At 40.6% G+C, this 115,343-nt stretch carries 115 protein-coding genes, 4 pseudogenes, 1 riboswitch and 1 other annotated feature (2 of these 121 running past the window's edge); of the genes and pseudogenes, 8 read left to right on the top strand and 111 right to left on the bottom strand.

The window, feature by feature from the left end; translation table 11 throughout:
• From ACXAEO_RS04720 to ACXAEO_RS04535, 38 genes and pseudogenes are all read right to left on the bottom strand, one after another.
• Positions 1-991 carry the 5' portion of a dihydroorotase gene (locus ACXAEO_RS04720; RefSeq protein ID WP_474878574.1) on the bottom strand. Its footprint begins 299 nt before the window's first position, so only the first 991 of its 1,290 coding nucleotides appear in the window; the start codon lies at positions 989-991; the stop codon falls past the left edge of the window.
• Positions 954-1,889: an aspartate carbamoyltransferase catalytic subunit gene (locus ACXAEO_RS04715; RefSeq protein WP_474878572.1), complete on the bottom strand. Its 936-nt coding sequence runs from the start codon at positions 1,887-1,889 to the stop codon at positions 954-956. Before ACXAEO_RS04715 ends, ACXAEO_RS04720 begins: the two co-directional genes overlap by 38 nt.
• Positions 1,890-2,044: 155 nt before the next feature.
• Positions 2,045-3,364 (bottom strand): solute carrier family 23 protein, encoded by a 1,320-nt coding sequence (locus ACXAEO_RS04710; RefSeq protein ID WP_474878568.1) that lies wholly within the window; start codon positions 3,362-3,364, stop codon positions 2,045-2,047.
• A gap of 175 nt (positions 3,365-3,539) precedes the next feature.
• Complete coding sequence (gene pyrR / locus ACXAEO_RS04705; protein WP_474878566.1) at positions 3,540-4,085, bottom strand: bifunctional pyr operon transcriptional regulator/uracil phosphoribosyltransferase PyrR; 546 nt, start codon at positions 4,083-4,085, stop codon at positions 3,540-3,542.
• A gap of 203 nt (positions 4,086-4,288) precedes the next feature.
• Positions 4,289-5,203, bottom strand: a complete 915-nt coding sequence (locus ACXAEO_RS04700) for an RluA family pseudouridine synthase (RefSeq protein WP_474878563.1) — start codon at positions 5,201-5,203, stop codon at positions 4,289-4,291.
• A complete protein-coding gene (lspA, locus tag ACXAEO_RS04695; protein WP_474878561.1) occupies positions 5,203-5,667 on the bottom strand; it encodes a signal peptidase II in 465 nt (154 codons plus the stop codon). Before lspA ends, ACXAEO_RS04700 begins: the two co-directional genes overlap by 1 nt.
• Before the next feature lie 96 nt (positions 5,668-5,763).
• Positions 5,764-6,054 (bottom strand): TraR/DksA family transcriptional regulator, encoded by a 291-nt coding sequence (locus ACXAEO_RS04690; RefSeq protein ID WP_474878558.1) that lies wholly within the window; start codon positions 6,052-6,054, stop codon positions 5,764-5,766.
• A 298-nt stretch (positions 6,055-6,352) separates the two neighbouring features.
• A complete protein-coding gene (ileS, locus tag ACXAEO_RS04685) occupies positions 6,353-9,121 on the bottom strand; it encodes an isoleucine--tRNA ligase (RefSeq protein WP_474878555.1) in 2,769 nt (922 codons plus the stop codon).
• 157 nt (positions 9,122-9,278) lie between these two features.
• Positions 9,279-9,519 (bottom strand) — a binding site (T-box leader).
• Between the two features lie 67 nt (positions 9,520-9,586).
• Positions 9,587-10,084 carry a DivIVA domain-containing protein gene (locus ACXAEO_RS04680; RefSeq protein ID WP_474878552.1) on the bottom strand — a complete coding sequence of 166 codons (498 nt, stop codon included), beginning with the start codon at positions 10,082-10,084 and terminating at the stop codon, positions 9,587-9,589.
• A gap of 86 nt (positions 10,085-10,170) precedes the next feature.
• Entirely contained in the window at positions 10,171-10,935 is a 765-nt protein-coding gene (locus ACXAEO_RS04675; RefSeq protein WP_474878550.1) for a YlmH family RNA-binding protein, read from the bottom strand.
• Positions 10,936-11,094: 159 nt separating this feature from the next.
• Positions 11,095-11,364: a YggT family protein gene (locus tag ACXAEO_RS04670; RefSeq protein ID WP_474878548.1), complete on the bottom strand. Its 270-nt coding sequence runs from the start codon at positions 11,362-11,364 to the stop codon at positions 11,095-11,097.
• Positions 11,365-11,370: 6 nt separating this feature from the next.
• The gene (locus tag ACXAEO_RS04665; protein WP_474878545.1) at positions 11,371-11,811 is read right to left on the bottom strand and encodes a cell division protein SepF; all 441 of its coding nucleotides are present in this window, start codon (positions 11,809-11,811) and stop codon (positions 11,371-11,373) included.
• Between the two features lie 14 nt (positions 11,812-11,825).
• Complete coding sequence (locus tag ACXAEO_RS04660) at positions 11,826-12,503, bottom strand: YggS family pyridoxal phosphate-dependent enzyme (RefSeq protein ID WP_474883969.1); 678 nt, start codon at positions 12,501-12,503, stop codon at positions 11,826-11,828.
• Positions 12,504-12,510: 7 nt separating this feature from the next.
• Positions 12,511-13,284, bottom strand: a complete 774-nt coding sequence (gene pgeF, locus ACXAEO_RS04655) for a peptidoglycan editing factor PgeF (protein ID WP_474883968.1) — start codon at positions 13,282-13,284, stop codon at positions 12,511-12,513.
• A gap of 141 nt (positions 13,285-13,425) precedes the next feature.
• Complete coding sequence (locus ACXAEO_RS04650) at positions 13,426-13,683, bottom strand: YlmC/YmxH family sporulation protein (RefSeq protein ID WP_474878542.1); 258 nt, start codon at positions 13,681-13,683, stop codon at positions 13,426-13,428.
• A gap of 140 nt (positions 13,684-13,823) precedes the next feature.
• Positions 13,824-14,603: an RNA polymerase sporulation sigma factor SigG gene (sigG, locus tag ACXAEO_RS04645; RefSeq protein WP_078413442.1), complete on the bottom strand. Its 780-nt coding sequence runs from the start codon at positions 14,601-14,603 to the stop codon at positions 13,824-13,826.
• A 415-nt stretch (positions 14,604-15,018) separates the two neighbouring features.
• The gene (sigE, locus tag ACXAEO_RS04640; RefSeq protein ID WP_474878537.1) at positions 15,019-15,738 is read right to left on the bottom strand and encodes an RNA polymerase sporulation sigma factor SigE; all 720 of its coding nucleotides are present in this window, start codon (positions 15,736-15,738) and stop codon (positions 15,019-15,021) included.
• Positions 15,739-15,810: 72 nt separating this feature from the next.
• The gene (gene spoIIGA / locus ACXAEO_RS04635) at positions 15,811-16,791 is read right to left on the bottom strand and encodes a sigma-E processing peptidase SpoIIGA (protein ID WP_474878535.1); all 981 of its coding nucleotides are present in this window, start codon (positions 16,789-16,791) and stop codon (positions 15,811-15,813) included.
• A gap of 239 nt (positions 16,792-17,030) precedes the next feature.
• Positions 17,031-18,191 (bottom strand): cell division protein FtsZ, encoded by a 1,161-nt coding sequence (ftsZ, locus tag ACXAEO_RS04630; protein ID WP_474878533.1) that lies wholly within the window; start codon positions 18,189-18,191, stop codon positions 17,031-17,033.
• 38 nt (positions 18,192-18,229) lie between these two features.
• A complete protein-coding gene (ftsA, locus tag ACXAEO_RS04625) occupies positions 18,230-19,519 on the bottom strand; it encodes a cell division protein FtsA (protein ID WP_474878531.1) in 1,290 nt (429 codons plus the stop codon).
• Positions 19,520-19,624: 105 nt separating this feature from the next.
• A pseudogene (locus tag ACXAEO_RS04620) lies at positions 19,625-19,995 on the bottom strand (small basic family protein).
• 18 nt (positions 19,996-20,013) lie between these two features.
• The gene (locus ACXAEO_RS04615; RefSeq protein WP_474878527.1) at positions 20,014-20,721 is read right to left on the bottom strand and encodes a DUF881 domain-containing protein; all 708 of its coding nucleotides are present in this window, start codon (positions 20,719-20,721) and stop codon (positions 20,014-20,016) included.
• Between the two features lie 167 nt (positions 20,722-20,888).
• Positions 20,889-21,593 (bottom strand): DUF881 domain-containing protein, encoded by a 705-nt coding sequence (locus ACXAEO_RS04610; RefSeq protein ID WP_474878525.1) that lies wholly within the window; start codon positions 21,591-21,593, stop codon positions 20,889-20,891.
• Complete coding sequence (locus ACXAEO_RS04605; RefSeq protein WP_474878523.1) at positions 21,577-22,359, bottom strand: cell division protein FtsQ/DivIB; 783 nt, start codon at positions 22,357-22,359, stop codon at positions 21,577-21,579. The genes ACXAEO_RS04610 and ACXAEO_RS04605 overlap by 17 nt, the downstream gene beginning before the upstream one ends.
• A gap of 139 nt (positions 22,360-22,498) precedes the next feature.
• On the bottom strand, positions 22,499-23,404 hold the full coding sequence (murB, locus tag ACXAEO_RS04600; protein WP_474878521.1) for a UDP-N-acetylmuramate dehydrogenase: 906 nt from the start codon (positions 23,402-23,404) through the stop codon (positions 22,499-22,501).
• 81 nt (positions 23,405-23,485) lie between these two features.
• The gene (gene murG, locus ACXAEO_RS04595) at positions 23,486-24,577 is read right to left on the bottom strand and encodes an undecaprenyldiphospho-muramoylpentapeptide beta-N-acetylglucosaminyltransferase (protein WP_474878519.1); all 1,092 of its coding nucleotides are present in this window, start codon (positions 24,575-24,577) and stop codon (positions 23,486-23,488) included.
• A gap of 186 nt (positions 24,578-24,763) precedes the next feature.
• The gene (gene spoVE / locus ACXAEO_RS04590; RefSeq protein WP_474878517.1) at positions 24,764-25,864 is read right to left on the bottom strand and encodes a stage V sporulation protein E; all 1,101 of its coding nucleotides are present in this window, start codon (positions 25,862-25,864) and stop codon (positions 24,764-24,766) included.
• Between the two features lie 132 nt (positions 25,865-25,996).
• Positions 25,997-27,346 (bottom strand): UDP-N-acetylmuramoyl-L-alanine--D-glutamate ligase, encoded by a 1,350-nt coding sequence (murD, locus tag ACXAEO_RS04585; RefSeq protein WP_474878515.1) that lies wholly within the window; start codon positions 27,344-27,346, stop codon positions 25,997-25,999.
• Positions 27,347-28,321: a phospho-N-acetylmuramoyl-pentapeptide-transferase gene (gene mraY, locus ACXAEO_RS04580; RefSeq protein WP_474878513.1), complete on the bottom strand. Its 975-nt coding sequence runs from the start codon at positions 28,319-28,321 to the stop codon at positions 27,347-27,349.
• 73 nt (positions 28,322-28,394) lie between these two features.
• Positions 28,395-29,861: a UDP-N-acetylmuramoyl-L-alanyl-D-glutamate--2,6-diaminopimelate ligase gene (locus ACXAEO_RS04575; RefSeq protein ID WP_474878511.1), complete on the bottom strand. Its 1,467-nt coding sequence runs from the start codon at positions 29,859-29,861 to the stop codon at positions 28,395-28,397.
• A gap of 235 nt (positions 29,862-30,096) precedes the next feature.
• On the bottom strand, positions 30,097-32,013 hold the full coding sequence (locus ACXAEO_RS04570; protein ID WP_474878509.1) for a stage V sporulation protein D: 1,917 nt from the start codon (positions 32,011-32,013) through the stop codon (positions 30,097-30,099).
• 65 nt (positions 32,014-32,078) lie between these two features.
• Positions 32,079-34,313, bottom strand: a complete 2,235-nt coding sequence (locus tag ACXAEO_RS04565) for a penicillin-binding protein (protein WP_474878507.1) — start codon at positions 34,311-34,313, stop codon at positions 32,079-32,081.
• 3 nt (positions 34,314-34,316) lie between these two features.
• Positions 34,317-34,670, bottom strand: coding sequence for a cell division protein FtsL (gene ftsL, locus ACXAEO_RS04560; RefSeq protein ID WP_474878504.1), 354 nt, complete (start codon positions 34,668-34,670; stop codon positions 34,317-34,319).
• A gap of 83 nt (positions 34,671-34,753) precedes the next feature.
• Positions 34,754-35,686, bottom strand: coding sequence for a 16S rRNA (cytosine(1402)-N(4))-methyltransferase RsmH (gene rsmH / locus ACXAEO_RS04555; protein WP_474878501.1), 933 nt, complete (start codon positions 35,684-35,686; stop codon positions 34,754-34,756).
• A 383-nt stretch (positions 35,687-36,069) separates the two neighbouring features.
• On the bottom strand, positions 36,070-37,686 hold the full coding sequence (gene bshC / locus ACXAEO_RS04550) for a bacillithiol biosynthesis cysteine-adding enzyme BshC (protein ID WP_474878499.1): 1,617 nt from the start codon (positions 37,684-37,686) through the stop codon (positions 36,070-36,072).
• A 240-nt stretch (positions 37,687-37,926) separates the two neighbouring features.
• On the bottom strand, positions 37,927-38,310 hold the full coding sequence (locus tag ACXAEO_RS04545; protein ID WP_474878497.1) for a DUF3397 domain-containing protein: 384 nt from the start codon (positions 38,308-38,310) through the stop codon (positions 37,927-37,929).
• Positions 38,310-39,215: a 2-dehydropantoate 2-reductase gene (locus ACXAEO_RS04540; protein ID WP_474878494.1), complete on the bottom strand. Its 906-nt coding sequence runs from the start codon at positions 39,213-39,215 to the stop codon at positions 38,310-38,312. Before ACXAEO_RS04540 ends, ACXAEO_RS04545 begins: the two co-directional genes overlap by 1 nt.
• Positions 39,216-39,506: 291 nt before the next feature.
• Complete coding sequence (locus ACXAEO_RS04535) at positions 39,507-40,850, bottom strand: acetyl-CoA carboxylase biotin carboxylase subunit (RefSeq protein ID WP_474878492.1); 1,344 nt, start codon at positions 40,848-40,850, stop codon at positions 39,507-39,509.
• A 180-nt stretch (positions 40,851-41,030) separates the two neighbouring features.
• Here ACXAEO_RS04535 and ACXAEO_RS04530 point away from each other — a divergent pair, with 180 nt between their 5' ends.
• On the top strand, positions 41,031-41,501 hold the full coding sequence (locus tag ACXAEO_RS04530) for an N-acetyltransferase (RefSeq protein WP_474878490.1): 471 nt from the start codon (positions 41,031-41,033) through the stop codon (positions 41,499-41,501).
• Between the two features lie 49 nt (positions 41,502-41,550).
• Here the strand turns inward: ACXAEO_RS04530 and ACXAEO_RS04525 are convergent, their stop codons facing one another.
• The 4 genes from ACXAEO_RS04525 to ACXAEO_RS04510 form a co-directional block, all read right to left on the bottom strand.
• Positions 41,551-42,168 carry an RsfA family transcriptional regulator gene (locus ACXAEO_RS04525; protein ID WP_474878487.1) on the bottom strand — a complete coding sequence of 206 codons (618 nt, stop codon included), beginning with the start codon at positions 42,166-42,168 and terminating at the stop codon, positions 41,551-41,553.
• A gap of 112 nt (positions 42,169-42,280) precedes the next feature.
• On the bottom strand, positions 42,281-43,048 hold the full coding sequence (locus tag ACXAEO_RS04520; RefSeq protein WP_474878485.1) for an enoyl-CoA hydratase/isomerase family protein: 768 nt from the start codon (positions 43,046-43,048) through the stop codon (positions 42,281-42,283).
• A gap of 269 nt (positions 43,049-43,317) precedes the next feature.
• Complete coding sequence (rpmF, locus tag ACXAEO_RS04515) at positions 43,318-43,491, bottom strand: 50S ribosomal protein L32 (protein ID WP_474878482.1); 174 nt, start codon at positions 43,489-43,491, stop codon at positions 43,318-43,320.
• Between the two features lie 63 nt (positions 43,492-43,554).
• Positions 43,555-44,073: a YceD family protein gene (locus tag ACXAEO_RS04510; protein ID WP_474878480.1), complete on the bottom strand. Its 519-nt coding sequence runs from the start codon at positions 44,071-44,073 to the stop codon at positions 43,555-43,557.
• Positions 44,074-44,339: 266 nt separating this feature from the next.
• Here ACXAEO_RS04510 and ACXAEO_RS04505 point away from each other — a divergent pair, with 266 nt between their 5' ends.
• Positions 44,340-45,560 carry a nucleotidyltransferase gene (locus ACXAEO_RS04505; RefSeq protein WP_474878477.1) on the top strand — a complete coding sequence of 407 codons (1,221 nt, stop codon included), beginning with the start codon at positions 44,340-44,342 and terminating at the stop codon, positions 45,558-45,560.
• 116 nt (positions 45,561-45,676) lie between these two features.
• Here the strand turns inward: ACXAEO_RS04505 and ACXAEO_RS04500 are convergent, their stop codons facing one another.
• Positions 45,677-46,693, bottom strand: coding sequence for a SepM family pheromone-processing serine protease (locus ACXAEO_RS04500; protein ID WP_474878475.1), 1,017 nt, complete (start codon positions 46,691-46,693; stop codon positions 45,677-45,679).
• Complete coding sequence (locus ACXAEO_RS04495; protein WP_474878473.1) at positions 46,683-47,480, bottom strand: patatin-like phospholipase family protein; 798 nt, start codon at positions 47,478-47,480, stop codon at positions 46,683-46,685. The genes ACXAEO_RS04500 and ACXAEO_RS04495 overlap by 11 nt, the downstream gene beginning before the upstream one ends.
• Positions 47,481-47,660: 180 nt before the next feature.
• On the opposite strand from ACXAEO_RS04495, the gene ylbJ reads away from it, so the two are divergent.
• Positions 47,661-48,881 (top strand): sporulation integral membrane protein YlbJ, encoded by a 1,221-nt coding sequence (ylbJ, locus tag ACXAEO_RS04490; RefSeq protein WP_474878470.1) that lies wholly within the window; start codon positions 47,661-47,663, stop codon positions 48,879-48,881.
• 48 nt (positions 48,882-48,929) lie between these two features.
• Here the strand turns inward: ylbJ and coaD are convergent, their stop codons facing one another.
• Together coaD and rsmD are read right to left on the bottom strand one after the other, a co-directional pair.
• Complete coding sequence (gene coaD / locus ACXAEO_RS04485) at positions 48,930-49,415, bottom strand: pantetheine-phosphate adenylyltransferase (protein WP_474878468.1); 486 nt, start codon at positions 49,413-49,415, stop codon at positions 48,930-48,932.
• Between the two features lie 30 nt (positions 49,416-49,445).
• Positions 49,446-50,006 (bottom strand): 16S rRNA (guanine(966)-N(2))-methyltransferase RsmD, encoded by a 561-nt coding sequence (rsmD, locus tag ACXAEO_RS04480; protein WP_474878466.1) that lies wholly within the window; start codon positions 50,004-50,006, stop codon positions 49,446-49,448.
• A 535-nt stretch (positions 50,007-50,541) separates the two neighbouring features.
• Here rsmD and ACXAEO_RS04475 point away from each other — a divergent pair.
• Positions 50,542-50,931, top strand: coding sequence for a DUF7147 family protein (locus ACXAEO_RS04475; RefSeq protein WP_474878463.1), 390 nt, complete (start codon positions 50,542-50,544; stop codon positions 50,929-50,931).
• Positions 50,932-51,003: 72 nt separating this feature from the next.
• Here the strand turns inward: ACXAEO_RS04475 and ACXAEO_RS04470 are convergent, their stop codons facing one another.
• From ACXAEO_RS04470 to ACXAEO_RS04290, 37 genes and pseudogenes are all read right to left on the bottom strand, one after another.
• Positions 51,004-51,279 carry a YlbG family protein gene (locus ACXAEO_RS04470; protein WP_474878461.1) on the bottom strand — a complete coding sequence of 92 codons (276 nt, stop codon included), beginning with the start codon at positions 51,277-51,279 and terminating at the stop codon, positions 51,004-51,006.
• A gap of 91 nt (positions 51,280-51,370) precedes the next feature.
• A complete protein-coding gene (locus ACXAEO_RS04465; RefSeq protein ID WP_474878459.1) occupies positions 51,371-51,820 on the bottom strand; it encodes a YlbF/YmcA family competence regulator in 450 nt (149 codons plus the stop codon).
• Positions 51,821-51,929: 109 nt separating this feature from the next.
• Positions 51,930-52,355 (bottom strand): hypothetical protein, encoded by a 426-nt coding sequence (locus ACXAEO_RS04460; RefSeq protein WP_474878457.1) that lies wholly within the window; start codon positions 52,353-52,355, stop codon positions 51,930-51,932.
• 70 nt (positions 52,356-52,425) lie between these two features.
• Positions 52,426-52,665 (bottom strand): YlbE-like family protein, encoded by a 240-nt coding sequence (locus ACXAEO_RS04455; protein WP_474878455.1) that lies wholly within the window; start codon positions 52,663-52,665, stop codon positions 52,426-52,428.
• Between the two features lie 14 nt (positions 52,666-52,679).
• Positions 52,680-53,087: a spore coat protein YlbD gene (ylbD, locus tag ACXAEO_RS04450; protein ID WP_474878453.1), complete on the bottom strand. Its 408-nt coding sequence runs from the start codon at positions 53,085-53,087 to the stop codon at positions 52,680-52,682.
• Between the two features lie 26 nt (positions 53,088-53,113).
• Complete coding sequence (lhaT, locus tag ACXAEO_RS04445) at positions 53,114-53,719, bottom strand: lipoprotein heptaprenylglyceryl N-acetyltransferase LhaT (protein WP_474878450.1); 606 nt, start codon at positions 53,717-53,719, stop codon at positions 53,114-53,116.
• Between the two features lie 137 nt (positions 53,720-53,856).
• Positions 53,857-54,627, bottom strand: coding sequence for a c-type cytochrome (locus ACXAEO_RS04440; protein ID WP_474878447.1), 771 nt, complete (start codon positions 54,625-54,627; stop codon positions 53,857-53,859).
• Between the two features lie 67 nt (positions 54,628-54,694).
• Positions 54,695-55,369 (bottom strand): menaquinol-cytochrome c reductase cytochrome b subunit, encoded by a 675-nt coding sequence (gene qcrB, locus ACXAEO_RS04435; RefSeq protein WP_474878444.1) that lies wholly within the window; start codon positions 55,367-55,369, stop codon positions 54,695-54,697.
• 3 nt (positions 55,370-55,372) lie between these two features.
• Entirely contained in the window at positions 55,373-55,882 is a 510-nt protein-coding gene (locus ACXAEO_RS04430) for a Rieske (2Fe-2S) protein (protein WP_474878441.1), read from the bottom strand.
• Positions 55,883-56,070: 188 nt separating this feature from the next.
• Entirely contained in the window at positions 56,071-56,538 is a 468-nt protein-coding gene (locus ACXAEO_RS04425) for a YpiF family protein (RefSeq protein WP_474878439.1), read from the bottom strand.
• A gap of 90 nt (positions 56,539-56,628) precedes the next feature.
• A complete protein-coding gene (locus tag ACXAEO_RS04420; protein WP_474878436.1) occupies positions 56,629-57,177 on the bottom strand; it encodes a ReoY family proteolytic degradation factor in 549 nt (182 codons plus the stop codon).
• A gap of 83 nt (positions 57,178-57,260) precedes the next feature.
• Positions 57,261-58,523, bottom strand: a complete 1,263-nt coding sequence (locus ACXAEO_RS04415; protein WP_474878432.1) for a tetratricopeptide repeat protein — start codon at positions 58,521-58,523, stop codon at positions 57,261-57,263.
• Between the two features lie 228 nt (positions 58,524-58,751).
• The gene (gene aroA, locus ACXAEO_RS04410; RefSeq protein ID WP_474878430.1) at positions 58,752-60,041 is read right to left on the bottom strand and encodes a 3-phosphoshikimate 1-carboxyvinyltransferase; all 1,290 of its coding nucleotides are present in this window, start codon (positions 60,039-60,041) and stop codon (positions 58,752-58,754) included.
• An 88-nt stretch (positions 60,042-60,129) separates the two neighbouring features.
• Positions 60,130-61,233, bottom strand: a complete 1,104-nt coding sequence (locus ACXAEO_RS04405; protein WP_474878428.1) for a prephenate dehydrogenase — start codon at positions 61,231-61,233, stop codon at positions 60,130-60,132.
• A 162-nt stretch (positions 61,234-61,395) separates the two neighbouring features.
• Positions 61,396-62,481 (bottom strand): histidinol-phosphate transaminase, encoded by a 1,086-nt coding sequence (gene hisC, locus ACXAEO_RS04400; protein WP_474878426.1) that lies wholly within the window; start codon positions 62,479-62,481, stop codon positions 61,396-61,398.
• Positions 62,482-62,486: 5 nt separating this feature from the next.
• Complete coding sequence (trpA, locus tag ACXAEO_RS04395) at positions 62,487-63,305, bottom strand: tryptophan synthase subunit alpha (RefSeq protein WP_474878424.1); 819 nt, start codon at positions 63,303-63,305, stop codon at positions 62,487-62,489.
• Entirely contained in the window at positions 63,265-64,500 is a 1,236-nt protein-coding gene (gene trpB, locus ACXAEO_RS04390; protein ID WP_474878421.1) for a tryptophan synthase subunit beta, read from the bottom strand. Before trpB ends, trpA begins: the two co-directional genes overlap by 41 nt.
• Complete coding sequence (locus ACXAEO_RS04385; RefSeq protein ID WP_474878418.1) at positions 64,478-65,131, bottom strand: phosphoribosylanthranilate isomerase; 654 nt, start codon at positions 65,129-65,131, stop codon at positions 64,478-64,480. The genes trpB and ACXAEO_RS04385 overlap by 23 nt, the downstream gene beginning before the upstream one ends.
• The gene (trpC, locus tag ACXAEO_RS04380; RefSeq protein WP_474878416.1) at positions 65,118-65,888 is read right to left on the bottom strand and encodes an indole-3-glycerol phosphate synthase TrpC; all 771 of its coding nucleotides are present in this window, start codon (positions 65,886-65,888) and stop codon (positions 65,118-65,120) included. Before trpC ends, ACXAEO_RS04385 begins: the two co-directional genes overlap by 14 nt.
• The gene (gene trpD, locus ACXAEO_RS04375) at positions 65,881-66,903 is read right to left on the bottom strand and encodes an anthranilate phosphoribosyltransferase (protein ID WP_474878413.1); all 1,023 of its coding nucleotides are present in this window, start codon (positions 66,901-66,903) and stop codon (positions 65,881-65,883) included. Before trpD ends, trpC begins: the two co-directional genes overlap by 8 nt.
• A pseudogene (gene trpE, locus ACXAEO_RS04370) lies at positions 66,884-68,313 on the bottom strand (anthranilate synthase component I). Before trpE ends, trpD begins: the two are co-directional and overlap by 20 nt.
• A 408-nt stretch (positions 68,314-68,721) precedes the next feature.
• On the bottom strand, positions 68,722-69,810 hold the full coding sequence (gene aroB, locus ACXAEO_RS04365) for a 3-dehydroquinate synthase (RefSeq protein WP_474878410.1): 1,089 nt from the start codon (positions 69,808-69,810) through the stop codon (positions 68,722-68,724).
• Complete coding sequence (gene aroC / locus ACXAEO_RS04360) at positions 69,810-70,982, bottom strand: chorismate synthase (protein ID WP_474878408.1); 1,173 nt, start codon at positions 70,980-70,982, stop codon at positions 69,810-69,812. The genes aroB and aroC overlap by 1 nt, the downstream gene beginning before the upstream one ends.
• Positions 70,983-71,221: 239 nt before the next feature.
• Positions 71,222-71,994: pseudogene (locus ACXAEO_RS04355) on the bottom strand (CheR family methyltransferase).
• Positions 71,995-72,222: 228 nt separating this feature from the next.
• Positions 72,223-72,669, bottom strand: coding sequence for a nucleoside-diphosphate kinase (gene ndk, locus ACXAEO_RS04350; protein WP_474878405.1), 447 nt, complete (start codon positions 72,667-72,669; stop codon positions 72,223-72,225).
• A 92-nt stretch (positions 72,670-72,761) separates the two neighbouring features.
• Entirely contained in the window at positions 72,762-73,727 is a 966-nt protein-coding gene (gene hepT, locus ACXAEO_RS04345; RefSeq protein ID WP_474878401.1) for a heptaprenyl diphosphate synthase component II, read from the bottom strand.
• Positions 73,728-73,904: 177 nt separating this feature from the next.
• Positions 73,905-74,606 carry a demethylmenaquinone methyltransferase gene (locus ACXAEO_RS04340; RefSeq protein ID WP_474878399.1) on the bottom strand — a complete coding sequence of 234 codons (702 nt, stop codon included), beginning with the start codon at positions 74,604-74,606 and terminating at the stop codon, positions 73,905-73,907.
• Between the two features lie 39 nt (positions 74,607-74,645).
• Complete coding sequence (locus ACXAEO_RS04335; RefSeq protein WP_474883966.1) at positions 74,646-75,422, bottom strand: heptaprenyl diphosphate synthase component 1; 777 nt, start codon at positions 75,420-75,422, stop codon at positions 74,646-74,648.
• Between the two features lie 305 nt (positions 75,423-75,727).
• On the bottom strand, positions 75,728-75,958 hold the full coding sequence (gene mtrB / locus ACXAEO_RS04330; RefSeq protein ID WP_474878397.1) for a trp RNA-binding attenuation protein MtrB: 231 nt from the start codon (positions 75,956-75,958) through the stop codon (positions 75,728-75,730).
• A 15-nt stretch (positions 75,959-75,973) separates the two neighbouring features.
• A complete protein-coding gene (gene folE, locus ACXAEO_RS04325; protein ID WP_474878394.1) occupies positions 75,974-76,540 on the bottom strand; it encodes a GTP cyclohydrolase I FolE in 567 nt (188 codons plus the stop codon).
• A 154-nt stretch (positions 76,541-76,694) separates the two neighbouring features.
• A complete protein-coding gene (locus tag ACXAEO_RS04320; protein WP_034328581.1) occupies positions 76,695-76,967 on the bottom strand; it encodes an HU family DNA-binding protein in 273 nt (90 codons plus the stop codon).
• A 551-nt stretch (positions 76,968-77,518) separates the two neighbouring features.
• Positions 77,519-78,998, bottom strand: a pseudogene (spoIVA, locus tag ACXAEO_RS04315) (stage IV sporulation protein A).
• Between the two features lie 455 nt (positions 78,999-79,453).
• Positions 79,454-80,173, bottom strand: a complete 720-nt coding sequence (locus tag ACXAEO_RS04310; RefSeq protein ID WP_474878390.1) for a hypothetical protein — start codon at positions 80,171-80,173, stop codon at positions 79,454-79,456.
• Positions 80,174-80,196: 23 nt separating this feature from the next.
• Positions 80,197-80,397: a DUF2768 domain-containing protein gene (locus tag ACXAEO_RS04305; protein ID WP_474878388.1), complete on the bottom strand. Its 201-nt coding sequence runs from the start codon at positions 80,395-80,397 to the stop codon at positions 80,197-80,199.
• Positions 80,398-80,610: 213 nt separating this feature from the next.
• Entirely contained in the window at positions 80,611-81,651 is a 1,041-nt protein-coding gene (locus ACXAEO_RS04300) for an NAD(P)H-dependent glycerol-3-phosphate dehydrogenase (RefSeq protein WP_474878386.1), read from the bottom strand.
• A gap of 20 nt (positions 81,652-81,671) precedes the next feature.
• The gene (gene der, locus ACXAEO_RS04295; protein WP_474878384.1) at positions 81,672-82,982 is read right to left on the bottom strand and encodes a ribosome biogenesis GTPase Der; all 1,311 of its coding nucleotides are present in this window, start codon (positions 82,980-82,982) and stop codon (positions 81,672-81,674) included.
• A gap of 278 nt (positions 82,983-83,260) precedes the next feature.
• On the bottom strand, positions 83,261-83,872 hold the full coding sequence (locus ACXAEO_RS04290; protein WP_474878381.1) for a YphA family membrane protein: 612 nt from the start codon (positions 83,870-83,872) through the stop codon (positions 83,261-83,263).
• A 224-nt stretch (positions 83,873-84,096) separates the two neighbouring features.
• Between ACXAEO_RS04290 and ACXAEO_RS04285 the strand changes: the two genes are divergently transcribed.
• Positions 84,097-84,228 (top strand): YpzI family protein, encoded by a 132-nt coding sequence (locus tag ACXAEO_RS04285; RefSeq protein WP_474878378.1) that lies wholly within the window; start codon positions 84,097-84,099, stop codon positions 84,226-84,228.
• A 63-nt stretch (positions 84,229-84,291) separates the two neighbouring features.
• Here ACXAEO_RS04285 and fni read toward each other — a convergent pair whose 3' ends face one another.
• The 9 genes from fni to prsW form a co-directional block, all read right to left on the bottom strand.
• Positions 84,292-85,347, bottom strand: coding sequence for a type 2 isopentenyl-diphosphate Delta-isomerase (gene fni / locus ACXAEO_RS04280; protein ID WP_474878376.1), 1,056 nt, complete (start codon positions 85,345-85,347; stop codon positions 84,292-84,294).
• Positions 85,348-85,359: 12 nt separating this feature from the next.
• Positions 85,360-86,499 carry a 30S ribosomal protein S1 gene (rpsA, locus tag ACXAEO_RS04275; protein ID WP_474878374.1) on the bottom strand — a complete coding sequence of 380 codons (1,140 nt, stop codon included), beginning with the start codon at positions 86,497-86,499 and terminating at the stop codon, positions 85,360-85,362.
• Positions 86,500-86,660: 161 nt separating this feature from the next.
• Positions 86,661-87,242, bottom strand: coding sequence for a lysophospholipid acyltransferase family protein (locus ACXAEO_RS04270; RefSeq protein WP_474878372.1), 582 nt, complete (start codon positions 87,240-87,242; stop codon positions 86,661-86,663).
• 4 nt (positions 87,243-87,246) lie between these two features.
• A complete protein-coding gene (gene cmk, locus ACXAEO_RS04265; protein WP_474878370.1) occupies positions 87,247-87,918 on the bottom strand; it encodes a (d)CMP kinase in 672 nt (223 codons plus the stop codon).
• Positions 87,919-88,037: 119 nt separating this feature from the next.
• Positions 88,038-88,214: a YpfB family protein gene (locus ACXAEO_RS04260; protein ID WP_474878366.1), complete on the bottom strand. Its 177-nt coding sequence runs from the start codon at positions 88,212-88,214 to the stop codon at positions 88,038-88,040.
• A 59-nt stretch (positions 88,215-88,273) separates the two neighbouring features.
• The gene (locus ACXAEO_RS04255) at positions 88,274-88,933 is read right to left on the bottom strand and encodes a flagellar brake protein (protein ID WP_474878364.1); all 660 of its coding nucleotides are present in this window, start codon (positions 88,931-88,933) and stop codon (positions 88,274-88,276) included.
• A 138-nt stretch (positions 88,934-89,071) separates the two neighbouring features.
• Positions 89,072-90,418 (bottom strand): germination protein YpeB, encoded by a 1,347-nt coding sequence (gene ypeB / locus ACXAEO_RS04250; RefSeq protein ID WP_474878361.1) that lies wholly within the window; start codon positions 90,416-90,418, stop codon positions 89,072-89,074.
• A 21-nt stretch (positions 90,419-90,439) separates the two neighbouring features.
• Positions 90,440-91,312 carry a spore cortex-lytic enzyme gene (gene sleB, locus ACXAEO_RS04245; protein WP_474883964.1) on the bottom strand — a complete coding sequence of 291 codons (873 nt, stop codon included), beginning with the start codon at positions 91,310-91,312 and terminating at the stop codon, positions 90,440-90,442.
• A gap of 382 nt (positions 91,313-91,694) precedes the next feature.
• Positions 91,695-92,333 (bottom strand): glutamic-type intramembrane protease PrsW, encoded by a 639-nt coding sequence (gene prsW / locus ACXAEO_RS04240; RefSeq protein ID WP_474878358.1) that lies wholly within the window; start codon positions 92,331-92,333, stop codon positions 91,695-91,697.
• Positions 92,334-92,443: 110 nt separating this feature from the next.
• Here prsW and ACXAEO_RS04235 point away from each other — a divergent pair, with 110 nt between their 5' ends.
• A complete protein-coding gene (locus ACXAEO_RS04235) occupies positions 92,444-93,415 on the top strand; it encodes an asparaginase (protein WP_474878356.1) in 972 nt (323 codons plus the stop codon).
• Between the two features lie 62 nt (positions 93,416-93,477).
• On the opposite strand, the gene ACXAEO_RS04230 is transcribed toward ACXAEO_RS04235, so the two are convergent.
• From ACXAEO_RS04230 to ACXAEO_RS04180, 11 genes are all read right to left on the bottom strand, one after another.
• Positions 93,478-94,455 carry a YpdA family putative bacillithiol disulfide reductase gene (locus ACXAEO_RS04230; protein WP_474878354.1) on the bottom strand — a complete coding sequence of 326 codons (978 nt, stop codon included), beginning with the start codon at positions 94,453-94,455 and terminating at the stop codon, positions 93,478-93,480.
• A 215-nt stretch (positions 94,456-94,670) separates the two neighbouring features.
• On the bottom strand, positions 94,671-95,951 hold the full coding sequence (locus ACXAEO_RS04225) for a Glu/Leu/Phe/Val family dehydrogenase (protein WP_474878351.1): 1,281 nt from the start codon (positions 95,949-95,951) through the stop codon (positions 94,671-94,673).
• 361 nt (positions 95,952-96,312) lie between these two features.
• Positions 96,313-96,909 (bottom strand): genetic competence negative regulator, encoded by a 597-nt coding sequence (locus ACXAEO_RS04220; protein ID WP_474878349.1) that lies wholly within the window; start codon positions 96,907-96,909, stop codon positions 96,313-96,315.
• Between the two features lie 119 nt (positions 96,910-97,028).
• The gene (locus tag ACXAEO_RS04215; protein ID WP_474878346.1) at positions 97,029-97,949 is read right to left on the bottom strand and encodes a MerR family transcriptional regulator; all 921 of its coding nucleotides are present in this window, start codon (positions 97,947-97,949) and stop codon (positions 97,029-97,031) included.
• Between the two features lie 142 nt (positions 97,950-98,091).
• Positions 98,092-98,859 (bottom strand): metallophosphoesterase, encoded by a 768-nt coding sequence (locus ACXAEO_RS04210; protein ID WP_474878344.1) that lies wholly within the window; start codon positions 98,857-98,859, stop codon positions 98,092-98,094.
• A gap of 21 nt (positions 98,860-98,880) precedes the next feature.
• Complete coding sequence (locus ACXAEO_RS04205; protein ID WP_474878341.1) at positions 98,881-99,276, bottom strand: hypothetical protein; 396 nt, start codon at positions 99,274-99,276, stop codon at positions 98,881-98,883.
• A 66-nt stretch (positions 99,277-99,342) separates the two neighbouring features.
• Positions 99,343-99,801 carry a DUF2663 family protein gene (locus ACXAEO_RS04200; RefSeq protein WP_474878339.1) on the bottom strand — a complete coding sequence of 153 codons (459 nt, stop codon included), beginning with the start codon at positions 99,799-99,801 and terminating at the stop codon, positions 99,343-99,345.
• A gap of 126 nt (positions 99,802-99,927) precedes the next feature.
• Entirely contained in the window at positions 99,928-100,572 is a 645-nt protein-coding gene (locus tag ACXAEO_RS04195; RefSeq protein WP_474878337.1) for a LysM peptidoglycan-binding domain-containing protein, read from the bottom strand.
• Entirely contained in the window at positions 100,547-101,173 is a 627-nt protein-coding gene (locus ACXAEO_RS04190; RefSeq protein ID WP_474878335.1) for a lysostaphin resistance A-like protein, read from the bottom strand. The genes ACXAEO_RS04195 and ACXAEO_RS04190 overlap by 26 nt, the downstream gene beginning before the upstream one ends.
• Positions 101,174-101,179: 6 nt before the next feature.
• Positions 101,180-102,712 (bottom strand): RecQ family ATP-dependent DNA helicase, encoded by a 1,533-nt coding sequence (locus tag ACXAEO_RS04185; protein ID WP_474878333.1) that lies wholly within the window; start codon positions 102,710-102,712, stop codon positions 101,180-101,182.
• A gap of 142 nt (positions 102,713-102,854) precedes the next feature.
• The gene (locus ACXAEO_RS04180; RefSeq protein WP_474878330.1) at positions 102,855-103,904 is read right to left on the bottom strand and encodes a YpbB family protein; all 1,050 of its coding nucleotides are present in this window, start codon (positions 103,902-103,904) and stop codon (positions 102,855-102,857) included.
• 308 nt (positions 103,905-104,212) lie between these two features.
• Between ACXAEO_RS04180 and ACXAEO_RS04175 the strand changes: the two genes are divergently transcribed.
• Positions 104,213-104,461 (top strand): ferredoxin, encoded by a 249-nt coding sequence (locus tag ACXAEO_RS04175; RefSeq protein WP_474878328.1) that lies wholly within the window; start codon positions 104,213-104,215, stop codon positions 104,459-104,461.
• A 138-nt stretch (positions 104,462-104,599) separates the two neighbouring features.
• Here ACXAEO_RS04175 and ACXAEO_RS04170 read toward each other — a convergent pair whose 3' ends face one another.
• Positions 104,600-105,175 carry an ECF transporter S component gene (locus tag ACXAEO_RS04170; RefSeq protein WP_474878325.1) on the bottom strand — a complete coding sequence of 192 codons (576 nt, stop codon included), beginning with the start codon at positions 105,173-105,175 and terminating at the stop codon, positions 104,600-104,602.
• A 156-nt stretch (positions 105,176-105,331) separates the two neighbouring features.
• Positions 105,332-105,468: riboswitch (FMN riboswitch) on the bottom strand.
• 214 nt (positions 105,469-105,682) lie between these two features.
• Here ACXAEO_RS04170 and serA point away from each other — a divergent pair.
• A complete protein-coding gene (gene serA / locus ACXAEO_RS04165; RefSeq protein ID WP_474878323.1) occupies positions 105,683-107,275 on the top strand; it encodes a phosphoglycerate dehydrogenase in 1,593 nt (530 codons plus the stop codon).
• A 137-nt stretch (positions 107,276-107,412) separates the two neighbouring features.
• Here serA and ACXAEO_RS04160 read toward each other — a convergent pair whose 3' ends face one another.
• The 7 genes from ACXAEO_RS04160 to resB all read right to left on the bottom strand — a co-directional run.
• Positions 107,413-108,123 carry a peptidoglycan DD-metalloendopeptidase family protein gene (locus ACXAEO_RS04160; protein WP_474878321.1) on the bottom strand — a complete coding sequence of 237 codons (711 nt, stop codon included), beginning with the start codon at positions 108,121-108,123 and terminating at the stop codon, positions 107,413-107,415.
• A 103-nt stretch (positions 108,124-108,226) separates the two neighbouring features.
• Positions 108,227-109,345: a GerMN domain-containing protein gene (locus ACXAEO_RS04155; protein ID WP_474878319.1), complete on the bottom strand. Its 1,119-nt coding sequence runs from the start codon at positions 109,343-109,345 to the stop codon at positions 108,227-108,229.
• Entirely contained in the window at positions 109,329-109,877 is a 549-nt protein-coding gene (gene sigX / locus ACXAEO_RS04150; protein ID WP_474878317.1) for an RNA polymerase sigma factor SigX, read from the bottom strand. The genes ACXAEO_RS04155 and sigX overlap by 17 nt, the downstream gene beginning before the upstream one ends.
• A 285-nt stretch (positions 109,878-110,162) precedes the next feature.
• The gene (locus ACXAEO_RS04145) at positions 110,163-111,947 is read right to left on the bottom strand and encodes an ATP-binding protein (protein ID WP_474878313.1); all 1,785 of its coding nucleotides are present in this window, start codon (positions 111,945-111,947) and stop codon (positions 110,163-110,165) included.
• The gene (locus ACXAEO_RS04140) at positions 111,944-112,660 is read right to left on the bottom strand and encodes a response regulator transcription factor (protein WP_474878310.1); all 717 of its coding nucleotides are present in this window, start codon (positions 112,658-112,660) and stop codon (positions 111,944-111,946) included. Before ACXAEO_RS04140 ends, ACXAEO_RS04145 begins: the two co-directional genes overlap by 4 nt.
• A 384-nt stretch (positions 112,661-113,044) precedes the next feature.
• The gene (gene ccsB, locus ACXAEO_RS04135; RefSeq protein ID WP_474883962.1) at positions 113,045-114,223 is read right to left on the bottom strand and encodes a c-type cytochrome biogenesis protein CcsB; all 1,179 of its coding nucleotides are present in this window, start codon (positions 114,221-114,223) and stop codon (positions 113,045-113,047) included.
• 21 nt (positions 114,224-114,244) lie between these two features.
• A protein-coding gene (gene resB, locus ACXAEO_RS04130; RefSeq protein WP_474878307.1) for a cytochrome c biogenesis protein ResB crosses the window boundary here: on the bottom strand, positions 114,245-115,343 show its 3' portion. It continues 524 nt past the right edge of the window; the window shows 1,099 of its 1,623 coding nt (coding positions 525-1,623); its start codon lies off the right edge, out of view — the gene reads right to left on this strand; it ends in the stop codon at positions 114,245-114,247.

Here is a 115,343-nt window from a genome sequence, read left to right as displayed (position 1 = left end):
CTGTTTCTAAGCCGACAATCCCGAACGGAGCAAGCTCCATTCCTTCTGCTTTTTCCTCTGCTGTGTGCGGAGCGTGATCTGTTGCGATGAAATCAATGGTGCCGTCTAGCAATCCTTCAATCAACGCTTGTTGATCTTCTTGCGCTCTTAATGGTGGATTCATTTTAAAGTTTGGATCTAATCCTGGAATATCTTCTTCACTTAATAGTAAGTGATGCGGCGTTACTTCTGCTGTCACACGAATGCCGGCTTTTTTCGCATCACGGATGACGCGGACAGATTCTTTCGTGCTCACATGGCAGACGTGATAATGGCAATCGGCCGCTTCTGCTAATAGTACATCTCTTGCAATTTGCAATGATTCACAAATGGATGGAATCCCTCTCACCCCATGCTGCTTCGCAAACTCTCCGTCATGTACACAGCCTTTATTAATCAATTCATTGTCTTCACAGTGGGCGACAATTGGCATATCCAGTTTCGCCGCTTCCTTCATTGCCTCAAGCATCATAGCAGATGACTGAACCCCTACACCGTCATCTGTAAAAGCGAATGCTCCTGCTGCTTTTAATTGCTCAAAGTTTGTTCGTTCTTTTCCTGCCTGCCTCATTGTAATGGATCCATACGGCAATACACGCACATGTGCCGTTTCTGTTATTCGTTGCTGTAACCATTCCATCTGTTCTTTCGTATCTGGTACCGGTCTTGTATTCGGCATTGCCGCGATTGTTGTAAAACCGCCTTTTGCCGCCGCCAGCGTTCCTGTTTCAATCGTTTCTTTATGTTCTCCGCCCGGTTCTCTCAAGTGGACGTGTACGTCGATAAAGCCAGGAGCAATGAACTTACCATTTGCATCAATGATGTCATCTGACTCGTTTGCTACTAAATCGGAACCCATTGCAGCTATCTCATTTCCAACTACCTTGATATCTATTTGTTCAAGTTCCCCTTGTTTATTGAGCCACATGCCATTTTTGATTAAAATTGCCATTGTCCATTCCCCTTTCATTTATATGTAATGCTCTTGCCAATACCGCCATGCGAACGTAAACTCCATTTTGCATTTGCTTAAAAATCCTTGAGCGTTTACATTCGACCAGCTCATCCGCTATTTCCACTCCTCTATTCACAGGAGCCGGATGAAGGATAATACTTCCAGGCTTCATTTGTTTTTCACGCTCAATTGTCAACCCATAGCGTAAGTGATAGTCATCCGCCGCCTCTGATTGCTTGCCATGACGCTCAAATTGGATTCTTAACAGCATCACGACATCCGCTTGCCGGACAGCTTCATCTATATCAACGTATGTTCCAAACGTCATTGTTTCATCATGCCATTCTTTCGGACCTGATAAGTAGACCTCTGCACCAAGCTTTGTGAGCATTTCTGCATTGGAGCGAGCCACCCGGCTGTGACGGACATCTCCGACAATGGCCACTTTTAATCCTTTAAATGTTCCAAACTCTTGGCGAATCGTCATTAAATCAAGTAAACATTGAGTAGGATGCTGACCGCACCCGTCCCCTGCATTTAAAATGGGAATCGATACTTTTCCCATCAGTTCTTGGTAATACGCATCTTGAGGGTGGCGGATGACGACCGCGTTTACTCCTATTGCCGCAAGCGTCTCAATTGTGTCATAAAGCGTTTCGCCTTTTTGGACACTTGATGTTGATACTTCAAAAGGAATCACGTCCAACCCAAGTCTTCGTTCAGCTATTTCAAAGCTGCTTTTCGTTCTTGTGCTCGGCTCAAAAAATAAGTTGGCCACAAACATTTTCTCACTTGGCTCCGATATCATCTGCCCTTGTCTGTAATGTTCCGCTTGATTTAATAACTGGGTGATTTCATCCACTGTTAATGATGAAACGGTTAGTAAGTGATTCATTTTCGTTCCCCCTTTTGAATTTTCGCCATAAAAAAACCCTTTCCGGGACTGGAAAGGGTGTGACAAAGCAGAGCAGAGGTATGCTTTGTAGCATACAGATCCGCTCACCTTCGCTCACCCTTCCAAGCCTCTCTGGACTTTATTAAAAGGTGTTCTTATGAAGCATATGTTTTCGGCTCATTCGTGCCGGCTGATTCATGTTCACTTGTATTTTTCGCTTTTTCATGCGGAAGGACAAGGTTCAAAATCACTCCGATGATTGCTGCCAAGGCCATTCCTTCAAGATGAATCTGTTCAGAAAGGTGCAGTGACGCGCCTCCAATTCCTAACACCAGGATAACTGATGCAATCACAAGGTTTCGCTTATCACCGAAATCTGTGTTTGCTTCTACCATCATGCGCAGACCGGAAGAAGCGATAATCCCGAACAGCAGGATTGATACCCCACCCATAACGGCTGTAGGCACACTCGAAATCAGTGCGGTAATTTTCCCGATGAAGCCAAATGTGATGGCAATCACTGCTGCTCCTCCGATAACAAAGACACTGAACACTCTCGTAATCGCTAAGACACCGATGTTTTCACCGTATGTCGTATTCGGTGGTCCGCCAATCAAAGCCGCAATCATTGTCGCTACGCCGTCACCTAAGATGGTACGGTGCAATCCTGGGTTTTCGATATAATCACGCTCAACAATTTTATTCAGAACAAGCAAGTGACCAATATGTTCCGATAAAGTTACAATTGCCACTGGCACCATCAGCATGACAATGCTCCATGACCATTCTGGTGTGTATGAGACGAAAGGGATGTAAAAGTTCGGTACTTCCAACCATGCTGCTTCTTTTACTTTTGATAAATCCATAATTCCTTGCGTGTAAGCAAACACGCTGCCTCCAATGATTCCGAGCAGAACCGGAATTAATCCGGCAAATCCTTTGAAGTATGTTGAAGCGATAATCACAATTCCTAATGTGACAAGCGCCGTTACTAAGTGGACTGTGCTGTAATTTCCTTCTGCGTCATTCATCGCCATTCCGACCGCTACATTCGCAAGACTAAGACCAATTACGATAATAACTGGGCCAACTACAATCGCTGGAAGAAGTTTCATAAGCCAGTTAATGCCTGTTTTTTTAATCACTAATGCGACGATTCCGTAAACAAGTCCTGATAGGAAGCTTCCAAGCATTGCAGCTCCAGGGCCTCCAGAAGCTTGTGCCGCTAAAATTGGCGCAATGAAGGCGAAGGATGAACCTAAGTAAGCCGGCACCCTTCCTTTTGTAATGAGCAGGAAGGCCAATGTGCCAAGTCCGCTTGCGATTAACGCAACAGCCGGATCTAATTTTGTTAAGTATGGAACGAGAATGGTGGCTCCAAACATGGCAAACAAGTGCTGAAGGCTTAAAATGAGCCATTGGGATGATTTTGGTTTATCTAACACATCTAAGACAATATTTTGTTTTGTATTCATTATTGTTTCCCCTCTCCATGACGTTTGAAGTCATAAAAAACCCTCTTTATGCGTGTGAGGGCACAAAGAGGGTAACATAAGCAAGCTGACCGTACACTTCCTCTACTGGATGAGTGTCATGGACATTCGCTCTGTTCCTTTGGCAGCCTCACGGGACCACTTTTAAAAGGATTTCTTATTCATTTTCATAAATGCTGACTTGATCTGTTTCATCTACTTCTGCTAATTGAACAACAATTTTTTCACTGCTCGCTGTCGGGATGTTCTTTCCAACATAATCGGCTCGAATTGGAAGTTCTCGATGCCCTCTGTCTACTAGTACAGCGAGCTGAATTTGGCCAGGTCGTCCAATATCCATTAAAGCATCCATTCCAGCACGCACTGTTCGGCCAGTGTATAGGACATCGTCTACAAGAATCACTTTTTGATTGTTGATATCAACCGGGATATCAGAGCCCTTGACAAGCGGTTCTTCATTGTTGGTTACTTTTGATAAATCATCTCTGTATAATGTGATGTCAAGCTCTCCAACTGCGATTGGCTTTCCTTCAATTTGTTCAATTCGTTCTGCTAATCGCTTTGCTAAATAAATGCCTCTTGTTTTAATTCCAACAAGCACGCAATGTTCGATCCCCTTATTGCGTTCAATAATTTCATGGGCGATACGTGTTAACGCACGTCGAACGGCTTGTTCATCTAGAATCACTGCCTTTAAGTTCATGACTATCACCTCTTTTGCTTTTTATGCCGTGTCTTTTGGCTACTAAAAAACCCTCTTACCTTGAGGGGAAAGAGGGCACAGTTGTTCTACACATGTATATACCTTTCGTATATACGAACCGTTTCCTTTTTAGCCTCACGGGACTATTTCTTAAAGGTTCATTTATTCAACTAGACACATTATCACATGAATAGTAGTTTGTGTCAACTTCTTTTTTCTAATAAATCAAGTATCTCCTCAAATTCCTTCGGAAGAGGTGCTTCAAACTCCTTATACTCTCCTGTGCGCGGATGAGTAAAGCCTAAAATCCCGGCATGAAGAGCCTGTCCCTCAAGCGGTAACGTCTTTTTCGGACCATATTTTGGATCTCCCGCAAGCGGATACCCGATGTATTTCATATGAACGCGGATTTGATGCGTACGCCCTGTTTCCAACTGACACTCCACTAGCGTAAAATCTTTAAATCGTTTCAATACCGTAAAGTGAGTCACCGCATCTTTACTGTTTTCATCTGTAACGGTCATGCTTTGGCGGTCCTGGCGGTCACGGCCAATCGGCGCATCAATCGTTCCATGGTCATGAGCAATGACTCCATGTACAATTGCCTTATATCGTCTTGTTACTGTTTTTTGAACAAGTTGATTCACAAGCGACTCATGGGCCATATCATTTTTCGCCACCATTAGCAAGCCAGATGTATCTTTGTCAATACGATGGACAATGCCCGGTCTTAATACCCCGTTAATTCCTGATAAATCTTTGCAATGGGCCATTAATCCATTAACTAATGTACCAGTTGTATGACCTGGTGCCGGATGAACAACCATCCCACGCGGCTTGTTAACAACTAAAACATCTTGATCTTCGTAATAAATTTCTAAATTCATTTCTTCCGGCAGCACATCCAATGCTTCCGGTTCTGGAATTTCAATTACGACATGATCAGCACTTTTGCATTTATAATTTCCTTTTACTGTTGCCCCGTTCACTTTTACTGCTCCATCTTTCATCCATTGCTGAACTTGTGTTCGAGACCAATCTGAGTTAATCGTCGATAACACTTTATCCAGTCGCTCCGATTGATGTTGTTCGTCAATGGTCAATTCAATTACTTCCATTAAGTATTCTCCTTCGTGGTTTTTCCTTCAAATAACGTTAAGACAAAGATCAGTCCTACTCCAATGACTAGGGCGGAATCCGCTACATTGAAAATTGGAAAATCATACGTAAAAATGTATGTATTGATAAAGTCGACTACTTCTTTGCGCCAAACCCGATCAATAAAGTTTCCGATAGCCCCGCCAAGCATGAGGCCTAAAGCAATGCCAAGCATTCTTTCTTCCGGTTTCAAACGGCGAATATAAAAAACCAGTGCAATGATGACAATCGCGGTAACAATGTAGAAAAACCACATTTGCCCCTGCAAAATTCCCCAGGCAGCTCCTCGATTGCGGTGTGAAGTCATATAAAGAAAATTAGGAATGATTTCAATGCTTTCTCCCAACTCCATTTGCTTCACAACCATCCACTTAGTTACTTGATCAACAAGAATGACAAAAACAGCAATCAAATAATAAAGCACGCTAGTTCCCCCTCATACGAAATGAACGACTATGTCCTAATGCATTTTAGCACAAATATGCGTTCGATTTAAAGGGATTGTTTCAGTAATCGCCTGTTAGCGAGTAAAGTACACGTCTTTTTCGGTTCTGGCTGTAGGGAGCACCTTCAATTTTTTTAAGGGAATCGTTTCACCTGTCAGTTCATCAATTCCAAATACACCTATATCAATTTTCAGCAATGCTCTGTTTACATCATCCAAATCTTCTTTTACATATTGGACGACACTTCCCTGTTTCTCTTGTACATACATATCATACTGCGCCTCATACTTTTTTAAAGAAGACTCCAATTCGGTTCTCATCATTTCCAACTCTGCTTTAATGCTTGAATAAGAATGATGCTGCATGATTTTGCCTCCTTTGAGATCGGTAGTGTGAAGAACGATTGCCATGTTCACTTTCTTTGAAATGGTACCTATATTTTATCCGCCTTCTCCGTATCTTTGACTCACAACTTTTACCTATTGTCAATCCCCCCATCTATCAGGGACATTGTTAAATTTCTTCAGATTTTCCAAGTAGGGGCTCCTAGTAACTTGAATGGACTAATGGAATAATCCACTCAAAAAAAGCGCCAGGTTCATTCTTGTTGAACAAGGATGAACCACGACGCTTTTTTAAAGAGATTGACTGCAATTTATTTGATTAATTGGTGTAATGCTTTTTCACAACATCTGCACAGCGTGGGCATAATGTCGGATGGTCAGCATCTTCGCCAATGTGTGTTGTTACAACCCAACAACGCTCACATGTTTCTCCATCTGCTTTTTCCACAACGATAGCCGTACGCTCAAATGTTTGAGCATGTTCCGGCGCTTCTGCTTTGTCGCCTGCAATTTCTAAATCAGAAACGATAAACAGTTGCTTCACATTTTCTTCAATGGAGTCAAGCAAGGCTTTCGTTTCAGCATTTGGATAAAGAACAAGTTTTGCCGTCAATGATTTTCCAATCACTTTTTCATTACGGGCTGTTTCAAGCGCTTTTAACACATCGTCACGAAGTAAAAGGAAAGCATCCCATTTCTTTTCAAGCTCAGCTGCATCGGCCATTTGACGTGCTTCTGGCATATCGACAAGCTGAACACTTTCTTCTTTGGCATTCGGAATATGTGCCCATACCTCGTCAGCCGTATGTGTTAAAATCGGCGCAACAAGTTTTGTTAACGCTAAAAGTGTATCATAAAGAACCGTTTGGATGCTACGACGATCATGCTGATCTACTGCTTCGATATACAAGACGTCTTTAGCAAAATCAAGGTAGAACGCACTCAAATCAATTGTGCAGAAGTTATTAATTGCATGATAAATCGCTGCAAAATCATACGTGTCATACGACTTTCTTACTTTTGTAATAAGCTTATTCAATTTCACAAGCATGTAACGGTCCACTTCACGAAGGTTTTCATAAGCTACCGCATCTTGATCGTGTTGGAAGTCTGCCAAGTTACCGAGTAAGAAACGGAACGTGTTACGGATTTTTCGGTATACTTCTGCGACTTGTTTTAAGATGTTATCAGATACGCGCACATCTGCTTGATAGTCAACAGATGCTACCCATAAACGTAAAATGTCGGCACCGAGCTGATCCATCACTTTTGCTGGGACCACTACGTTCCCTAACGATTTACTCATTTTACGACCTTCTCCATCCAATGCAAAGCCATGGCTTAATACACCTTTGTATGGAGCTTTTCCAGTCACCGCGACACCTGTTGATAAAGAAGAGTTAAACCAACCGCGATATTGGTCCGATCCTTCCAAGTAAAGATCAGCTGGACGCTGTAAATCTTCACGCTCTTCTAGTACCGCTTGATGTGAAGAACCTGAATCAAACCAAACATCCATAATATCAGTTTCTTTTGTGAACTGTCCGTTTGGACTTGATGGATGTGTAAATCCTTCTGGCAATAATTCTTTTGCTTCACGCTCAAACCATACATTTGAACCATGTTCTCTAAATAAGTTTGACACATGCTCAATGGTTTCATCTGTAATAATTGGCTCGCCGTTCTCACCGTAGAATACCGGAATTGGAACCCCCCATGCACGCTGGCGTGAAATACACCAATCGCCACGGTCACGAACCATGTTGTAAAGGCGCGTTTCCCCCCATGCAGGTACCCATTGTGTTTCTTCAATTGCTTGTAATAGCTCCTGACGGAAATCTTTGATTGAAGCAAACCATTGTGCTGTAGCACGGAAAATCGTCGGCTTCTTCGTACGCCAATCATGCGGATACGAGTGCGTAATAAACGTTAGCTTTAATAGTGCTCCCGCTTCTTGAAGCTTTTGTGTAATTGGCTTGTTTGCTTCATCATAGAACAGACCAGCAAATTCACCAGCTTCTTTTGTCATATAACCTTTTTCATCAACTGGACATAATACATCCAATCCATATTTTTGTCCGATAATAAAGTCATCTTCCCCGTGACCAGGCGCTGTATGAACACAACCTGTACCAGCATCTGTCGTTACGTGATCGCCAAGCATTACAAGAGAATCACGGTCATATAAAGGATGCTTCGCTACAACATGCTCCAACTCTGCTCCTTTAACCGTTCGCGTCACTTCATATGTTTCCCACTCAATTGCTTTTGCGACAGACTCTACTAACTCAGACGCAATAACATATTTACCGCCATTTGCTGCGACTACGCTATATTCAAGGTCTGGATGTACTGAAATACCAAGATTAGCTGGCATTGTCCACGGTGTTGTCGTCCAGATTACAATTTGCTCATCACTGTTCAAGACACCTTTTCCATCTTTAACAGGGAACGCAACGTAAATAGAAGGAGATTTTTTATCATAGTATTCAATCTCTGCTTCTGCTAAGGCAGATTCACTTGAAGGAGACCAATAAACTGGTTTTAATCCTTTGTAAATATAGCCTTTTTTCGCCATCTCACCGAACACTTTAATTTGCTGTGCTTCGTATTCCGGCTGTAATGTTACATACGGATTATCCCAATCACCGCGAACGCCAAGACGTTTGAATTGCTCACGCTGACGGTCTACTTGCTCCCACGCATACTCTTCACATAATTTACGGAATTCAGCGACGCTCATTTCTTTGCGGTTCACTTTTTTATTTTTTGTTAATGCTGTTTCAATTGGCAAACCATGTGTATCCCAACCTGGAACATATGGTGAGCAAAAGCCAGCCATCGATTTATAGCGCACAATAAAGTCCTTCAAAATTTTATTAAGAGCATGCCCCATGTGAATATCACCGTTTGCATACGGAGGGCCGTCATGCAGGATGAAAAATGGACGATCTTTTGTGCGTTCTTGCACTTTTTCATAGATGCTCATTTCTTCCCATTTTTTCTGCATATCTGGTTCACGTTTTGGTAAATTACCACGCATCGGAAATTCCGTTTGCGGCATTAATAATGTGTCTTTGTATTCCATGATTTAGCCTCCATTTTTATATTCAAAATACGGAACGAACTTCGTTACCGCTGCAAGCTTTCCATCGACTACTTTTGGTTCCTTCAAATGAAAAAAGGGACCGTCACAGTCGACTTGCACTACTGATGGACAATAAAAAAAGACCTTCTGCATCCCAAAAAGGGACGAGAAGATCTCCCGCGGTACCACCCTTGTAGACTGTACCTTTATGTATACTAAAATTAGGCAAAGTCCTCTTAAAACATTCTTAACGCGAATGACACGCCATTGTCTACTATTAGTTCGACAAGGAACTCCAGGGTGATGTTCATTTCTTCGTTTTATACCGAGCTCCCACCTTCCTCGATTCGCTATTATAAAACAACTGAAGAAACTACTGTCCCTTTCCTCGTTATACTCGTTATACGAAAAGAAATCGTGATAAAATTATAAAATAATTTTCCTTTAGAAGTCAAGACGACATTGTCAATCTTCTTCTTTTGGATCAAAAGCAGAGACTTCATATTCCATCAAATGATCCCAGTCATCATTATCAAGCATTTCAAGTTGTGCCTCAATCAACATTTTGAATCTTGTCCGGAACACTTTAGATTGCTTTTTTAAGTCCTCGATATCAATCGCGATTTTTCTTGATTTTGATAAGGCTTCATTAATGATGCGGTCTGCATTTTTTTCGGCTTCTTTAATAATGAGCTTGGCTTCTTTCTGTGCGTTTCGCTTAACTTCTTCTCCCGCTTCCTGGGCAATTAAAATTGATTTATTCAACGCTTCTTCAATGCTCGTAAAGTGGCCGATTTTTTCCGTTAGCTCATGAACTTTACCCTCAAGCTCTTTCTTTTCACGAATCAATTGTTCGTAATCTTTAATAACCTGATCCAAAAACTCATTTACTTCATCTTCGTCATATCCCCGAAAACCCTTATTGAATTCCTTGTTATGAATATCTAAAGGTGTTAAAGGCATTATAAGCCACCTCCACGTTGTCTCATTCTCCAATTCTGAACATTAATTTTCGACGTTTTTTGTCTATTTCCTGCTTTTTATGCCGTTTATTTTTGAATTCCGACGACAATTCTCCATTTTTCTTTTTTTGTCTTACCTTCAATGGACAAGATACGGCTTCTGCCATGCCCTCTCAACGAAAGAACATCTCCCTCTTGGCACTCAAAAGAAGGTTGCTCCACGACTTTAAAATTAACTTTTGCATTGCCGTGCTCAATAAATGGCTGCACTTTTTGCCTAGAAAGACGGTAAATATTAGATAACAGAACATCCAATCGCAAAGATGACACTGTAACCGACTGTTCAATCCACTCTTCTTTTGACTCAAGCAGTTCTTGTTTGTCAATTACTTTTAGCGTCACCTTCGCCTTTCCTACCGACTGCAGGTTCATTTCAATATACGACGCCACTTCTTCTGCCGCAATTAACTGAATGCGATCGCCGTCGATGAGAATATCCCCAAATTTTGAACGTCGTAATCCAAGGGACATCATCGCCCCCAGCACTTGCGGATGCTCGATTGACAAAAATTTTGACGGATACAGCAACTCGTAATAAGAAAGCTGAAAATCTTGTTCTTGCGGTTCATAATAATCGGGGTACAAAAGCGCTCGCTTTCGTTCCGTTCCACCGGCAAATTGAACCTTTACGTCACCTTCTGTTCCAATGAGGCTTTCGACAATCTGCTGTTCACGCGGGTCCAGAAAGTCCGTTAGCTTCGCGGCATATTGTGACAGTACATCTTCTTTCCACTCAAGCACTGCATCAATAAACTCGTGCTCTTCTTTGCGAAAATGCTGGTAAATCGTCATAAAATCTCTCCGTTATAATCATTAAACCCGATCGAGCTTTTCCTTTCCGTCAACATTAATGAATCTATGCTGCTGACGGTACAAAAGCTAGACATAGGTCTCTATCCAATGGCTTCTGTTATGAACATTTAAAAAAGGAACCATTCAGATTCCTTTCCGTTAAATCAAATTTAACATCGAAAATAACGCATAAACTCCTTGCTGAGCAAAACGCAACACAAAAATGGCTACGATTGGTGAAAAATCAATCATCGCTAACGGTGGAATGATTTTTCGAAAAGGCTCTAAATATGGCTCACATATGTTAGCTAAAATTTGGCCAAATCTCGATTCCTTAATACTCGGCACCCAAGACATTAAAATATAAATTATGAGCGCCCATGAATAAAGTTCAATTAATTTCACTAATAAAACTGCTACTGTTCCCATGAACGGTTACCACCTCTTTGTCATCTGTTCAGCTTCGGTTACAATATTTGAAATGTTTCCTGACACTTCTACCGTATCGGGCGTGCACAAGAAAATATTATGGCCAATTTTTTGCGCATCTCCTCCTAGCGCGTAAACGGTGCCAGTCAAAAAGTCTATAATACGTACTGCTTGATCGTGCGATACTCGCTGTAAATTTACGACTACTGCTTTTTTCGCTTTTAAATGGTCTGTGATTTCCCTAGCTTCTTCATACACTCTTGGTTCACATAATACCATTTTCGACGATTTTTGAACGCTTTGCAAACTAATTACATTTTGTCCTTTTGGTGCTTTTGATTGGTATGACATCTCGTCTTCCTCTTCTACGGCCGGCATTTCTTGTACTTCTTGTTCCTGTTCATCATCCAGGACAAAGAAACTTTTAAACTTATGTTTTATCCCCATAATGAAGTGCCTCCTTAAAATTCTTTTCCGACAAGGGTCGTTCCTAATCGAATGAAAGTAGCGCCTTCTTCAACAGCGATGTCAAAATCATTAGACATGCCCATTGAAAGCTCTATGCACGGAGCATATGAAAGATTTAAAGCTTGTACATCTTGCTGAAGATTCCGCAACGTTTTAAAGCACGTTCGAATAAGTTCTTTATCTTCCGTAAATGGTGCCATCGTCATTAAGCCGACTACTTTAATTTTGTCGTATGGTTCAAGCTCTTTAATAAAAGGAATAACTTCTTCCACACTCAAGCCATGTTTCGACTCTTCCTTCGACACATTCACTTGGACAAAGCATTTAATCGTCCGCTCAGCGCGAGAATGAATTTCCTTCGCAAGCGAAAGGCGATCCAAAGAATGGATATAATCAACTTTGTCGATAATTTGTTTCACTTTACGTGACTGCAATGTTCCAATAAAATGCCATTGAACACGATTTCCAAGTACTTCGTATTTTGCTGAAAGTCCTTGGTCTCTGTTTTCCCCTATATGCAAAACACCGGCAGCTACTGCTTCCTCCGCCCGCTCAATGGATACATACTTTGTCACTGCAACAATGTGAACATCTGAATGGCTGCGGCCGGCCCGGGCACACGCTTTTTTCACCTGTTCCTGGATCATCGCCAAATTGTCTTGAACATTCACGCTCAATTCAGTCCTTCCTATAACCGATAAAACTTAACATTCGCCCCGTTTTCCCCCGGTCACGCCGGTGTGAAAAAAAGAGATCTTCTTTACAGCTTGTACATAACCCTGATAGTAGTAAACGATCAGGAGAAAGACCCGCTTTCAATAAGAGACGTTTGTTTACTTCTTTTAAATCCAGCGCATATTGCCCAGTACTCACCGTGCTGTAACATGCTTGCGCTTCCTCTTTATTTAATGCACCATGAATTCGGTCAATTACTCGATCATCCACGATATAGCAACAATCTTCAATCGACGGACCAATGGCTGCATAAATGTCATGTAACGGAATACCTTCTTCTTCTGTCCACTTCTTCACCATTTCTCCGCCAATATTTTCGACTGTGCCTTTCCAGCCAGCATGAGCTAATCCAATCATGCCTTGTTTTGGAGCGAAGAAATAGAGAGGCACACAATCTGCAAAACATAAAGTAAGAAGAAGATCTTTTCGGTTTGTGTAAATGCCATCCGTTTCAGGAATCCCCTCATGATACTCGTAAACCCCTTTTTCAGCATCAGACTCGGTTACTTTCACAATCAGGTTTTTATGTACTTGCTCTGCGCAGACCCATTTTGAAAGAGGCATTTTCAGTTGTTCAGCTACTTCCTGCCGATTAGCCATAACCGTTGAAGGAGCATCATGAACATGCAAACCTAAATTCAAAGTTTGGTAGTCATCTTGGCTAAATCCGCCATTTTTTGTCGTAAAGCCTGCTACTAACTCGTTGGCCATGTGCATCCATGGCTGTAAAAACAGCAGGGATTCGACATGCTGACATTGAAAAGGTTCTAAATTCCTCAAATTGCGCACTTCCTTTTCATATTCTCCATACTTGCACTTATTGTATCATATATTGGTGAAATCTGTGCCAAAAAATAATTATTCCCCTTCATACTCCACGGGTTCTTTATACCTGACGAGGATGACATCCGTTCCTATTTTAACAATATTACTCCACGGAATGACAATGTTCCCATCTTTTCCAAAGAAACCAAGCATTCTTCCCGTATGCTGAATAACAACCGCCTCGATTTTTCCCGTATTGAGATTAATATCAATATCGGCAATGTTCCCCAACTTTCGCCCATCTGCTACATTTACGACATCCTTTGTCTGAAAATCTGAAATTTTAATCATATCCTTCTCTCCCCTCCATCCACCTTCTCTTTCATATATATTTTCAGTTTCTTCTTTTCATGAGAAATTTGCGCTTTATTCTTTTTTAAGCACCTTCTCTCCCCAGTAAAAAATCTCCCCCCTACAGGGAGAGAGATTTTTTAACTTTGAATATTTTTATTCATCTGCTTAATGGCTGCCTTTTCAAGTCTTGATACTTGTGCCTGAGAAATTCCAATTTCCTCAGCGACCTCCATTTGAGTTTTTCCTTGAAAGAAGCGCTTGCGTAAAATAAGTTTTTCACGTTCATTAAGGCGCCTCATCCCTTCTTTTAAAGCGATTTCCTCAATCCAGTTTGAGTCGCGATTTCGTTCATCACTTAACTGGTCCATCACATAAATCGGATCGCCGCCGTCGTTATAAATAGGTTCAAATAACGAGACAGGGTCTTGAATCGCATCCAATGCAAATACAATCTCTTCATGTGGGACATCGAGCACTCTGGAAATTTCCTCGGCAGTCGGTTCTTTAGAAGTTTCACTCATTAGTTTTTCTCGCACTTGCAATGCTTTATAAGCAATGTCTCTGAGAGAGCGAGAGACACGGATTGGATTGTTGTCCCTTAAGTATCGCCTAATTTCCCCAATAATCATCGGTACTGCATATGTGGAAAACTTTACATTTTGGCTTAAATCAAAATTATCAATCGATTTCATTAGTCCGATACAACCGACTTGAAACAAATCATCGACGAATTCACCGCGGTTGTTAAAGCGTTGAATGACACTTAATACTAACCTTAAATTTCCGCTAACCAGCTTTTCCCTCGCTGTGGGATCTCCACTTTGCATTTGCCTAAATAATAGGCGCATTTCATCATTCTTTAGTACAGGGAGTTTTGAAGTATCTACGCCACAAATTTCTACTTTGTTTCTTGTCAATTCTTTCCCTCCTAACAGGAGATGATGTTCAGAGTTCAGTATCTCCCTGGTAGGAAAAAATATGCACTTTAACAATTCTGACTATTGTTAAGAAAGCGGGCTTGAAAATCTTCTCTTCTTCTTAACAGCTGTTTTATGGACATGAAACAGCCAAAACACCATTTAATATTTTAAATCAAACCCATTGAAATAATTTTTATCCTGTATTCAACCAAAACTCCTGTACAATCTCCTAAACAAGAGAGAAGTCCATAATTTTTATTGAACTTTTTATAATGCCTAAACAGGCGAAAAAATTATTTTTATACCGAAAGACCCCGTCACGAAAATCCAGGAAAAGTAAGGATTTTCGTGACGGGGTCTTTCAGGAGGATGCGGTCAAAGGAATACTTTTTATATCTTTGACCGCATCCTCTTACACCATTTTATTAAATTCTTTTCTGAGGCGCTTAATAATACGTTTTTCAAGGCGAGAAATGTACGATTGCGAAATACCAAGCATGTCAGCTACATCTTTTTGTGTCTTTTCTTCGCCCCCTTGCAGACCGAAGCGTAATTCCATAATTTGCTTTTCACGATCATTGAGTTGATGCAGTGCTTTTAGCAACAATTTTCTGTCCACATTCGCTTCCAAGTCTTTTGTAATAATATCCTCTTCTGTCCCTAACACATCTGATAGTAATAGTTCGTTTCCATCCCAATCAATGTTTAACGGTTCATCAAATGAAACCTCTGACCGAATTTTATTATTCCGGCGTAAGTACATTAAAATTTCATTTTCAATACACCGAGAAGCATAAGTAGCTAGTTTGATTTTCTTTTCTGGATTAAACGTATTTACTGCTTTAATTAAACCAATTGTACCGATACTAATTAAATCCTCGATGTTAATACCTGTATTTTCAAATTTCCGGGCAATGTACACAACGAGTCTTAAATTTCTTTCAATCAATAATGACCTGGTGGCTGCGTCCCCCGTAGGAAGTTTCTTCAATAGAACTTCTTCCTCTTCTTTGGTTAAAGGAGGAGGCAACGCCTCACTTCCTCCTATATAGTGTACTTCATCCGTTTTAACCCCTAGTTTTATTAACCATTTATACCAAAGTAATTTTAAGCGAATCGCATATGTAGACATTGCATATCCCCCTTCTATTTATCAATTTTGTGAGTATGATAGTATTAAGGATTTCACATACCCCAAGCTTCCTCATGAAGCTGACGAAACAGTACCAGTAACCAACAGCTTTGGGTGGACAATGCACTGATAGAGATTTTCAGGTGATAAGGCTGTATGGCTGATTCCAATCAGCACTTTACGAATGAGAATGGACTCTTCTTTATGCTGAACCGTAACGAATTCAGGTTTAAAAGCAATCATAAACTGACCAGAATGCCCTACCGTCCTATATGGAATAATTCGCAGTTTAGACTGCCATTCTTCTGGGATATGTTCATAAAAAGACATCGATTCGGCATCCTTTGTTGCTTCAATCAGTTCGACTGGAACCATCCCCTCCATGGCATCCGCTGTTATAATCATGACCGGTGTTTGACTAAGCGGATCATACAGCTGATTTCCACTGTCAATAAGCCCCTTAAATGAAAAGGATTGTTCATTCATCGATACTCGGACAAGAACAAGCTGATCAAATGTAATGTTTTTCATCTTCAAATCTTCCATTCTCGTTTTCGAAAAATAAAACAAAATAGGAAAACCAATTAAAACAAACAGCCAGCTCACCGGATCTCCGTATTCATATCCAACCGTTGCAGACGTTCCTTCAAAAATCAAATATTGTTCATTAAACATAAAATGAAGCCCCATTAATCCTCCACCAACAGCAAAAGTAGAAAAATAAAGTGTAAGAAGGTTTTCTAAAAAATAACGAATTCTTCGAAAGCCAAATGCCGCTAATACCATGACAACAGAAAACATAAGCTTTACAGCAGGATGTAGCATAAAAGCAGACCACGGAGTAAACATGAAAAAGACGATTAGTGACCCTAGTGCTCCTCCGCATAGTAACCTCCACCATTGTGCATTCCGCTTTAAGACGATATTACACAGTAACAAAAGCATGGTGTCCAATCCTGCATTTAAAAGCCATATAAGATCTAAGTAAATGGACAAGTTGTAAGTCCACTCCCATCGCAAAAATCCTTTGTTAAAATCTAGTATATAGTACATCCTATTTTAAAGTCTGTCAGTTCATGCCGATAAACGAGTAGAAGTTTTGCCATATTTATTCGAGTTTTGTCACTCTTCGTTTCTACTTCAGTTACGGTTCGGCAAAATCATGTATTTTCACACCCAATCGAGTCTCCTCACCCTTTTCTGTCAAAAGTGACAATGAATCCGATACCGTAAATCGTCATTTTCACCCAAAATAAAAAAAGGCCCTTCAATTGAAGGAACCTTTTTCATTATTATCGTCTTCTATTACGGTTACGTAAAAACGTTGGAATATCTAACGTTTCTTCCGGTTGTTGTACAGGGCGGACATAGTCTTGAACCGGCTCTTCACGCTTTACTGGCTCACGTTTCATCGGCTGCTGTGGCTGTTGTTGCTGCTGCGGCTGAGATTTTGATGCCGTCATTGAAGGGCGAACTGCACCTTTAAATGCCGGTACATCTTGATCGTTAAAGCCTGTTGCGATAACGGTCACAACAATTTCATCTTTTAAGTTTTCGTTAATGACAGAACCAAAAATCATATTCACTTCTTGGTCTGATGCTGAAGCAACAATATCAGCTGCCTCTTGTACTTCATACAAGCTTAAATTTGTTCCGCCTGTAATATTCATTAACACACCTTGCGCCCCATCAATGGATGTTTCCAGCAACGGACTGGAAATCGCTTTTTTCGCTGCTTCAGCAGCACGATTTTCACCTGTTGCAATCCCGATCCCCATTAATGCAGAACCTTTATTCGACATAATGGTTTTGACGTCCGCAAAATCAAGGTTGATTAATCCTGGCACAGCAATCAAATCCGAAATACCTTGAACACCTTGACGCAATACGTTATCCGCTTCACGGAATGCTTCTAGCATCGGCGTGTTTTTATCGACAATTTCAAGCAAGCGATCATTTGGAATTACGATTAGTGTATCCACTGCTTCTTTCATCGCGGCAATTCCGCCTGCTGCTTGTGTCGCACGCTTTCTACCTTCAAATGTAAAAGGACGTGTCACAACACCCACTGTTAATGCACCTAGTTCACGAGCAATTTGTGCGATAACTGGTGCTGCACCTGTACCTGTACCCCCGCCCATTCCAGCAGTAACGAATACCATGTCTGCACCTTTTAACGCCTCTTGAATTTGTTCTTTGCTTTCTTCCGCTGCCTTTTTTCCTACTTCAGGATTAGCACCTGCTCCTAATCCTCTTGTCAATTTTGCACCGATTTGCATTTTAATCTCTGCTTTTGATAAATTAAGAGCTTGTGCATCTGTATTGACAGCAATAAACTCTACACCTTGAACGCCGTGTTCAATCATGCGGTTAACAGCATTATTTCCGCCTCCGCCGACACCGATAACTTTGATTGTCGCTAATTGATCTACACTTGTATCAAACTCCAACATTATAGTTCCTCCTAATTCATCGAAATTGCTTTGCTTTCCTATTCAAAGAAATATCCGAAGAACTTCTTCATCTTATTCGAAAAATTTTCGTCTTTCTTTTTTGGTTTTGGTTGTTGCGGCTGTTCTGGAACAAGTTCCTTTTCAGCAACTACTCTTTCTACCGGCTGATGAACAGGCTCGCTTATATGCCTTCCTTGAATCTTAGCATTTTTGTAAGCAAACTTAATCAGGCCGACACCTGTTGTATATTGTGGCTCTCTAACCCCAATGTAATCCGGAATAGCAATTCTAACATTATTCTTTAAAATATGCTGAGCCAAATCCAACACACCCGGCATCGTTACAACGCCACCCGTTAGCACATAGCCTCCTGGTAGTTCCTTGAAGCCAATCCGCCTTGCTTCTTGAGCAACAAGCTCTAAAATTTCTTGTAATCTAGCTTCAATAATTTCCGAGACTTCTAACTGATTAAATTGCTGATGCTGATCACTCCCAATAATGGGAACACTGAATACTTCTTCCTCAGAGGCATAATCATAAAAGGCATGTCCATGCTTTACTTTTACCTTTTCAGCATCTTCGGTCGACGTTCGCAATACAATGGATAAATCCTTTGTAATATGCTCCCCTCCGACCGGCAATACAATCGTATTCTCTAACGTTCCTTCATTAAAGATGGCTACAGTTGTAGAACCGCCTCCAATATCCACCAACGCGACACCCAAGTTTTTTTCATCATTTGATAAGGCAATGGAGCCTGCTGCAAGAGGCTGCAGGCAAATATCTGTAATTTCCAAACCAACACGCTCTACGCAGCGTAAAAAGTTATGTAGAACCGTCCTTGAGCCTGTAATAAGAGTCCCTTCCATTTCCAGACGGACGCCAAGCATTCCTCTAGGATCTGTAATTCCTTCCAGTCCATCTACGATAAACTGAGTTGGGATGACATCAATTACTTCCCGATCCGGTGGAATGGACATGACTTGCGCCGCATCTAACACACGCTGCACATCTTCATTTTTAATTTCGCGATTGTCGCTTGATACCGCGACTACACCGTGACACGGTTGCAGATGAACGTGGTTGCCGTTCACTCCTACTACTACGCGCTTAATTTCCATCCCGACCATTCGTTCAGCTTGCTCCACAGCTTTTTTGATGGATTGAACTGTTTCATCTATGTCAACAATCGAACCTTTTTTAAGCCCTTGCGACTTTACATTGCCAACTCCAATTATATTCAAAGAGTCATTATTCATCTCACCAATGATTACTTTTACACTGGATGTACCGATGTCAAGACTTACATATATTTCATTGCTGTTCATTCTTTGGCACCTCCTTTGACATCAATCCACTACTTTTGAATAGAAGAACAACAATCATTTTCTCTATTACATGAAAATATTCAACAAATACAGCAGTTTCACCTTTTATCGAATCAATTTTTTTCGATTTTTTCTTTTGCCTCCGACCATTTTGTCAATAAAATTCTTCTGATAACCGCAATGTTTTGAAACAAACGGACGCCAAAGGCAAAAACGGCTGCTAAATACAAGTCTACACCAATATGTACACCGAGAAAAGCTAAACTTGCGGCTAAAATAATATTAAAGAAAAAACCAGATATAAACACTTTTTCATCATATATGTTTTGCAAATGAGCCCTAATTCCACCAAAAAGTGTATCAAGGGCTGCAAGAACGGCAATCGACAAATAGTTCGTATACTCATCCGGTATACGAATTTCTGAAAGCAAACCAAGTGCAATGCCGAGCAGTAAACCTAACAGAGGAAGCCACATGCCGACTGGTTCTCCTTTCTATTTCGAATTTACAGGGGAAATATTTTTTACTCGTATCGCGTCATTGTAAGCCGGCACTGTTACTTCATCTAAAGGTTGTGAAATCGTCAGTTTTAAATTTTCGACAGCAAACTCATCCGGTGCATTCGAAACTTGCATGCGATTGTACAGTTTTTCTGCATCTTTGGCAATGACCATAATTTTAAACGGTAGCTGAGTTAGCCAGTAATCATTTACCTTCGTCCGCCCATTAATATCTCTTATAACTGATGTTGTAATAATACGCTGATTCGCTACCGCTATGTTTTCAGCCTCATATGAATTCAATTCATTAATAAGTCTTTTCAGCAGTTCTGGAGAAACGCTCTTTATTTCTTGACCAATGATAGATTCATCAAAAAGAGGCTCCACTGTCAATATCAGACCAGGCCCCTTTGCTTCCGTCAGCCCTGCTTCTCGTTGGAGCTTCGTTAAAGTTTGTTGAAGAGCTTCTTTCTTACTGTTATTTTGTTCTACTTCGTAGTTCCGAAGCTGTTCTTCATATGTACGAATTTCCTTTAAAATTGTTGCTTGTAATTGTTGTTCTCTTTTCAAGTCTTCTCGAAGCTGCCACATGTCCCTCGTATCGCGCACCACTGGCTGCTTCGTCGTTTCAAACATGACTGCAACCATAAAGCCGATAACGACTGTGATAAATGTGAATTGAATTTGTTTCTTGCTGTTCAACCACAAATCCCTTCCTTCTTTTCGAGACCAACCTCTTTGAACACACTACACCTTAACAATTAGATGCCCTGCCGCCTTTTCCACCATTCTTGCGAAACTAATCGCTCTAATATGATGGAAGCGAGCAATGGTTGAGACCTTTCATAAAGCGGCAGGTATCGAGCAAGTTAGGCATTATTCTCTGAATGAATAACCGGCTCTAGTATAATTTCATCTTTTTTAGTCATTTTCACTACAATATTATCTTCTACAAGCTGCTCTTTTACTCCGCCTGCAATATTTAAAGCCGGGTACAAAACATTGGGGTCTCCTATTGCTGTAATAACAAAAGGAGCAGGGAATTGCTTTCCATCAATCGTAATAACTGGGCCATTACAGGAAATGTACGAGTCTTTGGATAAACGCTGTCCATTAATGGAAATAGCTGAAGCACCTGAAATATATAATTCATTAACGACGTTAAACACGTGACTCTCATGAACAATGTAGTTATTAACATTCTCTTCATTTGGAATATATGAAGCATCTTCCAATGTTACTTCTACCCCTTGTCCCTTTACTCCAATTTTCCCTGTGTACATGCGTAGTTTCTCTACATCTTCTACGAGATTGAACAAAATTTGCTCTTCGTTGGCAAACTCCTCTTCAATCTCCCGAACTTGTTTCTGTTTTTCAAATAATTCTTTTTGCAGTTCGCGATTCAGCTGTTCTTGCTCAATAAGCATATTCCGGTATTGATATTCATTTGTCCATTGGCGGCTCGAAATTTGATTAGCCGATTCACTTTTCGTAAACTGATACGAATAAGAGATCATAAAACCTAACACTAGAAAAACGAGTGACAGGATTACATACTTACCTCTCCTCCTCATTTTCCTCCACCTCTTTCGTTCCTTCGTACGCTTCAAAGTAATACCCTACTTCTAGGTGAATAACTCCTTTTTGATTCGGATCCAATTGATTGACAATTCCTGGGTAAGCGGTCATTTTGCTTGAGAAATCAGGAATCGTCGCACTAACTTCCCTTCCATCGTTCATATATAAGGTAATATGAAGCGAATCCGATTCTTCCGGAGTATGATGAATTTCTGAAATAGAACGGACAATGGTTTCCGGCAACTTATTCAGTTCTTCTACCATTTCTTGAATCACTTCAGGCTTGTCCCAATTAATAAGAAGCGGTGCATCTGATGATAGCGGCTCTCCTTTAATCGCCTCGAGAACTTTCCCTTTCTCTGTAATAGGGAAATAGCTACCCTTTTCCACAACGTAAGCAACCCGCTCATATTCTTCTATCTCAATTTCAACTATATTAGGTATTTTTTTACTTACAATGACATTTTTCACTTCCGGATGCGCTACAATTTTCTCTTGCACTTCTTCCTTATCGAAGCCCCAATAGTTTGTATCCGTAGTCAGCTCGCTCATTGAGACGATGTCTTTTTCTGCTATATGACGATTGCCGGACACCTCTATCCTAGCAATATTACTGAGCGATGATTGCGTATAAATAATGAGTAAAATAAGGATGAAAAACAGTGAAATGTAAAAAATAAGCCTTCGGTTTGTTTTTTGCTTCCGCTGTTCCTTTAACTTCGGCAAACGGTCTTCCAGTAAAATAATTTTTCCTTTTTCCATAATCCCTTCACCCTTATCATTTAAGCGCACAATCCTTATTGTTCATAAGGTTTGTGCGCCAGTGACCAAGTATTTGGATACGCTTATTATAGCATAGAAACAACATGTCAAAAACAGGAAGAGTGTTTTTTTACAACGACTATCGACCGATTATCTCGACTTCCGTTTGCATAGTAACACCAAACTTTTCTCGAATGGTTGTTTTCACATGTTCAATCAAATTCAAGACGTCTTCAGCTGTCGCTTGGCCAGTGTTCACAATAAAATTGGCATGTTGTGTACTAATTTGAGCACCGCCAACTGAATAGCCTTTTAAATCGGCTTTTTCAATTAAGTTTCCTGCATAATCAGGTAGCGGATTACGGAAAATACTTCCAGCACATGGATAATTCCACGGCTGTGTTTCACGACGATAATCTTTATTTTTTTGCATCGCGGCCACAATTTCGTCTCTTGAGCCAGCTTTCAAACAAAGTACAGCTTCTAAACAAACGCCCGGACGCTCTGTTTGCAAAATAGAATGACGGTAAGAGAATCCTAGTTCTTCATTTGAGAGCCATTCCACTTTCCCGTCTTCAAATAGAATAAGAGCTTTTTTCAAAATTGTAGACATATCCGCACCATGTGCCCCAGCGTTCATATAAACTGCTCCACCGATTGAGCCTGGAATACCACCAGCAAACTCTAACCCGGACAATCCTTGTTTACTAATGATGGTTGCAAGCTTGATTAAAGAATAGCCTCCGCCCACCGTAACTGTTTCACCGTCAACCTGTAAGTGATCAAGACCATTACCAAGCTTAATCACTACTCCTTCAATGCCTTTATCTGACACAAGCAAATTCGAACCGCGGCCGATAGCCCGCCATTTTACACCATGTGTTGTAATAATAGACATTGCTGTTTTCAAGTTGTCAAGGCTGTTCGGTTCGACGAACAAATCGGCTGGTCCGCCAATTTTCATAGTCGTATGGTTTGCAAGCGGTTCATCTCTCAACACTTTCCCGACATTTGCCTGTAACAATTCCTTTTCTAAAACTTCCATAACATCCTCCTACATGTTTGTACGTTATTCTTGATGTGTTTCTTTATCATATGAACCGAAGCCTAGCTTAGGTGCTTACTTTTATTTGACTAAATCAATCATGACTTTATATAAGCGATTGGCTGCGTCTGGAATGCCAAGTCGTTTGGATGACTGCTTCATTTCTTGTAGAAGTTGTGAGTCTGTTAAAATACGGTCAATATTATGTAATAGTGATTCCCCACTTAACTCCTGTTCTAAACATAGTATAGCCGCATTTTTATCACTCAACGCCCGCGCATTTTTTTCTTGGTGATTGTTCGTTACATACGGACTCGGAATTAAAATGCTCGGAAGGCCAAGCGCTGTAATTTCTGCTAAGGTCGTCGCTCCTGCCCGCGCCACAATTAAATCCACACCAGCCAATACTTCAGGCATGTTGTGAACGAAAGGTTTAATAATAACATTCGGTGGATTTCCTACATGGCGGACCTCCTCCAACACTTTATCATAATGTACATCTCCCGTGATATACAAAAACTCATAATCTTTTTCAGAAACTTTTCCCAATATTTCTAACAACGCATCATTAATCGGTTTCGCTCCACGGCTTCCCCCCACAATTAAGACAGCTTTCTTTCCAGGCGTCAATCCAACGGAAGCTTTCCCCTTATCTCCATCTTGATGAAGAACTTCCGATGCACGAGGGTTCCCCGTTAGCACAACTTTTTCTTCAGGGAAATAAGAAGCTGCCTGCTCAAAGCAAGTGGCGACTTTATCTACATATTTGCTTAAGAACTTATTTGTTAAGCCAGGGACGCTGTTTTGTTCGTGAATAATTGTCGGTACTTTTAATTTATGGGCAGCATAAACAACAGGTCCGCACACATACCCACCTGTCCCAATCACCACATCTGGTTTGAACTCACGTATGTATTGTTTGCTCATTTGAACAGCCTTTAAAAAACGCATGATCGTTTTCACATTGTCAAAGGATACTTTTCGTTTGAACCCGGAAATTTCAACCGATTTAAACGGAATATTCGCTCGTTTGACGATGGTGCTTTCAAGCCCTTTTTCTGTCCCTACATATAAGAATTCTACTTCTCTATGATACTTTTTAATTTCATTAATAAGAGCAAGGGCTGGATAAATATGTCCCCCTGTACCGCCGCCGCTTACTAAAACTTTCATCTATAATCCACCTCGTTCATTTGACTTCTCACATCATATCATAAATATATATCCATTCAATCATCTTTACATTACATTTTGTTTAAATTTAAAGAGGATGTCCCGAAAGCCGACATTGGCTTTCGGGACATCTCCATCCATCAAGTGTTTTCCCTTTACATATCCTTATTATACCTGCAAGGCCTATTAATAGCGAGCATATCTGCTAACATTTAATAAGACACCAACCCCTGCCAGCATTAAGGTTAAAGAAGAACCACCGTAACTTAAAAATGGAAGGGTAATGCCAGTGACAGGCATAAGGCCCGTGACTACTCCGATGTTAATCATCACTTGAATGGCAATCATTGAAATAATTCCAACCGCTAAGAAGCTCCCATATAAATCAGGTGCACCAAGGGCGATACGGATTCCTCTCCAAAGCAGTAAACCAAACAGCAGTAAAACGAGCGATCCTCCGATAAATCCAAGTTCTTCTGCTAAAATCGCAAAAATAAAATCCGTTTGTGGTTCTGGTAAATAAAAGAATTTTTGTCGACTTTGTCCTAGACCGAGTCCAAGCAGCCCACCAGGGCCAATGGCATACAAAGATTGGATAATTTGAAACCCGCTTCCAAGAGGGTCTTCCCAAGGATTCAAAAACGATGTAATCCGCTTAATGCGATATGGAGCGGAAAGTACAAGCGCCACAAACCCTGCCACTCCTGCCGCGCCAAACCACATAAAATGGCTAATCCGAGCACCTGCCACAAAAATCATAACCACACACGTTCCGACCATCACTGTTCCCGTTCCTAAATCCGGCTGAAGCATAATAATGCCAAATGCTAAGAAAACAACCGATAAAGATGGGATTAATCCTTGTTTAAAAGAAGTAATTTTTTTCTGATTTTCTGATAAAAACTTGGCAAGGAACGCAATCATGGCAAACTTCATGAATTCTGACGGCTGAATGGAAAAAGCACCGACACCAATCCAACTCTGGGATCCGTTGCGTACAAGTCCAACTCCGGGGATCAACACGAGTGTAAGCAAGATGAAACAAACAATGAGGATGGCTTTCGCCCATGTTCTCCACGTCCAATAGTCAATGTTCATAATGACAAACATCGCCACAATTCCAAGTCCAGCAAATAACATTTGCCTTTTCGCAAAGAAAAACGAATCATCAAACTTATATGTAGCCCATACCGCACTTGCGCTGTAAACCATAATCAGGCCTATAGTCAGCAGCGACAGGGTGAGCAATACAAGGATGAAATCAGGAGCAGACCTTTTTGTCGACAATGTGACCCACCTCTAGCTTCTATAAATTAGGGTGTTTGAAAAAAAGAGCCAGAAAAAGAATGACACATATGCTGAACGTAAAATGTGCAAACTCTTTATCTAACTCTTTTTCCTGTTCAAACAGACAAGCCCTTACTTAAGTTTATGCACCGCTTGAATAAACATGTCACCACGTTCTTCAAAAGTTTTGAATTGATCCCAGCTTGCGCACGCTGGAGATAATAAAATGACATCTCCGCTTTCAGACCATTCATACGCTGCAGGAACTGCCTGTTCAACATTATCGACACGTTTAACGAATTGTATTCCCGCTTCTGTTGCTGCTTTTTCAATTTTCTCCGCCGTTTGCCCAAAGGTGATGACGGCTTTAACACTTTTGAATGACGGAATTAACTCATCAAACGGATTGCCACGGTCTAACCCACCTGCTAGTAAAACAACAGGCTGTGAAAAAGCTGAAAGGGCCACTTTCGTTGCCAGTATGTTTGTTGCTTTTGAGTCGTTATAAAATTTTCTGCCACTCACTTCGCCTACAAATTGAACACGGTGTTTTACACCCGTAAAGGTCGTAAGCACTTTACGGATCGCTTCATTCGGAGTCCCGTATAATTTCACAATAGCGACAGCGGCCAAAATGTTTTCTAGATTATGTTTCCCCGGGAGAACGATATCCGCAACTTCAATTACTTGCTCATCATTAAAGTAAACAAAACCGTTTTGAACATATGCTCCCTTTTCCAATGGTTTAGTCGATGAAAACGGAATAATCGTTCCATCATATTGTTCCGCGACCTTCATGACGAGCTCATCATCTGCATTGACTACCGCATAATCTGTTTCTATTTGGTTTTTAAAGATGTTTGCTTTCGCTTTCGCATATTCTTCTTTTGTTCCATGATAATCTAAATGGGCTTCAAAAAGATTTAGAAAGGCTGCAATTTTAGGTTGAAACGTTTCAATTCCCATGAGCTGAAAAGAGGACAATTCTGTCACAATTACATCATCATTTTTAGCTGTTTGGGCTACTTCGCAAGCAACAGTTCCAATATTCCCAGCAATTAAAGGAGAACGACTTCCTTCTTTCAACATTTCAAACACAAGCGTTGTCGTCGTTGTTTTCCCGTTGCTTCCTGTGATGCCGATAAATGGCGCTTCGCTAATTTGAAAGGCCAGTTCCACTTCTGTTATAACCGGAATGCCACGTTTATTTGCCTCTACTAATAAAGGATTAGAATAAGGAATGCCTGGATTTTTAATAATGACTTGAATCCCTTGGAGCAACTCCAGCGGATGGCTTCCGCATACTACTTTTATACCGTCATTTTCAAGTTGTTGAGCCGCCTCGTTTTCTTCATAAGGCTTTTGATCATTAACAAGCACATTCGCTCCAAGCTGATGAACAAGCTTCGCTGCAGCCGAACCGCTCTTAGCTAACCCTAAAATTAATACATTTTTATTTTGATAAAAATTCGCTGTTTTCAATTAGATCCACACCTCGACATAGATTCCAAGCATTGCAAATAATAATCCTACTGCCCAAAATGTTACCACTACACGCCATTCCGACCAGCCACTCAACTCATAGTGATGATGAAGCGGGCTCATTTTGAAGACGCGTTTCCCTGTTGTTTTAAACGAAATAACCTGGATGATAACCGATAATGTTTCAATCACAAAGACGCCACCAATTAAAATAAGCAAAATTTCTAATTTCATTAAAACGGCCACTGTAGCAATGGCGCCCCCTAAAGCAAGAGAACCGGTATCGCCCATGAAAACTTTAGCAGGATGGGCATTGAAGACTAAAAATCCTAATACAGAGCCTACTACTGCTACCGAGAAAATAGCTACATCGAATTGTGAATAGTTCCACGCAAGCACAGCAAAGGCGCCAAAGGCGACAGCACTCGTACCAGACACCAGTCCATCTAAGCCATCCGTCAAGTTTACAGCATTCGAAAAACCGACAAGCCAAATAATTAAAAAGAGAACGTAGGACCAACCTAAGTCAATTGAATAATCGGTTCCTGGGATTGATACAATAGTGGAAAACTCATGTTGCTGTGCGACTAAATAAAAAATAATTGAAATAAGTACTTGCCCTAAAAACTTTTGCTTTGATGTTAAGCCAAGATTCCGCTTTAGTACAACCTTAATAAAATCATCCAAAAATCCTAATAATCCAAAACCGATTGTTACAAATAATAACAAGTATGTTTCAATGGTCGGTTCTAAATATTTATTTGTCATCACCAATGTTGTTACGATAATTGAGAGAAGAATCATAATCCCGCCCATTGTCGGGGTTCCCGATTTCTTTTGATGAGATTTCGGTCCTTCTTCTCGAATGCTTTGACCGAATTTTAACCTTCTTAAAAAGGGAATGAAAATGGGTGAAAGCAAGACGGCAATTAAAAATGATAGTGCCATCGTAAATATAATTACTTGCTCAAGCATGTCATTCCCTCCTTTCGGTCCTTGTTTAAAGTACCCTCCGTATAAAGGGAAATAAGCTGTCTGTTTGTTTGCATTACGAATTACGCTCCCTAATCAAATTACGTGCTGTTTCACGATCGTCAAAATGTAGTACTTCTTTTCCAATAATTTGGTACGTTTCATGGCCTTTTCCAGCAATTAAAATAACATCATTGGTTTTCGCTTTTTTCACTGCATAAGCAATCGCTTCTTTTCGATCCACAATGGAAACATAATTGGAAGACAACAAACCATCTGTCATATCTTTTAAAATTTCGGTTGGATCTTCACTCCGCGGATTATCCGATGTAAAGACGGCCGTCGTGCTAAGAGTGGTGGCAATCTCAGCCATAATGGGTCTTTTTGTTCGGTCACGATCTCCCCCGCACCCAACAATAACATATATATTTCCTTTTGCGAATTGTTTAACAGTCTTTAACACATTTTCTAAACTATCAGGGGTATGGGCATAATCAACAATCACTGTAAAATCCTGTCCTTCATCTACCACTTCAAACCGTCCCGGCACCCCTTCAATGCGCTCAATTTCTTTGACGATAAGCGAAAGCGGAATATTAGAAACTAAACAAGCAGCAGTAGCGGCTAGTACATTATATACACTGAACTTCCCAATTAGTTTCATTTTTACTTTTTTTGTCTCGTGTGGTGTGATTAGTTCAAACGTCGTCCCTGAATTTGTAATGTGAATATTTTGGGCCATCACATCACTTTTTCGGTCGATTCCATATGTAATGACGGTTGCTGCAGTCCCTTTTATAAACTCTTCTGTCGCAGCATCATCTGCATTCAAGACGGCAAATTTCGGTTTTTGATGGTCGTAGCGGTTCCCAAGTTGCGCAAATAAAAGCCCTTTTGCTCTTCGGTAATCCGCCATTGTATGGTGGTAATCCAAATGGTCCTGCGTTAAATTCGTGAATACAGCTACATCAAAATCACAACCGTGAACCCTTCCTAAATCAAGTGCATGGGACGACACTTCCATTACAGCTGTGTCTACCTTCGCCTCTACCATCTGATAGAAGGTTTTTTGCAACGTTAGTGATTCAGGTGTTGTATTTTTAACCTCGAAGGTCTCATCTCCAATACGCATTTCAATTGTGCCAATTAATCCTGTTTTATGCTTCGCAGCTTGAAATACTTTTTCCATCAAATGCGTGACGGTTGTCTTTCCATTTGTTCCCGTTACTCCAATTAAATGCATCTTATGCGTTGGTTGCTCATAAAAAGCATCTGCTAAAACAGCCATCGCTCGTTTCGTATTATTCACAATAATCACCGGAACATTAAGCGTCAACGGCTTTTCTGCTATAACTGCAACAGCTCCCATGCTAACGGCTTTTTCAGCAAAGTCATGCCCATCGACTGTGTATCCTTTCACACAAATAAAAAGAGAGCCCGGTTTTACTTCACGGGAGTCCATTTCAATGGACGTAATAGAGACCTCTTCTTTCGGTACAGGTGTAAAGTCGTGCAAATAAGACAATAACGTTCGTAAATCCATATTAAAATCGATCCTCTCTAGTTTACTGTTCCAAACTCCATTTTACAGAAAAAGAAGCCACGGGGGAATTCCCCCAAGGCTTGTCATGTCACAACAGTCAGTAAGACCTATTCCCTAATACGTGAATTAATCCGGTAGCCGTTTCCTTCATATCACTAATACCGGTTTTGTATGACGATTTACACGTTTAGACGGGATGGGGAATAGCTGAAAGCCTACTATTACTATTTTCTGGCTAAGACTCTCCCATATATACCCTGATTGTGGAACCTTCTTTTACTTTTGTCCCAGGAGACGGGGATTGACTTACAACCTTTTCTCCATTTCCGCTGAGATCTAGCTTTAAGTTCAACAATTGCTGCTGAAGCTCTTTCGCGGAAAGCCCCGTAAAGTCAGGGACCTGAATTAGAGGTGTATCCAGCCATGTTAATTCTTTTTCAATTTGCCCTTCCCTTTGTTTCACACCAAGAACAGGCAGTGTATCTTCCATAATTTTACCGACAATTGGAGCAGCGACCACTCCACCGAATTGAACCGTTCCTTTCGGGTTATCAACCGCAATATAGACAACAATTTCCGGCTTGTCAGCAGGTGCAAAGCCAATGAAGGAAACGATATGATTATTTTCTAAATATCTTCCATCCTGTGCTTTCTGTGCAGTACCCGTTTTCCCGCCTACACGATAGCCATCAACAAATGCTCCTTTTCCAGATCCTTGGGCAACGACACTTTCAAGGGCAAAACGAACTTGCTTGGATGTTTCCTCAGAAATCACCTTTTGCTTCGCTATCGGTTGTTGCTGGCTGACGACATCTCCTGTGATTGGGTCAACCCATTCTTTGGCGATATAAGGTTGGTATAAAGTTCCTCCATTAACCGCAGCCGCCACCGCAGCAACTTGCTGGATTGGTGTAACAGATACCCCTTGCCCAAACGCCGTTGTCGCTTGCTCAACAGGTCCTACGCGTTCCAGTGGAAACAAAATCCCTTTGCCTTCCCCTTGTAAATCAATACCAGTCTTTTGTCCAAAACCAAAATCACGAATATATTGAAACAATTTCTCCTTCCCTAGCCGTTCACCGAGTTCGACAAACCCAGGGTTACAGGAGTTTTGAACAACTTCTAAAAAATTTTGGTGGCCATGACCACCCTTTTTCCAACAGCGTAGCCGGGCTCCGCCCACTTCTGCTGCTCCATCATCATAAAATTGATCTTTTAATAAATCAACCTTTTTTTCTTCTAAAGAAGCGGCAAGTGTAATAATTTTAAATGTTGACCCAGGCTCATATGCGCTCCATACTGGCAAATTACGGTTGTAAATAATTGGATCAACCTTCCGGTAATCCGTCGGATGAAAATTTGGACGACTCGCCATCGCTAATATTTCACCATTATTAGGATTCATAGCTATTGCAATAATTCCGTCCGGATTATACGTGGCTGCCGCAATATCTAATTCCCGCTCCACAATCGTCTGCACACGGGAATCAATCGTTAGCTGTAAGTTCAATCCATCAACAGGCGCTGTGTAATCATCAGCAATGTCAGGCATTTTTTGACCTTTAGCGTCTGAGTAGAGTTTGACAAACCCTCTTTCTCCGCTTAATTGTTCGTCATAATATGCCTCTAGCCCCATTAAACCTTGATTATCAATTCCCGTAAATCCAAGCACATGAGCTAAATAACTGCCAAAAGGATAATGCCTTTGGGAATCCTCCCCAATATAAACGCCTTTTAATCCAAGGGCATGGATTTCATTTGCTTTTTCATTCGTAATTTTACGCCCTTCCGGAATGCGCTCAATTGATACTTTTTTCGTTACATGCTTGTATGCTTTTTCCTTTGGCATATCCAAAACAGTCGCTAACTTTTCTGCCGTCGTGGCCGGATCTTCGATTTGACGCGGCATTACCCATACGGTAGGTGAACTTTTATTTGTCGCAAGCGGTACACCGTTACGGTCTAAAATTTCGCCCCGCTCAGGTTCAAAAGGCAAATTCCGGCTCCATGAGCCCTTCGCCTTCTCCGTTAGCATGTCCCCAAGCACAAACTGAACATAACCAAGTCGCACATCAATAATTGAAAAGATTAGGATTCCAGCAAGCAACACGAACGTTAAACGCTTGCGGACGGTAACCGTTGATACACGCATCTTCTTCCCGAACCTCCTTCATTACGGCTCGTTCCAATATATGCTTGTACCAATTGAGATAGAACTCACTGATCAAGTGGTCGGTTTTCCGCCTCTTTTGCTTCTTTCTCTCGCAACTCTTCTTTTTCTTCCATCTCTTTCGGGCTTTCAATTAACTGCTGCGGCGTTTTTAGTTCCACAATTAAGTAGTCACCTTCTTTGATAGTCAAACCCGGGGACATATTTTGTTTAACTACGTAGCCTGTTCCTAACGCACTCGGTTGAAGAGATAAAAATTCACTTAAGCGCAGAACATCCCTGTAAGACCAATTCGTTAAATCCGGAACGGTTGCTTTATCGTTCGTTTTTAGAAAAACACGTTCCCCCTTCATTACTCGCTCTTCTGTATTAGGAGACTGTGCTTCAATTTTTCCTCCGTTGCCAATTATAACTGGAATAAAGCCTTCTTTCTTCAGTTTAGCTGTAGCTGATTCCGTCGATTTTCCTGTATATGACTGCATCTCTACTCCATATTTCGATTTTTTGACAACAGGCTCTTCCTCTTCTTCCGGTTGAATATTTAAATATTGCAAACTGTTCTTCATCACGGAATTAAAAATAAGCGAGACAGGCGCAGACCCTGTTTCTTGCATCGTAAGCTCAGGTTTTTGTACTGCTACATAAACAATAAGAGACGGGTCATCTTTCGGCGCCATTCCTAAAAATGAAAAAATATTTTTCCCGTGGCCATACAAATACCTTCCATCAGGACCTGGAATTTGAGCTGTTCCTGTTTTACCAGCTACTTGGTATCCTTCAATATCATATGGTCTTCCTGTTCCATGCGGAGATGTGACAACGGTCTCGAGAATATCCAGCACTGTTTCAGCAGTTTCTGCTGAAATCGGTTCACCTGCTACTTTCGGTTTCGTCTCCATTTTCACTTCATTTGTCGTCGCATCCACCACTTTTTTAATCATGTATGGCTGCATCATTTTTCCTTTATTTGCAATAGCAGTCGCTGCCTGCACTTGCTGAATAGCTGTGACAGCCGAGCCTTGACCGAAAGCTGTTGTCACTTGTTCAATGGGATAATTGTATAAAAGTTTACTGGAAACTTCACCAGGAATATCAATCCCTGTCGGACCATTGAAACCGAATCGATGTAAATATTGAAGAAGTCGATCTGCTCCCAGCTTCTCATTCGCTAAAATGGCCATCGCCACATTGGATGAACGTTGAATCCCTTCATTAAAAGTAATGCTTCCCCATCCTGACTTATTATGGTCACTAATTCGATCTGGTCCTACCTTGTATGAACCCGATTGATAGTATTCCTCTCCATTATAAACACCTTCTTCAATCGCAGCGGCCAATGTAAAGATTTTCATCGTCGATCCCGGTTCAAATCGATAGCCGATGGCATCATTGACGAAGTTATTAATATCTCTAACATTGGGGTTAAAACTCGGCCGATTGCTCATAGCTAAAATCTCGCCTGTTTTCGGATTTGCCACAATTCCAATTGCTTTTTCAGGATTGTACTCCTGTACTGCACGATTCATGGCATCTTCTAAAAAGGTCTGGATGGTTTTATCGATAGTCAAGTAGACATCGTCTCCATCTTTTGGCGGGACAATCGCTTCTTTCGGATCCGGCAACTTCAGACCGTTTTGCCCACTTTCATACTTCATATAACCATCAGTTTCGCTCAACTCTTCATCAAACAGTTGTTCAATGCCCATTTTACCGACTGTTTTACCCTCATCATTTTTTTGCGCATAGCCAATAATGTGAGAAGCAAACACACCATTTGGATAAAAACGTTTGGAATCTTGAATAAACGTAATGCCGGGAAGGTCTAACTCTTCAATCGAGCGCTTCATCGTATTGCTAATATCTCGTCCACCTGGACCAAGCTCTACTTGAATGCGCCCTTTTTTTGACATTAGCCCTTCAAGCTTCGCTTCTTCCATATTAAGCAATGGAGCGAGCTTTTTGGCTGTTTCCTTCGGGTCTGTTACGTGCATCGGGTCTTCTGGGTCTTTCGTTTGAGAAGGATCTAAAATGGCAACAACCGTATATGCACCTGTATCATGGGCAATCGCTTCCCCTGTCCGATCATATATGGTTCCCCTTTGTCCTTCAATTACAGTTTTTCTCATATGCTGTTTTTGGGCAATAGCAGCGAGTGCTTGTCCTTCTGCTTTTCCTGTAGCTTGGATATAAAAAAAGCGGAGGGCCAATGTAAAAAAGAGGAGAGCAAATATTAAAATTAATAATGCGGCTCCTCTACTCGTATGTTTCTTATTAACCGACATGTGTCAATCCCGTACCACTTTCACATTGTTCTCGTTCAAATCCAATCCAAGCTCTTTTGCTTTTGCCCAAATCCGTTCATATGTGCTCAATTCCACCACTTGAAGCTTCAATTCATTATTGACGCGCTCTTGTGAGTTAATTTTTGATTGAATTGATTGAATATCGGCATTTACAGCATACAGGTCAGATTGATTGGATACGATTTGAACAGATCCGAAAACCAATCCAACGAAAAAGCCTGTATATAAAATCTTCTCGCCGACGGAAAAGCGAAATTTTTTCTTCTTACGCACTTGTTGAACGCGTTTTTGCTGCTCAAGCTGTTTTTCTTTTACTTGATACGCCAAATTCCCCATACAGTTCTCCTCCTTTTCGATTATCCGGTAGTAAATCGGGCTCTCGCACAGAGAGGACATCTCCGTGCATGCCCTATACATTTTTAAAGCTTTTCTATAATTCGTAGCTTTGCTGAGCGGGCGCGGTTGTTCGCTTCTAACTCTTGCTCCGAAGGCACGATCGGCTTTCTTGTAACTAATTTAAACTTTGGTTGGAATTCATCCGGGATAATCGGAATTCCAGGAGGGAGCGGCGGCGGTGTGCTTGCATTCTTAAAGGTAGCTTTGCATATACGGTCTTCCAGAGAATGGAACGTAATGACACTCACTCGTCCGCCCGGTCTAATGACGTCCATCGCTTGCTCTAGCGCATCCTCAAACACTTGCAGTTCATCATTGACCGCAATTCGTATCGCTTGGAAAATCCGTTTAGCAGGGTGTCCTCCTGTCCGTCTCGCAGGAGCAGGAATCGCTTCTTTAATGACTTCCACAAGTTCAAGTGTTGTTTCAATCGCTTTTTGTTCTCGGTACGATTCAATTTTACGAGCCACTTGCTTTGAAAATTTTTCTTCTCCGTACTGGAAAAAGATCCTTACGAGCTGTTCATACGACCAATGATTGACAACATCGTAAGCAGTTAGCGGTGCATGAAGATCCATCCTCATATCTAGCGATGCATCATGATGATAGCTAAATCCTCTTTCAGGAGTGTCTAACTGCGGAGAAGAAACTCCAAGGTCAAATAAGACACCATCCACATGGTCTATCCCATACTCAATCAGCTTTTCCCGTAAATGACGGAAATTACTCTTAATAATTGTTACTTTTTCCATATAAGGGTTCAATTTAACTTTTGCATTTTCAATAGCTGTTTCGTCTTGATCAAAGGCGATTAATCTGCCTTTTGACGAGAGCTGTTTGACAATGTACTCGCTATGCCCTGCTCCTCCAAGAGTGCAATCGACATATACGCCATCAGGATCAATCTTTAACCCTTGTGCTGCTTCTTCTAAAAGCACGGTAGTATGCTTAAACATGCTGACACCTACTTCTTTCTCCTACACGAATCCATATAGATAGTTAATTTCATTTTTTCTTTATACTAACGGTCATTTTCCCCGTAAATCTAACAAAATAGACTGCCTTTTTATTATATATCAAACTTCAACATTTTTTCAGCAATTTCTACAAAGATTCTCGACTTTTTGTCATAAATTGTGCGTTTCGGGAATTTGATGGATGGTTTCACAGGCATCTACTTTTCGTTGCGTATGACCAGTTGAGGTGTTAAAACGAGATGGATCAAAATGAGAACGTGAAGGATATTGGGAGAATAAAAATTGACAGGTTCGAAATGTACTACCTTATTTCCCCTAATTCTCTTTATTCACAAAGAAGTCCTGCCTAAAGGCAGGACTTCTCACAAATAAACGACCTTTAAATTATGATTGAATTCGACGTCGAGTTTCGATAAGGAAGACACAAAATCCACCCCATATTTATTCAAGAAATAAAAGACATTCCAGGTTCTCTCTTGCGGCGCTCCCATTGGTACGAGCGCACGTTCAATATCGTCAAATTTCTTAATTGTCACTTTATGTTTCGTCGCCTGTTTAGATTCGACGATTTTTCTTACGATATCCAATTGATTTTGTAAGATATTGCGATTTTTTTCCAGTACTTTTTCAAAGGTTTCATCTTCTTGAAGAACTTGATGACGCAATGTTTCATGAATAACTTCTATGTCTTGTTTCGCTTGTTCAAAATACTGGTCATAAGGATGTTTCACATGCTCCGCTATCCATTTTTCTCTTTCTCCCTTTATACCGTTGCGTAAGATGTACTCAACGGTTAAGCCGAGTTCTTCTGCATTACGATGTATGTGTCGTTCAACAACTGCATAAGAAAGACGCGGAACGATAGGCGGCATCTTCAAACTAAACAGCTCAAAAGCTTGTTTCAGCTCCGCCCAATAAGCAATTTCACCTGGACCGGCAATGAAGGCAAGGACCGGCAATAAAAACTCCTGCATTAGGGGACGTGTAACTACATTGTTGCTCAGCAGTTCAGGAGATGTTCTAGCAATATGAAGCAACTCTTCTTTTGTAAATGACACCTCGCCATTTTTCCCTTGGAACCTATCTCCGTGGCGCTCCAATAAAATTCGTTCACCGTCATAATAAAACAAATGGGACGTTTGTTCTTCCACTTGAATGGAACGCGACTGTTGCTGTTCCACTAAACCTTGCTGCTGAAGAACGGATTGTGATAATGGTTCATTCTCTTCAATTAGGTGAACAAAAAAAGTGGACTCAATTTTTCGAAGCTCTGACGAACCGGAGTCCATTAATACAAGACCCGTACCAGCGAACAGTTTCATCGTCAATTTGGCGAAAAAGTCTACATATGTATGAGAGGATTCTAAACTATCGAGAGCTAATGTTAACACTTGATTAGAATGTTCCGTTTCTCCAAATGAACCGAAAACATCTTCAATCCACTTTTGACACGCTTTTTTATCAATATTTACATCAGAAGCCATCTTTTTTTCTATAACTTTTTGAGAGATGCCTCGTTTTACGAGCGATTCCTCTTTTTCGATGAACACATGATTAATTTCCGCAAAATCATGATCTTCTCCCGCTATCCAAAATACTGGAATGACAGGCACGTTTAACTTTTGTTCTTGTTGTTTGGCGAGCTTTAAGATGGATAATACTTTATTAATGGTATACATCGGCCCTGTTAAAATCCCTGCTTGCTGACCTCCAACAACAACAACGGAGCGCGGATCTTTTAAAGCCGCAATATTTTTCATCGTTTGCTCATCAGCTCCGTGCTTTTCGTTATAGGCCGCCAAATAGGCCGCAAGCTCCTCACGCGGGTAACTAACTTGAGCTAAGTCATCGATGCGCTTACTGTATACTTTTTCATCATGGATGTTGTAATGAAAAAATGACATTACCTCATCTTCTCCTCGCTTATATCCTTCAAGCAGACGATTTGCTGATGGAAACGAGATATCCTTGATCTCCATGAAAGAACTCCCTTTCTTCAACTCTGTTTTTCCTGCCTTATTTGCCGCAAACACCTTGAATATGCATAAGTGAAGTATGGTGGTCAAAACGACATTATTGGCACGTTCCTTTTTTTAGGCATGGAATGTCGCCTTCATTCCTTGAATGAAGGCACTATCACATGAATGATGTTTCAGTTATTTGTCAAAACATATAGCTTCATTATCCATATTGATTTGTCTGTCGTCTAGTCACACGACTTACATAGAATAAATTCGAAAAATCAGACCATAAATGGTCAAGCCTATATGTCCAACGAAAAATAGAAAAAAGCTAATCCGCCAAAACCCTTTTGCCACCTTGCCCAACTGAATATCTTGTCTAAACTTCCATTGAAGAACTAGTGTAATCATCGCAATGACAAGCAGCAAAAGAATAATTTGCCATAAAAATGACTCTCCCCAAATAGCCAATGCTAAATAGTTGACGGATAAAATTAAAAACAGCGTCATGACATCCGTTGAAAAGAGAAACGACTTTTTTTTATTTTTAGTCATCTTTCGTGAAATCATGTAACTGATAAAAAATGAAAGGATCGGTATCGTTACAAAAGTAGCCATAACCCAAGCTAATATATTCCCCATCAAAGCGCTCCTCCTTTTTTTGTTTCCATCCCCTTTATCGCATTATATAAGAACTTTATTAACGGGACGGGTACATCGTTACGCGCTGCTTCTGCCAAGATATACCCTAAGATGGCCTCCACTTCCGTTTCTCTTCCTGCCTCAATATCCTTTAACATCGAAGAACGATTTAGAGCGGTCCGTCGGCATATATCGACGACCTTATCCCAATAATCCTTCCGATTGCTTACATGAAGCGCTCTGACCACTTCATTAAATACTATTTGTAAATTTTCATAGTAAAAATGTTGCTCAATTAATTGGCCGTTTTCCTCCCTATACAGAGCGGTAAGAGGATTGATACAAGCATTGACAATTAGCTTGCCAACGAGCATCTTCTTCCAATCCTTTATTTCCTGAAAAGGAAAACTAGCCACGCTCTTCTCCATCAAACTTTGAATGAGCACACTTTCTCCTCTGAGACACGAAATCTTTGTCACACCTAATCCTGTATGACAGATTGCATATGGACTTATTTTTAAAGCTCCATGCTCGACAATTCCTAAGAAAATATGTTTATGTATAGAAGATTCCAACTTATGTATATGTCCCATTCCATTCTGAACAAATAAAATAGGGATAGCACAATCGAGACCGGTTTTCAAAGTGGCTAATACATTATCAAGATGATATTGCTTGACCGCCACGATAACTAAATCTTCTTTTCCTAGCCCTTCAGACAAAGGTTGGGCTTGGACATGCCTTTTATAAGTCATTTCTTGGACAGTCCTTATAATTCCCTCTCTTGTAATGGCAGCCGCTTGTGCCGCTGTTCTTGTATACAGAGTGACGTTAAAATTCTCCGTTAGATAAGAAGCAAACAATAATCCAACGGAGCCTCCTCCAATAATCGCGATATTTTTCATATTCCCCTACCTCTGTCGCAGATTTCTCCTCCTAATTTTAACAAAAACGAAAACGTTTATAAAGGAAACATCGTTGAAAAGACCCGCCATACAAATCCAATAACAGCAAGGATTTAGTGACGGGCCTTTTTGTACGAAAGCATTTTTTACACCCTGCTTCATACAGGTGGTCTAAACTGATAAACAAAAGGGTTGCGTACACTAAAGGCGAGTTTTTTCTCGTATTTTGATTATTTTTCTGACATGACGTTTGTACGCATCCCATCTACTCTCTTTATCTTATAAAATTAGTCATTCAACCGTTAGCAAAACACGAGATAAATAAGCGGTTGTGTAACGACCAGCTTGGAATGCTTCTTCACGGAGCAAGCGCTCAAATAATGGGAGATTGGTTTTAACCCCTTCAATGGATGCTTGTTGAAAAAAATGTTGAGCTGTTTTTAATACTTTAGCACGACTTTCCCCACTTACAATAATTTTGGCGATCATGGAATCATAATACGGCGTTACAGATGTGCCTGGTCTGTATCCTTTATCAATTCTGACTCCAGCTTCCTCCCATAAATTCATAGCGTGAATCGTTCCAGGAGATGGCAAAAATGTCACAGGATTTTCTGCGTATACACGGAACTCAACCGCATGTTTTTGCGAGATGATTTCTTCTTGTTTTAACGGCAGAGACTCGCCTTGCGCCACAAGAAGTTGCCACTTTACTAAATCAATCCCCGTCATCTCTTCTGTAACAGGATACTCAGCTTGCAAGCGTGTGTTCATTTTCAAAAAATAAAATTGCTCGTTCTCATCTACAATGAACTCCACGGTTCCGGCATTATAATACCCTATAGCCTTCGCTGCCTCGACTGCCGTTTCGTACATTTTCGCCCGCGCGCGCTCTGACAAAAACGGGGATGGCGATTCTTCAATTACCTTTTGATTTCTGCGTTGTATCGAACAATCTCTTTCAAATAAGTGAACGAGATTTCCTTTTGTATCGCCAAAAATTTGAACTTCAATATGCCGAGCATTAGCAATATACTTTTCAATAAATAATTCATCATTCCCAAAATAAGCTTTGGCCCGGGATTTAACCGATATATATACTTTTTTCAGTTCTTCTTCATCTGAGCAAAGTTGCATCCCAATTCCACCTCCGCCCCCACTTGCCTTTAACATAATGGGATAACCGATTAACTCGGCAAGCTCACAAGCTTCCTCAACAGTGGTTGCCACTTTGTCACTACCTGGAATAACCGGGATGCCTACCTTTTTCATCACTTCTCTCGCAGCCATTTTATCTCTCATCAAACCAATCACTTCGAATGATGGCCCAATAAACACAATCCCCTGTTCTACGGTTGCTTTCGCAAAAGCGCAGTTTTCTGATAAGAAACCATATCCAGGATGTATTGCATCTACCTCTTCTGCTTTCGCGACGGCCAAAATAGCGTCCCCTTTTAAATAGGATTTTTTCACAGCCGAATCTCCAATTCTCACAGCCTTTGTTGCCTCTTTTACATAAGGAAGACTTGCATCGGCATCAGAATAAACAGCAACCGTTTCAATCCCTAACGATTGACAAGTTTTAATAATCCGCAGCGCAATCTCTCCTCGGTTTGCAATTAAAATTTTTTGCAAAGCTGTCTCCCCCTCTTTTATATCTGCCTATCCTCCTGTACTGTTTTCTGCATCTTTCCAGCATTCCCTCCTTCTTATTGCAAACGCTTACTACATTTTGTGCGGAATTTTTTTTATTTTTATTATATAATGAGAACAGGTTGGGGTATCTTTACAAAAGGATTTCAAGGGGGTAATAGAATGGTATCAACAGAAGTGAAACGCTTAAAAATTAACTATAAAACATTAGAAGAATTTAAAAAATTTAAAGAATACGGTATTCAAGAGTTGTCGATGCTGGAAGAGTTGCAAGCAAACTTATCAGAAAACGAAATCAGCTCTCCATTTTACGGAATATACTACGGAGACAGTTTAGTTGCGCGGATGAGCTTATATAAACGCGATAAGCAGTATGATAAATATTTCAATCCTCCCCAAAATTATTTAGAGCTTTGGAAACTGGAAGTATTAAGCGATTATCAACGAAAAGGGTTCGGTCAAGCGTTAGTCGAATTCGCCAAGTCTTTTGATTTACCAATCAAAACAAGCCCGCGTGTGAAATCCAGTGAGTTTTGGAGTAAAATGGGCTTTACACCTGTTAAATATGATATGGATCGTGATTTAGGTGAAAACCCGCTCATTTGGCATCCACAAGGTTTAAACGAATTATAAGTAGTATTCATAAAAAGAAACAGCTGATGACATCATCAGCTGTTTCTTTTTATTTTTCAACCTTCTCCAAGTGATTGCTTTTATCCACTTGAAAATTTATCTTTTTCCCCTTTTCCCCCTCACCCAATACCACCATTTTTCTAGCACGATCCATAATTTCTATTAACGCTTTATAATCATCTTCTACCGTAAGCAGATTGGTTTCCAACAGATGTTTTTCTCGTTCGAGTCGGTTCACTTGATTTTCCAGCACTTCAATTTTTTCTCGCAATCCTTGATTTTGTTCTATTAAGCTGCCCGAGTCCGACTGAACCCGTTCTATTTTTTGTAAAAATCGGATTACATCCCCTAAAGTCAACTGTTCGTACAACGATTCATTTTGTTCATAACTGACTCTCGGCGCTTGTTCATTAGACAATTCTTTAAAGCTAGACTGCACTTTTAACTCTTTTCGTTGCTTTTTAGCCAGCTCAATACCTGCTTTGTACTGTTTTCGAACATAAGAATTCCACCGAAAACCACACGCAGCTGCTGTACGGGATAATGCTTTTCCTACCTCTTCAAATGCAGCAAGCTGTGTCCCTCCCTCACGGATGTGGCGCAGAACCACTTCTGCCAACAACAAATCCTCATCCTGAGTCCACGCATCTTGACGAGAAGAAGTCATCGTCCTATCCCCCCTATAATGGATTTATTACATGAATATGCAACTAATAGAAAAGATAGACTACACGAAATGTTCTCGTAAGCATTATTTCAAAAGATAGCTTATGTATTAGTTAATGTTTTTTACTTTTGAACGCGTCTACCGCCTCATGATGTTCCTCTCTTTCCCATAGGTTGGCACACCGTTCAATTTCCTTTTGGATTCGCATTTTCATATTGACTTCCTCCCACTTCTCTAACATCAATTGTTTGTAAGAAGCTAGTACATCTGGAGATTTACGAAGAATATCTCGACAATACGAATGTGCCTCCTCCATTAAGCACTCACCTGCCAGTATTTCCTGCACATAACGAATCTCTTTTGCTTCCTCCGCTGTAAATAACTTGGCAGAATATAACATAGTGAGTGCATCTTGCGGAAGAAGTTTTTCCATTAACATGGAACCGCCACCCCATCCAGTCGTAATCCCAAGATTCCCTTGAACAAATCCCATTTTACTATGCGCTGCAGCAAGACGAATATCACACGCAATCGCCAGCTCGCATCCTCCTCCAACTGCTACTCCGTTTAGTAGCGCAGCTGTAGGCTTTGGTAACGTTAACAATTCGTATAAAAGCATCCCCATTTTATGAAGCATTTCATACGCTTCAGCTTTAGATTTTAGTTTATGAAAAACTTGAAGATCTCCTCCGCTACAAAAAGCTTTCTCCCCCTCTCCTGTTATCATCAGCATTTTAATATCCGAATTTTGTTTAACATAGCCAAGCGCCTCACTCAACCCCTCCATGACAGTATAATCAACCGCATTCCGGCGTTCCGGACGGGTAATTTTGAACACTGCCAACTTTCCATCATGAACCGTAAAACTCGTATCATTCACTTCCCTCTCCCCCTTTCTGCATAAATTCTCCGTTTATCTTCCTTGTTCCTTCTCCCTATTTTCTAGACAATCTTTCATTACATGGACATCATGTTATCTATTCCACTTAATAACTCGACACAGCTTCATTTTATTCAGAAACATTTCCAATGGTTATTCAGACCACTTAAATGGCCCCTCAAAGGTTCACCTAAGCGGCTGTCGATTTATATAGACAAAAAGAAAAGCACAAGCTCTTTGAGCTTGTGCTTACCGAAGGCTAACAAATATTATTTGCTAACTACTTCTTTTCCTTTATAAGTTCCGCATGCTTTACATACGCGGTGTGATAGTTTCATTTCCCCACAACTTGGGCATTCTACCATACCAGGAACTTGTAATTTGAAGTGCGTACGACGCAATCTTTTTCTCGTTTTAGATGTTCTTCTAAAAGGTACAGCCATTATTCCCACCTCCTTAAAAGAGTTTGATTATATGAAGGCCGGATACGCCGGTTCTTCGCTCGTTCACTTTTCTTCATCTTTTTTAAAAAAGTCTTGCAATGCCGCTAAACGAGGATCAACTTGATTTGTCTTCTCTTGTTCTGCTACAACTTCCCAGCCCCGTCCTGATTGAGGTGCAGCTTCCTCTGCGTCTGGATTCTCACTGAATACCTGCAGCGGAACTTCAACGAGGATGTGTTCCTTAATAATTGGATCAAGGTCTACAACTTCCCCTTTGACATAATGCACATCTTCTTCAGTTTCAAAATCAACCGGCTTTAATAAAAATGTTTCCGTTGTTTCTACACGGAACGGGTATGGTACATCGACAAGTGTACGTGAACACGGAAGAATCATCTCACCTGAAATAGTTAAGTGAAATGTTACCCTTGATGCGCTAATATCTGCTCTTCCTTCTATATGGACAGGCTTAATATCGCGAATTTCGGAATCGACCTCTTTAATGTCGCTCACATCTACGTACTCGTCTAGTTTTAGACCTTTTTGCTGTAACTTATATAATTGATGTACAGACCATTTCAATTTCATCACCTCAAGGCAACAAAGGTAATTATAGCTTTGTCAGGATTATTTGTCAATATTTTTTCTTTACACTATAATTAGTATGTATAAAGCATTGAATACTACTTTATCATGTTTTTTGTCATTTTACCAAGAAACATTTATTTTTTATTCAATACAGCCTCTATTAATGCTGCATACGACTTTACACTTCTCCCAAGAAAACGACCGATTTTCGTATCCACCGTTAACAGAGGCACCATTACTTTCAGTAAAAGGAGAATATGATGCAGGCAGTTGGAATCATTGTGGAATATAACCCTTTTCATAACGGACACTTTTATCATATCCAACAATCTCGGGAGGCATCAGGCGCTGATTGTGTGATTGCTGTCATGAGCGGTCATTTTTTACAGCGCGGGGAACCCGCTCTCGTCTCCAAATGGACGAGAACAAAAATGGCCCTTGCAGGAGGGGCAGATATTGTCATTGAACTGCCTTTCGCCTTTGCCGCTCAACAAGCTGATTTATTTGCCAGTGGAGGCATATCCATCCTCGCCGCTTTAAATGTGGAAAGTTTTTGCTTCGGAAGTGAACATGGCGCTATCGATACTTTTGTTGAAACGGAACGCTTTTATCATGAGCACGAAGAACAAGTATCCATACTCGTTCAACATGCTTTAAAAGAAGGGATGAGTTATCCGAAAGCCATGGCGGAAGCCTTTAAAGCAATCGGTCCTCATAAGGATCTTCTTGATTTATCGAAGCCAAACAACATTTTAGGATATGCTTACATGAAGTCGATTATACGGCACCAATATCCGATTACCCCTTATACTATTGCTCGAATCGAATCGGATTACCATGATGAACAGCTTTCCGCCTCTACGATAACAAGTGCCACTAGCATCCGGAAATCCCTTTTTTCAGATCATGCGGATTTACAGACGGTTCAACGCTACATGCCTGAAAGTACGACCACTTACTTGCAAGACTATATTCGCACTTACGGACTTTTTCATCAGTGGGAAGATTATTTTCCCTATCTAAAATATAAGCTTCTTTCTATGACTCCCGAGCAATTGCACGATATCTATGGGGTGGAAGAAGGGATTGAACACCGACTTCTTCATTATGTGAAGCAGAGCCGTACATTTCATGAGTTCATTCAGTCTGTTAAAACCAAGCGCTTTACATGGACGCGCCTACAAAGGATGTGTGTCCACATTTTGACGCATACAACGAAGACTCAAATGGAAGCTGTTCTCCAACAACAAACAGCCTCCTACCTCCGGCTTCTCGGAATGACAAGCAAGGGAAGGACTTATTTAAGAGAACAAAAGAAAAAACTACAGCTCCCTCTCGTTTCGACTGTCTCGAAATTGCATCATCCTCACTTAGAACAAGACGTAAAAGCCACTAGCATTTACGGCCTTGCACTAAGTGAACCGATGCAATCCGAGTTTTTGTTTTACGAATACCGTAAACCGCCTATCTTCATGGATTAATCGTAATATACAAAATGTTTATATGCCAAAGACCCGCTAATGAATCCTAAATGTTATCAGATTCATTAACGGGTCTCTTTCAATCGCTTTTATTCAAAATATCACCATTGATATTATTATGGCTCTAACGTTTCCAAGTAGCGAACCGCTTCATCAAATGTATCCACAGGAACAATCTTCATATCGGTATCGATTTTCTCGGCGGCTGCGATTGCTTCTTCATAATTTGATCCTTTTGCCCCTTCTTCATTCGGGGCGAAAAAAATCTCCGCTCCTGAGTTGGCAGCTGCCACGACTTTTTGAGCAATGCCACCGATACGCCCCACATGCCCTTCGTCATCTATCGTGCCTGTTCCGGCAATTTCATATCCGTTCGTCATATCTTTTTTCGTAAGCTGATTGTAGATTTCAAGCGAAAACATTAAGCCAGCAGATGGCCCTCCAATTTCCTCTGTGTCCATTTTAATCGGAGGTTCTACGGACATTTCACGGTCTGTGACCAATGTAATTCCTAACCCGACTCTTCCTTTCATGTTGGGAAAAGGAGCAATTTCAACTATCGCTTCCCGCTCCTTTTCATCCCGTTGAAACTGGATACGAACTTCGTCGCCTGCCTTTTTGTTGGCGACATAATCTACAAACTGTTCACTCGTCTCAATTTTTTGTTGATCCACTTGATACACACGATCGCCCACCTTCAATGTTTCCTCGGCTGGCATCCCAGGAACAATTCCCATTACAAACACACCTTGATTTTGGAACTCCACTTCTTTTTTCGCATGGTGGTAGGCGACAGAAATCGCCGATTCCTGCGAAGTCTCCATCATATGCAATTGCCGGTACGTATAATCTTTATCACTTTCACCCTCTTGACGAATCTCTTCAACCGGATAAATTTCTTGAAAATCCTTCACATGCGCTAACGCATACGTAAGCGGTGTCGCTTTTCCCATCCTGACAGTCGTCAGCATAAAACTCCCTTGCTCTTCATAGCCCCCCTCCACTTCAATAATGGGAGACAGCTCCTGAGCCATGCCTGGCTTTGTGATGTAATATGGCAATGGATAAAAAGAAAGGATAAAAGCTAGGATAAATCCAATAGATAGCGCAGCCATATACATTTTAGATTTCATTCGATTGGTTCTCCTTCCACTGATCAATCAACATTTTTATTCTAGGTAATTGCCTTCGTGTTTCTTCTTCACCGACGGCAATAATTTCTTCAATATTAGTAAACGCTCTAGAGCTGAACGTTTCTACATGTGGACGAATCATGACATCAGAAGCGACTTCACGATGCTTTACTAACTCGTCTTGCATAATATCTAAACTTTGTAAAATAACATCAAAGATGGAACTGATGTCAGCATTAACTTTCACACGGGAAACATCTACACCGATAATAAAGTCCGCTCCCATTTCCTTGACGACAGAAACTGGAATACGATCGACGACCCCTCCGTCCACCAATAGACGCCCATTTACCTTTTCAGGAACAAAAATTCCAGGAATTGAGATGCTTGCTCGAACCGCTTGAGCAGCAGGACCGTCACGGAAAATCACTTTTTCCCCCGTTTTCAAATCTGTCGCCACAATGGCTACAGGCAACGTCAATTCTTCAATTCTCTTTCCATGTGTAAACACGCGCACAAGTTCCTTTATCCGATTGCCGCTTATAAATCCCATTTTCGGGACAGCAAAATCCAAATAATATTTTCGTTTGAACGCCCGGGCAATTTTGTATAAATCCTGCATATCCAAACCCGTTCCGTAAAATACTCCGACTAATGCCCCCATGCTGCTTCCGGCAATATAATCAATTGGCACAGAACCCTCCTGCAATGCTTTAATGACCCCAAGGTGGGCAAATCCCCTTGCGCCGCCTGAACCAAGTGCCAACCCAACTTTAGGCCGCTCCAATCCTCATGCCTCCCTTTTCGTATTCTTCCCTCTGTTATTCTTATGGTCTAAATCCATCCCCTAGACTCGTATAGTAATATATGTACAAACTTTGTACGGAAGTACGAATGAACCTTAGTTGTGATTTTATCATTTTTTTATAGACAATGCATGATGGAAGAAAGATGGGAGGAATTATGGTTGAATAAATCTTTCGTTAAAACGCTCATTCTGGCAGTTTCGGTTCTTACCTTAGTATGCGCACTCATTATTTACCCAAAAGAAGCGTTCAATGCCTCACTTCGCGGGCTCAATATGTGGTGGACCGTCGTATTTCCATCACTGTTGCCTTTTTTTATTTTTTCAGAAATGCTAATCGGCTTTGGGGTAGTCCGATTCATCGGTGTTTTACTCGAACCGTTCATGCGTCCTTTATTTCGGGTCCCAGGATCTGGCGGATTTGTACTAGCTATGGGGATGGCTTCCGGTTTCCCTGCAGGTGCTAAACTAACAGCAAGACTTCGCCAAGACGGAAACATTACAGCGTCGGAAGCGGAACGCCTCGTGTCATTTACAAACTCATCCAACCCGTTATTTATTTTCGGAGCCATCGCCGTAGGGTTCTTTAAAAACCCCAATGTCGGCATCATTTTAGCGCTTTCCCACTACTTAGGCAATATTTGCGTCGGCTTATTAATGCGCTTCCACGGCAGCAATGATCGAACTGACGAACGAGATAAACGACCATATTCTTTCAGCACAGCACTAAAAGAAATGCATAGCACACGACTGAAAGACAATCGACCAATAGGTCAGCTGCTCGGCGATGCAGTCACTTCCTCCATTCAAACTTTATTGATGATTGGAGGGTTTATCATTTTGTTTTCCGTATTGAATCGTTTACTTTTTCTGTTGAATATTACAACAGCTGTCAGCCATTTTTTCTCATATCTCTTATCGCTGTTTGGCTTCTCACCTGAATTAAGTCTCCCACTTATCTCAGGCATATTTGAAATTACGCTTGGAAGTCAGCTAACGAGCAGCGTAACCGATTCATCCTTATGGCAACAAATTACCATCGTCAGCTTCATTTTAGCGTTCAGCGGCTTTTCCGTACAAGCTCAAGTTGCCAGTATTTTATCAGAGGCTAATATCCGTTTTTATCCTTTTTTTATTGCTCGACTGCTTCATGGCTTCTTCTCTGTTATCCTTTCACTTTTATTATGGAAGCCACTCAGTCCTTACATACTATCAGCACAACCTGCTGTCAAACCGGCGGGATCCGAGACGCTCTCTCCTTTTTACTCCTTTGAATGGTTACAGGAATACTTACAGCTTTGCATAAGCTACGGCCCTTTGCTCACCATCTTCTTTCTATGTCTTTATATCTATTTGCGGATGATGCGATGGAACGTTCATTAACACCATAAGGAAAAAGCTTGCCATTGATTTTCGGCAAGCTTTTTTCTATCATGATAAATTAAACTTTTTCAACATCGCTTCTTTGACTACAGGAGGGACGAGTTCAGAAACATCTCCTCCATATCTAGCCAATTCTTTGACAATGCTAGAACTCAAAAAGGAATATTGATTGTTGGTCATCATAAACAGCGTCTCAATATTTTTTTCAAGCACACGGTTCGCAGACGTAATTTGCATTTCATATTCAAAATCCGATACCGCACGCAGCCCGCGCAAAATGGTATGGGCTTGTTTTCTTTTGGCGTACTCCATCAACAGTCCGTTATGAGATTCTACTTTCACATTTGGAATTGATTTTGTGACTTCTTTCAATAACTCCACACGTTCTTCCACTGTAAATAAAGGATTTTTGACAGCATTGTTTAATACTGCAACATACACTGTCTCAAATACTTTTGAGCCCCTTTTGATAATGTCTAAATGACCATTTGTAACCGGATCGAAACTGCCTGGACAAACTGCAATGCTCCCCATGTTGCTTCCCCCTTTTCTAACAAAACCTTTTTACATTTGATTATCATAGCGATAAATAGAAATCGCTGTAATCCCATACACTTCAAATTTCTCCTTCACAAAACCACCAATTTGGTCAGGAAGTTTCACGTCATTGTCGTGCTCGGCTACAATCATGCCTGTTTCAGACAATAGCTGGTGTTCGCCAATCATTTCAATAAGCGCTTTCAATTTTTGAGCCTTATACGGCGGATCCAAAAAGACTAAATCAAAAACGAGTTCTCGTTTCTTGACGGCTTTAAGGGCTCTTTCCGCATCATTGCGATAGACTTCCGCTCGGTGTGTAAACTCACAAACCTCTAAATTTGCTTTAATTGTTTGGATGGCTTTCCCATCACGGTCCACAAAAATCATGTTGTCTAATCCCCGACTCAACGCTTCAATTCCAAGACCGCCACTTCCGCCAAACAAATCAATGCCGATGCCACCATCAAAATATGGCCCAATCATATTAAATATCGCTTCTTTTACCTTATCTGTTGTAGGACGTGTCGTCATTCCTGGCACTGCCTTTAATGCCCGTCCTTTACAGCTTCCTGATACTACTCTCATTCTTATCACTACCTCATATGTTTACTACATATTCTTTCCTATCCTAACATAAAAATCCTTTATTCGACTAGTCAAAATCTTGATGATTCCTCAACTTCTCCTTTTCATCTACCATTTCTCGACAAAAGTTCTATCTTTAAAGAGTTGAAAGCGCCACCTTAACGAGCAACCACTATTCGTTCCAGCATTAGGCAACCTGAACTTTCACAAAAAAATAGAGCATGACGTATATGCGTGGGAAAAATGGCCATACTTAGTAGTAACAACATCAATAGATGTTGTTGCCAACCGCGGAGAAGACTTACGTTTCCCCATAAGTTCTTCCTCCGGTTTCTCCTCTCCCTTTGCCTTCTTAATTTGATTGCCAACCGAAGAGAAGCTGGCAATCAACGTTGGAAGGGCCCTGCACCATAATTGGTTGCGGGGTTTTTTTATGCCAAAAGTAAAGGTGACTTCACTTTTCTTATTTACTCTCCTCATCTTGAATGATACAGTTATGAAGGAATAGGTAGTACGATGTAAAGGAGATTTTGTTATGATACAGCGTTTTATTGAACTTGGCGAAGGTTACTCCGACATATATGAGCTTTTTGAAATTGCTAGAAGCAACCAACATCGGCTCGCTCACTTAATTATGCTCCGTACAACGAGCGAACATAAGACAGCTGCTTCATTCGTTGTCATCCTTCATCCAACGAAGCAAGGAGATTTCCAGCCTTTATACATATGCCGTGAAGGAATTACGTATACACCTGAAAAACCGGGCAAACGAATCGAGCTATTTGAGGAACTCGCTGCGGAACTAAACAAAAACATTATTGCACTTGATGTAAAGCCTTCTTCTGTTTATTCAGAACGCGAGCTTTATTATCAGCACTTAATTGGCATCCTTCGAATGAACCGCTACATTCCTTTCATGCAATAAGAGAACTAACATCAGCTACATTCAAAAGTGAAAAAAAGAGAGAGAGGGCGGAAACTCCGTCCTCTTTCTCTTTTAAATGCCTAATTTATAGTCATATTCTTTCGCCTTATCCGGCTTAGAGTTTTCATACTCTGTTTTTAAATATGGCTTATACGATGGTTGTACATCTTTTACGAAAGGAAGAGAACGAAGCTTTTTCATAATCGCTTCCGCATCATCCATATTCACATACACAACCGCATATTTTAAATCCTTTGATACGTAGTGAACATTCCCGTATCTTCTCAATCCTTTTGCTTGTTTTACAGAATGAATATACACAATGAGTCCTTGCCGGTCCACAAACATAAATAATCCCCTTTTATCTTTCTTTCTAACATGCCTTTAGACAAATCCATCTTATGATGGGCCTATGCCAAATGAACACTACGTCTATTTTTTAGTTTGTACTGCAGCCACAGCTCCCGCCTGACCCGCAGCCTCCTCCACAGCTTGATACCGAATCAAAGAAAGGATTGCCAGTCGGCACTTTGACATATTCAGATACTGAACGGCCAATTAGCATACTAATTTCATCGAGCAGCTTTTGCAGCTCATTTTCCGATTTCTTGAAGGCCGCTACTTTCGGATGCAGGTCGACCTCCCGTTTTAATTCTCGAATACTTTTCGTAACCGTCCCGTGATCAGGATGATATTTACCAAAACGCTGTACTTCTTCGTAACGTTCTTTCATGTAAACAAATTTTGAAATAAGCGTTTGTGCTTCTTTATCTTGTTTTAATTTATATAAACTTTGACGATAATGTTCGGCCACTTCTGATTGAATAACCATTTGAGCAACCTTGTCCGCTTCGTCAAGTAATTGAACTACTTCTGATGTTGCAAGCATAAAAAATGCTTCACCTCCTTTTTCATTTTACCACGAAACAAGCTTAGATGAAAAATTTATAACTGAAAAAAGCAGAGAGCCCATTTACACAGACACTCTGCTTCTTCAGTTAAATGCTTACTTCAAACGTTTCACTTACCCCATAGCTCTCCGTTTTGTTTTTCATCAATTCCAATTTAACCGTATGCTTGCCTGGTGAAAGGCTTTTAATGATGAAAGCTGCTTGCGACACAACATTCATCTTTTGGCCGTCTACATACAGTTGAACATACCCTTTGTTACTTTGTTCATTTTGGTTGGAAGCATTAAAGGAAAAATTATTAATAATGCACTCCACGTATACATTTTGCCCTCTTACATGGTGGTGGACAACCATGGAACGCCTTGACGATTGCTTTAACGTTTCAATTGCTTCTTTCTCCGCTTCCACTACTTCCATGGATACGACATCGACGTTTGTTTCAGGCCTCGGTTTATCGTTGTTGCAGCCACCTATAAGAAACGCTGCCAAACAAATAAAAACGGCAATACGCAAACACCATCACTCCTTTAAGTATAGTGTTTGCTAATTGCATTCTTTTTATCAGCAATGCCTCTTAAAACCTCTACCCTTGATTTTTCATTGCCTGGTACATATGCAGCATCATATTAGCCATTTCGACTGACGTTGTGAACTTTTCTACTTTGTGCGGGATCGTTTGCTTAAAATGATGCATCGAAGCAAGTTCAAACTGCTCCAAATCATCTGGATTTCTTGTCAACTTTCGGTACCAAATCGGCTTCTCTCTCAAAAACTGAATCAGCTTTGGCTTAGATTGCAAATAGTCATATACATTTTTGCGCATCTCTTTTGCCTGCCCTAATCTTTTCTAAATCCGAATGGATGTTGAGGGGCAGATGAACCGGACCCGCCAGAAGGTTTATTCGGTTGAAACTGCTGAATCACCTGCTGAATATTCGTGATAGCTGAATTCACATTTGAGATATGATACTGAACTTCATTCATATCCATCTTTTTCAAAGATTGCATGAGCTTTGCCAAAAAATCATTTTTTCCGTCTTGCTGTTTTTCTTCTGTCTCACTTTCCTCGTCTCGATACGGCTTCCACGACTCATCATCTTCTCCAAATAAGTACCAGTCTTCATAAAGTTCCTGCCATGTCTTTCTTTCTGCCCGAACTTCTCTTACAAGCCGAGGATGTTTTTTGACAAATTCCTTAAACTGGGCAATAGACGGATGAATGTCTTTTGTTGTTTTCCCCATCATTACTCACCTCGTATGTCACTAGCCTACTATATTGTAGGCAACGAACGAGAAGATGTGCGCCCATTTTTTCGAACGCACAGCACATATGCCAACATAAGCGAAAACATACTGAGCCAAAATGTGAAATAGCCAATTTGAGGCATATATTCATTAAGCATGCTGTAACGCGGCATCATGCCAAATACGTAATCAATCACATCGTTATGTAATGTCCAAATCCCTGTCAAAATTAAATGAATGGGCTTTATTTGATAAAAAGGGGCATATAGCATCCCTTGAAAAGCCATCCCTAAATGAGAAAGAATTAACATTAAGGCAATAGGGTCCAATACCCCTGTTTCAATATACACAAGAATGTTCATAACCACTGCCCATATCCCATATTTAAATAACGTGACGATTGCCAATGCTTCAAATAGAGGAAAATTCTTTTTCATTAACAAGCCAATCAAGACAATTACAAAAAACAAACTAGCAGTCGGGCTATCAGGAACAAATAATAAAAACTTGGCAGGCGTATCCGCCAACTGACTTCCATACCAAATGTATCCATAGATCGTGCCTAATATATTGACTATGAGTATGAGCGATAAAAATCGCTTATCCTCTAATATATATTTTATCCAATACATCTAATCCCTCCTTTTCAGTTATCCCGTATGGACGGGCCGTAAAATGACGATCAATCAATTCATCATCAGGTAAACAACGATTTCTTTTATCATAGACGAAACCCTCTGCCAGCATGAGCAGAGGGTTCATATACGTTTTACTCTTGTTTTCCAACATTTGCAATGAATTCTGATAACGCCTTCAACTCTTCATCCGTTCCTTTGAAGATACCGCCTGGCATGCTTCCTTGTCCGTTAATCGCTACATCAGCGATTTCTTCAGGTGAAAGTTCCACTTCTGTTAAAGCCGGAGCTGCCGGCCCTCCTTGAAGGTTTTCACCATGACAGGTTAAGCATGTTTGTTGTTCCATAATTTTATAACCGTCAGCCTCTTTATCAATTTCAACTTCTTTCACGATTTTCCCCTGAGCTTTTGCTGCTTCCCAATCATGGTACACAACAGACTCCCAAGTTAAATAGAAGATAGAAGCAATTGCTAGAAGCATAAACCCTGTTGCAAGCGGACGCTTGGAAGGGCGGCGTTCAGGACCTCGATCGATGAACGGAGCAAGCAACAAAGCACCAAACGCAATACCGGGCATAATGAATGCCCCAATCACGTTATAAGGACCAGACGCATATGAGTACTTTAATAGTTGGTACAAAAACAAGAAATACCAGTCTGGTAGTGGAATATATGCTGTATCTGTAGGATCAGCGATACGCTCCAGTGGTGATGGATGGGCTACAGTTAAACATAAGTAACCAACTAAAAACACTGCACCTACCATCCACTCTTTTAGCAAGAAGTTTGGCCAAAAAGCTTCTGTTTTCCCCGGATATTCCGAGTAGTCTTTCGGAATATTCGGTTTTCTCTCCACTGGTACACGTGAATCTCCGACAAATTTCATCCCTTTGCCACGATGCATTCTATTTCCCCCTCCTTTTGTTGTAGAGTATTACGATATTATTTTCTTTTCTGAAAATTATTGAATTTTATAGCGGGCCAGAAATACCTTGTTTACGAATCATTAAGAAGTGTGCTCCCATCAAACCAAGCAGCGCGCCCGGCAAGAAGAATACATGAATCGCAAAGAAGCGCGTCAATGTTTGCGCACCGACAATTTCTGGATGACCAGCTAATAGTGTCTTAACTTGCATTCCAATTAATGGAGTGGATTCAGCAATTTGCAAACCTACTTTTGTCGCAAAGAGCGCTTTCATATCCCACGGTAATAAATAACCCGTGAAACCAAGCCCTAGCATAACGAAGAAAATCAAAACGCCGACTACCCAGTTCAATTCACGAGGTTTTTTGTATGCACCTTGGAAAAATACGCGAAGTGTATGTAAAAACATCATAACAATAACTAAGCTGGCGCCCCAGTGATGCATACCGCGTACAATTTGTCCGAAAGCGACTTCATTTTGCAAGTAATAAACAGATTCCCACGCATTTTTAATATCCGGTACGTAATACATTGTTAAAAACATACCTGATAAAATCTGAATCACTGTTACGAAAAACGTCAAACCACCGAAACAGTAAACAAACGCTGAGAAATGATGAGCCGGATTGACGTGCTCAGGCACTTCATGGTCCGCAATATCGCGCCATAAAGGCGTAATGTCTAGGCGCTCGTCCACCCAGTCATAAATTTTATTTAACATGTATTACGCCCCTCCTTTTGGCTTTGCTTTTCCTAAATACAAAGTGCCATCCTTGACTTTTTGTACATAAACATCAAGTGGTGCAATTGGCGGCGTACCCGGAACGTTTTTTCCACTCTTTTCGTAAAGACCGAAATGACATGGACAATAGAACATATCTTTATTGTTCTTGTCTCCGTTCCAGTTGACTGTACATCCTAAATGCTTACATACTGGTGATAATGCAACAATTTCCCCTTTGTCATCCTTGTAAACCCAGGCAGATCTAGGCTCTTCCGATTCGTACCAAGCGTCAACTTGATCGACTTTAAAGTCGAAACGTTGTGGCTCATTGGTAATGTCTTTGACTTGTGTAACCGCAACCAAATCTTGTTCTGCTGTTGGGCGTAACACAGGGTCTAAGGCAAAACGAACCATCGGCATTAGCATTCCTGCAGCCATGAATCCACCAACACCAGTTAGGGTATAGTTCAAAAATTGTCTTCTTGATACCCGATGTTTTTTCTCGCTCATGCTTTTCCCCCCTCTATCAAAAGTTGAGTCCAATTGGACACACCATGAACATATAAAACTAGGACATTTTCATGATATATCAATATTTATCCAAGGTCAATACAGTCATTTGGTTTAAACTTGGTAAACGCGTTTCTTTTTCTAATTTTGTCATTTTTTTACTTTTATTATAGGGGGATTGGCTGATTTTATTCAACGTTTCCTTGCCAAGCTTCAATAAATAATGGAATGATTTGTTTAATTTGATCTTGAACCACTTTCCGCTTATACTCATCATCTAAATTTTCAAGCGGAAGAGCAGGAATCCATAATAGGGAAGCTTGCAGTTCATCCTCTACTTTTCTCCATTGGCTATCGCTTGTCATCAGGAAAACGTGTTTGAACCCTTGTGCATATAAATGATTCGTCCATTCAGTTACAGCCTCTTGGCAGTGTTTTATTTCTTTGTTTTGCAAATAAGCGAACGGCGGAAGCAGCATGAGTCTCCCTTTAAATTGACGTTCCATTTCTCCCGTCAAAGCAGAAACATATTCAGCCATAGCCGCAGCTGATTTCACATTCTCATGAAAATTTAAAGGAATGACAGGAACGAGAGCTGTGTCTACATAGTCTTTTTCGTTTAAAAAAACATCCATATCTTTTGTTATCCATTTCATAAACGCCCACCTCTTCTCAACTTCATACGTATGTAACATACCACAAATTTCCTCAAAAAAGAAGAAGGGACCTCTTCAGGCCCCTTCTTCTCACGATGTACGATAATGCTTATTTAAGTAATCAGTCAACCGCTTAAACTCTTCCTCATCATAATTATCCAGCGCCTTATCAATCAATTCCATAATTTTCGTTCGCTGAAAAGTATGAATCGACTGTTCTAAAACTTCTTCTGCCAATACACGGTCTTTCTCATTTGTGTGCACATTTTTAGGCATATATGGGTTTTCTTCTAGCACTGCTGCATATTGAGGGGATAAATAAGATGAGCGGAAATTCAATTGAATATAAATATCTTCATCTCTGTTTAAGCGTATGTCGTGAAACGATTTTTCTGCATCTGTTGTCATAATGTTTTCTTTGTAAAAACGAAACGGGGGATCATCGACACAATGTGTAGACATAATCATTCCTCTTGGACAGAACTGCGCTTGTTCGATGAAATGTACCTTCTTCATTAATTGATCATGACTCATTAAATAGTTTAAAATCCATACACCTTCACGGCGCTTCAGCTGGTAATTTGTTAAAAACCAGCGGACAAACTCTTTTTTCTCGTTGACAGAAACAGGGGTGGCCATCTCTACTTCCCTCCTCTGTTTTTTTAATATCTTTTAAACATACATATTCAACATATATGAAAAGAAATCCTTTGAACTATTATTTATTCTTCCAATTGAAAAAGTATGTCTTGAATTTCAGTTGAAGCAGGATTCATTTCTAACAACTGCTCAAACACTTGCTTTGCTTTTCCACGCTGTCCTTCTTCTAATAAGAAATAACCGTAGTCTTCCAAAAACTCGGATTGATCTTTAAATAAATTATATGCTGTTTCATAATGTTTTAATGCATCTTCATACTGCTCTGTTTGTTGGTAAGCCTTCGCCAAATCCCATTCAAAATGCGGATCATATTCATTGTAGCTTATGGATACTTGAATAATGTCGATGACATCTTCGTATCTCTCTTGTGCAAAAAATAGTTGAGACAATGCCAAAAGCGCCTCAATATAGCCGGGATCAAGGGCAATTGCTTGTCTAAATGCTTGTTCTGCTTCCTCTTCTTTTTGAAGCTTTAAAGCCATTTTTCCTTTATACATGAACAGTTCTTTATTAAATTCATCTTGTGCAATTCCTTCTGTAACCGCCGTATATGCTTCCGAAAGCATTTCTTCCGACTCATATGCTTTAGCAAGATGTAGATAGAGCGAATGATATTCAGGATCCATCTCTTTTAACTCATTAAATCGCGCAATAGACGTTTGATAATACCCCGCTTGTAAAGCTGCAAAGGCATACTCAAATAACGTATTAATCTCCAGCTTATTGTTCAATGCTTTATCAAAATGAGGCATAGATTCTTCAAATTGCCCTAGCGCACACAAACACTCTGCCAATCGCTGATGCAAGTCTACAGCATTAAAGGTCGTTTCTCCTGCTTTAAGCAGCTTTTCATAGTACGGGATAGCTTTGCTAAATTGACCGTTGCTCGAATAAAATTCCGCTAATCCAAAGTCGATGACTCGTTCCTCTGGCAAACGTTTTTTCGCTTCAAGCAATTTGCTTTCACTCACTTCGTTTAACCCTTGCATTTGATATAAATCCGCCAGCAGTAATAAAGACTGCACATAAATCGGGTCATCGCTTTCAATATCATTTAACAGCTCAATCGCCTGTTCTTCATTATCTTGATCAATTAAAATTTCCGCCTTTAATACGAGTAACTCTCCCTCTAATGGAAAAAATTCCAACAATTCGTCAATTACTTCTAACGCATCATCAACGAGCCCCCAGCCATACAGCTTTTCGGCAATCAAAAACTTCTCTTCAGGCGAAGCCATTTTTTTGACGTCTTGAAGAAGGGCTAACCCCTTTTCTACTTCATTGTTTTCAATATAAGAAATGATTTTTTCCAATTCTGTCATCATTCAATCTCCCTTAATGCAAAACGTTTTCACAGCTGGCTTTAAGCCATTCATTGTTTTCTCACGAACCAGCAGTACTCCATTGATGGAAGTTCCTTTTATGATAAAGGAGATAGCTCATTTATTCAACTAATTAGAAAAACCCAAATCATCGAGACGCTCATTCGTCCTTGATTTGGGTCACTGTTTATGTTTTCTGATCGTATTTGTTTCAGTTAAGACAAGCGTTGCTTAAACACTCAACATTTCTAGATGTTCAAAGAATGTCGGATACGATACGGCAATGGCTTCATCATTTTGCAGTACCATCTCTCCTTTTGCAATACAAGCCGCAACCGCAAGCATCATGCCAATTCGGTGGTCGCCGTGGCTATCAACATGGGCTCCGTGAAGAGCTGTTTTCCCTTCAATAATCATGCCATCTTCTGTCGGGGTAATATTAGCTCCCAGCTTTTGTAGTTCTGTTGCAACCGTGTCGATTCGGTTCGTTTCTTTCACTTTCAGCTCAGCCGCATCTTTAATAACCGTCTTCCCTTCTGCTTGCGTTGCTAAAAGAGCGATAATTGGAACTTCGTCAATTAAGCGAGGAATAATATCACCGCTAATTTCAATTCCTTTTAATTGGGAAGTTGAAATAATCAAGTCGCCGACAGGCTCCCCATTTTTAACTTGTTCGTTTCGAATTTCAAGATTTGCCCCCATTTGAGTCAATACATCAATAATGCCTGTGCGCGTCGGATTGAGACCAACATTTTTCAATTCAATTCGGCTGTTCGGGATAATTGCTCCGGCCGAAAGGAAAAAGGCAGCAGATGAAATATCACCAGGAACATGAATGGTCGCTGCCTTCAATTGCTGACCGCCTTCAATGGATACTTTATTCCCCTCCACTTCCACTTGCACGCCAAAAGCTTGCAGCATTCGTTCAGTATGATCGCGTGATTTCTCTGGCTCCGTCACTGTCGTTTTCCCTTCTGCATTTAAACCGGCCAATAAAATTGCCGATTTCACTTGAGCACTGGCAACTGGTGAATGATAATCGATCGCCTTCAACGAACCGCCGCGAGTGGAAAGGGGTGTGAACTTCCCGTCTTGTCGTCCGTCAATTTGCGCTCCCATCGAACGAAGCGGAACAGTCACTCGTCCCATTGGGCGTTTTGCAATCGACTCATCTCCAATTAAACAAGTATGGAACGGAATACCAGACAATATACCAAGTATTAATCGCGTTGTCGTCCCAGAGTTCCCGACATTCAAAATTTCAGACGGTTCTTGAAGACCCGTTAATCCTTTACCGTCTACCTCTACATAGTCACCGTTTTGCACAATCGAAACACCCATTTTTTGAAAGCAATCAATCGTGCTCAAACAATCTTCCCCAGGTAAAAAATTATGTATAACCGTTTTTCCTTCTGCAATGGAACCGAACATGACTGCGCGGTGAGATACGGACTTATCACCCGGAACTGAAATCTCTCCTTGTAATCCTTTAATATTTGTAAGCAATGTACGTTGCTTCATTATTAAACACCTTCCTTTAGCTCTTGATTATTTATTTTCCACTAACTCATTCTCTCATCCATTTTATCGGTCGAACAGATGCCTTACATTACATTGGAAGAAACGTTTCATAAGAATGGAGCTCTAAGCAAGTTTTCGCCTTATTGCGATCTTCCTCTGTTTGAAAACTTAACCGCAAGACACCATAAATGTCTTCCCGCGTCTCAAGAATGCGGATATTTGTAATACTAATTTTTTCTTCCGCTAAGTGTTTTGTCACATCCGAGATAACACCAGGGTAATCCGGGACATCCACATATAAATCATAAAAAGATGGAATGGCACCTTTCGTTTTGATTGGAAGACCATCACGAAACTGCTTCGCTTGAGCGAAATAATCAAAAATTCGATCGCCGTCCCCGTTTTCCACCATTAAGCGAATCTCCTTCATTTCATCCATCCATTGTTCAAACATAGACAGCAATGCCTCTTTATTATGAAGTAATATATCTCTCCACATCGCCGGGCTACTGGACGCGATACGTGTAATATCTCTAAATCCTCCAGCTGCGAGCGTTGTTACAAGCTCATGCCGTTTCTGATACTTTTCCGTTTGATGCACAAGACTCGCTGCAATAATATGGGGAAAATGACTGATAACTCCAGCAATTTCATCATGCTCCGCAGCCGAGATGGTGATGAAATGAGCTTTCGTTCCTTTTAACAAGTTCATTAATAACTCCACGTCCCCGCTGGAAACATCAGCTGAGGGCGTTAATACATAAAAAGCATTTTCAAACAAGTGAACTTTCGCTGCCGTTACTCCACTTTTATGGGAACCAGCCATCGGGTGCCCGCCAATAAAACGAATCCCTTTTTGAGCCAGTCGTTCACCCTTTTCAACCATTTGCTGTTTCGTGCTCCCGACATCCGTGATAATAACCCCAGCTTTTAACGGTAACGATTCCAGTTCACCAAGAATGTGTTCAGCCTGTGTAACCGGAATAGCAATCACAATAAAATCAGCTACTTTTGCCCCTTCTTCTAAAGATACGGACACCTCGTCCACTACCTTAAGAGATTTGGCCAGCCTCATTTGTTCTTCGTTGACATCATATCCGATAATAGATGCACTAGGATGTCCTTCTTTAATCGCCAGCGCAAGCGATCCCCCGATTAAACCTAAGCCAATAATAAAAACCGTTTTTTCCATGCCGGCACCTCATATCTGCAGAAGCTTATTGTTGACATACGACATTTCAATCAATGCCTTCATTTTAATATATCCTTGATGAAAAAAATAGGAAACGGGGGTGGTTCAAAAGAAAATGCTTTCTCCTTTGAACCACCCCTGTAAAATAACATGTGTACATGTTTACGATTGAACGAATTGCTCAAGCAACGAAATAATTTTTTCATTTTGTTGCTTCGAACCGACCGTAATTCGAACAGAGGTCGGGAAACCAAGGGCATTACCAGAACGAACAATGACGCCTCTTTCCAATAAATATTGGAACACTTCATCGCCTTGACGCCCAAAATCAATTAAAATGAAGTTGGTTTCAGATGGATAATAAGAGAAGCCTTGTTGCTCACAGAAATCATAAAACTGCTTCATTCCAGCTTTATTTAACTGCTTGCACGTTTCAATAAATGATTGGTCTTCCAAAGCGGCCAAGGCAGCTGCCTGTGCCATTCTGCTTGTATTAAACGGCTCTCGTGCAGGTTCAATTCTTTGCAGGAGCTCCTCATTAGCAATACCATATCCGATGCGAAGTGAGGCTAATCCATATGCTTTGGAGAAAGTACGTAAAATAAGCAAATTCGGATATTTATCTAATAAAGACACACTTTCCGGGAAATCTGCTGCCTTTACATACTCGTAATAGGCTTCGTCTAGTACAATAAGAACAGATGGTGGTACAGCGTCTAAAAACGGCAATAACGTCTCTTCATTCACATATGTACCAGTTGGATTATTTGGTGTACATACCCACACAATGCGTGTTTGTTCATCAATCGCCTGAAGCATCCCTTGTAAATCATGGTCTCCATCCACAAGCGGCACTTCCCTTATCTCCGCTCCTTCAATAACCGCATTATGGCGATATTGCGGGAAAGTCGGCGCAGCCATTACCGTATTCGTATGAGGAGATAAAAGCGCACGGCAAACAACTTGGATTACTTCATCTGAACCATTGCCGAAAATTAATTGTTTTTCGTCTACACCAAGATGGTTCGCCAGCTTTTCTCTGAGCGCAGTTGCATAGCCATCGGGGTATAGCGCCATATTTTCAAGTTCTCCTTGCACCGCGGCCTTCACATTTGGAGAGCAGCCGTATGGATTTTCATTGGAAGCCAACTTAATGATTTCCTGCAAACCATACTCTTTCTTTACTTCCTCAATCGGTTTTCCCGGCTTGTAAGGAGATAACGTTAATAACTGTTCTTTTACCTTCAACCTTGTTACACCTCGCTTGTTATAATAGGCGAAACGATGGCAGATACATATTCTTCAAAATTTTGAAGTGCCTGTTGTCTCGTTTCCGGATTCAGAAGAAGAGCTTCCAAATCAGCAATTTTGTTGACAATGGCGCTTCCAATGACAATGCCGTCACATTGATTCTTTAGCAAATCAACTTGATCAGCTGCCGAAATCCCGAATCCAACTGCTACAGGAATACTTGCCGCGGCCTTTACTTCTTCCAGAAAACTTGTAATTCCTTCAGGAAGTTCTGTTCTCATCCCGGTAACCCCTAAAGAAGAGACACAGTATAGAAAGCCTTGTGCATTATTCGCAATTTTTCGAATACGATCTTTAGAATTAGGAGCGACCATCGATATATAAGCAATTCCAAATTGGTTAGCCAAATGTCGAATCGTCTCACTTTCTTCATATGGCAAATCAGGGATTAGCACTCCATCAATTTCATTGTCTCGCAGTAAAGTAAAAAAGCGTTCTAAGCCTAATTGTAACACAGGATTAAAATAGGTAAAGAGAATGATTGGAATTCTCACACCTTTTTTTCTCATTTCCGGACCGAGCTCAATGGCTTTCAAAATGGACATCCCGTTTTGCAAAGCACGTTTTGATGCCTCCTGAATTACGGGACCATCCGCAAGAGGATCCGAGTAAGGAACCCCAAGCTCCAGCACAGAAGCGCCTGCTTTTTGCAAGGAAACTGCTAAGTCTACCGTTATATCCGGATGCGGGTCGCCCGCTGTAATAAATGGAATGAATAAGTTATTTTGCTGTGGCAAACGCTTCTGAAATGTTGTGGTCATCTGCTTTCTCCTCCTCAAGTAGTGAAATTAAAGAATGAACATCTTTGTCGCCTCGCCCTGATAAACACACTAAAATGGATTGGTCATTCGAAAGCGTTGGCGCTAATTGGAATGCCTTTGCCAATGCATGAGCAGACTCAATTGCGGGAATAATTCCTTCTTCCCTTGTCAGTAATTGAAGAGCTTCAATCGCTTCGTTATCTGTTACATCTTCATAACTTACACGACCAATACTGGATAAATACGAATGCTCCGGCCCAATTCCTGGATAATCCAGTCCTGCCGAGATGGAATAAGGTTCTGTAATTTGGCCGCTTTCATCTTGAAGCAAGTATGTCATCGTACCATGAATTACACCTTTTGTTCCTTTAGCCATGGTCGCGGCATGATAATTCGTTTCCAACCCTTTTCCGCTCGCTTCCACACCAATGAGCTTTACATCTTCTTTAATAAAATCATAAAACATGCCAATGGAGTTGCTGCCTCCGCCTACACAAGCCACTACGACTGTCGGCAATGTACCTTCTACTTTTACAAATTGTTCCTTCGCTTCCTGACCAATGACTCGTTGGAAATCGCGGACCATTTTTGGATAAGGATGCGGGCCAATAGCAGATCCGATTAAATAGAAATGATCTTCACAATGTTGAACCCAGTAACGAATCGCTTCATTCGTTGCATCCTTTAAAGTTTTTGTACCGGAGTAAACTGGAATTACTTCCGCTCCTAACAGCTTCATTCGAAAAACGTTTAATGCTTGGCGTTTAATATCTTCTTCTCCCATGAACACTTTGCATTCCATCCCGAATTTAGCCGCAACGGTAGCAGTGGCCACACCGTGCTGTCCTGCACCAGTCTCGGCAATTAACTTCGTTTTCCCCATCCGTTTAGCCAAAAGTGCCTGCCCAATGGCATTGTTGATTTTATGAGCACCTGTATGATTCAAGTCTTCTCGCTTTAAATAAATTTTTGCTCCACCTAGCTTATTCGACATATTTTCAGCATATGTGAGGGCAGTGGGACGGCCTGAATACTCTTTTAAAACATGGATATATTCATTTAAAAACTGCGGATCGGCCATTGCTTGATCCAATGCCTTTTCGACTTCTTCCAACGGATACATGAGCGTCTCTGGAACGTATTTCCCTCCAAATTCTCCGAATCTCCCAAACTCATCTGGAACTTGATATGCCATGAAAAATCTCCCTTTCCAACTTCGTTATTTTTTCTCTGTCTTTCCGTCCATCTGTTTCAATTCCACTCGATACATCGATTCCATCCACTTTGTATGCCTTAAGCTGCATGGCATTTTGAAAATCAATGCCGCCTGCTATAATACAAGGAATACCAAGTGAATCGGCCATTTTTTGATAAACAGGAACAAATTCCCAATCGAATGTATGCCCCGTCCCTCCAAATTGTCCCTTCACTTTGCTGTCGATTAAAAAAGCGTCAACTATAGAGGCATATTCCTTCATTTGCTCAACGGCTTTCTCACTGTGAGGGATGGCCTTCCAAATGTTTGTGGGACGGTCGATCGATAATGTCTTCATGTCTTCGACACTTTCGTTTCCATGCAGCTGAATAACATCAAGTGACACTTGTTCAGCCGTTTTCTCCACCTCGTTCATTGCTTCGTTTACAAAGATGCCCACAAGCTTTTTTCCGCCCTTGCCAAATGCAGAGACCCAGCGGCTTACTTCTTCAGGCTGCACATACCGCTTGCTGCCTTTAGCGAAAATAAATCCAATATGAGTGGCTTCACTGCTTAAAGCAAACTGATAGTCTTCTGCACATGTCATTCCACAATATTTAAGAATTTGCATACATACCTTCTCCAAATAGCTCTTTAACCGCTTCAACTTGCTGTTCTTTTCTCATTAATGACTCACCGACAAGAATCCCTGCAGCTCCCGCTTCTTTTACTTTCGCGATATCTTCTTTATTGTTAATACCACTTTCGCTTACAAGCAAACTGCCTGTGGGAATCAGTCGAGAGATATCAACCGTTTGTTGAATGGTCGTACGGAACGTTCGCAAATCGCGGTTATTGACCCCAATAATGGCTGGTTGGAACAAACGTAAAATCCCCTCCAGCGTCTCGGCACTGTGAACTTCCACTAAGCAATCCATTCCTTTTTCTTTTGCTTCGTCATAAAATTCGTGCAATTGAGTAGATTCTAACACCTCACCGATTAAAAGAATCGCATCTGCTCCCATTCTCGCACTCTCCTCTATTTGAAGAGAATCGATGATAAAATCTTTGCGTAATACCGGACGCATAACATTTCTTTTAATTAACGTTAAATAGTCTGGGCTCCCTTGAAAATACGGTCGATCTGTCAGCACTGAAATTGCATCGGCCCCTGCCTCGTCATATTGCTGAGCCGTTTGAAGCGGGTTAAAGTTCGGCTGGATGATACCTTTGGACGGAGACGCCTTTTTTACTTCCGCAATAAGTGCTACTTCGCGTTTCGGAGCAACAAGTGCTTCATAAAAAGAGTGCTTTCGTACATCTTGTACTTCCGGCAGCACTAACTGTTTTACTTCTTCTTTTTTCGTTTCAATAATTTGACTAAGCATGCTGGATCACCTCATCGTTTTGTAAAGTTAAAAGTTGACGATAGGCCGTTCCGCTATCTAATGCATACTGAGCCAATTGAACTCCTTTATGTAAAGAGTCCGCTTTCCCTGCTACATATAGGGCTGCACCTGCGTTTAAAAGCACTGCATTTGTAGCACTTTTCTTTCCTTTATTTTGAAGAATTTGCAAAATGACTTGTGCACTTTCTTCTGCATCTCGAACAACCATGTCTTCAATATTGCCTCTTTTCAATTCGAAATCTTCCGGCTTAATGACATATTGAACAATCTTGCCGTTCTTCACTTCCACAACATCCGTTTCAGCAGAAGCACTAATTTCATCAAGTCCATCTCTTCCTGCTACAAGCATAACATGACGGGCGCCTAACTCTACTAATGCTTGCGCCAATTTCTCAGCTAGAGCCAGCGAATACACACCGATCACCTGTCTTTGGCAACGAGCAGGGTTGGCAAGTGGACCAAGGGCGTTAAAGACCGTTCGAAAGCCCAATTCTTTGCGTGGTTGTGCCGCATATTTCATAGCTGGATGATACATAGGAGCAAACAGAAAGGTCATCCCTGTCTCTTCCAAGGAACGAATCGCCTCATCACCTGTTGCTTGAATGGGAATACCGAGATATTCCAGAACATCGGCACTGCCGCTTTTGGAGGAAACTGCCCGATTTCCGTGCTTTGTAATTTTCGCTCCAAGGGAAGAAGCAACAATTGCACTAGCTGTTGAAATATTAAAGGTTGACGCTCCGTCTCCGCCTGTTCCACACGTATCAATTACATCTTCACTTTCCACTTGAATGGGAACCATTTTCTTTCGCATCCCGCGCACAAACCCTGTAATTTCTTCAACGGTTTCTCCTCTATATGTCAGAAGGGTTAACAAGCTCGCGATTTGAACCGGCGTCGTTTCCCCTTCCATAATCCCGTCCATAAGCTGTTCTGCTTCGGAAACACTTAACGTTTCACCTTTCATACACTTTTTAAACAAATGTTGAAACATAAGAATCCTCCTTCTCTTCATACAACTGATTAGCTAATTGAATGGTACGGATTAATGCACTCGCTTTATTTCGTGTTTCTTTCCATTCAAGCTCTGGGATTGAATCAGCGACGACTCCTGCTCCCGCCTGAACATAAGCACATTCATCTTTTAATAAAATGGTACGAATTGCGATACATGAATCGATGTTTCCGTCAAAATCCAAGTAAGCAACCGTCCCAGCATATACGTTCCTTGCTGTTGGCTCTAACTCACTTAAAATTTGCATCGCTCTTATTTTCGGAGCGCCGGAAACCGTTCCTGCTGGAAAGGATGAAAACAGCGCATCAATTGGGTGAACTTTTTCGCCAAGACGTCCTGTCACTTTTGAAATAAGGTGCATTACGTGTGAGAATGTCACAAGCTCCATTAAGACCGGTGTTTGAACAGATCCGTATTCCGCTACTCTGCCGATGTCGTTTCGCGCAAGATCGACGAGCATATAATGTTCAGCCTGTTCTTTTTCATCATGAAGCAAATCTTGCCAAGCTTTTCTTCTTCTTCCGCTGTCTTTCCTCTTCTTCTTGTACCGGCAATTGGATGAATTTCTAAATGCCCATTTTCAATTTGAATTAATCGCTCAGGTGAACTGCCTATTAATTGAGCACCGTCCACTTTAATGTAAAACAGGTACGGGGAAGGATTGACGAGACGCAGCACTCGGTAAATTTCAAAGCCAGATACGTTAACCGGAAGCTGAAATCTTTGGGATAATACAGCTTGAAAAATATCCCCGCTTCGAATGTAATCTTTAATTTTTTCGACATCTTCTAGAAATTTTTCTTTCTCATATGTTGATTGAACTTCTGTAAAATCAACCTCTTCACGTGTCTGTTCAAACATGAGAGGAGACGCTTTTACGTTTGAATCACTCAATTTTTGAATGTATCTGTTTAGCGCTTTGATCGCTTTTTTATAAACATCTTTCTTCTCTTGTTCGCTTTCTTGACCCGTCAAGCGTACGTAATGAATCATCGTTAATTCTTTCTGTTGATGGTGATAAGCCAGCACGGTTTCACAATACATAAAATAAAAACGTTTCATTGTAAGGTCATTGTTTTGCGGGAGCGGGATATTTTCCATCATTGCTACCGCATCATATCCCATATAACCGACCGCTCCGCCTTTAAATGGCAAAGGAACATCCGCCTGTTTTACCTTTAGCAGCTTTAACGATTCGTCGAATATTTCTCCAAAACTTTCTTTCTTGCAAATGATTTGGTTTTCAGCGTCACTTAAACGGAACTCTCCTTGCTCTTCATCCAGATATAAAAAGGGGTTTAATCCGATGAAGGAATAGTTAGACCAAGGAGATGCAGCATCATTGCTTTCAAGCAAATACACCGCCTCTTTTTCGAGCCTTTGAAACATTTCAACTGGTGTAACAGCATCAATAAATAGCTTTTTTGTAATGGGAATTGTTAAATAGTGAAAAGAATCTTCCAAAAATGTGGAAACACTTTGTGCGTTGTTCATTTTACTCACTCCTCCATATCCTTTTTTAAGGATGGAGAATGAGAAAAAGAATGAGGTTGTAGGTATAAAAAGTCTTTATCCGTGAGGGTATAAATAGATAAAGACATAAAAACCCAAAGGTCATGACATACCTTTGGGTAAATGAACAAATTAAATCTAAACTCAACTAACCTCTTCTCAGCTCTCTCATTCTCATCTACCCTAAACTCAACTATAAATTCAATTATTTAAACTATTCTCAACTGTCTTCATTCTATTACAGGCTCTCAGTTTCTGTCAAGGAACAAAATTGAAGATGCCATTTTAGCTAGCTGTATTTTTCTCTGCTTCTAGTAGAGCCAATAAATCGATGTCTTCTACAGCTGTCACAACCGGCACTCCTGTTTCCTTCAACAGAACCATCCGGATGCTGTCAGCTTTATTTTTTTTATCCTTTTTCATTTTCTCGAGCAATTCATTAGACGACAACGAAGATGGAATGACCGTTTCATACCCGAGCTCCTTTAACCAGTTGCAAAAACGAGCAAGATCGAAATCAAGCTTATGAATTTGTTGACTCAGCTTCAGCGCAAATACCATCCCAATAACGACGGCTTCACCATGGGTAATTTTCCCGTAGCCCATCGCCGCTTCAATAGCATGACCAAGCGTATGACCGAAATTCAAAAAGGCACGTACTCCCTGTTCTGTTTCATCCTCCGCCACAATGCCCGCCTTAACTAAAATCCCTTTTTCAATGGCAAAAGCTAGCTTCTCTCCTTTCAAATCATCAACAGAAGAAACATTCGCCAACAGCCACTCATAAAAAGATGAATCGCTAATTAAAGCATGCTTCATCACTTCCGCAAATCCTGACAACCACTCTTTCCTCGGAAGAGATTGTAAAAGGTCGATGTCATAAAAAACCGCTCCTGGTTGATAAAAAGCGCCAATCATATTCTTCCCATATTCATGGTTGATGGCAACTTTTCCGCCCACAGCACTATCATGTGCAAGCAACGTCGTCGGCACTTGAATGAACGGAATCCCTCTCATATAGGTGGAAGCAACGAAACCAGTCAAATCACCGACTACTCCCCCGCCAAAAGCAATAATTAACGAATGACGATCCAATTTCTGCTCTAACGCATATGTATGGCATGCATAAAAGTGCTCGAACGATTTGGCCTTTTCACCGTTTGGAACAATATGCAAGCAAGTAGAAAACGACGTAGATAAACTATCCATCATTTTTTCCCCGTACAGACGGTAAACTTCTGCATCTGTAATAACAAGCACCTTTGTTACCTTTGGCTGTATGGCCGTAATTACCCGCGGCAATTCACCGATAATCGATGCCCCAAGAAACAGCGGATATGTTTTCGATGAGGTATGAATATCAATGGTTCTCATTAGAACTCCCTCGCATGTGTACGCATCTTTTCTACATTATCAGCAATGAAACTCATTTGATCTTGTCCAAACTGCTGAACGATAGCACTTGCAATTTCCCATGCTACTACGGACTCTGCCACTACACTAGCAGCTGGAACCGCACAACTATCCGATCTTTCAATACTCGCTTCAAACTCTTCTTTTGTTTCAATATCTACACTCTTTAACGGCTTGTACAAAGTTGGAATTGGCTTCATGACACCGCGAACGACGATTGGCATTCCATTGCTCATTCCGCCTTCAAGACCACCCAAGCGGTTCGTCTTTCTTGTATAGCCTTCTTCCTCACTCCATAAAATTTCATCATGAACTTGACTGCCTGGCAAACGTGCTGCTTCAAAACCAATTCCAAATTCAACCCCTTTGAATGCGTTAATACTCATAATAGCTGCCGCGATTTTAGCATCCAATTTCTTGTCATAGTGAACATAGCTTCCTACCCCAACCGGCATACCTTCCACTATGACTTCGACAACACCGCCAATTGAATCACCTTGCTGTTTTGCCTCGTCAATCGCCTGCATCATTTTCGGTTCCGCTTCCTTATCAAAGCATCGAACCGGAGACTCTTCCGTCACCGTCGCCAATTGCTCAAGCGATTGGTACGCTACCGGAGCTGCTTGAATACCGCCAATTTCAAGAACATGTCCAACAACATTAATGCCCAGTTGTTTTAATAATTTTTTCGCCACTGCACCAGCAGCTACACGAACAGTCGTTTCACGTGCAGAAGAACGCTCCAACACATTGCGCATATCTCGGTGACCGTACTTAATTGCCCCATTCAAGTCGGCATGACCAGGTCGCGGACGGGAAATTTTACGCTTTACTTCATCCATCTCATCATCACTAATAGGTTCAATCCCCATAATTTTCGTCCAATGCTTCCAATCATTGTTTTCAACGACAAGCGTAATCGGAGAACCAAGCGTATAGCCGTGGCGAACTCCACTTAAAATTTCAACTGTATCTTTTTCAATTTGCATTCTTCTACCACGACCGTGGCCCTTTTGTCTTCTTGCTAAATCTTCATTTATGTCTTCTGCCACTAGCGGCAAACCAGCCGGAATTCCTTCTAATATCGCCGTTAATTGAGGGCCATGTGATTCCCCTGCAGTTAAGTATCTCATCTGTTATCCTCCATTCAACTTACACTCATTCAAATCAGAATGTTTTTACTTTTATGTATGAATATAGCACACTTTTTTTCTTGATGGTACTTCCTTTTCCGCTTTACAGGAAAAAAATCGAACAGACATCATTCAAATTAGGTTTGGGCCAATACGCTATGTTGAATTCGTTCCTGCTCTTTTTGAACAAAAAAAGTAGGTCGCAAATACTTCGATCCACGCCCCACTCTTTTCTTAAACTATATTTTTTTATAGAAAAATGTATCTTCTGTTTCTAACCCGTATGAAGAAGGGTTAAAAATCTGCTCAGTGCTACCGACAAAAAATATGCCATTTGGAGCAAGCGCATTACTAAACTTCTGATAAAGAAGATGTTTTGCGTCTTCTGTAAAGTAAATTAACACATTCCGGCAAACAATCAGGTCAAAATTGCGTTCAAATGAATCTGAAAGAAGATTATGTTTACGGAATGTCACCGTACGCTTAATATCGTCCCCAACTTTATAAACCATGCCCTGTTTCGTAAAATATTTATCTTTGACAGCCGCAGGCACTTCCTGTAAAGACCTTTCGCCATAAAGCCCAATCTTCGCCTTTTGGATGACATTTTCATCAATATCTGTAGCCAAAATTTCAATTTGGGATAATGGATAAAAGGAAGAAAGAACCATCGCTAATGTATACGGCTCTTCCCCAGTGGAACAAGCTGCACTCCACACCTTTAGCTTTTTTTCTTGGCAGTCATGCCCGGCAAAATCTTTTTCTCTAACACTTCCCACCTTTTCGCATTACGATAAAATTCCGACACATTAATCGTCATTCGGTCTAAAAATTCCATGAGTAAATCTTGATTTTGGTTCATCTCATCAAAAAATTCAGAAAATGATTGAAAGCCTTTCTTTTCATACAAAGATGTTAGTCTTCTTTTCATTTGAGCTTCTTTATAAAGCGATAAATCAATTCCGGTTTTTCTTTTTACTTTTTCAATAAACTCTTGATAATCGTTGGACATCGTCTAAACTCCCTGCAAGTTTTAAATATATTGGCTTTGTTAAATCATACTTGGAACGCACCCTCTGCAAATATGATGAGTGCTTTCAACACATCCATTATTCAAAACAACGGTTTATTAATAATATCGCCAAAATTCCCAAAATGTTTAGTCAACAACAATGAGCAAATCTACAACTTTTCTATCATTAAAAAAATCTGTCCGGCTGTTGCAGGACAGATTTTGATTTTAATAAATCCAGTTATTGACTACCTTTTTGTAATCAATTAGTTCTTCTTCTTTAAAGAAAAGTCCAATTTCACGTGTAGCACTTTCTGGTGCATCTGAACCGTGAATGACATTTTTATCTAATGTCAAACCATAATCTCCTCGAACCGTACCTGGCAATGCCTCTTTTGGATGTGTTTTCCCCATCATCTGACGAGCTGTTGCAATGACGTTTTCCCCTTGCCATACCATTGCAAAAACCGGGCCTGATGTAATAAAGTTAACAAGATCACCGAAAAAAGGTTTCTCTTTATGCTCACCATAATGCTGCTCTGCTAGCTCTGGTGTTATGTGCATTAGTTTCGCTCCCACTAATTGAAAGCCCTTTCTTTCAAATCGGGAAACAATTTCCCCGACAATGTTGCGTTGTACCCCATCTGGTTTGACCATAAGAAATGTTCTTTCCATTTTATTCTCCACCCCTGAAGTATGTATATTGGAAGCGCAATCACATCCAAAGAAATATTACCATTTTTTTTATAATTTGACAATGTGCCAAACTAGAATTTACGGTTTCCTACAAACTTCGCAATTTTGTACAACGTATTGCCTGCCTTATTGGGTGGAAGTTCTTCTAGCAGTGTTAGCGCTTTTTGTAAATAACGTTCACTTATTTGCGCCGCTTGTTCAATCGCTCCCGACGATTTAATGTCCGTAATAATTTCTTCTATGTGCTGTTCTGGCTGAGAAGAATGAAATAAATGCTGTATCTTTTGATGAACAGCTTCGTCTTTAATCGCATACAACACTGGCAATGTAATATTTCCTTGGAGTAAGTCACTGCCTGCCGGTTTTCCGAGTTGCTCGGCAGAAGCTGTGAAATCCAAGATATCATCCGTAATTTGAAAAGCCATTCCTACATTATATCCAAACCAGAACAAGCGCTGATGTACCGCTTCTGGTGCACCTGAAGCAATGGCTCCTAATTGACAGCTTACTGCAATAAGCAAAGCTGTCTTTCGTCTAATGCGGCGCAAGTATGTACGAAGATTTTGATTCAAGTTATATTTATCTTTAATTTGTTCAATTTCGCCAAGACACACTTCCACAATCGTTTTCGATAAAATTTCATGTGCTCTTACATTTTCAATACGAGCCATCAACTCTAAAGAACGAGCGAAAATATAATCTCCTGTATACATAGCAATCCGATTATCCCACTTTGCCTTCACTGTAGGCTTCCCTCTTCTTGTATCCGCGTCATCAATTACATCATCGTGAACAAGCGAGGCCATATGAATGAGCTCTAGAGCAACCGCTACATGTTTAATCATCTCAATGTCATACTGGCCGAACTTGCCCGATAACAGCACAAACACAGGACGAATGCGTTTTCCTCCTGCCTGCAAGTAGTGAAGAGAGGTTTGGCTGATCAACGAATAATCTGTTTGAACCGCTTTTTCCAGCTCTTTTTCAATGAGCGCAATATCCGAATTTAAAAACCCATACATCATTTTTAATTTCATTAGATTCACCTTAACTATTTATATTCGCTCGCCGTTGCTCGTCTTTGGCAGAATAAAAAGATGAAAGGCCGTACAAAATAAATGACCTTTCACACTCAACCAATTATAACGATATTATGACTAGTTTCACTCAAAATAAGCCGATGGCTACATGCATTCCCGCTATATATCCTAGGCTCATTTATATCCTAAATGCATCGCCGCTACTCCGCCTGTATAAGATTTTACTTCTACCTCTTTAAAACCTGCTTGGCGGAACATTTTCGCTAGCTCATTTCTTCCAGGGAAATCTTGTGCCGACTCTTGAAGCCATGAATATTCACGATAGCTTTTAGCCAACAGTTTCCCAAGCAGCGGCATGAAATATTTAAAATATAACAAATAAAGCTGACGATAACCGATTAAAGTCGGCTGCGATGTTTCAAGGCAAACTACTTTTCCTCCAGGCTTTACCACCCGATACATCTCACGCAGCACTTGCATATAATCTGGAACGTTGCGCAATCCAAACCCAATCGTCACATAGTCAAATGTATTATCTTTAAATGGCAACTCCATGGCATTGCCATGTATAAGCTCCACATTTGCCAGTTTAAGATCTTCTACTTTTTGCTGACCAATCTTTAGCATGTTTTGACTGAAGTCAAGCCCTGTTACATGGCCCTCTTTTCCTACAGCCTCAGAAAGAGCAATTGTCCAATCTGCCGTTCCACAGCAAACATCAAGAGCCTTAGCTCCTTGCTGAACAGCCATTCTTTTCATCGTATCTTTTCTCCATGCAACATGACGCTTAAAACTAATCACCGAATTCATTTGGTCATAGTTATCGTATATTTTCTCGAATACTCCATGAACACGTTCTTCTTTTGATTGCTGCATCACAATTTCCTTCTTCCGCAACTAATTTTTTCAGTGGTTTCATCTCTTTTCCAGCAATTCGTGGAGATGGTCTTTCAATGATTCATTTAACGGCAATGAATCATTCAACTGTTCAATTATGGCTTTTGATTCGTTTATATACCTTTCCACAACAACTTGCGGCATAGTTTGCTTCTCTTTTGTTTCTTCAGTCGGCAAACAGCTTGCCAGCCGTTCAAACAGCTTGGACGTTCCATTTTGAACATAAAGTTTTTTTTCATGAATGAGGCGCTTCAAAAAGAGAGCATGTGTCAACAAAAGCTTCCATTCTTCTTTCTGAAAATGAGAACAAACAGACTCAATCAATGCTGTTTCCATTACAAACAAGCTGTTCATAATTTCATTAGCCGTTTGAAAATTTTGTTTATAGTACTGCATCTTTTCCACATTAATATGTTTAATAGCCGAAGCTGTTTCATTCATTAATTGAAGCGAACCGCTTTTCGAAAGATAGTGATAGTATAAGCTGCTGTAATATACGCCGGCTAATACTGTTAACTGCCTTTCCTGAAGCAATTGAGGGTCGTTCTTCACGGACTTAATGGAGACCAAATCATGGGTATCAAGTGCAATTTGAACGAGCATGACAGAAATGGTATAAACTTTCATCCGTTTCTCTTCTACAGGAAGATGTTGCAGAAAAGAGCAAAGATATAATAATTTATCTTCATCTATCACTGGATGATGAATGAATTGCCTTACATATGGATGGTTCAACTCCAATTGTAGCTGCTCTTTAACATCAGCTACTATATCAATGATGTTTTGCACAATCATCACCCTTGTTTCCCTTTCGTCTTACAGTATACCCATTTACACGTTGCAAATAGACAATGTCAATTATAACATAAGTGAGTTTTAAAAAAACTATTATTTTCTCTATTTGAGAAGGTGCCTAAAACTTTTATTTTTGTAAGCGTGAAGAGATGAAAAAGGCGAATTCAATCACATACACCTTACCTTTTGGTGCCTGCATGATGACTCAAAATGCTTAGGGCCGTGCGAGGAAAAGGGAGACTATCTATGAATCCCCCTTCCCCCAGACCTATCATATAATCCTCGTCCATCCAGATGAACGCTAATTATTTTTTTGCGTCTGACTCCATTTCTCCATGAGCCGTTTGAATAATGGCTTTTCCTCTTACTTTAATGGCTGAAGTGTGCTCTGTGAATTGGGCAATCATCACTTCTCCTTTGTCCAATTTTTCCGAGTGATGAAATCTTGTATCAGAACCTCTTGTTAAACCAATGACATTTACTCCATCTTCAATCGCTTTAATAACGATGAAGTCGTTTGTTGAATTTGCTGCCATGTTGATCTCCTCCTATTAGCCTTTAATAAACGAAAGCACTTCAGCCCGCGCGGCCGCATCCGCTTCTAATACACCTCGTACAGCAGACGTCACTGTCATCGCACCAGGCTTTTTCACCCCACGCATCGTCATGCACATATGTTCAGCTTCCACAACAACCATTACACCATGTGGCTCTAGCGTTTCAACAATTGAATCAGCGATTGTTGATGTAATCCGTTCTTGAAGTTGTGGTCTGCGGGCAACGGCATCCACTGCACGTGCAAGCTTGCTCAAACCTGTCACTTTTCCGCCTTTTGGAATGTACGCCACATGAGCTTTCCCGTAAAACGGAACTAAGTGATGTTCACACATGGAGTAAAACGGAATATCTTTGACTAACACTAATTCCTCATGATCTTCGCCAAACACAGTTTTAAAGTGTTCTTTCGGATCTTCCTGCAACCCTGAAAACACTTCTTCATACATTTTTGCTACGCGTTTCGGTGTATCCAATAGGCCTTCACGATTAGGATCTTCTCCCACTGCTTCTAATATAAGTCTAACTGCTTGTTCGATTTGTTCTTTATTTACAAATGACATTAGTGTGTCCCCCAGTCATAGCCTTATTATGATTAAACTCAAAGAAATTCTAGCATATGCTCTATATAAAGGCAAAAAAGAAAGGCCGCTGAATGTGCGGCCTTTCCCCTCTCTGTCTACGAATTGGCTTGCACCAATCCAATTTATGTAGAGATTATTTTACAGCGTCTTTCAGTGCTTTACCTGGTTTGAATGCAGGAACTTTGCTAGCCGGGATTTCAATTTCATCACCCGTTTGCGGATTGCGGCCTTTACGGGCTGCACGTTCGCGTACTTCAAAGTTACCGAATCCGATAAGTTGTACCTTATCACCATCTTTTAAAGCATCTAAAATTGTATCAAAAACAGCATCAACTGCTTTTGTAGCGTCCTTTTTTGAAAGTTCACTTGCTTCAGCAACTGCATTGATTAAATCTGTTTTGTTCATGCCATTCACCTCCTCCCAAAAGGAAATCGTATTATAATAGCTAGAAACGCCTTTGTAAAGGGAATCTAGTAATTCTTCGTATTTTCATTTCTTTACAAAACAAGCCATTCTTATACATTCAGATATGCACTTTTTGCTAACATGCCTTATCATAAACGATTCTGAACGAGAATTCAACGTTTTTAAAGGGAAAACCTATCCAAATGTGGAAAAACTATTAATATCCATGAATTTCTGATAAAAGATTAACATAACCATACAGCCATATCAAGTGAAATCTGCGTAAAACCGCGCTTTTACCCTACTTTCCCCTTTTCTTTTTCTTTCTAAACTTCCATTTTTTAAAACTTTCCTTATATACTTTATTATGCAGGTTATTATTACGCTCCTCTTCACTTCTCTTCAACCCCATTTTATAGTTTTGCCATATGAAAAGGGGCACTCCTTTTTAATAGAAAAATCAGTAAAAAAACCTTGTCACGAAACTCTATGCTCACTGAGTTTCGTGACAAGGTTCTTTACGAGAACTTCCTTGTTCTATCCATATTCTTCTATAAAATGATAGCAATCAACCCGCCGGAACCTTCATTGATGATACGCTCTAAAGTTTCTTTTAGCTTATAACGTGCATTTTCCGGCATCAGTGATAATTTTCCTTGAATGCCTTCACGGACGATTGAACTTAACGAGCGGCCGAAAATATCCGAATTCCAAATAGAGAGAGGATCATCCTCAAAATCTTGCATTAAATAGCGGACGAGCTCCTCGCTTTGTTTTTCTGTTCCGATAATTGGGGCAAATTCAGATTCTACATCTACTTTAATCATATGGATGGATGGTGCGACCGCTTTAAGCCTCACACCAAATCGCGCACCTTGGCGAATAATTTCCGGTTCTTCCAGGCTCATGTCGGCTAAAGAGGGAGCGGCCACGCCATATCCGGTCTGCTTTACCATTCGCAGGGCATCAGCTACTTGATCATACTCCGTTTTGGCATGTGCAAAGTCTTGCATAAGCTTGCAGCAAATGATCTCGACCGCGAATTTCTACACCCACCACTTCTTTAAGGATTTGATCGTACAAGTCGTCCGGTGCATAAAGGTCAATCTCAGCTACCCCTTGCCCCATATCCATTCCTGCCAATCGTGCACTATCAATAAATTCGTACTCTCCAAACTGATCAACTACCCTGTCTACATCACGCAAACGCTTAATGTCTTTAACCGTTTCTTGCACAGCTTCCTGATAGCTTTCCCTTAACCAATGCTGATCTTTCAATACCATAACCCAACTTGGCAAATTGACATTTACCTCTAATACTGGGAACTCAAACAGCGCTTCTCGTAAAACATTATATACATCGCTTTCCCGCATGCTTTCAACACTCATTGCAAGTACAGGGATATCATATTTTTCAGTTAAAGATTGTCGTAGTTTATCTGTTTCAGCACTGTGCGGATGAACAGTGTTAATGACCATAATAAATGGCTTTCCAACTTCTTTCAGTTCGGCAATAACTCGCTCTTCTGCTTCCACATAATCTTGCCGCGGAATTTCACCGATAGAGCCATCCGTCGTAATGACCACGCCGATGGTAGAATGTTCTTGAATAACTTTTCTTGTACCGATTTCTGCCGCTTCATGAAACGGGATGGGTTCTTCATACCAAGGTGTACTAATCATCCGCGGTCCATTTTCATCCTCATATCCTTTGGCTCCAGGCACGGTATAGCCTACACAATCAACAAGACGAATATTAACTTCAAGTCCATCTTCTACATGTACATTCACTGCTTGATTTGGAACAAACTTCGGTTCCGTCGTCATAATTGTTCGTCCTGCTGCACTTTGTGGCAATTCATCCTGTGTTCTTGTACGATCCGCCTCATTATCAATGTTCGGCAATACAACAAGCTCTACAAACTTTTTAATAAAAGTAGATTTGCCTGTTCTGACGGCACCGACCACCCCTAAATATATGTCTCCGCCTGTTCGTTCTGCAATATCTTTAAAAATATCGACCTTTTCCACGAGATTCCCTCCGATCTAAGAGTTCATGGGATTATAGTATCCATTGCCATGATAGATTAGGACACTATATATTTATGACGTTGTCCTATTAAAATATGACTTCTGGAATAAAATTTCATGATTTATGGTGTTAAGCGTTTAAAATCATAAGTAAAACCCCTTCTCTCTGATTGTATTTCAGCGAAAAGGGGTTCATGACTCATTTTTTTAAGCTTCCATATAAACTGCGCAAACTTATATATTCTACTTCATAACTCAACACAGCTTCATTTTCTCCAATGGTTATAGACCATTGGAATGGGTTCTCAAAGGTTCACCTATACGAACGACGCCACCCCGCAAAGGAAGTGACAGCCGCTTAAGTCTAGAAAATTGGACATGACCGTTCTTTGGCCATGTCCAATTTTCTAGATCGATTTATATAGTTGCACACCAAAAAGGAAGCCAGCTTACAACTATTCAGAAATTTCTTCTAAAAAGACGGGTTCACCGCTTTTTAGGTCGATTGTATATGGAAGTGAGTAGGCTGGAACAAAATCGGAGTTTGCCGTCAAAATCGGACGCACATCATCCCCAGGCTTATATGAATGATTTTGTCCTTGAAGGGCCTCATACAAGTCGGCGGCATAATCAACAAACACTTCCCCTTCATGATTAATAACAAGAGGCAAATTGTTCCCACTGAAAGGGCTGACAACAAAAGGATCTGTTTCATATCCAAGTTTTTTATAATCCACTGTAAAAATACCTTTTGCTAGCATGTCTTTAAATGGGGGATATTTGTATGCCTTTATCCTTATTTTCACATCTCGAATTTGTTCTGCTATCCGCAAATCAATTAACTTAACCGTCGGATTCGTTTCCACATCAATTAACACATATGTAAACACGCCGCCATTTTCAAACGCAGTCCCCGGAGGTTCTTGCATATATCGAGGAATAAGTTTACTAAACTCAATAGGATATTTTTGATAAATAGGGGTGCCCATCTCCCTCGTTTTAATTGGTAATAGTCCCCCTGTTTGTTCTTCGTATTGCTGAACCGCTGTCTGAACGGCGGCAATCTGATCTTTGTAGGCTACTTGATTTTTTACAAGCTTGTCGTTCGGATATAAGCAACCAGATAATAGTAAAACCAGCAGCGAGCCAGCAAAGAGCATGAAGATTTTTCTCATTTTCCATTCCCACCCTATGCAAATTATTGTTGAACAGGTCCGCTGAACACGACGAAAAAGATGATGATTCCAGCAACAATCATACAAGAATACGCAATAAGAGCGGTTACAAATTTTAAAATGCCTTTTAATTTGAAGCGACTTAAATAAATAAATACAATTGATAAAAACATCAGTCCCATTGAACCGAAAGAAATCCACATTTTCATCAACGCCGGTGACATCTTCTCATCTCCTTTTCCGACAACCATTATAACACATATGAATCTTCAGAAATAACGAAATATACATAAAAAAACTGAAGCAAAGGGGGCATCTTCACTTCAGCATCAACTAAACATCCCATACACCAACAGTTCCACTCATGTTGTGGTACATTGTATCGTATGCACCTTACCACTTTTTCGCATCCTGTTGGCGCAAATTCTTTTCACTTATCAGCACTTCCGATCGCCAAGCACATTCACTAAATCTTCCATTTCATGCGTTTTGACTCGTGCCATTAATTTATCAACAGCATTTTTCGGATGGACCTCATTAAATAGCACATCATAGAGTGCAGATGTAATCGGCATTTCCACTTTCAATTTGGCTGCCAGTTGGTAAGCCGCCTTTGTCGTTCTCACACCTTCTACTACCATGCCCATATTTTCAAGTACTTCATCCAATTTATGACCTTTTCCGAGAAGATGTCCCGCTCTCCAGTTTCTCGAATGGACACTTGTACATGTCACAATCAAATCACCAATTCCTGTCAACCCAGAAAATGTAAGTGGGTTGGCTCCCATCGCACTTCCGACCCTTGCGATTTCAGCAAGACCTCTTGTTATTAAGGCAGCCTTTGCATTATCCCCATAGCCAAGTCCGTCTGTAATCCCTGCAGCGAGTGCAATGATATTTTTCAATGCTCCTCCAATTTCAACCCCGACAAGATCTGGGTTCGTATACACCCGAAAATATTGTTGATTGATAAATAAATCCTGCACTTGTTCTGCCGCTTTCATATTCCGTGAAGAAACCGTAACGGTTGTCGGTTGACGACGGCTGACTTCTTCAGCATGGCTCGGTCCCGATAGAACAACGACATCCTCTAACACTGAAGCTGGCATTTCCTGCTCAATCATTTCTGTAATTCTCATTAAAGAGTCTGGTTCAATTCCTTTGCTGACATGAACAATAATATAAGGATGCTCTGCTGCGTCATTAATTTGACGACACACTTCCCGAATTGCTTTCGTGGGCACCGCCAGTACAATTATCCGTACATTTTCAATGGCTGTTTTTAACGAATCATACCCTGCAATTCTTTTTGGCAGTTCTATATCCGGCAAATATTTCGAGTTAGCGTGTTGTTCATTAATCTCTTGAACGACTTCCGGCCGATGTCCCCAAAGTCTTACATCATGTCCGTTATCGGCTAATACAAATGCAAGCGCTGTTCCCCAGCTGCCAGCCCCAAGCACCGCTATCTGTTCCATCTTGCCTCACACCCCTATTCTTATTTTCGAATTCGAGCAAAAATCTTAATTGGTGTACCTTCAAAGCCAAATGCATCCCGAAGTCTATTTTCTAAGAAACGTTCGTACGAAAAGTGCATTAGTTCCGGATCATTTACGAAGACAACGAAAGTCGGCGGCTTCACTGCCACTTGAGTCGTATAATAGATTTTCAAACGGCTTCCATTATGAGTAGGTGTCGGATTCATCGCCACTGCATCCATAATGACATCATTAATAACATTCGTTGGAACGCGTAACGCATGATTTTCACTTACTGTGTTAATCACCGGAAGCAACGTTTGGATACGTTTTTTTGTTTTTGCTGATAAAAAGACAATTGGTGCATAGTCAAGGAATAAGAAGTGGTCGCGAATGCTTTGTTCAAATTCTTTCATTGTTTTCTCATCTTTTTCAATCGCGTCCCACTTATTCACGACAATCACAATCGCTTTACCTGCTTCATGTGCATAACCTGCAATCTTCTTATCTTGCTCAATAATGCCTTCTTCTGCGTTTAATACAACTAATACAACATCAGAACGTTCAATCGCCCTTAATGCACGTAACACACTATACTTTTCGGTACTTTCATACACTTTTCCTCTTTTTCGCATACCAGCTGTATCGATGATGACGTAATCTTGTCCATCTTTTGTGAATTTGGAGTCAATAGCGTCTCTCGTCGTACCGGCAATGTCACTAACAATTACGCGCTCTTCACCAAGCACAGCGTTCACAAGCGATGATTTCCCTACGTTCGGACGGCCGATAAGACTAAAACGAATTGTGCCTTCATCGTACTCTTCTTCCCCTTGTTTCGGGAAATGCTCTGCCGCTACATCTAGCAAGTCACCAAGACCAAGACCGTGTGATCCAGAAATAGGCATCGGTTCACCAAAGCCTAATGCGTAAAAATCATAAATCATATCGCGCATTTCTGGATTATCAATTTTATTGACTGCCAAGACGACAGGTTTTTTAGAGCGGTATAAAATTTTTGCCACTTCCTCATCAGCGGCAGTAACACCTTCTCTTCCATTCACTAGGAAAATAATAACATCTGCTTCATCGATCGCAATTTCTGCCTGTTGGCGAATTTGTTCTAAAAACGGTTCATCGCCAATGTCGATTCCACCTGTATCAATAATGTTAAACTCATGGGTCAGCCACTCACCCGAACTATAAATCCGGTCTCTTGTCACCCCTGGTAAATCTTCTACAATGGATACTCTTTCTCCAACAATACGATTAAAAATTGTAGACTTCCCAACATTAGGACGTCCTACAATAGCCACTACTGGTTTCGGCATAATTGTCTCTCCTTCTAAAAAATTCTCTTATGTAAACTATATTCCCACTTTTCATCGGTCTTCATAGAGTTTCATAATTAACATATAGGATAAATAAAAACCCTTCTTTCGCACAAAGAGAGGGTCGTTAACCTTATCATCTTATCAAAAAATATAGTTGACAACAATGTCTTTCTTTATAAAAGATGGGATGAATCTCATATTCGATTGTTCAGCCTCTAAAAAAGCAACGACGACAGCATACTTTCCCTTTTACTTATGTAGCCATAATTCCCAGTTTACAATCGTATCTTACTCACCTTGCTTCTTGCATACTTCAATACATGGAAATCTATATAGAGGAAAAGCTGGGAAAACCATGTCCATCCTAACAATAAGGTACAGGAAAGGGCGACGATATCAAGAAACGGTAGAGCCCCAACCGGATAATACATATGAACATCGTTTAATATGAACGCAAACAAGAGGTCTCCGTAGCACATTCCCATCATTAAGCATACCATTCTCTCACGTGCTGTTTTAACGAGCATACATACAATATAAAGCAATAGAAGCCCGATTGCCCATTTACGGTCCATAAAAATCCAGACCGGATCAAACAGCTCAAATAAACAAAAACCAGTGTACGCCATCATAGTAATAAAGGATGAAAACAACAAATAATTAGATAACAAAGATCTTTGCCAAGCCACAAAAAGAAAGCTAAATAAAAGAAAACAAAGAAATGTACCGCTGAACCTATAAGAACCAACCTCAATCAGCGTCGTCGAAAACAAAATACAACAGAGCAGCACCATCGCATAAAAGGTGCGCAATGCCTGCTTTTCCATCAAAAAAGTAACGGCTGTCCATCCTATCCATGCAAACCAATAAAAGAAGATTCCTTCCATATTTTTACCTCCCACTACTTTCATTATGTATCAAAATACAGCAAATTAGTCTTTGCACTACATAAATCAACTAAGAATGCAAGAAACTAGGAAAGAAGCCTTCTGGAACGCCTCCCTTTGCAAAGGAACGGTGATAGGGTGATTTTTACGCTAAAACCACCCCATGGTTTTGAAAAGAGAAAAGGAAGAAGGTTTGACATTTCGTCAAAAAAGGAGAGTATACAATGGGAAAAGACCGCCAAGAAAAAAAGCTTAAACAATCCAAACGCGTAGAATCTGACCGCGATCAAGGACTTCACTACCCAGGAGCCACAAAGCTCCAAAGTCCTGAAGATGCCCGGGAAATTAATCAATAGCAAAAAAGAAGAGGATGGCTCATGGTGATACATCACCAATTAAGCTATCCTCTTCTTTTCTAATCAACCTCTTCTTTGACTATATTGAGACGTATCAATTCCCCGCTCACGAAGCCAATGATAGGTTTCACCACGAACAACGAACGGAATCCAACTTAGTTGCTCGATGTTTTTCGCGCCAAGTGCAGCCATGATAAACCGCAGCTCTTCATGCAACATTTTCACTTCATCAATGACGACTTCCTGCCCTTTTTCTATCAAAATGGATAACAGTCGACCCGCCATCGCCACGGCAGAAGCACCTAAAGCAAGGCATTTGGCCACATCCATTGCCGTTTGAACCCCTCCGGATCCAATTACATACAAATCAGGATGAACCGCACAAACTTCTCCGAGGGAAGCCGCTGTCGTAATCCCCCATTCATCAAAGAAAGAAAGAGATTTTTGTCTTCGTTCATTTTCGATTTTCGAAAAATTCGTACCGCCATATCCTCCTACATCGACAATGGATACACCGACTTCTTTCAGCTTTAGCGCCGCTTCATGACTCATGCCGAAACCAACTTCCTTCACAATCACTGGAACAGACAAATACTTGACGATTTGTTCAATTCTCTTCAGTGCGCCTGTAAAATCGCGATCTCCTTCTGGCATGACCAATTCTTGAATCACATTAATATGAATTTGCAACGCATCGGCTTCAATCATCTCAACAGCCCGTTTTGCTTGATCAACGGTCGCTTCACTTCCTAAGTTAGCAAAAATAAGCCCTTTCGGATTTTCTTTTCTTACCACTTCATAAGAAGCCGCTTCCATTGGATCTTTAATGGCAGACATTTGAGAACCTACTGCCATTGCCATACCGCATTCACTTGCTACTTGTGCTAATGAACGATTGATTTTTTCTGTCTCTCGACCGCCGCCTCCTGTCATGGCATTGACAAAAATCGGCGAACTTAATTCAAGCTCGCCGATTTTTGCCTTCAGGTCCATTTCGCTTACCGAACAGTCTGGGAAACTTTGATGAACAAATGACATGTCTTCAAATCCGTGCAGACGCGGCTGACCCGTTTGAATGGCATGATGGATGTGGTCAATTTTACGTTGTGCTCTACTCACGAAGCATCACCATTATTTTAATTTTTTTAATTGCTCTCCAATCATCTCTCCAAGCTGGAATCCTCCAGAATCCGCTTGTTTCTGATACTGGCTGTAGTCTACTTCCGGTTCTTGTTCTTCAAGTTCACGCATGCTTAAGGAAATGCGCTTTTCTTTTTCATTGACATCCAATACTTTTACTTGCACTTTCTCCCCTTCACTTACTACTTCATGAGGAGTATTAATATGTTTGTTGGCAATGTGAGAAATGTGAACAAGACCTTCTACCCCTGGTGCCACTTCCACAAATACACCGAATGAGACAATGCGCTGAACCGTTCCTTCTAAAATGTCACCTTTTTTCACTGTAGAAGAAATGTTAGCCCACGGACCAGCCAATGTATCTTTAATGGAGAGTGAGATACGTCCATTGTCTTTATCGACAGATAATACTTTTACATGAACTTGTTGTCCTTCTTGCACAACATCTGACGGTTTATTGACATGTGTATGGGAAAGTTGAGAAATGTGAACAAGACCATCCACTCCACCAATATCCACAAACACCCCAAAGTCTGTTAAGCGTTGAACGGTTCCTTCTAGTACTTGACCCGCTTCTAATGATTCGAGAACCTGTTTCTTTTGATTCGCTGCTTCTTCTTCCACAACAGCTCGATGAGACAAAATAACACGGTTCTTCTCGCGATCAAGTTCAACCACTTTCACAGTTAATGTTTTTCCTTTATAGTCTGTGAAATCTTCGACGTAATAAGCTTCGACAAGAGACGCAGGAATAAAGCCGCGCAGGCCAATATCCACAACTAAGCCGCCCTTAACGACATCTTTTACTTCTGTTTCAAATACTTCACCTGAATTTAATTTCGCTTCCAGCTCTTCCCATGCTTTTTCAGCATCGACAGCACGCTTCGATAAAATTAAAGCATCTTCTTCTACTTTAATCACTTTCACTTCTACTTCAGCGCCTTCTGCAATCGCATCTCCCGCTTTTTCTACATGGAGGCTGGATAGTTCGCTGATTGGTAAAATCCCATCTAATTTGCTGCCTTTTAGTTCAATTAGCACTTGCTTTTCTTCTACTTTTGTGACAATCCCACTTACGATGTCCCCAACTTGTAATGTGTTAATTTCAACTTGATTCATATCTTCTACCATTTTTTAATCCTCCTTCAATTGTCCCCTGCAATATGTATTGAAAGCATATTTTTTATGCTTCTTCTTGCCGTTTTGTCTATCTAAGGAGTGAATACAAAAATGCCCTTTTTACTAACTTCTAATAAAAGGACCCCTTTTGTCAAGTAAAAGCATTTGAACTATTAATATTTTTCAATTAACTTTTGAATTTCGTTCATAATGACCGCTGTCGCTTCCTCTGCCGATATTTTTTCTTCGCGGTATTTCGTCATATCCATCGGCGGGCCGTATACGACTTTTAATGTTTTAAACGGCTTGTATGGACCAATAATTGCGCACGGCACAACGACAGCATTTGAACGAAGCGCAAAAAATCCGGCGCCTGCAAGACCTTTTCCAAGCTTTCCATCTTTGCTTCTTGTACCTTCAGGAAACAAGCCAAGCACTTCGCCTTCCTTCAGCAGTGACAGAGCTTTACGAAGAGCATCCCGGTCATTCATCCCTCGCTTAACAGGAAACGCCTTTAGATGTGGCACGAGATACTTAATAACAGGCGCCTTAAATAGCTCTTCTTTCGCCATAAACGCAACAGGACGCGGAAACATCATGCCAACTACCGGCGGATCAAGATTGCTAATATGATTGGAACAAAGCAAAACCGGTCCTTCTTTTGGAATATTCTCTGTCCCGCGCACTTCTACTCGGTAAAGCGGTCCAAGTACCGCACGACATACATTTTTAGCAATTGTATAAATGACAGCCATTTAACTATACCCTCTCATTCACTAAAGAGATAATTTTGTCTACCACTTGTCCGATTGTCAATGATGTTGTATCAATTTCGATGGCATCGTCTGCTTTTTTCAATGGTGCTACTTCTCGTTCAGAATCTAATTTGTCTCGTGCAGCAATCTCCTGCTTTAATGTTTCTAAATCAGATTTGAATCCTTTCGCCTCATTCTCCTCATGACGTCGTTTCGCTCGCTCCTCAACTGAAGCGCGTAAAAACACTTTCACTTCGGCATGCGGGAGTACGTGTGTACCAATGTCTCTTCCATCCATGACGACACCTCTGCCTTCTGCCATGTGACGTTGTCTCGCCACCATATGCTCACGCACTTTGCCATGCTTAGCTGTAATGGAAACGGAATTAGTGACTTCGCTTGATCGAATAGCTTCTGTTACATCCTCTCCATCTACAAACACAAGCTGACCTTTTTCTGAAGGTTTCAACTGCAAATCAGTCTCTTCTAAAAGCGCAAGCAGCTTCTCCTCATTTTGCAAATCTATGTTAAAATTTTGAGCTTTATGCGTTAAAGCGCGATACATTGCTCCTGTATCTACGTAAATATATGAAAGTTTTTCTGCAATGATTTTAGCCACAGTACTTTTACCTGCCGCTGCAGGACCATCAATGGCCACAGAAATTTGCTTGTTCATAAATCCTCCTCATTGATTATAACCATCAAATTTTTAATAATGACGAAAAAAAGAGCAGGTGTCATCCTGTCTCTTTCATCCCGAACATTATAGTTATCTTCATTTTAGCATACGTCGTTTTACTGGTCGAATGTTTCAATGATTTTACTAAAATTATTTTTCGTAACCCCTTCATACTGGATCATTTTAGAGAAATAAGTTCCGTAATCGGTATACAGCAACACGCCTTGAGCTACTAGCAAAAAAATAAATTGAATGACTGCCAGTTTAATTAAAATTCTCTCAATACTTTTCATGCTGTCTCCCCTTTCCTTTCATACACAGTATGTTTCAGATAGGGGCGTTTTATTCACTGCTACAACAGTCCTTTTCGTTTCAACTCAAACTGTTGTTCGAACACAAAACGAATAATTCTTTCTTTCTCTCGGTCTTGAAGATTCACAAACTGCAGCGAAAGCTTCCCTGCTTGGCCTTCTTCTCGTTCAACTACCCTCACAACTTTTGCATCCATTTCCAAATAGAAAAACTCATTTGACTGCATCGGTAATGTAAGCCATACTTTGACGATTTGTTCTGGTTCAACATTTATTTTATGATTAGCGAAAACGGCGATACCGCCGGCACTGACATCTTCGGTTCTTGATACAAACGGGGGGAATGACCCATCATGAGAGTGAACAGCCACACTGACCGAAGCTGGAACTCGCACATATTGACGTCGCTGTATGCGAATGACACGCTCGTCTCCCGGATAGCGTAACATGATTACAGGGAAAATTTTCTTCGTCCTGCCGATGACTTCAGATTGAAACAAATAGACAACGTTATCTTTTCCAATAAAGGAAACGTTCAGCTGAGTCCCGTCAAGCATGAATGTTGTTTTCCCCGTCACTTTATTGGTAGGGTAACTCACAAACAGGCGATCTGCTCCTTGTTCTATCACTTTACAATTAAATTGCTCTGTTGTTTCTTCCGCAAAAGGCTCCAGCCTTAGCAGCATCCCTTCTTTAATCATTCTTCCCCTTCTTCCCTAAATCTCTTTTCCTAGTACCGTACCACACGTAGTACTTTCTTCTTAATTATTATTTTACCGTAATTTTCCCAAGAAAAAAAGAGGATTCGCAAGTGCATAATGCTCCTTGCGCTCCTCTTTTTACACTTGATCGTACACTTGCTCCGCATTTTGAAGCTTTTCTACTTTTTCTTCATACCCATTTTCTGCGTTGATGAAAATTCGATACGTATCGTTGTTAATGGTCCCTAAAAACTCATAGCACAATACTTCTTCTTTCAAATCGTTAATGATGATGGAAAGACGGTCTTCCATAATTTTCACTTTCCCATTAATTTTAGCTCGTGCTTCTTCTTTCGAAAGAACAGGTGCTGGAATGTCACGCAATTTGTGAGCCATTAAAAAGTCTCGTGCTGAGAAAGCTAACACTTTGCCATCTTCCAGCGATATTTTCATTCTGACCGAATCAGGATAAATACGGACCCCTTCTTGCGTTCCAACAAAGGTGAAAACGCCTGTGTTGTCATATTGAGCACTCTCATATAAATCTAAGCTTTCAAATTGATGGTCTTCCAAAAACTTCTGCGCTTGTAATGCCGCTTCATTCAAACTAATTGTTTGCTTTGTTACTTCCTTATTTTGAATAACCCATACTGGATATCCGCCTTTTTTCGTAATATCCATGTACGTTTCATTCTTTTCTCCAGGCGTTTTAATTGTTAAACTATAAAATCCGTAATCAGACCCATCTCCGTTTTCGGTCACTCGAATATCTTCATTTCCTTTTAAGCTTAAAAAAGAACGGGCCACTTCTTTGGCAACACTCGCGTCAACCTCTCTCCCTTTAAGCTGAGAAAAACCTTGATTTTGTTTTTCTGCATTTGTGAAGCTTGGGCCAAAATCGGTTTCAGCATAACTCTCCACATTTTTCTCGACGGTTTTAAAACCATCAATAATCGTGTTATCTGCCTGCTTCTCATTTGTGGCAAGTGCCAATTCCACATCCATCCAACGCAAATTATTTTCAATAACTAAATGTTGAACCTTTCTTAACTCATTTTGAATATCACCAGACGTTTCATATAACACTTTTAATGTGTCATACTCTTTATCAGTAAGTGGTTCTTTACTCAAGTCCCGGATTGCCGTCTGATAGCTGAATTTACCGATGTTAGCTAGAAACTCTTCCGTTTTGTTGAATGGAAGAAGCGTTAAAGGGAGCTGCCCTACATTGCTATGTGCTTCAGATGTTAGACGCCAAACTTCAGCAAGAGCAGGTGACAGCTGATCGCGCGAATTCATCGCCAGCGTTGTTCCGATTTTATCATTTAGCAAATCCATATCATACGTTAATTCATGAAAAGCCCTCTGATAGTTGTTCTCCGCATGTTGAAGAACGGCATTTTTCTCTTGATGCTCTTGATACCCCCAATACCCTAACCCCACTCCAGTTAACGTCAAGACGGTTATTAATAATATTCGCAACATATGTTTTCACCCCTCTGTTCGTTATTTACAGAAAATATGTTTTCCAATTCGTTTAATTTGCGGTCTCGACCAAATCCAAGCACTTGTAGCCGTATCAGGATTAAAATAATATAAGGCACTGCCTGTTGGATCCCATCCGTTCAAAGCATCTAACACAGCCTTTTTGGCCGTTTCATTCGGAGTCAGCCAAATTTGTCCGTCTGCTACTGCTGTAAAGGCAGCTGGTTCAAAAATAACGCCGGCTACACTATTTGGAAAAGAGGCACTGTTGACACGGTTAATAATGACCGCCGCAACCGCAACTTGACCGATATAAGGTTCACCGCGCGCCTCCCCGTAAACTGCATTAGCCATCAATTGTAAATCATTTTGAGAAAACCCGTTTGGAACGTTAACAGCCGTTGGTTTTTTCGGTGTTTCTGTTGCTTCATTATTCTCTTTTGGCGCTTCGTTTTTTGGCGTTTCTGCCGGTTGTTTATTTTCTGTTGGAGCTGGATTTTTAACTGGAGCCTTCTCTGCCTGCTTCGGGTTAGGCTTTGATTGTTGCTCCAACGGCTTGCCCCCGTAATGAGTAAATGCATTTCCTTTATTGATTTGTTGTTTCACGTACTGTTCATTGTATTGCGTTTTTGCCACTAGCTGTTTCTTCATTTTTTCACCAACAAGTCCGTCAATGTCCAGTCCAAATTCATATTGAAAATTTCGAACTGCCCAATAAGTACCCCAGCCAAATACACCATCAATTTTCCCATTATAAAAACCTATATATTGAAGGCGGGACTGCAATTCAATCACATCATCCCCGACTGCGCCCTGCTGAATGACTTGATTGGAAAAAGCATGAACTCGACCAGCTTCCCCATGAACGGAAAGTAGCCATGCACAGCCAACCATCCAGCTGCATAGTACATAAAGAAATTGTTTCCTTTTGAACCATCGCATATAATAACCCCCTATACCATTCGTGATTATGATAGGAGTATTTTTTGTAAAGACTGTTATTTTATACAATGTCGATGAAATGAAAGGAAAGTTTTTTCCTTTCATTTCATCGACACATATTCTCTCGTGTTTATACACCTCTTCGCCAAATAAAAAAGCTGATTCGAAAGCATGCTTTCAAATCAGCTCCAAAATGTTCATTTATCCTGCATTAACAGGTAGTACAACTCCACTTCCAAATATGGAATGATTAAAGAAAGGTAAGTGGAGAATGAAAAAAACTCGCCATACCAACCGTTCCTTTATGTGCTTTTTAACTTTAAGAAACCCGTTATCAGCTTTTAGCCTTTTTGACTTTCCGTAAACCGAGCCACCATAAATAAATCATAAATGGAATCATCCAGATGGTCCAATGGTCCATCTTAATTAAAATATAATCATAGATACCGTGCAGTAAGAACGGGACGGCTAAAGCATAAGAAATCCATTTTATTTTCTCGCTCCCCGCCGAAAACTTGCCTTTTCCAAAGTAATAGCCCATAATGACTCCAAACAAGGCATGACTCGAAACCGGAAGCATCGCTCTTCCAAACGCAGTATGAAGACCATTAGCAAACAAGTAAAAAATATTTTCAATGGTGGCAAATCCTAGCGAGACGGCTGCCCCATAGACGATGCCGTCATAATGTTCATCAAATTCCATATGTGTATAAACAGCAAAGAACAAAATGAACCATTTAAAAAACTCTTCCAATAAACTAGATGCCAAAAACGCCTGCACAAACGGAGACGTCCATACATTTTCTTCTGTTAACACATATTGGATAAACATGATCGGGAGCACTAACATTGCCCCGAAAATGAAGGTTTTCAGCACCACCGATATCGGCTCTGTCTCATACTCATCTTTCAAATAGAAATAACTCAGGAGCGCTAGGCTAGGAGCTATTCCCGCAGAAATGATTGCTAGCATAGTCGCGCCTCATTTCCTTTGTTTTCTCTAATCGTATCATGTTATTGTTATAGAAATCTACATAAATCATTTGGAACATGCTACATATTTCATCATAATGGAGGGAATTTATGAAAACCATCTATCTTCTTCACACTGGCGGTACCATTTCAATGAAGGAGGATGAAAAAACCGGAGCAGTCAAACCTGATTCAACGAATCCGTTAGTGTCTGCACCACTCCAATTGGACCAATCGATTCATATGATTACAGAACAAGTTTTCCATCTTCCTTCTCCTCACATGACTCAAAACGAAATGTTAACTTTAATGAGAAAAATTAAACAAAAAATAAAAGAAAGCTCCATTGACGGAGTCGTCATTACACACGGAACCGATACATTAGAAGAAACAGCCTATTTTCTCGATTTGACCATTCATACTGATGTACCCATTGTTTTAACAGGAGCTATGCGCTCTAGCAACGAAGTTGGCTCTGACGGCCCGTATAATTTAATATCAGCCTTAAAAACGGCCGCAAGCGAAGAAGCAAGAGGAAAAGGAGTCCTAGTGGTTATGAATGATGAAATTCATACAGCTGAAAACGTCACAAAAACTCATACCAGCAATGTGGCCACCTTCCAAAGTCCCCAATATGGACCGATTGGACTTGTGACAAAGCGCGGAGTTTTCTTTCACCATATTCCAACAGATCGCCATCATTATGATATTGAAAAAATCTCAAAACAGGTTTTGCTTTTAAAAGCTTATGCGGGAATGGATGAACATATTTTTACTGCCCTCGATCAAATATCGTTCGACGGACTTGTCGTGGAAGCGTTAGGGCAAGGAAATCTCCCACCTAAAACCGTACCCGCTATTGAACGGCTTATTGAAAGAGGTGTCCCTATCGTACTCGTTTCTCGCTGCTTTAATGGCATTGCCCAAGACATTTATGGATATGACGGCGGCGGCAAGCATTTGAAAGAACTCGGGGTGATCTTTTCGAATGGCTTAAACGGGCAAAAAGCCCGCCTTAAGTTGTTAGCGGCACTAGAAGTGACCACAGATAACCAGCAGCTTCAGCAAATGTTTGCTCGCTAAATACATGACCAAGAGAATCAGCAAAACAAACAAGCCTTGCCGATTGGCAAGGCTTGTTTGTTTTATTGTTGTTGATGCAAAAGAGCGTTGATTCGCTTAGCAATCATGCCGCCATGAAACCGGCCATTTTCAATGAAAATTTCATTCGCATTGTTCCCCGCAGCAATAACGCCTGCGATAAAAATACCCGCTTCATTTGTTTCCATCGTTTCTAAGTCATAAACAGGTCGGCCTGTCTCGTCATCGATGGCTACTCCCATTGCTCGAAGAAATTGATGATCAGGATGATAACCCGTCATTGCAAATACAAAATCGTTCGCAATGGTTTTCTCTTCGCCATTTTTGACAAAAACAACACTATGTTCTGTAATTTTCTTGACTGTTGCTTCAAATTCCATCGAGATGATGCCACTTCGTACAAGTGCTTCAAATTCCGGCAAAATCCACGGCTTAATACTTGGAGAATACTCTGCTCCTCGATATAGTACCGTTACCCTTGCACCAGCTTTGACAAGTTCAAGCGCCGCATCAACGCTCGAATTTTTCCCGCCAATCACGACAACATCTTTATCAAAATAAGGATGTGCTTCTTTAAAATAATGTGACACCTTCGGCAAATCCTCTCCAGGTACATTCATATAATTAGGGTGATCGTAATAGCCCGTCGCCACAATAACAAACTTCGCTTTGTATCGCCCCTTAGAAGTGGTGACTACAAACCCTCCGTCTTGTTGCTTTTCAACACTGTTTACTTTTTCAAACGCCTGAACCCTCACGTTTTTTCTCTTCGCGACTTCACGATAATACGATAAGGCTTGATTTCGGGCAGGCTTCCGATTTTCAGTAATGAACGCGACATCTCCAATTTCTAATTTCTCACTTGAGCTGAAAAAAGTTTGGTGTGTTGGATAATGGTAGATGGCATTGACAATGTTGCCTTTCTCAATAATAAGAGCATCTATTCCAATCTCTTTTAAAGCGATGGAGGCAGCGAGTCCACACGGCCCCCCACCGATAATCACTACTTGTTCTTCGATCATTAATTATGTCACTCCTTTAAAACGAACAACACGCTTTCCTTATCATCATAACATGTTCTTACACTTTAATTCTAACACGGAATGAAAAGAAGCTGGCATAAAACGCTTGCAACCAAAAGGTTCACTATTAGTTATTTCTACATCGCCTAACATGTACACAACGAAAAAGAGTGATAGAGCATATTTCCTCTACCACTCTTTTTTCATCTAAAAAATCAAATCCATCCTCGGAATCTAGAAGCCTCTGCCATTTTGCGCACTCCGACCATATAAGCGGATAAACGCATATCTACTTTACGTGTTTGAGCTGTTTCGTAAATACTGTTAAACGATTTTACCATTACTTTTTCCAGCTTTTCTTCGACTTCCTCTTCCGTCCAATAGTAGCCTTGGTTATTTTGCACCCATTCAAAATAAGAAACGGTAACACCACCGGCACTTGCCAACACATCTGGCACAAGCAAAATACCACGTTCTGTCAAAATTTGTGTGGCTTCTAATGTTGTCGGTCCGTTGGCCGCTTCTACCACAATACTCGCTCGAATGTTATGAGCATTTTCTTCAGTAATTTGATTTTCAATCGCAGCTGGCACTAAAATATCACAATCAAGCTCCAGTAATTCTTTATTGCTAATTGTATCATTAAACAGCTTTGTAACCGTTCCAAAACTGTCACGTCGATCAAGTAAATAATCAATGTCTAAACCATTCGGGTCATGCAGTGCGCCATACGCATCCGAAATACCAACAACTTTCGCCCCAGCATCATGCATAAATTTCGCTAAAAAGCTGCCCGCGTTTCCAAAACCTTGTACGACAACTCGCGCTCCCTCAAGCTTGATCCCCTTCTTTTTCGCCGCTTCACGAATACAAATGGTAACCCCTTTCGCTGTAGCCGTCTCCCGGCCGTGCGAGCCTCCTAACACAAGAGGCTTTCCTGTAATAAATCCTGGTGAATTAAACTCGTCAATATGACTATACTCGTCCATCATCCACGCCATAATTTGAGAATTTGTAAAGACATCCGGAGCAGGAATATCTTTTGTTGGTCCAACAATCTGACTAATTGCTCTTACATATCCGCGGCTTAAACGTTCCAATTCCCCAAATGACATATTGCGAGGATCACAAATGATTCCACCTTTTCCTCCGCCATATGGTAAATCAACAATGCCGCATTTTAAACTCATCCAAATTGAAAGCGCTTTAACTTCACGTTCTGTTACATTCGGGTGAAAGCGAATTCCACCTTTTGTAGGACCTACTGCATCATTATGCTGTGCTCTATATCCTGTAAAAATTTTAACGACTCCATCGTCCATACGAACTGGAATTTTAACTGTCATCATCCGAATTGGCTCTTTTAATAATTCATAGACTTCCTCTGGATAGCCTAATTTCTCTAACGCTCTATGTATAACAGTTTGCGTTGACTTTAGAACATCATGTTTGACTTCATTTGTCTGTTGCTGGTTTTGATTATTGTCGGCTACCATCTGTAAACCTCCTAAAATCGTTCAAGTAATGTAATGAATGGTGCTTCTTTCATGACATAGTATACACCTTTCCATAATTTATGCAAAGGGAAATTTTTAGTTTCCTGAGCTTTTCCTTCACTTTTGAGAAATCGTTTTCAACAAAGAAGTATTCCGACTTATATGACTGTACTGTTCCCTTCTCCCTTTATTCTATTCAGCACTACACAGCCTCCGCTTGCTGTCTTCTTCCGACACCATGCAACTTCTCATCCCCCTAAAAAGTGGCGTCAGTGATAAACAGATTTCTATAATTCTTTAGACTCAAGTAATCTAATAGAAAAAGGACAACCGGCGAACGACATGCCGGATGTCCTAGTTATTATAACGGAAACGTTTGTTGAATAAAGGTTAACGCATTCGACTCCATTAACATCTTGCCATATTCGTGAACACGATGCTTCGTTATGGTCGCAGGATTTCCATATTCGGCGAGCAATGCAATGAGGTTTTCCATATCTTCAACATCATCTGTACCACCATCAATTAACAAATAGAAACGATCGTTGAAGGAATATAACGTTCCTCCATTTACTTGTAACGAGGAAAGTCGATGAGCCAATTGAATAATATGCTCGAACGAATAAAATTCAAAAAACACATCTGCACTCTCATCCAATGTAACCTGCATTTCAATGTAATCATCCATGTATTCGTCATCTAGTTCTTCTGTTTCTTCGTTCTTAGTCGTTAAGATAACCACCATTCCTTGTGCTTGCAAGGAAAATACTTCAACAGATAAAGAGTGGGTAGGCTCAAATCCAAGCTCATCAGACGCCTGTTCAATCATTTCTCGAAAAAGCTGCTGTACCTTAAACGAGTTTCTCCATAAATCTTCTTTTGTCAATCCTCGTTCCGTTAAGTCATCGAACGTTAAAAAGATTTTGATTTTATTATAGTTTAAACGTTCCAGCCTCATTTTTCACCCTCCCCGCTTGCAACCATCATCGCTGACCCTAGATACTTCATTGTATGACAAAGATCGAATATGGTTCTTATATTTACTACGAGTTTACCTGTTTCCTTTTGAAAAGACAACTATTGGCCTTCAAATTCTCCCAATTTCTCATTTAACCATTTATTCCATTGCTCTTTCGTGCTTCCGAGCAGAAAGCGGTCAATGTTTTCCTTATCTCGTGGTGTCATATACGTAAAGGCACTTCCACCTAATCCGACTTTGACAGCTGGATGCAGTGCTTCGACGTGTTGCGCAATTTCTACCGTTTTTTCCACGTTTTCTTGAAGGGAACAAGACATAAATAAAAAGCCTGGCTTTACCTCATCGACAATGAGCTGAATGTCTTCCTCTGCGATACTTGTCCCTAAATAAATAACTTCAAAACCTTTCCTTCTTAAAAACAGCGTAAAAATGAGCAGTCCGCCTTCATGGTTTTCATTAGGCCCACAAACAGCAATCACTTTTGGAAGCATACCGTTTGATGGCAAAGAATGCATAATCATACTAATGCGAGTGCGAAGCAGCTGAGTTGCATAGTGTTCGTGAGCGGTTGTAATTTTCCCTTTCTCCCATAAGTCACCAATTGTCACAAGAATAGAACCTAAAATGTCAATAACAACCTTTTCGACCGAATATAAACTGAACGCCTGGTTCATCAATTCTTGCACCTTTCTCTCTTGAAAGGACAATAATAACCGAAGCAATTCGTCTCTAATCTTTTTAGGCGAATCAGCGCTATCCTCATCTTCTGTTTGTTGAATAGTGGTCGTCTCACTCTCCAAAAGAGCGACTGCCTGACTAATCGTAAACCCTTGCTCCACTTTCTCCGCCAGCCATCTTAATGATTTTAAATCTTGTTCTGTATATAAACGATGCCCTGATTCGTTACGCACGGGACTTAATATTTGGTAACGTCTTTCCCATGCTCTAAGCGTCCCTGGTTGAATGCCAATCAAATTGGAAATCGCTTTAATATTATATTTACCTTCTTGAGAAGCCATGTGTACCCTCCAGCTGTACTAAATTGCATATTGTTCGCTATAAAGATTATAGGATACTGCAACTTTTATGTAAAATCTGTATATGCTTACGGAGGGAATGGCGAAATGAAAAGAAGGTTCTATCCTGACAAGATTTGTTCAGTTACTGACCGCCAGAGATGACGATAACGTGCGTTTCAGCAGGAGCCCCAAGTCGTAAAGGAACACCTGTCGTACCATAACCGTTGCTTACAAATAGTGTTGTATGATCCAACACTTTCAGTCCACCCTTTTCATAAGGTCCAAAACCAAATAAGCGGATTTGTCCTCCGTGCGTATGACCGCTTAGCATAAGTGAAATATTATCTTCTTTCTTTATCTTTTTATGTACCGACGGATTATGAGAAACAAGAATTTTAAAGCTTTCTTTTCGGCTATCCATTAAAGCTAAATGAAGGTGGGCCCTTTTTTTCGACACATCATCTACACCAAGCAGTTCAAGCTGCTCTCCCTCTTCAGACTCAAACAAAGCAGATGTATTATTTAGCACCTTTACATTCTCTTCTAGCAGAAGCGCATCCAGTTCATGAACATCGACTTCATAATCATTATTGCCCCAAACAAAGTAGACAGGCCCCAGCTTTTTTAGCATTCGAATATTCTCTCGTACCCTTTCAAATGGCACGCCTCTTTCCATTAAATCACCGCCAATGATAACCAAATCAATGTGATCTTCCACTTGTTCAATTAACCTTTCAGAAATACGGCGGCGATGAATATCTGAAATGAAGAATAAACGAACTTCTTTGAAGGAAGAAGGAAATTCTTTGAATGAAAGGTGTTGCCGAACAACCTTATTTTTATAAGCTTGTGCATACATGTATGCCATGAAACTTAAAAACAGCAAAAATAATACTATGAACAATTGCATACAATCTCCTTTAATCTATTGCTAATAATGTGTATCTATGACATGTTCTCTTCTTAAATCTACTGAAATCATACCATAAACAACTGAAAAACATAATATGAGCATCGCTTGCCACTCACCTTCCTGCATTAAAAAGAAAAAGCTACCGATTGTACCGCACGCAATCAACACCTCTTTCCAATGCACCTTTTTCTTTTTAATGAATAAATAAGTCTCTTCCATCAATGATTTGATGAGGACAGAATGAAGCAAAAATGAAAAAAAGAAAGCGACCATGGCGATAAAATAATGCCATGGGTCCATAACAAGCGCTAAAATCATTTTCGACACAGACATTGGCTTAGCAAAAGGAAGCCAATGAATAAATGCATAGCCGCTGGCCGTTCCTCCAATCAACTGTAAAAACTTCTTGAGCATGAGAAACCCCCTTTCCTTTATACAGATGTATGAAGAGAAAGAGGGTTTCATGTATGAATATGACGGTCACTTATTTTCATAATAAAGGTTAATATCATATTCTTTTTTCATTAGGCTGAATACTTGTTGTCTTGCTTCCCACTTTTGTGGATCCCCCCATAATTGAGGGCTTTTCTGAATCACTTCACAACGAAGGTCATGAAACTCCTTTTCTGTTTTTTCACTTTTCTTCCTAATTTGCAGCAAGTAATAATATAACGAAAAAACAGTCATAATAATGAGAAGATGATAGAAGCTGGAAAGAAGAAACGCCAACACAGTTTGATATGTCACGAATGGCAGTTGCTGGAACGAAAAAAGAATGTATGAACATAGCAACGCTAAACACCCGACCAGCAGTCGCCATATTCGCCGTTCTTTTTGATGAATTTGATCCAGCTTTCCTTTTTTATCAATCACGCTTTGCAGCATGTGTTTTGTCGCTTCATCCGTCAATCCGTTTAACTGTTGAATCCGACTGTCCATCCCTTCACCCCCGCACATCTATAAATTAATCTAGAAACTCAAGTTGTCTGAATCAAGATTGTATCAAATTGATTAAGGCGAACCTCTATAGCACAGCATATGAGGTTGTCTCAATCATTATGAAACTTAATTTGCCGCTGCAGAAAGTTCAAGAGGGATATTCAGCACTTGCCCTTGCTTCAATTGACCGTTCTCTAAGTTATTCCATTCCCGAATGGTTTTTGTTCCTTTAACATCACCATAATAGTGCATGGCGATACTGAACAACGTTTCATTTGGCTGTACCGTATGCTGAATAATTTGAGGTGTCTCCTCCGATGTCGTTTGTTTCTTTTCTCCTTCTGTTGGAGCATCTGTATTTTCCGAGTTAGAGGGAAGCTCTTGCAGTGAGTCATCTTCCGTTTCTTTAGTTTCCGCAGGAAGCGTCGTCACATCACTTTGCTCTATTTCTCTCACGTCCTCTTTTTCTTCGGCCGCTTTAATCGGTTCTGCGAAATCCACCACTTCATAACCAGTCTCTTCTTTTTTCTCCACCGTTAAAAAGGAAGCTTGATTTTCTGCATAATGCTTATACGAGAAATAAGCGACTGCCGGTAAAGAAATGAAGAAAATGGATAAAGCACTAATAAGCGGATATTTCCATTTATATTTTTCTTTCTTTTTCTTTCTTTTTTCTTGACGTGTCTTGCTTCGAGGAGGAAGCTTGTTCCCGTCTTCTACGGACCCTTTTTCAAAAAACTCCGGCTTATGCTGGTCCATGCGATGTTCCATTATCATCACCTCTGATGCTATCATTCTGTTTGGCTTGACGATTAATATGTAAGGCCAAAAGAAAATCAATAAGAAAATGGGCTGTCATTGTCACAGCCAAATTATCCGTCCATAAAAAAAGGAAACCTAGAAAAAAACTTAAAATAACGACAGATACAAGCAGAAACAGCCGGGACAAATAACGAATATGCACAAATGCAAAAATTACACTTGCCCAAAAAAGACCGACATGCACTTGCAGCACTCCACGAAACAGTACTTCTTCCGTAAACGAAATGATTAAGCATAAAATCAATAAATGAAAAAAAGAAAGATGGCGAAAAACCCGCTCATTTATACCTCCATCGTCATACCATTCCGCAGGTACCTTTTTCATCAATGCTAGGTCAAGAAGCACCACTACAACCCCACTTGCTCCTCCTACAACTAGTATAGAAAGCGGATCCCACTTCCATATACGCGCAAACTCTGAGACGGAATCATATTGCCAAATGCCAAGTCCTAAAGCGACAATGAGTAAAATCCCCTGTGTCATATATAAGTTCAACAACAATTCGCGATCTGTTAAATTTTGAATAAGTTCTTTTTGATTTTTCAGCATATCTTTCTATTCACCTTGACGAAGAAGAGAAGCCAATTCTTCCTTCCAGCCTTTAAATCTCCAATGATGCTCACTTTGTTCCATCGCACCTCCAGCATAATGTTCAAGTTCAATGCCGCATTGATCACAGCAGTTAACCACCTTTTGGTCGAGCGTCTGGCCAAAATAAGCTAAAATCTTTTCACGACGACAGCCTGTCTGTCCCGCGACATGTTTTACAGCCTGAAATTTTTCATATTTCCCCTTCGTTCGTTGAACAGCTACACCTGTAATAGCACGATACAACTTATCGAAGTCAAAGTCCGTATTAACTACCGTTTGGACAATGACACCATTCTTTTCCAAATGATGCCGAATAAAACGCCAATGAACCTCATCGACCCTTGCTGTCTGTAAAAAATATTGTTCCAACAAGGTAAGTTCATTCATCTCACCAGAAGTTTTTGCGAAATTTTTCAAATCGACTAGCACGGATTTGATTACATCAGGATGGGGTAATTCCATCTCCATTAAAGAATACGCTAATTCATCATCATTCTCATGATATAACCAAACGGCAATACTGCCCTGTCCATCACGGCCAGCGCGGCCAACTTCCTGCAAATACGATTCTAGCTGTGTCGGCATATGAAAATGGATGACAAATCGAATATTTGGCTTATCCACTCCCATTCCAAATGCGCTCGTACAACATATCACGTCAAGTTGGTTTTGCAGAAATTGATGCTGAATTAACATGCGCTGATCTTGCTCCATCCCTCCGTGATAATATGCCGTATTATGAATGCCATTTTCCTTTAAAAATAAGCTAAGGGCTTCGCTCCATAACCTGCTTGAACAGTAAATAATCCCTGGCTTTTTCAAAGTCTTGACATATTCTAAAACGAGTTCCTTTTTATGCGTAATGTCATCTGCTTTTTGAATTTGCAGCGCAATATTCGGTCGATCAACAGAATAAACAAGTTTGCGGACATTCGTCAGCTTTAGTTGTGTGATAATATCTTGAAGAACTTCTTCTGTAGCGGTTGCTGTCAATGCCAAGCATGTCGGCTTGTTTAACGCCATCCACACGTCTCCAAGATTTAAATAGTCGAGACGGAAATCATGTCCCCATTGGGAAATACAATGCGCTTCGTCCACTACAAATAGGCCGATGTTTACTTTTTTTAACGCTTCAATAACAAAAGGATTTTGCAAAATTTCCGGCGAGGCATAAATGAACCGGTATTCTCCCAATTGTTGAAGAACTTGCTGTTTATCACTTCTTGATAAAAAGCTATTTAATGCGACTACCCTCTTTTCTCCTTTCGCTTTTAACTGCTGAACTTGATCTTCCATAAGCGAAAGAAGAGGGGACACAACTAGCACAGGTCGATTTTGAACATAGGCTGGCAATTGATAGCATAGTGATTTCCCTGTACCTGTCGGCAGAACCGTTATAACATGCTCTCCCCTTAAGATAGCTTCAATGACTTCTCGTTGTCCTAATCGAAAATGTTTGTGACCAAACCTCTGTCTTAAAATGACTTCAATACTCAAATTGCCACCACCTTTCTCACATGAAACGAACCGGTATTGAAAAGGAAAAATGCCGTTTCGTCATTCTTCCTCAAACAATCTTTTCCATTCCTTCTCATTATACTTCTAACCATGAAAGATGGATAGCAAAGGAATTTAGACTTCAACCAAAATATTTTGCCATGACGACACGAATATGAAAATAGGTAATATGGTCCTCCACTTTCTCTTTAATGCTTTTCAGTTTATTGGTTTCCAGCGTTTTTACTACTGACATAATTTGCTGTTGAATTGGCTTTGGTACATAGTCATCAATAGGAAAATCTGGAACAAATAACGCCAATTCAACAAGGTGATCTTCAATGGTACTTCTTTTCAATCGTCGAATTCTCATCACCTCATCGACTGTTTTCCCCATTTTCAGTAAGTGGGCTGTTTTTGTTGTGGAAGCCGTTAAAGAGATGGTGGAATTCCATTCTGGAATCAGGCTATTTAGTAAAGGAAATGCGCTTGCATCCCCTATAATTTGCTCTAAACACTTATGCAACACACCTAGTTGAACAAAATGTACCCGATGCTCGTCCATTTTATAATGTTCTGCTATTTGCCTTTTCGTAAGGCCCGCTCGTTGAAAGCCGGAAAACTGAAGCAGAAAGATATCTGCATCAATTGAACCAACTTGCTCTAGACAGGCATAAAGTTCTGTATACAGCTGTTTCGCCAATTCTTCCCTTGAACCTTGCCGACGCTTTAAGAAGTGCTTCATCCAACCTTGAACTTTCACATCTTGGGATACAGGAAGGAAATATGGCTCATGATAAACGAGATGGGATAGCGTTTGAATTAATAAATTAAGGCGGATAAAAAATGGCGTACTGATACTCATATACCGCCATCCATCTAAAGAAGGGGGAAACGGAAAACGGCCCAATTGTTCCTGTAAATACACGGTTCCCTCTTCTGTCACAGTCCATTTATCTTGATCTTTTTCTTGTATGAATTCTTTCTTTGCTAGTTGCTGCACATATTGAGAAAACGTATCTTTTTTTACGTGTGGAAAGCTTCTAAACAGAAAAGACAATCCATAAAGCTTCCCATCTTGAATGGTTTGAGCCGATCTCTTCCCTGCCAGTAAGTGATAAACAGCATATGCCGTTCGATCTCCTTTAAAGGCGTTCAGTGCATATAAGATCACTACCGATAAATAGTCCATTCTCTTTTTTCCTCCTTGCTGAACAAGCTGAGGTATTCACTAGAAAGCGTAATCTACCTGTATTTTTAATGAATCATTTCTTTTGATTTTACCAAAAGAAGCGACTCAAGTGTTTTTTCTGCGTTTATTTGTTTTCAATAACGGGTATCAATATAACGAAACGCCTTTCCTTAAGAATCATTATCATTGACTTTTCTATTGAAATGTTACAAAAACAGTTTTAAAATAATACAAGAACATATATTTAGCTCGCTACATCAAACGTTTATATGAATATTCGATGCGCGAATTTTATGGGAGGTCTTGTTATGCCAAAGTACACAATTGTTGACAAAGAAACTTGTATTGCATGTGGTGCATGTGGTGCAGCTGCACCAGATATTTACGATTACGACGATGAAGGCATCGCATTCGTAACTTTAGACGATAACCAAGGAATCGTGGAAGTTCCTGATGTTTTATTAGATGACATGATGGACGCTCAAGAAGGCTGTCCGACTGACTCTATTAAAGTAGCTGACGAATCATTTGACGGTGACGCACTGAAATTCGAATAGTTTTTCGTTTGTAAAAGCGATTCCCTTCAAAAGCGGAATCGCTTTTCTTTTTCGTTATTATTTACTCTTTCTCCTTAAACTTGCGGAAACAAAAAGGGCACAGGATTATCCCCATGCCCTCTCACCACCGAACCGTCATTAGTATGCAGTTTGGTCAGCTATCCATCTTTTCATTTTCGTAAATAGCAATGCAAAAATAACACCTGTTAAAATCCCTTTAATCATATTAAACGGCATAATGCCTGTAACAATCAGTTGTCGAGCATCTTCTCCAGATAAAGCTGGTGCCTGTAAAAACAGTGTATATGCAGGCAGCCATACATAATAATTGGTCACGCTCATTAACAATGTCATAACCATTGTTCCTGCGACAAGTCCCCAAGTCATCCCTTTAGCGGTACGGAACTTACGGAACAAATAAGCAACAGGAAGGATATATAAAAGACCGGCTACAAAATTAGCTAACTGCCCAACAGGCACGCCAGTCATGCTTCCTTGAATCAAATAATGCAAGAAATTTTTAATTGCTTCAACAATGATTCCTGCAACCGGTCCATAAATGATAGCGGCGATTAGTGCAGGTACTTCACTGAAATCAATTTTTAAAAATGGTGGCAAACCTGGAAGCGGAAAATTCAGCATCATCAGCACATACGAAATACTGCTTAGCATCCCCAATGTTACTAATTTTTTTGTGTTGTTCATTCGACTCATCGTTTCTCTCTCCTTTTTTCGATCCATCTCTCGAAAAGAGGATAGGTTCAAAAACATGCCCATAAAAAACTCCCTGCATCTACTAGAATAGATGAGGGAGATTGGAAGCATGCTCAAAGAAACATTCAATATATAGCATTTTTTGAATGTTTGAACCTCCATCTTCTCCCATCCAGACTGTACTGTCGGCTTTGGAATCTCACCAAATCCTGCTGCCAAAAGGCGGCTCGCGGGCTTAAAGCATTATGCTTATCACCGCCGGTCGGGAATCTCACCCTGCCCCGAAGATAGACCATAATATTATTGTCGTACTTGATTATAACTTATCTTGAATTAAAAGTAAACGAAAAACACCTCTTACGGACTATTCGGATCGTTCATGTTCAAAAGTTGAAAGCAATAAAGAGAGATACCTATAAAATTCTAAATGTTTTGTAAATTTTATTGACAGACTTTTTAACCCGTGTTAAATTATCACATATTTCATCGCATAAGGGAGAGGGTACGATGTATCGCATTCTTGTTGCTGATACCATTAGCAGTGAAGGGTTGGCTCCGTTGTTAAATGCTAAGAATATCGAAATCATTCAAAAGAAGACAACCGAAGTGGAGGTTTCTCTTCACACATACGATGCCCTGCTCGTTCGAAGTGCTACTCAAGTAACTGAAACATTGTTACAGAAAATGAAAAATTTAAAAATTGTCGGGCGCGCCGGTGTTGGGGTGGACAATATCGATACTGATGCCGCCACCAAATTAGGCATCGTCGTCATTAATGCTCCAAACGGAAATACAATCTCCACCGCAGAGCATACGTTTGCCATGATGGCAAGTCTTGTTCGTCATATTCCTCAAGCCAATATTTCTGTGAAATCAAGAGAATGGAATCGATCCGCTTTTGTCGGGACAGAACTCTATAACAAACAGCTTGGAATTATCGGATTTGGCCGTATCGGTTCAGAAATTGCGAAGCGAGCAAAAGCATTTGGAATGAAAGTTTGCGTGTTTGATCCATTTCTTACCTCAACGAGAGCGGAAAAGCTCGGAGTAAACCCCGTATCATTAGACGAATTATTAGCCGCAGCAGATATCATCACCGTTCACACACCTCTTACCAAAGAAACAAAAGGTTTGTTGAATCATGAAACACTTGCTAAAACGAAAAAAGGCGTCTATTTATTAAATTGTGCCCGTGGAGGCATCATTGATGAAGAAGCACTCGTCCATTATGTGAAGACGAACCACGTAAAAGGCGCAGCTCTTGACGTATTTGAAACCGAACCGCCAGTCAATCACGAATTACTTCAGCTGAATCAAGTGATTACAACACCTCATCTCGGCGCGTCGACAAAAGAAGCTCAGCTCAATGTAGCAGAAGATGTCGCACTGGAAGTATTGCAATTTCTCGAAGGAAAACCGGTTAGTTCTTCCATTAACTTACCTGCGATTTCAAAAGAAGGATTTGAAAAAGTTTATCCGTTTACGATTCTTACGAAACAAATGGGCTCGATTATCTCACAATGTTTAAGGGAGCCGGTTCAGGAAATAGCTGTTACATATGCCGGAACAGTTGCTGATTTGGAAACAAGCTATATTACCCGAGGAGTATTGGCTGGTTTTTTAAAATCGCGCGTCGACCATCCTGTGAATGAAGTAAATGCTTCCATGATTGCTAAACAACGAGGAATTGCCTTCGGTGAAAAGATTTCCGCTGAAACACATGGATATGCCAATATCATTGAAGTGACGGTTACAGGCGATTACAACTCTTTTACAATTACCGGCACATATGTTGACGGATATGGCCCACGAATCGTCAACCTACAATCGTTTGATATTGATTTTTATCCAGAAGGTCATCTGCTCTACATCCTGCATACAGATCAACCTGGAGTAATCGGAAACGTAGGCAAAGTGCTCGGTGATCATGGCATCAACATTGCCACTATGCAAGTAGGCCGAAAGCAAAAAGGTGGAGAAGCCATTATGATGCTGTCGTTTGACAAACAAGTGGATGATACCATTCTAGCCACTTTACAAAAAATCAGTGATATCGTCCGAGTTCATAAAATTGATTTATCACAGCTAATGGAGAACTGAACCCCTAAAAAGCTGTTAGCAACTCGCAAAGACTTTAGAAAAAATAACTATCTTTCTGTTTCAAGCAAAGTGGACCACTTACGAAAAGCCTTCGTAAATGGTCCACTTTGTTTCCTCTCTCCATTTGCATGAAGTGACTATTTCTTCCCATGAACGACGAGAGTTTGTCCAGCATAAATACGTTCGTTCTTTAAATTATTCCACGCTTTGAGCTGATTTACCGTCACATCATACTCCATAGCAAGCCCCCAAAGAGTTTCTCCTTGTTCAATTATCTTTTCAACTTTCTCTTCAGCAGGACTTTGTTCTATTTGATTAAACACTTCCCTCGTGATCGATTGATCATCAAGATAGGCGTGAAGGTGAGTTGGATCCAGGACCAATAATGGATTTAACGCATTCGTTTTTTCAATATTCCACGCATCTTTATGTACTTCAAAATGAAGGTGCGCCCCCGATGACCTTCCTGTATTTCCTACTTGTCCAATTTCTTGAAGAGCTTGTACTTTTTCTCCTTCAAAAACAAACCGCTTATGCAAATGAGCATAAACGGTTTCATAACCGTTCGTTTGTTTAATAAATATTACGTGTCCATATGTATCAGAAAAGTAAGAACGCGATACGACTCCTTCGTGCACTGCGCGAACTTCCTCACCGATTTCGGCCGCAATATCAATCCCATAATGCTGTTCATTCCGAGAGCCGAATACATCTGTCATCTTTCCTTCAACCGGCCACTCCCAACTCTCCGTCCCTTCCGCTTTTGCCATTTTTCCGCTCACAAATAGCAGTCCTATGCATAACGCCATAATGACCACAACTAAAATACGTCTTACAAAGTCAACCATTTTGTTCCTCCTATGTATGTTTTGTACATACATATACTTTACGCATTTCTGTCATTTTATAGACCTAAAAAATGGAAAGACCTAAAAAGTCTTTCCCTTCTTCTTACTTTTGTTCACTCACGACATTCGGGGCGACAGGAACAACTTGCGGCTCTCTTAATACAATATCTCCTATTTTCCCGGAAATCCCTGCTTCAAATTGAACCGATGAATAGCCAAATTCACGAGCGGTCAACAAGATTGCATGGAGCATATATATATGACTTTGTTCATTGCGAAGCTTTGTCTGTTTTGAAAAACGTATAATCAACCTCGATTTGTTTGACTCAATCTTTTCAATTTCTACATCGGCTGGAATGGAAGCGCGCAGCTCGTATACTTCATTATCTTTTTTCATCGCTTCTACGGCCTCTTCAACAGATGGATAAGATTTTTCCGTCGGAACAAGCAGTAGCGGACGATGTTGCTCCGATTGATAAAGTAAATACCCCTTTTTCAAAAAAGCGTTTAGAGAAAGGGTGGTTAATTCTCCTGCATGTCCCATTATCATGCCTTTTTTACCATTGGTCGTCAGATGGATTTCATCATACGAAAGCCAGCGGAAAGTTTCCGTTAACGAGTGGAGAAACATCCTTTCCGATGCCGAACCATTCCCGTACGGATGATTTTCTTTTACGTCTACGGTTATTTGTGAGGCGCTGTTCGTTACATGCAAATCTTGAATAATATTCCTCTCAAGACCAAGCTTTTCCTCATTTGCCTCACGGGCTACTGCTTGGAGTGTTTGCATAGGCGTTTCCGACTCTCGATTGACGATATACGTTAGCGGAACGACAAACTGGACGTTGCGATTCGGGGCTGCGACTGTCATATAATTTTTCCCTTCTGCCTTTAAAAGCGAAGGTTTCACGGATAGTTCCGGTTTGGCACTTTCTTGCGGCACAGTTGCATTCAACTCATCTTCCAGCGCGAGCTGATTAGAATCCTGCCCTAGCTTTTCTTGCTGTTGAAGCGGCAACATAGGAAGCGTTAATACAATTAAAAGTAAAAGGGCAGCTACCGATGCCAGCCCTGGCAGCATCCAATGTTTAACTGACTTCCTCTCGCTCTTGTTTTTATGCCGCTTCACACATTGATATACTTCTTCCATAGAACGATTATCGTGAATTTTAGGCATCGCGGTAAGCAATTCTTCAACCTGCTTTTCATCCCACTGTCTCATTTTGACTCCCGCCTCCTCTTCTCGATGACAGTTTTATCATTTTTTTCCTCAACGCTTGAATGGCACGATGTTGAGTTGTTTTCACTTTGCTCTCTGTCCAGCCAAGAATTTGCGCTGTTTCGGCAATCGACAGAGAATGAAAATACCGCAAGATGATAACGGCACGCTGATCGATGGTGCATTTGTCCAAACACATATAGATATTTTGAATTTCTTCTTTTTGTACAGCCACTTCTTCTGGAAGCGGCATATTGTCAATTAAAGGTGTTTTATTCCAATCAAATACATTCAGCACTTTTTGCTTCCAACTTTTTTGTTTTCGGAAATGATCAATCGCTGTGTTTCTAGCAATAGAGAACAACCATGTTTTCTCCTGACTTTTCCCTTCAAACTGATCGTGGGATTTTAAGACACGAATATACACTTCCTGTACAAGATCTTCTGCCAGTTCACGATTCCGCACCATATACAACAAGAACTGAAATAAGTCTTGATGGTATTTTTCATAAAACTGCTGAAAGACTGCATCCACGTTTTTCCCTCCCACTCCTCATATATTTTCTTCCGAATGACCATCTTTAAGTCAGGACTAACGGATAAATAAAACAGACCATAAAAGAAAGCTTTCCGCTCTCCAAATATTCGCTCATTCAACTCTCTTCACTCTAATAAATAAGCAATCCAGTCCGATTAATTGTAAAATGGACCGTCAACCCTTTTTCTTGGTTTACATGACGGTCCATTCTACACAAAGAAGCTATAAAAATCCAAACTCTTTCTTTACTTTGTTCAAACGCAGGAACAGCGACTTTCGTTGTTACAATTTATAACTTGTCCCATGCGGCAGACTAATGGAAAAGGTCGTTCCTTCTCCTATTCTGCTATGAACAGAAATCGTTCCTCCGTGAGCCTCTACAATATTTTTGGCAATAGCCAGGCCTAACCCCGTACCTGATTTCCCTCGTGTTCGGGCTTTATCTGCCTTATAGAAGCGTTCAAAAACAAACGGCAAATCTTCCTCAGGTATCCCCGAACCATTATCTTGAACTTTAAATTGCAGTTCTCCTGCTCGAGTTATGACATGTAATAACACTTCACCGCCTTCTTGTGTATGGCGAATCGCATTATCAATTAAATTGGTTAGTACTTGTTCCATCCGATCTGGATCAAATACGTTTTCATCTTCTGTTAACAATTGCTTGTTCAGTTCAACTTTAACTTGACGTTCTTTCGCTAGTCCTTGAAACTTACGAACAATTCGCTCTGAAAAATCCGTAACGGAAATCGTAGTGGCGTAAAGCTGAATATGCCCTGCTTCCATCCGAGCTAAATCTAACAATTCATTAACAAGACGTCCCATGCGAAGTGATTCATCATAAATGACTTTTGCAATTTCTTTCTTCTCTTCATCGGTGCTTGCAATATCATCGACAATGGCTTCACTATATCCTTGCAGCATTGCAATAGGGGTACGCAATTCATGCGAGACGTTGGCAATGAAATCTTTGCGTAATTTATCAAGTCGTCTTTCTTCTGTCATATCGCGCACAACTGCTACGGCTCCTCGGATGGTCGTCTGATTATACAAAGGGGACATTAAAATGACCCACGTACGCCCTTGAATGGTAATTTCAATGCTCTGCTCTTCTTCAGATGAAACCACTTGCTGAAAAAGATGACGGACATTCACAGGCAGTTCATGTTGCTCTTGCTCATTTTGTTCATAGCTCGCCGCCTGTAAAAAACGTTCTGCTGGAGGATTTGTAATTAAAATCGAACCATCACGGCTCAATGTAATGACTCCGTCTGCCATACTGCTCAAAATATTGGCCAAATGTTCTTTCTCTTGGCTCAGTGCGTTAATATTATACTTTAACTGCCTGCCCATTTGATTGAAGGCAATGGCTAACTCACCAATTTCATCGTGCGTTAAAATGGGAACTTTCGTATCAAACTTCCCTTTCGCTACTTCAAAAGCAGCTTGCCTCATCTTACGCAAAGGGGCGGTAATTCTTGTAGAAAGGAAAAAAGCAAAAATCGTCGTTAAAACAATTGCAATCCCAGCAGCGAGAAAGATGAATTTTGTCGTATGCTTCGACGGCTCTGTAATTGAAGAGAGAGATTGGTATAAATAAACAGCCCCACTTTCTCCCTCTAACGATAGTGGAACGCCGACGATGTAAACAAGATGGTTCGTCCCCTCCATATTGCCTTCGCCAAGATATGTTTTCTTTTGCACTTTGCTTCCTGATTGAAGCACACTTTTTAACTGTTCGTCTTTTTTCAACAACTCAGCTAAAATGGCTTCTTCACTTTCACTGACATTCATAAAATCTGGTTGTTCATTTGGACTTCTGACAATAACAAGACTTGAATCATCCATTAACTCACCGACGATTGACATTCCCATTTCACCAGATTCCGTCCACTCCAAAATATGAGAGATTTTAACCGCCCTACCTGTCAGCTCTTTTTCCGCTTCATTGACATGGTAATTTTCAAAAAACTCCAGCAGCAAAATCGTCAACGTAAATAATACGAACGAAACCAACAATAAAATTGTAAACCAAAGTTTAACTACAACACTTCGCCAAAACATCATTCATTGCCAACCTCGAATTTATACCCCACTCCCCATACCGTCACAATCATTTTAGCGGCTTCTGGCGACACTCGATTTAACTTTTCACGCAGACGCTTTACATGTGTGTCAACTGTACGTAAATCTCCGAAAAAGTCATAGTGCCATACTTCACGAAGCAACTGCTCCCGATCGTACACTTTGTCAGGTGTTTTAGCGAGGAAACATAAAAGCTCGTACTCTTTCGGAGTTAAGCTCACTTCTTCTCCGTCAGCCGTCACACGATGTGCATCATTATCAATTGTCAAATGTGGGAAAACAATTAAATCTTTAGCGCTTGGCTCTGTTTGCAAATAAGTTGTTGGGGAAGATCTTCTCAACAGTGCTTTTACACGCAAGACGACTTCACGCGGACTAAATGGCTTTACGATATAATCGTCTGTTCCCGCTTCAAATCCTTGCACACGGTTAATTTCTTCTCCTTTTGCTGTGAGCATAATAATCGGGGTTGCCTTTTTTTCTCGAAGCTCTTTACACACTTCAATTCCGTCTTTTCCAGGCATCATCAAATCAAGCAAAATTAAATCGTAGTGATTCGCTAAAGCCTTCTCCAGCGCTTCCTCTCCGTCTTCCGCTTCTTCAATCATATAATTTTCCTTCTCTAAGTACATCTTGAGCAATCGTCTAATTCTTTCTTCATCGTCAACAACTAAAATCTTCACTTCGTTTTGCATCGTTTCATTGCTCCTTCTATATGAAAATTCTCTTTTTCACTTCATTCATACAAACCTTTAAGACAGCAAGGCTATCCTTTTTTCAACATTTCTAACTTAATTATAGTTTACAGAAAATAAATTTCGATATCTAGGTCGATTGAATAAATTCTCCCGATTTGCTTTTACTGTTTCCCCAATCAACATTCCTCATTATTTGAAAACCAGCGCTTTTATGTATAGAGGAAACTTCCATCGGCGGGAACCTCCTCCACTTACACTTTTCCATTCACTCTATGTTTTAACGTGGAGGCTTTACTGTGCCCGTTAGCGCGAGATAAAAAAGGGGACCTTTTCGCCTATCGCTGCTTAACGAAATAAACGGAAAGATCCACCTTGATTTATCTATGCGTACGAATGTAAACCAGCAATGACGAGATTCACGGCCACTAAATTAAACATAATAATGGCAAACCCGACAACGGCCAACCATGCCGATTTTTCACCGTGCCAGCCTTTTGATAAACGTAAATGTAAAAAAGCGGCATAAAACAACCACGTAATAAGAGCCCATACCTCTTTTGGATCCCAGCCCCAAAATCTTGTCCAGGCAATCTGTGCCCAAATCATCGCAAAGATAAGTGCTCCTAATGTAAATACAGGGAAGCCGATCGCAACAGATCGATAGCCAATTTCATCAAGCAAATCAAGATTCGTATTTTTCACGAGAGGCTGAAGAGCAGCTCCAATTCGTTTTCTTAATAGAAGACGGATCATACCATATAAAAGCAGGCCCATTCCTAGAGACCAAATTAACGTGTTCAGCTTTTCTGCATTAATGACAGCCGGCATCTCAATGAGTGGCTCCAACTTACCAGCGGTTTGGAGTTCACTTTCATGTAGGCCGATTAAAGCCGGCATATGATAAACCTCTTCTACTTGCTGCTCACTTTTATTCACCCATTGGAACGATGCTTCATAATCCATCGCCTTAAACGAGGTGGTCACAAGGACAAAACCAACAACACTAATTAAGCAATATAAAATAAATTCAAGCCAAAATGTTTTTTTACTTGCTTTCGTTTGATCGAGCACTTTAATTAAATAAATGAGTCCTGCCGCAAAACTAATGGCAAGAATAGACTCTCCCGCAGCGGCTGTTGTTACGTGAATATGAAGCCAGTCGCTTTGCAGGGCCGGAATGAGCGGTGCAATATCTCTCGGAAACATGCTGGCATATGCAATAATTAAAAGAGCAATCGGCAGCGTGAATAAACCGAGCATACTAACCTTGTAAATTAAATAAATAATAATAAAGGCCGCAACAAGCATCATCCCGAAAAAGGTCGTAAATTCAAACAAGTTACTAACAGGCGCATGCCCCGATGCTGCCCATCTCGTAATGAAGTAGCCAAGCTGCGCGACAAAGCCGATAATTGTAGCTAAAAACCCGAGCTTGGACCAGCGGTTGATCGTTGATGCGTTTCGTTTATCGCGAATGGCTCCTCCAAAGAAGAACGTTGCGACAAGATATAAGATGAATGCGGTATACAACAAATTGCTACTTAAACTAGCCAAGTCCATTTTCATGTTCCCCCTCTCAGCCTACTTTTTCTCCTTATCCGCTTGATCTTCTGGAGGCAAAAGAGCTGTATCTTTTAAGACGGTGCTCAGTTCATTTTTAAGACCGTACCAGTTTTTGTTCGTATGCCCTGCAATCCAGAGCTCCTGATCTGTACGCTGCACCCAAATTCTGCGATGATTCCAATACATTCCTTGAATCACACCAATCATAAAGATGGCGCCTCCTACTCCTAAAATCCAGAGCGTTAAGTCTTTGCGCACAGTAAGACCAGCGACATTTTTTGTTTCAATTCCAGCAAACGTCATTTTGTATTTGTTTTCCCCGAGCGGTTCAAGGTTTTGACGAATGGCGACAAAGTTCACTTCTCCTTCCGGACGGTCAGGCGTAAACATTTTAAACACAAAGGCCGGATTATTCGGAATTCTTGTTTTTGTATTTGGATTGCCGTCATCATCAAAATAAAAATCAGGAAAATAGCTTAATAACTCTACGGAATAGCCGTTCCCTAAATCATATTTCAATTGAGGGTCGTGCAAATTAACCTTTAACTGCCCGTAAGCCTCCCCGGACTGTTTATCCGTCAACTTAAACGACATCGTACTTAATTCGTCCAACTTGTAATCCACTTGATACAGTGCATAACGATCATGCTTCAGTGGCTCATTAACACGAATCGGATGCGCTTTAATTTCTTCAAGCTCTGGTTCTGCGCCCGGCACAATCTCACCTTTTCGTTCATACAGAACGACGTTAGATTGATAGTTTTTCGCAATCATACCATTTCCAACACGATCAATTGCACTTTCAAACACGTCACCTGATTGCTCTTTGTCATATGTTTCAAAAATGAATTGTTTGTTCTCTAAATAATAACGACCTTCTGTTCCTGGAATGACTTTCGTTTCTCCTTCTCGAATCCATAACACTTCATCAACGTACATCCCTGGGAAAGAACGAAGCATCGCTCCAATTAAGAAAATAATTAAACCAACATGGTTGACATATGGACCCCATCTGGAAAAACGACCTTTTTCCGCTAAAATGTTACCGTTTTCTTCTCGAACATGATAACGTCGCTTTTTTAAATTTGTTTTCAACGTTTCATAGTCTTGTTCACTC

It is taken from the genome of Bacillus sp. ABA4_010 (assembly GCF_056159105.1).
The sequence above is the reverse complement of the archived record's forward strand: the minus strand, read 5'-3'. Positions and strand labels throughout refer to the sequence as shown.

Excerpts from the sequence above, each read along its gene's own strand:
- cmk (WP_474878370.1), bottom strand. The coding sequence starts at position 87,918 with ATGAACAAGCAAATTTCTGTGGCCATTGATGGTCCTGCAGCGGCAGGT.
- ACXAEO_RS04690 (WP_474878558.1), bottom strand. The coding sequence starts at position 6,054 with ATGCAGCATCATTCTTATTCAAGCATTAAAGCAGAGTTGGAAATGATG.
- trpB (WP_474878421.1), bottom strand. The coding sequence starts at position 64,500 with ATGGCATATCAAGTTCCAGATGAGTTTGGGAGATTCGGAGAATTTGGA.
- ACXAEO_RS04425 (WP_474878439.1), bottom strand. The coding sequence starts at position 56,538 with ATGAAATGGATAACAAAAGATATGGATGTTTTTTTAAACGAAAAAGAC.
- ACXAEO_RS04155 (WP_474878319.1), bottom strand. The coding sequence starts at position 109,345 with ATGAGACAGTGGGATGAAAAGCAGGTTGAAGAATTGCTTACCGCGATG.
- ACXAEO_RS04385 (WP_474878418.1), bottom strand. The coding sequence starts at position 65,131 with ATGCAAATTCTTAAATATTGTGGAATGACATGTGCAGAAGACTATCAG.
- ACXAEO_RS04650 (WP_474878542.1), bottom strand. The coding sequence starts at position 13,683 with ATGATTAAAATTTCAGATTTTCAGACAAAGGATGTCGTAAATGTAGCA.
- ACXAEO_RS04320 (WP_034328581.1), bottom strand. The coding sequence starts at position 76,967 with ATGAACAAAACAGATTTAATCAATGCAGTTGCTGAAGCAAGTGAACTT.
- ACXAEO_RS04270 (WP_474878372.1), bottom strand. The coding sequence starts at position 87,242 with ATGGCTGTCATTTATACAATTGCTAAAAATGTATGTCGTGCGGTACTT.
- ACXAEO_RS04300 (WP_474878386.1), bottom strand. The coding sequence starts at position 81,651 with ATGGAACAGATAGCGGTGCTTGGGGCTGGCAGCTGGGGAACAGCGCTT.
- rpsA (WP_474878374.1), bottom strand. The coding sequence starts at position 86,499 with ATGGTAGAAGATATGAATCAAGTTGAAATTAACACATTACAAGTTGGG.
- ACXAEO_RS04305 (WP_474878388.1), bottom strand. The coding sequence starts at position 80,397 with ATGTCACCGGCGTTGATGAAAATGTGGATTTCTTTCGGTTCAATGGGA.
- ndk (WP_474878405.1), bottom strand. The coding sequence starts at position 72,669 with ATGGAAAGAACATTTCTTATGGTCAAACCAGATGGGGTACAACGCAAC.
- folE (WP_474878394.1), bottom strand. The coding sequence starts at position 76,540 with ATGTCATTTGTAAATAAAGAACAAATCGAACAAGCAGTTAGACTTATA.
- ACXAEO_RS04540 (WP_474878494.1), bottom strand. The coding sequence starts at position 39,215 with ATGAAAAATATCGCGATTATTGGAGGAGGCTCCGTTGGATTATTGTTT.
- lhaT (WP_474878450.1), bottom strand. The coding sequence starts at position 53,719 with ATGTATTGGATAAAATATATATTAGAGGATAAGCGATTTTTATCGCTC.
- mraY (WP_474878513.1), bottom strand. The coding sequence starts at position 28,321 with ATGCTTGAGCAAGTAATTATATTTACGATGGCACTATCATTTTTAATT.
- ACXAEO_RS04415 (WP_474878432.1), bottom strand. The coding sequence starts at position 58,523 with ATGATGACAGAATTGGAAAAAATCATTTCTTATATTGAAAACAATGAA.
- sigE (WP_474878537.1), bottom strand. The coding sequence starts at position 15,738 with ATGTCTACATATGCGATTCGCTTAAAATTACTTTGGTATAAATGGTTA.
- ACXAEO_RS04235 (WP_474878356.1), top strand. The coding sequence starts at position 92,444 with ATGAAAACCATCTATCTTCTTCACACTGGCGGTACCATTTCAATGAAG.
- ACXAEO_RS04525 (WP_474878487.1), bottom strand. The coding sequence starts at position 42,168 with ATGACTTCTTCTCGTCAAGATGCGTGGACTCAGGATGAGGATTTGTTG.
- serA (WP_474878323.1), top strand. The coding sequence starts at position 105,683 with ATGTATCGCATTCTTGTTGCTGATACCATTAGCAGTGAAGGGTTGGCT.
- ACXAEO_RS04455 (WP_474878455.1), bottom strand. The coding sequence starts at position 52,665 with ATGCGCAAAAATGTATATGACTATTTGCAATCTAAGCCAAAGCTGATT.
- prsW (WP_474878358.1), bottom strand. The coding sequence starts at position 92,333 with ATGCTAGCAATCATTTCTGCGGGAATAGCTCCTAGCCTAGCGCTCCTG.
- rsmH (WP_474878501.1), bottom strand. The coding sequence starts at position 35,686 with ATGTTTAAGCATACTACCGTGCTTTTAGAAGAAGCAGCACAAGGGTTA.
- ACXAEO_RS04465 (WP_474878459.1), bottom strand. The coding sequence starts at position 51,820 with ATGCTTGCAACATCAGAAGTAGTTCAATTACTTGACGAAGCGGACAAG.
- trpC (WP_474878416.1), bottom strand. The coding sequence starts at position 65,888 with ATGCTTAGTCAAATTATTGAAACGAAAAAAGAAGAAGTAAAACAGTTA.
- ACXAEO_RS04710 (WP_474878568.1), bottom strand. The coding sequence starts at position 3,364 with ATGAATACAAAACAAAATATTGTCTTAGATGTGTTAGATAAACCAAAA.
- der (WP_474878384.1), bottom strand. The coding sequence starts at position 82,982 with ATGCCGAAACCAGTAGTGGCTATTGTAGGACGTCCTAATGTTGGGAAG.
- ACXAEO_RS04145 (WP_474878313.1), bottom strand. The coding sequence starts at position 111,947 with ATGATGTTTTGGCGAAGTGTTGTAGTTAAACTTTGGTTTACAATTTTA.
- mtrB (WP_474878397.1), bottom strand. The coding sequence starts at position 75,958 with ATGGCAGCAAATTCAACAAACGACTTCATCGTTATTAAAGCGATTGAA.
- pgeF (WP_474883968.1), bottom strand. The coding sequence starts at position 13,284 with ATGCACATGGCCAACGAGTTAGTAGCAGGCTTTACGACAAAAAATGGC.
- ACXAEO_RS04205 (WP_474878341.1), bottom strand. The coding sequence starts at position 99,276 with ATGCTCAAGAAGTTTTTACAGTTGATTGGAGGAACGGCCAGCGGCTAT.
- ileS (WP_474878555.1), bottom strand. The coding sequence starts at position 9,121 with ATGGAATACAAAGACACATTATTAATGCCGCAAACGGAATTTCCGATG.
- ACXAEO_RS04545 (WP_474878497.1), bottom strand. The coding sequence starts at position 38,310 with ATGGGGAATATATTAGCTTGGGTTATGGCTACTTTTGTAACGATACCG.
- trpD (WP_474878413.1), bottom strand. The coding sequence starts at position 66,903 with ATGTTTCAACATTTGTTTAAAAAGTGTATGAAAGGTGAAACGTTAAGT.
- ACXAEO_RS04200 (WP_474878339.1), bottom strand. The coding sequence starts at position 99,801 with ATGGACAGTCGGATTCAACAGTTAAACGGATTGACGGATGAAGCGACA.
- aroB (WP_474878410.1), bottom strand. The coding sequence starts at position 69,810 with ATGAGAACCATTGATATTCATACCTCATCGAAAACATATCCGCTGTTT.
- ACXAEO_RS04570 (WP_474878509.1), bottom strand. The coding sequence starts at position 32,013 with ATGCGTGTATCAACGGTTACCGTCCGCAAGCGTTTAACGTTCGTGTTG.
- ACXAEO_RS04675 (WP_474878550.1), bottom strand. The coding sequence starts at position 10,935 with ATGACGATTTACCAGCATTTTCGCAAAGAAGAGCACGAGTTTATTGAT.
- ACXAEO_RS04225 (WP_474878351.1), bottom strand. The coding sequence starts at position 95,951 with ATGGTAGCCGACAATAATCAAAACCAGCAACAGACAAATGAAGTCAAA.
- spoIIGA (WP_474878535.1), bottom strand. The coding sequence starts at position 16,791 with ATGTACTATATACTAGATTTTAACAAAGGATTTTTGCGATGGGAGTGG.
- ACXAEO_RS04405 (WP_474878428.1), bottom strand. The coding sequence starts at position 61,233 with ATGGAAAAAACGGTTTTTATTATTGGCTTAGGTTTAATCGGGGGATCG.
- ACXAEO_RS04290 (WP_474878381.1), bottom strand. The coding sequence starts at position 83,872 with ATGGAAGGAATCTTCTTTTATTGGTTTGCATGGATAGGATGGACAGCC.
- murG (WP_474878519.1), bottom strand. The coding sequence starts at position 24,577 with ATGAAAGTTTTAGTAAGCGGCGGCGGTACAGGGGGACATATTTATCCA.
- ACXAEO_RS04470 (WP_474878461.1), bottom strand. The coding sequence starts at position 51,279 with ATGTTTGTGGACCGGCAAGGACTCATTGTGTATATTCATTCTGTAAAA.
- ACXAEO_RS04340 (WP_474878399.1), bottom strand. The coding sequence starts at position 74,606 with ATGCAGCAATCAAAAGAAGAACGTGTTCATGGAGTATTCGAGAAAATA.
- aroC (WP_474878408.1), bottom strand. The coding sequence starts at position 70,982 with ATGAGATACTTAACTGCAGGGGAATCACATGGCCCTCAATTAACGGCG.
- rpmF (WP_474878482.1), bottom strand. The coding sequence starts at position 43,491 with ATGGCTGTACCTTTTAGAAGAACATCTAAAACGAGAAAAAGATTGCGT.
- ACXAEO_RS04680 (WP_474878552.1), bottom strand. The coding sequence starts at position 10,084 with ATGCCTTTAACACCTTTAGATATTCATAACAAGGAATTCAATAAGGGT.
- ftsA (WP_474878531.1), bottom strand. The coding sequence starts at position 19,519 with ATGAACAGCAATGAAATATATGTAAGTCTTGACATCGGTACATCCAGT.
- ACXAEO_RS04285 (WP_474878378.1), top strand. The coding sequence starts at position 84,097 with ATGGGAAAAGACCGCCAAGAAAAAAAGCTTAAACAATCCAAACGCGTA.
- trpA (WP_474878424.1), bottom strand. The coding sequence starts at position 63,305 with ATGACCACAACATTTCAGAAGCGTTTGCCACAGCAAAATAACTTATTC.
- ACXAEO_RS04190 (WP_474878335.1), bottom strand. The coding sequence starts at position 101,173 with ATGCTGAAAAATCAAAAAGAACTTATTCAAAATTTAACAGATCGCGAA.
- ACXAEO_RS04670 (WP_474878548.1), bottom strand. The coding sequence starts at position 11,364 with ATGGGAACAGTAGCAGTTTTATTAGTGAAATTAATTGAACTTTATTCA.
- ACXAEO_RS04220 (WP_474878349.1), bottom strand. The coding sequence starts at position 96,909 with ATGAGGCTGGAACGTTTAAACTATAATAAAATCAAAATCTTTTTAACG.
- ACXAEO_RS04215 (WP_474878346.1), bottom strand. The coding sequence starts at position 97,949 with ATGGCTTCTCAAGAAGGTAAATATAATATTAAAGCGATTTCCAATTTG.
- ACXAEO_RS04610 (WP_474878525.1), bottom strand. The coding sequence starts at position 21,593 with ATGAGGAGGAGAGGTAAGTATGTAATCCTGTCACTCGTTTTTCTAGTG.
- ACXAEO_RS04210 (WP_474878344.1), bottom strand. The coding sequence starts at position 98,859 with ATGCAATTGTTCATAGTATTATTTTTGCTGTTTTTAAGTTTCATGGCA.
- ACXAEO_RS04195 (WP_474878337.1), bottom strand. The coding sequence starts at position 100,572 with ATGGAACATCGCATGGACCAGCATAAGCCGGAGTTTTTTGAAAAAGGG.
- ACXAEO_RS04505 (WP_474878477.1), top strand. The coding sequence starts at position 44,340 with ATGCAGGCAGTTGGAATCATTGTGGAATATAACCCTTTTCATAACGGA.
- ACXAEO_RS04230 (WP_474878354.1), bottom strand. The coding sequence starts at position 94,455 with ATGATCGAAGAACAAGTAGTGATTATCGGTGGGGGGCCGTGTGGACTC.
- ACXAEO_RS04180 (WP_474878330.1), bottom strand. The coding sequence starts at position 103,904 with ATGGACTATTTATCGGTAGTGATCTTATATGCACTGAACGCCTTTAAA.
- ypeB (WP_474878361.1), bottom strand. The coding sequence starts at position 90,418 with ATGTTGCGAATATTATTAATAACCGTCTTGACGTTAACTGGAGTGGGG.
- bshC (WP_474878499.1), bottom strand. The coding sequence starts at position 37,686 with ATGGAGATCAAGGATATCTCGTTTCCATCAGCAAATCGTCTGCTTGAA.
- hepT (WP_474878401.1), bottom strand. The coding sequence starts at position 73,727 with ATGAAATTAAAAATGATGTATGGGTTTTTAAATTCGGATATTGCGCTC.
- ccsB (WP_474883962.1), bottom strand. The coding sequence starts at position 114,223 with ATGGACTTGGCTAGTTTAAGTAGCAATTTGTTGTATACCGCATTCATC.
- ACXAEO_RS04440 (WP_474878447.1), bottom strand. The coding sequence starts at position 54,627 with ATGCATCGTGGCAAAGGGATGAAATTTGTCGGAGATTCACGTGTACCA.
- ACXAEO_RS04335 (WP_474883966.1), bottom strand. The coding sequence starts at position 75,422 with ATGATTGTGCAAAACATCATTGATATAGTAGCTGATGTTAAAGAGCAG.
- ACXAEO_RS04500 (WP_474878475.1), bottom strand. The coding sequence starts at position 46,693 with ATGAAATCTAAAATGTATATGGCTGCGCTATCTATTGGATTTATCCTA.
- coaD (WP_474878468.1), bottom strand. The coding sequence starts at position 49,415 with ATGGGGAGCATTGCAGTTTGTCCAGGCAGTTTCGATCCGGTTACAAAT.
- ACXAEO_RS04420 (WP_474878436.1), bottom strand. The coding sequence starts at position 57,177 with ATGGCCACCCCTGTTTCTGTCAACGAGAAAAAAGAGTTTGTCCGCTGG.
- ACXAEO_RS04255 (WP_474878364.1), bottom strand. The coding sequence starts at position 88,933 with ATGATTAAAGAAGGGATGCTGCTAAGGCTGGAGCCTTTTGCGGAAGAA.
- ACXAEO_RS04310 (WP_474878390.1), bottom strand. The coding sequence starts at position 80,173 with ATGAGAAAAATCTTCATGCTCTTTGCTGGCTCGCTGCTGGTTTTACTA.
- sleB (WP_474883964.1), bottom strand. The coding sequence starts at position 91,312 with ATGGTTGGCTGTGCATGGCTACTTTCCGTTCATGGGGAAGCTGGTCGA.
- ACXAEO_RS04715 (WP_474878572.1), bottom strand. The coding sequence starts at position 1,889 with ATGAATCACTTACTAACCGTTTCATCATTAACAGTGGATGAAATCACC.
- pyrR (WP_474878566.1), bottom strand. The coding sequence starts at position 4,085 with ATGAACTTAAAGGCAGTGATTCTAGATGAACAAGCCGTTCGACGTGCG.
- qcrB (WP_474878444.1), bottom strand. The coding sequence starts at position 55,369 with ATGTTAAATAAAATTTATGACTGGGTGGACGAGCGCCTAGACATTACG.
- ACXAEO_RS04565 (WP_474878507.1), bottom strand. The coding sequence starts at position 34,313 with ATGTCGGTTAATAAGAAACATACGAGTAGAGGAGCCGCATTATTAATT.
- ACXAEO_RS04170 (WP_474878325.1), bottom strand. The coding sequence starts at position 105,175 with ATGAGTCGAATGAACAACACAAAAAAATTAGTAACATTGGGGATGCTA.
- ACXAEO_RS04575 (WP_474878511.1), bottom strand. The coding sequence starts at position 29,861 with ATGGATTTACGAACGTTATTGTCTTATTTGCACGACTTTACACCTGTA.
- ACXAEO_RS04605 (WP_474878523.1), bottom strand. The coding sequence starts at position 22,359 with ATGGAAAAAGGAAAAATTATTTTACTGGAAGACCGTTTGCCGAAGTTA.
- aroA (WP_474878430.1), bottom strand. The coding sequence starts at position 60,041 with ATGAAGCAACGTACATTGCTTACAAATATTAAAGGATTACAAGGAGAG.
- ftsL (WP_474878504.1), bottom strand. The coding sequence starts at position 34,670 with ATGGGGAATTTGGCGTATCAAGTAAAAGAAAAACAGCTTGAGCAGCAA.
- ACXAEO_RS04665 (WP_474878545.1), bottom strand. The coding sequence starts at position 11,811 with ATGGGGATAAAACATAAGTTTAAAAGTTTCTTTGTCCTGGATGATGAA.
- ylbD (WP_474878453.1), bottom strand. The coding sequence starts at position 53,087 with ATGATGGGGAAAACAACAAAAGACATTCATCCGTCTATTGCCCAGTTT.
- ACXAEO_RS04530 (WP_474878490.1), top strand. The coding sequence starts at position 41,031 with ATGGTATCAACAGAAGTGAAACGCTTAAAAATTAACTATAAAACATTA.
- ACXAEO_RS04140 (WP_474878310.1), bottom strand. The coding sequence starts at position 112,660 with ATGCAAAACGAAGTGAAGATTTTAGTTGTTGACGATGAAGAAAGAATT.
- ACXAEO_RS04160 (WP_474878321.1), bottom strand. The coding sequence starts at position 108,123 with ATGGTTGACTTTGTAAGACGTATTTTAGTTGTGGTCATTATGGCGTTA.
- ACXAEO_RS04475 (WP_474878463.1), top strand. The coding sequence starts at position 50,542 with ATGATACAGCGTTTTATTGAACTTGGCGAAGGTTACTCCGACATATAT.
- ftsZ (WP_474878533.1), bottom strand. The coding sequence starts at position 18,191 with ATGTTGGAGTTTGATACAAGTGTAGATCAATTAGCGACAATCAAAGTT.
- ACXAEO_RS04430 (WP_474878441.1), bottom strand. The coding sequence starts at position 55,882 with ATGAGCGAGAAAAAACATCGGGTATCAAGAAGACAATTTTTGAACTAT.
- ACXAEO_RS04260 (WP_474878366.1), bottom strand. The coding sequence starts at position 88,214 with ATGAAAAGTATTGAGAGAATTTTAATTAAACTGGCAGTCATTCAATTT.
- rsmD (WP_474878466.1), bottom strand. The coding sequence starts at position 50,006 with ATGAGAGTAGTATCAGGAAGCTGTAAAGGACGGGCATTAAAGGCAGTG.
- murB (WP_474878521.1), bottom strand. The coding sequence starts at position 23,404 with ATGGAAGTTTTAGAAAAGGAATTGTTACAGGCAAATGTCGGGAAAGTG.
- ACXAEO_RS04175 (WP_474878328.1), top strand. The coding sequence starts at position 104,213 with ATGCCAAAGTACACAATTGTTGACAAAGAAACTTGTATTGCATGTGGT.
- ACXAEO_RS04700 (WP_474878563.1), bottom strand. The coding sequence starts at position 5,203 with ATGGAAGTAATTGAATTGACCATTGACGAACAACATCAATCGGAGCGA.